Annotated in this window: 79 protein-coding genes, 1 pseudogene and 1 other annotated feature; of the genes and pseudogenes, 39 read left to right on the plus strand and 41 right to left on the minus strand. The window is 68.7% G+C overall.

The window, feature by feature from the left end; genetic code table 11:
- Positions 1–372: 372 nt before the first annotated feature.
- The 6 genes from KHC28_RS10265 to KHC28_RS10290 all read right to left on the minus strand — a co-directional run bounded on the left by KHC28_RS10265 (position 373) and on the right by KHC28_RS10290 (position 6,048).
- Entirely contained in the window at positions 373–1,377 is a 1,005-nt protein-coding gene (locus tag KHC28_RS10265) for a CobW family GTP-binding protein (RefSeq protein WP_214008257.1), read from the minus strand.
- Between the two features lie 16 nt (positions 1,378–1,393).
- Positions 1,394–2,632, minus strand: a complete 1,239-nt coding sequence (locus tag KHC28_RS10270) for an LVIVD repeat-containing protein (RefSeq protein ID WP_214008258.1) — start codon at positions 2,630–2,632, stop codon at positions 1,394–1,396.
- Positions 2,633–2,760: 128 nt separating this feature from the next.
- Positions 2,761–3,495 (minus strand): FCD domain-containing protein, encoded by a 735-nt coding sequence (locus tag KHC28_RS10275; protein ID WP_214008259.1) that lies wholly within the window; start codon positions 3,493–3,495, stop codon positions 2,761–2,763.
- Positions 3,496–3,590: 95 nt separating this feature from the next.
- The gene (locus tag KHC28_RS10280; protein WP_312893156.1) at positions 3,591–4,295 is read right to left on the minus strand and encodes a TetR/AcrR family transcriptional regulator; all 705 of its coding nucleotides are present in this window, start codon (positions 4,293–4,295) and stop codon (positions 3,591–3,593) included.
- A 26-nt stretch (positions 4,296–4,321) separates the two neighbouring features.
- Complete coding sequence (locus tag KHC28_RS10285) at positions 4,322–5,560, minus strand: acyl-CoA dehydrogenase family protein (RefSeq protein ID WP_214008260.1); 1,239 nt, start codon at positions 5,558–5,560, stop codon at positions 4,322–4,324.
- A gap of 11 nt (positions 5,561–5,571) precedes the next feature.
- The gene (locus KHC28_RS10290) at positions 5,572–6,048 is read right to left on the minus strand and encodes a VOC family protein (protein WP_214008261.1); all 477 of its coding nucleotides are present in this window, start codon (positions 6,046–6,048) and stop codon (positions 5,572–5,574) included.
- Positions 6,049–6,222: 174 nt separating this feature from the next.
- Between KHC28_RS10290 and hisD the strand changes: the two genes are divergently transcribed.
- Positions 6,223–7,539, plus strand: a complete 1,317-nt coding sequence (gene hisD / locus KHC28_RS10295) for a histidinol dehydrogenase (RefSeq protein WP_214008262.1) — start codon at positions 6,223–6,225, stop codon at positions 7,537–7,539.
- Positions 7,540–7,542: 3 nt separating this feature from the next.
- Complete coding sequence (locus KHC28_RS10300; protein ID WP_214008263.1) at positions 7,543–8,454, plus strand: polysaccharide deacetylase family protein; 912 nt, start codon at positions 7,543–7,545, stop codon at positions 8,452–8,454.
- Positions 8,455–8,463: 9 nt separating this feature from the next.
- Here the strand turns inward: KHC28_RS10300 and KHC28_RS10305 are convergent, their stop codons facing one another.
- The 9 genes from KHC28_RS10305 to KHC28_RS10345 form a co-directional block, all read right to left on the minus strand.
- Positions 8,464–9,141, minus strand: a complete 678-nt coding sequence (locus KHC28_RS10305; protein ID WP_214008264.1) for a hypothetical protein — start codon at positions 9,139–9,141, stop codon at positions 8,464–8,466.
- 8 nt (positions 9,142–9,149) lie between these two features.
- The gene (locus KHC28_RS10310) at positions 9,150–9,998 is read right to left on the minus strand and encodes an ABC transporter permease (protein WP_214008265.1); all 849 of its coding nucleotides are present in this window, start codon (positions 9,996–9,998) and stop codon (positions 9,150–9,152) included.
- Positions 9,995–10,804, minus strand: coding sequence for an ABC transporter permease (locus KHC28_RS10315; RefSeq protein ID WP_214008266.1), 810 nt, complete (start codon positions 10,802–10,804; stop codon positions 9,995–9,997). The genes KHC28_RS10310 and KHC28_RS10315 overlap by 4 nt, the downstream gene beginning before the upstream one ends.
- Positions 10,804–11,637 carry an ABC transporter ATP-binding protein gene (locus tag KHC28_RS10320; protein WP_214008267.1) on the minus strand — a complete coding sequence of 278 codons (834 nt, stop codon included), beginning with the start codon at positions 11,635–11,637 and terminating at the stop codon, positions 10,804–10,806. Before KHC28_RS10320 ends, KHC28_RS10315 begins: the two co-directional genes overlap by 1 nt.
- Positions 11,634–12,662, minus strand: coding sequence for an ABC transporter substrate-binding protein (locus tag KHC28_RS10325; RefSeq protein ID WP_214008268.1), 1,029 nt, complete (start codon positions 12,660–12,662; stop codon positions 11,634–11,636). Before KHC28_RS10325 ends, KHC28_RS10320 begins: the two co-directional genes overlap by 4 nt.
- A gap of 361 nt (positions 12,663–13,023) precedes the next feature.
- Positions 13,024–13,782 (minus strand): SDR family oxidoreductase, encoded by a 759-nt coding sequence (locus KHC28_RS10330; protein ID WP_214008269.1) that lies wholly within the window; start codon positions 13,780–13,782, stop codon positions 13,024–13,026.
- A gap of 10 nt (positions 13,783–13,792) precedes the next feature.
- Positions 13,793–14,794 carry a Gfo/Idh/MocA family protein gene (locus tag KHC28_RS10335; RefSeq protein ID WP_214008270.1) on the minus strand — a complete coding sequence of 334 codons (1,002 nt, stop codon included), beginning with the start codon at positions 14,792–14,794 and terminating at the stop codon, positions 13,793–13,795.
- 33 nt (positions 14,795–14,827) lie between these two features.
- The gene (gene kce, locus KHC28_RS10340) at positions 14,828–15,760 is read right to left on the minus strand and encodes a 3,5-dioxohexanoate:acetyl-CoA acetone transferase (protein ID WP_214008271.1); all 933 of its coding nucleotides are present in this window, start codon (positions 15,758–15,760) and stop codon (positions 14,828–14,830) included.
- A 76-nt stretch (positions 15,761–15,836) separates the two neighbouring features.
- Positions 15,837–16,790, minus strand: coding sequence for a cyclase family protein (locus KHC28_RS10345; protein WP_214008272.1), 954 nt, complete (start codon positions 16,788–16,790; stop codon positions 15,837–15,839).
- Here KHC28_RS10345 and KHC28_RS10350 point away from each other — a divergent pair.
- The 5 genes from KHC28_RS10350 (at position 16,789) to KHC28_RS10370 (ending at position 20,086) form a co-directional block, all read left to right on the plus strand.
- Positions 16,789–17,028: a hypothetical protein gene (locus KHC28_RS10350; RefSeq protein WP_214008273.1), complete on the plus strand. Its 240-nt coding sequence runs from the start codon at positions 16,789–16,791 to the stop codon at positions 17,026–17,028. The two genes, KHC28_RS10345 and KHC28_RS10350, sit on opposite strands and share 2 nt — an antisense overlap.
- 109 nt (positions 17,029–17,137) lie before the next feature.
- Positions 17,138–18,001: an alpha/beta fold hydrolase gene (locus KHC28_RS10355; protein WP_214008274.1), complete on the plus strand. Its 864-nt coding sequence runs from the start codon at positions 17,138–17,140 to the stop codon at positions 17,999–18,001.
- Between the two features lie 5 nt (positions 18,002–18,006).
- A complete protein-coding gene (locus tag KHC28_RS27860) occupies positions 18,007–18,918 on the plus strand; it encodes an NAD(P)-dependent oxidoreductase (RefSeq protein ID WP_214008275.1) in 912 nt (303 codons plus the stop codon).
- 1 nt (position 18,919) lies between these two features.
- A complete protein-coding gene (locus KHC28_RS10365) occupies positions 18,920–19,360 on the plus strand; it encodes a GlcG/HbpS family heme-binding protein (protein ID WP_214008276.1) in 441 nt (146 codons plus the stop codon).
- 3 nt (positions 19,361–19,363) lie between these two features.
- Positions 19,364–20,086, plus strand: coding sequence for an SDR family NAD(P)-dependent oxidoreductase (locus tag KHC28_RS10370; protein ID WP_214008277.1), 723 nt, complete (start codon positions 19,364–19,366; stop codon positions 20,084–20,086).
- 73 nt (positions 20,087–20,159) lie between these two features.
- On the opposite strand, the gene KHC28_RS10375 is transcribed toward KHC28_RS10370, so the two are convergent.
- The 4 genes from KHC28_RS10375 to KHC28_RS10390 all read right to left on the minus strand — a co-directional run bounded on the left by KHC28_RS10375 (position 20,160) and on the right by KHC28_RS10390 (position 26,174).
- Positions 20,160–20,996 carry a hypothetical protein gene (locus KHC28_RS10375; protein WP_214008278.1) on the minus strand — a complete coding sequence of 279 codons (837 nt, stop codon included), beginning with the start codon at positions 20,994–20,996 and terminating at the stop codon, positions 20,160–20,162.
- A 25-nt stretch (positions 20,997–21,021) separates the two neighbouring features.
- Complete coding sequence (locus KHC28_RS10380; protein WP_214008279.1) at positions 21,022–23,661, minus strand: FkbM family methyltransferase; 2,640 nt, start codon at positions 23,659–23,661, stop codon at positions 21,022–21,024.
- 86 nt (positions 23,662–23,747) lie between these two features.
- A complete protein-coding gene (locus KHC28_RS27340) occupies positions 23,748–25,592 on the minus strand; it encodes a glycosyltransferase (protein ID WP_246564668.1) in 1,845 nt (614 codons plus the stop codon).
- Between the two features lie 393 nt (positions 25,593–25,985).
- Positions 25,986–26,174 carry a hypothetical protein gene (locus KHC28_RS10390; protein WP_214008280.1) on the minus strand — a complete coding sequence of 63 codons (189 nt, stop codon included), beginning with the start codon at positions 26,172–26,174 and terminating at the stop codon, positions 25,986–25,988.
- 153 nt (positions 26,175–26,327) lie between these two features.
- Between KHC28_RS10390 and KHC28_RS10395 the strand changes: the two genes are divergently transcribed.
- The 4 genes from KHC28_RS10395 (at position 26,328) to KHC28_RS10410 (ending at position 32,034) form a co-directional block, all read left to right on the plus strand.
- Positions 26,328–27,497, plus strand: coding sequence for a PP2C family protein-serine/threonine phosphatase (locus tag KHC28_RS10395; RefSeq protein WP_214008281.1), 1,170 nt, complete (start codon positions 26,328–26,330; stop codon positions 27,495–27,497).
- Between the two features lie 53 nt (positions 27,498–27,550).
- Complete coding sequence (locus tag KHC28_RS10400; RefSeq protein WP_214008282.1) at positions 27,551–29,929, plus strand: response regulator; 2,379 nt, start codon at positions 27,551–27,553, stop codon at positions 29,927–29,929.
- Between the two features lie 5 nt (positions 29,930–29,934).
- Positions 29,935–30,306 (plus strand): response regulator, encoded by a 372-nt coding sequence (locus KHC28_RS10405; RefSeq protein WP_214008283.1) that lies wholly within the window; start codon positions 29,935–29,937, stop codon positions 30,304–30,306.
- 147 nt (positions 30,307–30,453) lie between these two features.
- Positions 30,454–32,034 carry a Na/Pi cotransporter family protein gene (locus KHC28_RS10410; RefSeq protein WP_214008284.1) on the plus strand — a complete coding sequence of 527 codons (1,581 nt, stop codon included), beginning with the start codon at positions 30,454–30,456 and terminating at the stop codon, positions 32,032–32,034.
- 136 nt (positions 32,035–32,170) lie between these two features.
- On the opposite strand, the gene KHC28_RS10415 is transcribed toward KHC28_RS10410, so the two are convergent.
- From KHC28_RS10415 to KHC28_RS10430, 4 genes are all read right to left on the minus strand, one after another.
- Entirely contained in the window at positions 32,171–32,593 is a 423-nt protein-coding gene (locus KHC28_RS10415; protein WP_214008285.1) for an ATP-binding protein, read from the minus strand.
- 32 nt (positions 32,594–32,625) lie between these two features.
- Positions 32,626–32,958: an STAS domain-containing protein gene (locus tag KHC28_RS10420; RefSeq protein WP_214008286.1), complete on the minus strand. Its 333-nt coding sequence runs from the start codon at positions 32,956–32,958 to the stop codon at positions 32,626–32,628.
- A 118-nt stretch (positions 32,959–33,076) separates the two neighbouring features.
- Positions 33,077–34,792 (minus strand): solute carrier family 23 protein, encoded by a 1,716-nt coding sequence (locus tag KHC28_RS10425; RefSeq protein WP_214008287.1) that lies wholly within the window; start codon positions 34,790–34,792, stop codon positions 33,077–33,079.
- Between the two features lie 166 nt (positions 34,793–34,958).
- Positions 34,959–36,497, minus strand: coding sequence for an MFS transporter (locus KHC28_RS10430; RefSeq protein ID WP_214008288.1), 1,539 nt, complete (start codon positions 36,495–36,497; stop codon positions 34,959–34,961).
- A gap of 252 nt (positions 36,498–36,749) precedes the next feature.
- On the opposite strand from KHC28_RS10430, the gene KHC28_RS10435 reads away from it, so the two are divergent.
- Both KHC28_RS10435 and KHC28_RS10440 read left to right on the plus strand, forming a co-directional pair.
- Complete coding sequence (locus KHC28_RS10435; RefSeq protein WP_214008289.1) at positions 36,750–37,007, plus strand: DUF2188 domain-containing protein; 258 nt, start codon at positions 36,750–36,752, stop codon at positions 37,005–37,007.
- Between the two features lie 110 nt (positions 37,008–37,117).
- Positions 37,118–38,896, plus strand: coding sequence for a chloride channel protein (locus KHC28_RS10440; RefSeq protein ID WP_312893157.1), 1,779 nt, complete (start codon positions 37,118–37,120; stop codon positions 38,894–38,896).
- An 11-nt stretch (positions 38,897–38,907) separates the two neighbouring features.
- On the opposite strand, the gene KHC28_RS10445 is transcribed toward KHC28_RS10440, so the two are convergent.
- The 3 genes from KHC28_RS10445 to KHC28_RS10455 form a co-directional block, all read right to left on the minus strand.
- Entirely contained in the window at positions 38,908–39,963 is a 1,056-nt protein-coding gene (locus KHC28_RS10445) for a dipeptidase (protein WP_214008290.1), read from the minus strand.
- Positions 39,964–39,993: 30 nt separating this feature from the next.
- Positions 39,994–40,674 carry a cysteine hydrolase family protein gene (locus KHC28_RS10450; RefSeq protein WP_214008291.1) on the minus strand — a complete coding sequence of 227 codons (681 nt, stop codon included), beginning with the start codon at positions 40,672–40,674 and terminating at the stop codon, positions 39,994–39,996.
- Positions 40,675–41,181: 507 nt separating this feature from the next.
- Positions 41,182–41,814 (minus strand): TetR/AcrR family transcriptional regulator, encoded by a 633-nt coding sequence (locus tag KHC28_RS10455; RefSeq protein ID WP_214008292.1) that lies wholly within the window; start codon positions 41,812–41,814, stop codon positions 41,182–41,184.
- 160 nt (positions 41,815–41,974) lie between these two features.
- Between KHC28_RS10455 and KHC28_RS10460 the strand changes: the two genes are divergently transcribed.
- The 5 genes from KHC28_RS10460 (at position 41,975) to KHC28_RS10480 (ending at position 46,708) form a co-directional block, all read left to right on the plus strand.
- Entirely contained in the window at positions 41,975–43,057 is a 1,083-nt protein-coding gene (locus KHC28_RS10460; RefSeq protein ID WP_214008293.1) for a putative urea ABC transporter substrate-binding protein, read from the plus strand.
- An 85-nt stretch (positions 43,058–43,142) separates the two neighbouring features.
- Positions 43,143–43,961 carry an ABC transporter permease gene (locus KHC28_RS10465; protein ID WP_214008294.1) on the plus strand — a complete coding sequence of 273 codons (819 nt, stop codon included), beginning with the start codon at positions 43,143–43,145 and terminating at the stop codon, positions 43,959–43,961.
- Complete coding sequence (locus KHC28_RS10470) at positions 43,962–44,747, plus strand: ABC transporter ATP-binding protein (RefSeq protein ID WP_214008295.1); 786 nt, start codon at positions 43,962–43,964, stop codon at positions 44,745–44,747.
- 56 nt (positions 44,748–44,803) lie between these two features.
- Positions 44,804–46,117: an NtaA/DmoA family FMN-dependent monooxygenase gene (locus tag KHC28_RS10475; protein ID WP_214008296.1), complete on the plus strand. Its 1,314-nt coding sequence runs from the start codon at positions 44,804–44,806 to the stop codon at positions 46,115–46,117.
- A 48-nt stretch (positions 46,118–46,165) separates the two neighbouring features.
- Positions 46,166–46,708, plus strand: coding sequence for a flavin reductase (locus KHC28_RS10480; RefSeq protein WP_214008297.1), 543 nt, complete (start codon positions 46,166–46,168; stop codon positions 46,706–46,708).
- A gap of 18 nt (positions 46,709–46,726) precedes the next feature.
- On the opposite strand, the gene KHC28_RS10485 is transcribed toward KHC28_RS10480, so the two are convergent.
- Both KHC28_RS10485 and KHC28_RS10490 read right to left on the minus strand, forming a co-directional pair.
- Positions 46,727–47,377, minus strand: coding sequence for an arylesterase (locus KHC28_RS10485; RefSeq protein ID WP_214008298.1), 651 nt, complete (start codon positions 47,375–47,377; stop codon positions 46,727–46,729).
- A 498-nt stretch (positions 47,378–47,875) separates the two neighbouring features.
- Positions 47,876–49,192 carry an NAD(P)/FAD-dependent oxidoreductase gene (locus tag KHC28_RS10490; RefSeq protein WP_214008299.1) on the minus strand — a complete coding sequence of 439 codons (1,317 nt, stop codon included), beginning with the start codon at positions 49,190–49,192 and terminating at the stop codon, positions 47,876–47,878.
- 454 nt (positions 49,193–49,646) lie between these two features.
- On the opposite strand from KHC28_RS10490, the gene KHC28_RS10495 reads away from it, so the two are divergent.
- The 7 genes from KHC28_RS10495 (at position 49,647) to KHC28_RS10525 (ending at position 55,884) form a co-directional block, all read left to right on the plus strand.
- Positions 49,647–51,005, plus strand: a complete 1,359-nt coding sequence (locus KHC28_RS10495) for an NAD(P)H-dependent oxidoreductase (protein ID WP_214008300.1) — start codon at positions 49,647–49,649, stop codon at positions 51,003–51,005.
- Between the two features lie 82 nt (positions 51,006–51,087).
- A complete protein-coding gene (locus KHC28_RS10500) occupies positions 51,088–51,399 on the plus strand; it encodes a putative quinol monooxygenase (RefSeq protein WP_214008301.1) in 312 nt (103 codons plus the stop codon).
- 23 nt (positions 51,400–51,422) lie between these two features.
- Positions 51,423–52,343 carry an NAD(P)-dependent oxidoreductase gene (locus KHC28_RS10505; protein WP_214008302.1) on the plus strand — a complete coding sequence of 307 codons (921 nt, stop codon included), beginning with the start codon at positions 51,423–51,425 and terminating at the stop codon, positions 52,341–52,343.
- Positions 52,344–52,400: 57 nt separating this feature from the next.
- Positions 52,401–53,396 (plus strand): DctP family TRAP transporter solute-binding subunit, encoded by a 996-nt coding sequence (locus KHC28_RS10510; protein ID WP_214008303.1) that lies wholly within the window; start codon positions 52,401–52,403, stop codon positions 53,394–53,396.
- A 70-nt stretch (positions 53,397–53,466) separates the two neighbouring features.
- The gene (locus KHC28_RS10515) at positions 53,467–54,075 is read left to right on the plus strand and encodes a TRAP transporter small permease (RefSeq protein ID WP_214008304.1); all 609 of its coding nucleotides are present in this window, start codon (positions 53,467–53,469) and stop codon (positions 54,073–54,075) included.
- Positions 54,072–55,355: a TRAP transporter large permease gene (locus tag KHC28_RS10520; protein ID WP_246564670.1), complete on the plus strand. Its 1,284-nt coding sequence runs from the start codon at positions 54,072–54,074 to the stop codon at positions 55,353–55,355. Before KHC28_RS10515 ends, KHC28_RS10520 begins: the two co-directional genes overlap by 4 nt.
- A 10-nt stretch (positions 55,356–55,365) precedes the next feature.
- Positions 55,366–55,884, plus strand: coding sequence for a gluconokinase (locus tag KHC28_RS10525; RefSeq protein WP_246564672.1), 519 nt, complete (start codon positions 55,366–55,368; stop codon positions 55,882–55,884).
- 3 nt (positions 55,885–55,887) lie between these two features.
- Here KHC28_RS10525 and KHC28_RS10530 read toward each other — a convergent pair whose 3' ends face one another.
- Positions 55,888–56,844 (minus strand): LysR substrate-binding domain-containing protein, encoded by a 957-nt coding sequence (locus KHC28_RS10530; RefSeq protein WP_214008305.1) that lies wholly within the window; start codon positions 56,842–56,844, stop codon positions 55,888–55,890.
- A 79-nt stretch (positions 56,845–56,923) separates the two neighbouring features.
- Positions 56,924–58,171, minus strand: coding sequence for an Hsp70 family protein (locus KHC28_RS10535; RefSeq protein WP_214008306.1), 1,248 nt, complete (start codon positions 58,169–58,171; stop codon positions 56,924–56,926).
- A gap of 431 nt (positions 58,172–58,602) precedes the next feature.
- On the opposite strand from KHC28_RS10535, the gene KHC28_RS10540 reads away from it, so the two are divergent.
- The gene (locus tag KHC28_RS10540) at positions 58,603–60,903 is read left to right on the plus strand and encodes an FdhF/YdeP family oxidoreductase (protein WP_214008307.1); all 2,301 of its coding nucleotides are present in this window, start codon (positions 58,603–58,605) and stop codon (positions 60,901–60,903) included.
- Positions 60,900–61,229, plus strand: a complete 330-nt coding sequence (locus KHC28_RS10545; RefSeq protein WP_246564673.1) for a hypothetical protein — start codon at positions 60,900–60,902, stop codon at positions 61,227–61,229. Before KHC28_RS10540 ends, KHC28_RS10545 begins: the two co-directional genes overlap by 4 nt.
- A gap of 15 nt (positions 61,230–61,244) precedes the next feature.
- Here KHC28_RS10545 and KHC28_RS10550 read toward each other — a convergent pair whose 3' ends face one another.
- The 4 genes and pseudogenes from KHC28_RS10550 to KHC28_RS10565 all read right to left on the minus strand — a co-directional run bounded on the left by KHC28_RS10550 (position 61,245) and on the right by KHC28_RS10565 (position 64,661).
- On the minus strand, positions 61,245–62,669 hold the full coding sequence (locus KHC28_RS10550) for a DUF1254 domain-containing protein (protein ID WP_214008308.1): 1,425 nt from the start codon (positions 62,667–62,669) through the stop codon (positions 61,245–61,247).
- A 69-nt stretch (positions 62,670–62,738) separates the two neighbouring features.
- On the minus strand, positions 62,739–63,053 hold the full coding sequence (locus KHC28_RS27730; RefSeq protein ID WP_214008309.1) for an amidoligase family protein: 315 nt from the start codon (positions 63,051–63,053) through the stop codon (positions 62,739–62,741).
- A gap of 113 nt (positions 63,054–63,166) precedes the next feature.
- Positions 63,167–63,649: pseudogene (locus tag KHC28_RS27970) on the minus strand (amidoligase family protein); the annotation flags it as partial.
- Positions 63,650–63,743: 94 nt separating this feature from the next.
- Positions 63,744–64,661 (minus strand): LysR family transcriptional regulator, encoded by a 918-nt coding sequence (locus tag KHC28_RS10565; RefSeq protein ID WP_246564682.1) that lies wholly within the window; start codon positions 64,659–64,661, stop codon positions 63,744–63,746.
- A 91-nt stretch (positions 64,662–64,752) separates the two neighbouring features.
- Here KHC28_RS10565 and KHC28_RS10570 point away from each other — a divergent pair, with 91 nt between their 5' ends.
- From KHC28_RS10570 to KHC28_RS10605, 8 genes are all read left to right on the plus strand, one after another.
- Positions 64,753–65,406, plus strand: coding sequence for an SDR family NAD(P)-dependent oxidoreductase (locus KHC28_RS10570; protein WP_214008311.1), 654 nt, complete (start codon positions 64,753–64,755; stop codon positions 65,404–65,406).
- Positions 65,407–65,590: 184 nt separating this feature from the next.
- On the plus strand, positions 65,591–66,841 hold the full coding sequence (locus KHC28_RS10575) for a CaiB/BaiF CoA transferase family protein (protein ID WP_214008312.1): 1,251 nt from the start codon (positions 65,591–65,593) through the stop codon (positions 66,839–66,841).
- Positions 66,838–67,788, plus strand: coding sequence for a hydroxymethylglutaryl-CoA lyase (locus tag KHC28_RS10580; protein ID WP_214008313.1), 951 nt, complete (start codon positions 66,838–66,840; stop codon positions 67,786–67,788). Before KHC28_RS10575 ends, KHC28_RS10580 begins: the two co-directional genes overlap by 4 nt.
- Positions 67,789–67,818: 30 nt before the next feature.
- A complete protein-coding gene (locus tag KHC28_RS10585) occupies positions 67,819–68,667 on the plus strand; it encodes an ABC transporter ATP-binding protein (RefSeq protein ID WP_376772664.1) in 849 nt (282 codons plus the stop codon).
- Positions 68,664–69,458 (plus strand): ABC transporter permease, encoded by a 795-nt coding sequence (locus KHC28_RS10590; RefSeq protein WP_376772663.1) that lies wholly within the window; start codon positions 68,664–68,666, stop codon positions 69,456–69,458. Before KHC28_RS10585 ends, KHC28_RS10590 begins: the two co-directional genes overlap by 4 nt.
- 46 nt (positions 69,459–69,504) lie before the next feature.
- Positions 69,505–70,539, plus strand: a complete 1,035-nt coding sequence (locus KHC28_RS10595) for an ABC transporter substrate-binding protein (protein ID WP_214008314.1) — start codon at positions 69,505–69,507, stop codon at positions 70,537–70,539.
- Positions 70,540–70,797: 258 nt separating this feature from the next.
- Positions 70,798–72,855, plus strand: a complete 2,058-nt coding sequence (locus KHC28_RS10600) for a DEAD/DEAH box helicase (RefSeq protein WP_214008315.1) — start codon at positions 70,798–70,800, stop codon at positions 72,853–72,855.
- Between the two features lie 152 nt (positions 72,856–73,007).
- Positions 73,008–73,063 (plus strand) — a sequence feature (sul1 is cis-regulatory element that is thought to sense ions involved in sulfur or methionine metabolism; They are found in Alphaproteobacteria).
- 63 nt (positions 73,064–73,126) lie between these two features.
- Complete coding sequence (locus KHC28_RS10605; protein ID WP_214008316.1) at positions 73,127–74,608, plus strand: SulP family inorganic anion transporter; 1,482 nt, start codon at positions 73,127–73,129, stop codon at positions 74,606–74,608.
- A 117-nt stretch (positions 74,609–74,725) separates the two neighbouring features.
- On the opposite strand, the gene KHC28_RS10610 is transcribed toward KHC28_RS10605, so the two are convergent.
- Positions 74,726–75,544, minus strand: coding sequence for a hypothetical protein (locus KHC28_RS10610; protein ID WP_214008317.1), 819 nt, complete (start codon positions 75,542–75,544; stop codon positions 74,726–74,728).
- Between the two features lie 68 nt (positions 75,545–75,612).
- The gene (locus tag KHC28_RS10615) at positions 75,613–77,043 is read right to left on the minus strand and encodes a DUF1254 domain-containing protein (RefSeq protein WP_214008318.1); all 1,431 of its coding nucleotides are present in this window, start codon (positions 77,041–77,043) and stop codon (positions 75,613–75,615) included.
- A 331-nt stretch (positions 77,044–77,374) separates the two neighbouring features.
- Here KHC28_RS10615 and KHC28_RS10620 point away from each other — a divergent pair, with 331 nt between their 5' ends.
- The gene (locus tag KHC28_RS10620) at positions 77,375–78,409 is read left to right on the plus strand and encodes an AraC family transcriptional regulator (RefSeq protein ID WP_214008319.1); all 1,035 of its coding nucleotides are present in this window, start codon (positions 77,375–77,377) and stop codon (positions 78,407–78,409) included.
- Between the two features lie 55 nt (positions 78,410–78,464).
- Here the strand turns inward: KHC28_RS10620 and KHC28_RS10625 are convergent, their stop codons facing one another.
- The gene (locus KHC28_RS10625; protein WP_214008320.1) at positions 78,465–79,640 is read right to left on the minus strand and encodes an aspartate-alanine antiporter-like transporter; all 1,176 of its coding nucleotides are present in this window, start codon (positions 79,638–79,640) and stop codon (positions 78,465–78,467) included.
- 704 nt (positions 79,641–80,344) lie between these two features.
- Here KHC28_RS10625 and KHC28_RS10630 point away from each other — a divergent pair.
- On the plus strand, positions 80,345–82,051 hold the full coding sequence (locus KHC28_RS10630; protein WP_214008321.1) for a type I secretion system permease/ATPase: 1,707 nt from the start codon (positions 80,345–80,347) through the stop codon (positions 82,049–82,051).
- Positions 82,048–83,415: an HlyD family type I secretion periplasmic adaptor subunit gene (locus tag KHC28_RS10635; protein WP_214008322.1), complete on the plus strand. Its 1,368-nt coding sequence runs from the start codon at positions 82,048–82,050 to the stop codon at positions 83,413–83,415. Before KHC28_RS10630 ends, KHC28_RS10635 begins: the two co-directional genes overlap by 4 nt.
- Here the strand turns inward: KHC28_RS10635 and KHC28_RS10640 are convergent.
- The 4 genes from KHC28_RS10640 to KHC28_RS10655 form a co-directional block, all read right to left on the minus strand.
- The gene (locus KHC28_RS10640; protein ID WP_214008323.1) at positions 83,369–84,313 is read right to left on the minus strand and encodes a LysR family transcriptional regulator; all 945 of its coding nucleotides are present in this window, start codon (positions 84,311–84,313) and stop codon (positions 83,369–83,371) included. The genes KHC28_RS10635 and KHC28_RS10640 overlap by 47 nt on opposite strands.
- A gap of 443 nt (positions 84,314–84,756) precedes the next feature.
- Positions 84,757–91,074: a cadherin-like domain-containing protein gene (locus KHC28_RS10645; RefSeq protein ID WP_214008324.1), complete on the minus strand. Its 6,318-nt coding sequence runs from the start codon at positions 91,072–91,074 to the stop codon at positions 84,757–84,759.
- Between the two features lie 982 nt (positions 91,075–92,056).
- On the minus strand, positions 92,057–92,587 hold the full coding sequence (locus tag KHC28_RS10650; RefSeq protein ID WP_246564674.1) for a Spy/CpxP family protein refolding chaperone: 531 nt from the start codon (positions 92,585–92,587) through the stop codon (positions 92,057–92,059).
- Between the two features lie 24 nt (positions 92,588–92,611).
- Positions 92,612–92,950, minus strand: a complete 339-nt coding sequence (locus tag KHC28_RS10655; RefSeq protein ID WP_246564687.1) for a GCG_CRPN prefix-to-repeats domain-containing protein — start codon at positions 92,948–92,950, stop codon at positions 92,612–92,614.
- Between the two features lie 466 nt (positions 92,951–93,416).
- Here KHC28_RS10655 and KHC28_RS10660 point away from each other — a divergent pair.
- The coding region (locus tag KHC28_RS10660) for a hypothetical protein (protein ID WP_214008343.1) at positions 93,417–93,649 on the plus strand (233 nt) is incomplete at its 3' end.

The following is a 93,649-nucleotide window of genomic DNA, read 5'->3' on the forward strand; positions in this document are numbered from 1 at the left end:
GGCATGAATGGGGCTTTTACTTTAATAAAACGGACCGGCCGGGGGCGGGGAAAGATCGCCGAAAGGCGGCATGCAGCGCTCCGGCTCGCGCGTCATCGCGGCGGAGTTGTGTGTTTATGAAGTTATTGGTGCAAAATATTCGAGTATTTACTCAGTCGTTATGCGGTATCCATCCAATTTGTCGACATCGTCCGAATGTTCGTGATAGGCTGTCTGCAATTATAAGAACGGGAGGGTGCCTAAATGTCAGTTCTTCTGACATATGTGCGACGTTACATCTGGGAGTGCTTCGTTCGATCTGGCGAAGGATATTGTATACATAATTCTGAGCGGGGTTATCGCGACGATGTCCAGCCGGCGCCGGCGCTTGCCTCACGCCGCCGACCGTGACGCGAGAACTTCGAGACTATTGCGAAGAGCCTCTGCCTCCACATTTCGGGTGATGAAGACGATGCGGGTGGTGTGATCGTCGCTCGGCCAGGCGGAGAGCTGGACGGGCGGGTGCAGCACCGCCTGCACGGCATGCACGACCATCGGCGCCGCCTCTCCGCGCAGCGCAACGATCCCCTTCATGCGCAGCAGGTCGGCCCCGCGCAGCGACAGCACGGAGCGCAGCCAGCCGCGCAGCGCCTCCCGCGTCACCGGCCGGTCCAGCGTGACGGCGAAGGCGCGGATGCCGTCGTCGTGGGCCGAGCGAGGGCTGCCCTCCTCGCTGGCGAACGCGCCGCTGTTGAGCCAGGCGAGGACGTCGCCGCCGGCGCGCGACGGGGTGTCGGGCACGCGGGCGAACAGATCGTCGGGGGCGATGGCTCCCTGCACCACCGGTAAGAGGGCCGCGCCGGGATTGATCGCCTTCAGCCGGTTGGTGAGGTCGGTGACGGCGGCGGGCGCGGCGAGGTCGGACTTGGTCAGCACCAATATGTCGGCGAGCGCCGCCTGATGACGGGCCTCGGCGAAGGCGTCGAGCTGGCCGGCGCCGTTCACCGCGTCGACGGTGGTGACGACGGCGCGCAGCGCGAAGCGCGTCACCAGCGTCCGCTCGGTGAGGAAGGCCCGCACCAGCGCGGCGGGATCGGCGAGGCCGGTGGTCTCGATGGCGATGCGGGAGAAGGGCGGTAGCTCGCCGCGCGCGACCTTGGCGCAGAGATCGTCCAGCGTGTCGACGAGATCGCCGCGCACCGTGCAGCAGATGCAGCCGCTCTGCAGCACGACGGTGTTCTCGATGGCGCTCTCGACCAGCAGATGGTCGATCGCGACATCGCCGAACTCGTTGATGATCACCGCGCTGTCCGCCATGCCGGGATCGCGCAAGAGATGGTTGAGCAGCGTGGTCTTGCCGCTGCCGAGAAAGCCGGTGATCAGGATGACCGGGATCATCGCCCGTCCCCGCGGCTCAGATGTCGAGCTCCAATATGTAGACGCCGCCGGCATGGCGGTCGCCGCAATAGACGATGCCGTTCTCGTCGACATAGACCTCGTTGATCTGGGTCGCCGGCACGCGGGCGCCGGGCGCGGCGGAGGGCACGAAGGCCGCCACCTCGCGCGGGGCCAGCGGATCGGAGATGTCGTGGACGCGCAGGCCGCCATTGAACAGCGTCGAGAACAGCAGCGTCTCGGAGTGGAGAGCGGTATCGCGCGGCGGGTTCTCATGCAGATTGTGGCAGCCGAAGCGCCCGCCCTTGCGGCCATATTCCTCGAAGGAGGGCATGGGCAGGGTGGCGAGCGGCACCGGATTGTCCTCGCGGCGGATGTCGAGCAGCCAGGTGAGCTTCGGCCAGTCGAAGCCGTCATCGTGGATGCATTCGTGGCTGGCCACCGCGAGGTCGCGGCCGAACAGCGGCATCAGCGTGTGTGCGAAGCCGGGGAAGGGCGGATTGGGATTGAAGCGGGAGATGACGGTCGGGCGGGACTTGTCGGAAATGTCCATCACATGGAAGCCGCCATCGATATAGCCGACATAGGCGCGGTCCGGGCGGGCGGGATAGACATTGGTGTTGTGGCAGCGAAAGCCGCTGTCGATCTTCAGCCGCTCCGGCGGCGCGGCGGCATCGCCCTCGGCGGTGCCGGGCAGCCACCAGCGGCCGGCCTCGACCGGCTTCGACGGGTTGCGCACGTCGATGATGCGGTAGGCCTGGTCGTCCAGCGGGTTGCGCGGGGTGAAATCGGCGGCGCCGGCGGCGCAGTGGATGAACTCGCCATCGACGAACCACACCTGGTGCACGCCGCGCGAATGCGGGCCGGAACAGTCGAAATGGCTGATCAGCCGGGGCGTCTCGGGCACGGAGATGTCGAACAGGTCGATGCCGGCCGGCTGGAGGCCGGGCTGCACGGTCTGGTAGGCCACCGCCATCAGGTCGCCGGTGGTCTCCAGCGAGTTGGAGCGCACCTTGTTATGCGGCAGCTCGGTCTGCACGATCACCTTCGGCCGGCTGGGATCGGTGACGTCGATGCCGGTGAAGTTCTTCGGCGGCCCTTCATGCGCCACCCACAGGATGCGCCGCCCGTCCGGCGCCCGCTGCAGCGACATGCCCTCGCCGACGCCGCCGAAGCCGGCCAGCGGGTCATGCGCAATCAGCCGCATGCCGGAGATGAGGTCGATTTTGACGTCGGCGGCCTTGGTGTGGTCGAGCATCAGGCGTCCTCCCGGCGGAACGTCGCGAGCGCACGCCCGTCGAGCGGTCCTTGTGATTGTTAATCGCAAGGATGTTCGAACAAAATATCGATGTCAATAAAATGGGCGGTTGGTGGTTCGCGAAAACCTCAGTCGCCGTTGCCGGCCGACAGGCTGCGCGACACCTCCTCATAATTGCGGATCACCACCTCGACGCTGCCCTGGAAATGCTCGGCGAGCACGGAGGTGGCGCGCTCGGCATCGCGGGCGATTGCCGCTTCGGCCACGGTGCGGTGCTGCTCGCGCACCCGCTTCAGCAGGGCTTCCGATGAGGAGGTGACGACGATCACCGCCCGGCGGTAGCGCTGGAAATGATCGGAGAGCGCGCCGCAGAAATGCAGCAGCCACGGCGAATCGCAGGCGGCGATGAGGCTGTAGTGGAAGCGGTCGTGGCGCTGTTCCCATTCGTCCACCGCCTTGCGGTCCTCCACCGAGTGGGGCAGCGGCGTGCGCTCCAGCCGGTGCAGCGCGGCGAGGATCTCGGCTTCCCAGTCCTCGTCGCCGCGGGCGATGGCGCGGCGCAAGGCGTTGCAGGAGAGCTCGGTGCGCAGCGCGCAGAGATCGTGCAGGTCGGACAGCGACAGCGGGGCGACAGTGTAGCCGCGATGTCCTTCGAAGCGCACCAATTGGTCGGACACCAGCCGGGACAGCGCCTCGCGCAACGGCGCGATGCCGACGCCATAGGCGGCGCTGAGCTGGCGGAAGCGCAGCCGCTCGCCCGGCTTCAGATGGCCGGCGATGAGGTCGCGACGCAGGCGGGCATAGATCTCGATGCCCAGCGTGGTGGCATCGTCGTCGCCGGGCGCGACAGATGGAAGGGACACGGCACTCTCCGCTCGCGACAGACTCGTCCCCCGATCATAGGCGGAGGTCATCTTCGATCAAAGCGCCGATGTTCGAGCGTTTGTCGGCGAATGGTCTAAGCCGGGGCGTCGCTGCGCTCCGCCAGCCGCTTCAGCACCGGGCCGACGCCGGTCAGGAAAGTGTCGACGGCGTTGCGGATCATGGTCGCCCGGTCCACCGGCATGGGGAACCGGTACACGATCTCCCGCACGCCATAGTAGAAGATGCCGCCCTGAAGGGTCCAGAACAGCTCGACCTCTTCCGGGGTCGGCGGCTCGCCGCCCCCGAGGCCGAAGCTGGTGCGGGTGGCGAGGGTGATCGGCCGCAGGATCTGCTCCTCGACGGTGGCGGCGTAGCGCCGGTTGATGTCGACGCCGCGCAGACCGGCGAAGAGATAGATGCGGATCCATTCGGGGGTGAAGATCGTTCCGGCGTAATCCTCGTAGAAGGCGACGATGCGCTCGCGGATCGGCCGGCTCTCGTCGAGCAGGCCCTCGCGCCACTGCGGCTTCCAGCGATTGACGTAGATCTCCTGGTAGACGGCGGCGATCAGGTCGTCCTTGCTGGGGAAATAGCGGTAGAGCAGCGGCTGGGTCACGCCGAGCCGCTGGGCGAGCTCGCGGGTGCCGGCCTCGAAGCCGATCTCGGCGAACAGCTCGACAGCCTTGCGGACGAACTCCTTGTGCCGTTCTTCCGGCTTGTTGCGCGTGCGCCGGGGCGCCGGGGCCTTGCCCTCTGCCGCGGCCAATGAGGATGAGCGTCCCGCCATCGGTGTCGTCACGTTCCTTTCGTCCGCTGCCGCGTGTCTCACACGACCGGATTATCGGCATCGAGACCGAGTGCCAGACGCCCGAAGGCGGCATTGGCGACATCGGTGCTGAAGGCGATATGCGCGCTTATAGCATGGGCGTCGCGGAAGCGGCGCTGCTGGCTGCCCGCTAGGTAAAGCGCCTGCGCGCCGCTGCCGGCGTCGATCTCGTCGACCGCCTGCGTGGTGAGCTGCGTCGCAAAGGCGAGGTCGCGGCGATAGGCGAATTTCGTCACCATGTCCGGGACGTGGCCGTGCTCGGCATCGTGCATAGCCTCCTCGCAGATGGCGAGCATCATCCGCCTCGCATGGCTGAGCCGGGCGGCGGCGTTGCCGACATGGATCTGCAGGCTCTGCAACTCGGCCAGCCTTGCGCCGGTGTAGTTGGCCGCGCGCTTGCGGGTCGAGGCGACATAGTCGGTGAGCGCGCCCTCGCCATTGCCGAGCCCGACGCCGGACAGGATGGCGGGGAACAGCGCGAAGACCGGCAGCCGGTAGAGCGGGGCGGGGTGGCGCCCGCTGCCCGGCGTCGCGCCGCCCTTGAGGTCGGTGACCGAGACGGTCATCTCCTCCGGCACGAACACCTCCTCGCAGACGACATCGTTGGAGCCGGTGCCCTTCAGCCCGGTGACGTGCCAGGTGTCGAGGATGCGGTAGTCGGCGCGGGGGACGAGGAAGACACGGTGATCGGGCGCCTCGCCCTCGGCGCGGACGATGCCGGCCAGCATGTTCCACGAGCAGACGTCGACGCCGGAGGAGAACGGCCAGCGGCCGGAGACGACATAGCCGCCCGGCGCGCGGGCGACCTTCGCGGCGGGGAAGACGAAGGAGGAGGCGATCAGCGCATCGGGATCCTCCTTCCAGATGCGGTCCTGCGCGGCGGGCGGGAACATCGCCAGCATCCAGTGATGGCTGGCGAGATTGGTGAGGTTCCACGCCGTGGAGGCGCAGCCGGCGGCGAGCGCGGCGCCGATGGTGATCAGGCTCTCATAGCCGAGCTCGGCGCCGCCGATCGCCCGGGGCTGCAGCATGCGGTAGAGGCCGCTGTCATGCAGGTCGCGCTCGTTTTCCGGCGGCAGCCGGCGCAGTTCCTCGGCGCGCGGCGCCCGCTCGGCGAAGACCGAGGCGAGGTCGGTGGCGCGCTGGAGCAATTCGTCATGACGCTGCTCGTCCGGCGAACGCAGGGTGCGCGGCGCGGCGAGGGCAGGAGAGACGAGGGGCGAGGCGGTGTCGGTCATCGCTTCCTCCCTCAGGCGCGCCGGCGGTCGAGGAACAGCGTCGCCTCGAGGTTCTCGCCCACCTGCTCGAAGCGGTCGGCGAGGCGCTTCAGCTCGGGAATGCGGGCGGTGTCGAGGCTGGCAACGTCCGGCCAGTCGACCTCGACGAGGTTGCCGCCGGGATCGCGCAGATAGAGCTGCACCGTGCCGTCCGGCATTTCGTTGACGCCGTTGCCGAAGGTCTTGTGGTCGATGAGGCCGGCGTCGCGGGCGCGCTCATACACGTCCATGAAGTCGTCCACATTGATGGCGAAGTGCTGGTAGTGCGGCGTGGTGTCGGGCAGGCCGAAGACGTGCAGCTGCTGGTCGCCGCAGCGCAGATACTGGGTGCGGAAGCCGAAATTATAGGTCGGGATCACCTCCATGCCGAACATCTCGACATAGAAGCGCACGGAGGCGTCGACGTCCCTGGCGCCGATCGACAGGTGATTGAGGCCGGTGGCTTTCATGGCGTTCCTCCTTATTTAATTATCGTTCGATAAATAACCTCAAGGGAGGCGACGGGCAAGGCAGGCTTGACACTCTCAGGCGATTTAGTTTTCACTCGATAAATAACAATCGATCGCTAGCGGATGCAAGGTGCATCGAAGCGGGTGCCGCAACGACGGCGCCGGGAGGAAAACATGGCCCGCCATCTCAAGACCGCGCGTTCCGTCGAGGAGCGCGCCGATGCCGACGCGCAGGTGCGCGCCACCGTCGAGACCATCCTCAAGGAGATCGAGAGCGGCGGCGACGCGGCGGTGCGGAGCTATTCGGAACGCTTCGACAAGTGGTCGCCGGCGAGCTTCCGCCTGTCCGACCAGGAGATCGAGGCGGCGCTGTCCGGGGTGTCGAAGTCCGATCTCGACGACATCCGCTTCGCGCAGGCGCAAGTGCGCAACTTTGCCGAGAAGCAGCGTGCCTGCATGCTCGACCTCGAGGTGGAGACGCTGCCGGGGGTGATCCTCGGCCACAAGAACGTGCCGGTGGAGCGGGTCGGCTGCTATGTGCCGGGCGGCAAATACCCGATGGTCGCCTCGGCGCATATGAGCGTCGTCACCGCCAAGGTCGCGGGCGTGAAGAGCGTGGTGGCGGCGGCGCCGCCGTTCCGCAACGGGCCGCACCCGGCCATCGTCGCGGCGATGCATCTCGCCGGCGCCGACGAAATCCTGGTACTGGGCGGCGTGCAGGCGGTGGCGGCGATGGCATTGGGCACCGAGACCATCGCGCCGGTCGACATGCTGGTGGGGCCGGGAAATGCCTTCGTCGCCGAGGCCAAGCGCCAGCTCTATGGCCGCGTCGGCATCGATCTGTTCGCCGGGCCGACCGAGACGCTGGTGATCGCCGACGACACGGTGGATGCCGAGATCTGCGCCACCGACCTGCTCGGGCAGGCCGAGCATGGGCCGACCTCGCCGGCGGTGCTGCTTACCAATTCGGAGAAGCTCGCGCGTGAGACCATGGCCGAGATCGAACGGCTGCTGACCATCCTGCCGACGGCGGAGATCGCCTCCGCGGCATGGCGCGACTTCGGCGAGGTGATCGTCTGCGACAGCCTCAACGAGATGGTTGTCGAGGCCGACCGCATAGCCTCCGAACATGTGCAGGTGATGACCGCCGACCCGGACCATTTCCTCAACAATATGCGGAACTATGGTGCGCTGTTTCTCGGGCCGCGAACCAATGTCGCTTACGGCGACAAGGTGATCGGCACCAACCACACGCTGCCGACCAAGAAGGCGGCGCGCTACACTGGCGGGCTGTGGGTCGGCAAGTTCCTCAAGACCTGCACCTATCAGAAGGTGACAAGCGACGCGGCGAGCGCCGAAGTCGGCGAATATTGCTCGCGGCTGTGCGTGCTGGAAGGGTTCCTCGGCCATGCCGAGCAGGCCAATGTCCGCGTGCGCCGCTATGGCGGCGGCAATGTCGACTACGCGACGGCGGCGCGGCGGGCGGGGTGAGCCATGGACGCGCCGTCTAGCACCCCGTCGAAGGCGCTGCTCAGCGCGCGTGCGCCGTATCTTGCCTTCCCGGACCGGCCGCGCCTGCATCTGCCCGGCAACGCCCGCGTCGCGGTGTGGATCATCGTCAATGTCGAGGAATGGTCCATCGCCCGTGCCATGCCGCGCACCGTGCTGCCGCCGCCGATGGGCCAGCCGCTGATGCCCGACCTGCCCAACGGGGCGTGGCACGAATACGGCATGCGGGTCGGCTTCTGGCGGCTGCTGAAGGCGATCGAATCGCGTGGTCTGCGCGCCACCTTCGCGGTGAACGGCCATGTGTGCCGTTCCTATGAGCGGGTGGCACGGGCGGCGCGCGATGCCGGCTGGGAGTTCATGGGGCACGGCTATGTGCAGCAGCCGATGCACCATGTGGAGGATCAGCGAAAGGCGATCTTCGATACGGTCGAGACCATCCGCGACTTCACCGGCCGCCCGCCGCCCGGCTGGGAGAGCCCCGGCCTCACCGAGAACGACCAGACGCTCGACCTCCTGAAGGAGGCCGGCGTCGGCTATGTCGCCAACTGGGTGATCGACGATCTGCCGCTGGAGCTCTCCACCGCGCATGGGCCGATGTTGTCGGTGCCCTATTCGGTGGAGACCAACGACATCGTGGTGCACGCCGTGCAGCACCAGCCCTCCGACGCCTTTCTGCACCGTTGCGCCCTTCAGTTCGACCGGCTGTGGGAGGAGGGGGCGGATAACGCCAAGGTGATGGCGATCAGCACCCACCCCTACCTCACCGGCGTGCCGCACCGGATCGGCTATTTCGAGGAACTGCTCGACCATGTGCTGGCGCGGCGGCAGGTGGCGATGATGACCGGCGAGGAGGTCGCCGATTGGTATCGCGGCGCGAGCGGAGCGGGGCCGGGGTAGGGCGCTCGGCTAGAAGTCCGGCAGGCGCGGTGCGCCGGGCGCGACGGGGAACACCTCGTCGCGCCAGAAGTCGTTGCCGCGTTCGCCGAGCAGATCGGCGAAGGCATCCGGTTTCGCGAGGTCGGCGGCGGCCAGTACCGTCACGCCGATCCCGGCGGCGGCAAGGCGCTCGCGACGTCGCCGTTCGGCGGTCGGCAGCAGCGGCGAGGGGGTGAACAGCACCGCTTCGGCTCGGCCTCCCAGCCAGAAGAACATGTCGACCGGCACAGCGCCGCCACCATCGTCGAGCGGTAGCAGCGCGCGCGGCAGCGGTAGCGGGGCGGAATAGAGCACGTCCTCCGGCGCGAACAGGCCGGCCATCGGACGGAGCCGCTCGGCGACCTCCTCGCGATGCGCGGCGATGACGGCGTGGAGATGGGCGACATAGCCGCCGATGAATTGCGCGGCGCTGCGGTTCCAGCCGCCGGCAAGCCGCTTGAGATGCTCCGCCAGCCGGAGGTCGGTCGCGACCTTCTCCTGCCCGATCGCCGGCGGCGGCAGGTCGAAGGCTTCGTCGTTCAGGCGCAGGACCTCCCCCGGAAGCAGGCGCATCCGGAGGAGGTCGTCGAACCGGGACGGATCGGCCGGCGCCCTGTCCACGCCGTAGAAGACGAGGGCCGGCAGCTTCGGCGTCAGGTGCTGCGTCATCTGCACCGTTACTTGCGGCTTTCGGGGTGCCAGATCAGCAGGCGGCGCCGGACGATCTCGAGGCTCTTCACCACCACGAAGCCGAGGATGATGATTTGCACGATGCCGGCGAACACCCCGACCGAGTCGGCGAAGCGCCCGGCCATGATCATCGCGCCGCCCACCCCGCGCCCGCCCATCAGCATCTCCGTGACGATGGTGGTGATCATGCCGGTCGGCAGCGCCACCTGCAGCCCGGTGAGGATCTGCGGCATCGCCATCGGCAGATAGACCTCCCACAGGAGCTCCCGTTCCTTCGCCCCGAAGGAGCGGGCCGACCAGATCGGCCATTTGTCGAGGCTGGAGCAGCCGGCATAGGTCGCCGCCACCACCGGAAAGAAGCAGGAGAACGCCACCATGATGATCTTCGAGGTGTCGTAGATGTCGAACCACAGGATGAAGATCGGCAGGAAGGCGATCTTCGGCATCGGGAAGCCGATCGACACCAGCGGATCGAAGAACCAGCGCACCAGCGCCGAGCGCGCCATCAATATGCCGACGGGAATGCCGATGACGGCGCCGATCGCGAAGCCGGTCAGCGCCCGGTAGAGGGTGAGCCCGAGATCGACCGGCACGGTGCCGGCGATGAGGTCCTCCCAGATCCGCCCCAGCACCACGCTGAGCGGCGGCAGAAGGAAGGGGTTGAGCGCGCCGAAGCGGGCGCCGAACTCCCAGAGACCAGCGAGCGCCGCGACCACCGCGACCTGCACGGCGATGTCGACCATCCGCGGGGAGATCGGACGCGACGGTCGCGGGGCCTTCTGGACCGGCGACTTGCCGGCACCGGCGAGCGGCTTCGCGTCAGCCATGTTCATCATGCCTCCCTCCAGCGAAGCAGGCGCCGGGACAGCAGCGCGTAGAGGCGGTCGGCGGCGAAGCCGATGCCGGCGACGAAGAAGATGGCGGCGAACATGGCCGGGTACTGGCCGCCGTCGCCGAGCGAGGAGATCATGAAGCCGACGCCGTCGGTGGCGATGACGAATTCCGAACTCACCATCAGGATGAAGGAGAAGGCGAGCGCAGTGCGGCAGCCATTGAGGATGTCCGGCATGGCGCCGCGCAACACCACCTCCCGCAGCACGTCGAAGCGTGAGGCGCCCAGGCTAGCCGCCGACCAAAGCAGGAACGGGTTCACCCCGCGCGCGCCATTATAGGTGCCGACGACGACGGGGAGCAGGCAGCCAAGGAAGATCAGCAAAATCTTCGAGGAGTCGCCCAGCCCCAGCCAGATCATCACCACCGGGATCAGCGCCGATTTCGGCATCGGGTAGAAGATCTGCACGACCGGGTTGATGAGCAGCCGCACCGGGCGGAACGAGGCCATCAGCAGGCCGGCGGCGATGCCGACCGCCACGGCGGCGCCGAGGCCGGCGGCGGCGCGGCTGACCGAGCGCATGGTGTTGTAGAGCAGGTCGCCGCCGAACAGCATGTCGGAGAAGGCGGCGAAGATCTCGCCGAGCCCCGGCAGCATCTGCCGCGACACCAGCCCGCTGAGCCCGAGGAACTCCCAGCCGAGCGCGAGCAGCAGCAGCGGCGCGAAGCGCACCACGGTGTTGACGACGGCATAGGACAGCGACGGGCCGACGCGGCCGCGCCCGCGACCGCCGGCGAGGACGTCGCTCATCAATGTGCCCCCCGCGTCGCCGCCACCGCCTGCTCGCGCACCAGCCGCCAGATGTGCTCGCTGAGGCCGATGAAGTCGCGGTTCTCGAGGATTTCCTCGCCGCGTTCCTTGGGCAGGTCGACGTCGATGACGTGCTGGATCCGGCCCGGCCGGGCGCTCATGATCGAGATGCGGTCGGCGAGGAACACCGCCTCCTGCACGTCATGGGTGACGAACACCACCGTCTTGCGGCTGTCGCGCCAGATGGTGCGCAGTTCCTCCTGCATGACGCGCCGGGTCTGCGCGTCGAGCGCGCCGAACGGCTCGTCCATCAGGAGGATACCCGGATCCACCGCCAGCGTGCGGGCGATGGCGGCGCGTTGCTGCATACCGCCGGAGAGCTGCGAGGGATAGGCGTTCTCGAAGCCGGTGAGGTGCACCATGTCGATGTAGCGCTGGGCACGCTGCTCGCGCTCCGGCCCGGCGATGCCGGCTTTCTTCAGGCCGTAGAGCACGTTGTCCTTCACGGTCTTCCACGGGAACAGCGCGAAGTTCTGGAACACGATGCTGCGATCCGGGCCCGGTGCGGTGACCGGTCCGGCCGATGTGGAGATCACTCCCGCCTGCACCGGGATGAACCCGCCGATCAGATAGAGCAGGGTGCTCTTGCCGCAGCCGGAGGGGCCGAGCAGGCAATGGAACTCGCCGTCGCCGATGTCGAGGTTGATGCCGTCCAGCGCCAGCATGCCGCCGGCGGTGCGGGCGCCATAGGTGTGGGAGACGTCGCTGATCGAAATGCTGCTGGCGGCGTGGGCGCGGCTGCGCGAGGACGGAGCGAGATGGGTGACGCTCATTGGCTGGCCTCGATCCGCTTCTGCGCTTCCTTGACGAAGCTCAGATCGACATAGTCGGGATCGACCTTGATGCCGCGCGGGGCGAGGCCGAGATCGACGGCGATGTCGATGCTCTCCTGCAGCGCCTTGACGTTCGGCACCATGAAGGGGTCGCGGAAATAATCCCCCTTGGTGAAGAGGTATTGCAGCGTCTCGGGCGGCTGCTGCATGAAATTGGCAATGATCTTCACCGCCTCGTCATGGTTCTTCGGATCGGTGAACCAGCGCACCGCGCGCACATGGTCCTCGAAGAAGTCCATCAGCGCCGCGCGGTTGTCGTTCAGGAACTTGCCGTTGGCGGCCAGGAACACCAGCTGCGAGGGGCCCATGGCGTCCTCGGAGGTGAACAGCACCTTGTACTTGCCGGTGGCGAGCAACTGGTCGGACATCGGCTGCAGCACGGTGCCGAGGTCGATCTTGTGCTCGTCGAGCATGGCGGGGATGTTCGGGAAGGCGACCTCCACCATGGTGTAGTCGCGCTTGTCCTGCATGTTGCTCTTGCGGAACATCGCCCGCATCGCGGTGTCGGAGGCCGAGCCGATGGCGTTGGTGCCGACCCGCTTGCCCTTCATGTCCGTCACCTTGCCGATGCCGGAATCGGTGCGGACCAGGAAGGTCTCGCTGTGATAGTCCTCGACGCCGTCCTGGATGATGTCGGCGACCGCCTTCACGTCGAGCCGCGCATTGGTGACGGCGAGCGCCAGCACCAGTGGCCCGAAGGCGGCCATGTCGATCTCGCCCGCCGCCATGGCGGTGATCTGCGGCGAGGAGCCCCGGAAGCGGATCGGCTCCACCGTGTAGCTCTTGCCGTAATATTTGAGGATGTCCGGCTTGCTGTAGAGCACGGGGATCAGGTGCCCCGGCATGGTCGACCAGCCGATGCGAATCTTCACCGGGTCGGCCTGGGCCGCCGGCATGCCGCCGGGGGCGATGATGAGGGCCGCCAAAGCGGCCGCGAGCGCCAGCGCGCCGCGTCGTGTTGCCATGGTCGTCTTCTCCCGATGCCCCCGATCGTTGCCGGGTGGCTTGTTGTTTTCGGTCGTGTCGTCCGGGCTGTTCCACGACTCCCGCGCGGGCATCGATGAGCGTCCCGGTCGGCTTGGTATCGTCGGCTTGGTAGCGTCAGCTTGGCGTTGCCCGCCGCTGGTTTTCAACGCGGCGATGTCTGCTTGTTTATCGATTGATAATCACGTGGATTTTCGATCATGTCAACGATGCAAGATGATTTGCGCTTCGTTCGCAAGCTGAATCCATGCGGCGCCGCGGCATCCACGCCGCTCCGCGCCGCGGCCTCAGCCGCGTGGACGGAGGCCGCCGCATCATCGAGCCATCACCAGGGAAAACGCCTCAGCGCCCGCCGGCCACCGGCACGATCGCGCCCGTGACATAGGCGCTGGCAGGGGAGGCGAGCCACATCACGATGTCGGCAACTTCCTCCGCCGTGCCCGGGCGCTGCATCGGGATGGCGGGGGCGAGCCGCTCCAGCCGGTCGGGTGCGCCGGCCCTGGCGTGCAGCTCGGTGGCGATCAGCCCGGGGGCGACGGCGTTGACGCGGATGCCCTCCGTTGCCACCTCGCGGGCGGGGCCGATGGTGAGGCTGTCCACCGCACCCTTGCTGGCGGCGTAATGCACCCACTCGCCGGCACCGCCGAGCTCGGCGGCGCGCGAGGACATGTTGACGATGACGCCACCGCGCCCGCCATAACGGGTCGTCATGCGCCTCACCGCCTCGCGGCAGCACAGGAAGCTGCCGATCACATTGACCGCCATCACCTCGGCGAGGGTGGCGGCGGTGAGTGCCTCGACGCGGCCGAGCGGGCCGACACCGCCGGCGTTGTTGACCAGCACGTCCGGTGGCCCGAAGCGGGTATCGACCGCCGCGAACAGCGCGACGACGTCTTCCTCGCGGGACACGTCGGCCCGGACAGCCAGCGCCTCGCTCCCGGCGGCGGCGATGGCGCCGGCGACCGCCTCGGCCCCGGCCGCATCGCCCTTGTAGCTCAATGCGACGCGGAAGCCGGCACGGCCGGCGGCGCGGGCGATGGCGGCGCCGATGCCGCGGGAGCCGCCGGTGACGATGAGGGTGCGGGGCGCGGTGTCGGACATGCTGATCTCCTCAGGCGACGGGGACGAAGCGGTCCTGGCCGACGGCGGCGACGATGGCTTCCAGCACCGCGACGCCATGGATCATCTCGGCCGGCGGGATCGGATAGGGCGCCTGCCCGCGCACCGCCCGCGCGAACGCCTCCAGCTCGGCGCGCAGCGTGTCGAAGCCGGCGAGGGTCTCGTGCGTGGCGGCCGGCGCCGGCTGGCCCGGCGCCGGCGGGGCGGGCTCAAGGCTGAAGACGTTGAGCGTCGGCGTGGCGATGCTGGCCACGCCCTTCGCGCCATAGGCAACGAAGCGGAACACCGGCGCCGTCGCGGTGAAGGCGAGCAGGGTGCCAGTCTGCCCGCTCGCGAAGCGCAGCATCACCGAGGTGGTATCCTCAGCGCCCGACGGCGCGACACGGTTGACGCTCTGGCAGGCGACGGCCTCGATCGCGCCGAACAGGTCGATCATCGAATCGACGAGATGGATGCCAAGCCCGGTCATGCCGCCGGCCGGCGACTGCTCGGGATCGGTGCGCCATACCCCCTTCGGCAGGAACAGGCCGGTGGGCGAGCTCAGCTCGGCATGGCAATGCAGGACGGTGCCGAGCTCGCCGCCGCGCACCAGCGCGCGCAGGCGCTGCATGTGCGGATGGAAGCGCCGGTTGTGGCCGAGCGCCAGCGTGATGCCCGCCGCCCCACTCGCCGCGACCGCCGCCTCGGCGCTCGCCTTGGTCATGGTGAACGGCTTCTCGACGAAGACATGCTTGCCGGCGCGTGCGGCGGCCTCGATCTGCGCGGCGTGCTGGAGATGCGGCGTCGCCAGCACCACCGCCTCCACGGCGGGATCGGCCAGCACCTCCTCATAGCTGTCCCTGAGGGCGATGCCGGCGCCGGCGGCGAAGGCTTCCGCCTTGGCCCGGCTGCCGGTCGCGCCGGTGGTGAAGCGCAGCAGGTCGTTCTTTCCCTGCACGGAGGCGACGAGGGTCTGGCCCCAGCGGCCCAGCCCGATGATGGCGACGTTCAGCATGTTCGCGGATCCATTCGATCAGAAGACGGCGTGTCAGAAGGCCACCTGGTCGGCGCCCTTCAGCTCCAGCATGGCACGCGCCTCGTCGGGTGTGGCAAGCTCCAGGCCCATGCCTTCGAGGATCTGCCGCGCCTTGCGCACCTGCGCGCCGCTCGACGGGGCAAGCTCGCCCGGACCGAGCCACAGCGAATCCTCCAGCCCGACGCGGACATTGGCGCCCATCGAGGCGGCCATCGCCGCGACGCGCAGCTGCGAGGCGCCGGCACCGAGCACCGACCAGCGGTACTGGTCGCCGAACAGCCGGTCGGCGGTGCGCTTCATGTGGATGATGTCCTCGGGGTGCGTGCCGATGCCACCGAGAATGCCGAACACCGACTGCACGAACAGCGGCGGCTTGACGAGGCCGCGGTCGAGGAAATGCTTGAGATTGTAGAGATGCGCAATGTCGTAGCACTCGAACTCGAAGCGGGTGCCGTTGCCGTAGCAGGTCTCGAGTATGTACTCGATGTCCTTGAAGGAGTTGCGGAACACGAGGTCGCGGGTGGCTTCCAGATGCTGGCGCTCCCACTCGAACTTGAAGTCGGTGTAGCGGTCGAGCAGGTGATAGAGGCCGAAATTGATCGAGCCCATGTTGAGCGAGGCGACCTCCGGCTTGAATTGCGCCGCCGGCAGTACCCGCTCCTCGACCTTCATGTAGGGGCTGCCGCCGGTGGTGATGTTGATGGCGGCGTTGGTCTGCTGCTTGAGCTGCGGCAGGAAGCGGCCGAACGCCTCGGGCGTCTGGTCCGGCTTGCCGGTTTCCGGGTTGCGGGCGTGCAGATGCAGGATCGCCGCGCCGGCCTCGGCGGCACCGATGGCGTCGGCGATGATCTCGTCCGGCGTCACCGGGAGATGCGGCGACATGGAGGGGGTGTGGATCGCGCCGGTGCAGGCGCAGGTGACGATGACCTTGCGGGCGGCAGCCATGGTCGGCTCCGAGGATGAGAGCGGCGAGGGACGGCGCATTCCCGCGCCGCCCGGCGAAGTCGTCCGGTGATCGGCGCTACTTGATCGCCTGCGGATTGATCGGCGAGCCGGTGCCGCCGGTGATGATCAGCGGCGGGCCGCAGAAGAAGAACTCGTAGACGCCGTCCTTGGCGCAATCCTCGGCGAGCTCCTTCAGGTAGAAGATCTCGCCCATGCACAGGCCCATGGCGGGGATCACCACCCAGTGCCAGGGCTGGTTGGCCTCGGTGGTCTCGTTCGGCCGCACCTCGACGCCCCAGGTGTCGGAGCAGATCGCCGCGACCTCCTTCTCGTGGCACCAGTAGCAGTTCTCGAACTTCACGCCGGGCGCGTCGCCGCCGGCATAGCCGCCCCATTCGCCCTCCGCGAGGCAGCGCTCCATCTGGCCGGTGCGGACGATGACGAAGTCGGCGCGGCGGATCTCCACGCCCTGCGCCTTGGCGCAGGCGTCGAGTTCGTCGTTCGAGATGGATTCGCCGTCCTTGAGCCAGTCGACGCCGCGGAAGCGGGCGATGTCGAGCAGCACGCCGCGCCCGTTCATCTTCGACTTGGAGTGCTCGATGCCGAGCACGTTGAGCCCGCGCGCGTTGATGTGGCGCGGATCGTGGCCGTTATAGGCCTTGTCCTCGTAGAAGATGTGGCCGAGCGCGTCCCAGTGGGTGGCGCCCTGCACGCAGAGATTCAGCGTGTCGTCGGCGTAGCGGATCTTGTTCCAGTCCTGCTGGCCGGTGATGGCGTCGGTGCCGGTGGCGAGCATCTGGTGGATCGGGTTGAAGCGCCCGCCGAACAGGCCGTTCTGCGGCCCCTCGCGGTCGAGCGGGATGCCGAGCGAGAATACCCGGCCGGTCTTGATGAGGCCGGCAGCCTCGACGATGTCCTGCGGCGTGACATGGTTGAGCGTGCCGCTATGGTCGTCCTTGCCCCAGCGTCCCCAGTTGGAGAGCTTGCGCGAGGCCTCTTCGATGGCGGCGAGTCCGACGTTGATATCCATGGGTTTCCTCACTTTTTTCGATTTTTTGCGCAGCCGGGCGGTTGGCGGCCGCCGGGTCGGGTGGCGGCTGCCCGCGTGGCTACGACAGGGCTTGCAACCGCATCCGATTTGTTTATCGTCTGATAAATATCAGATCGGCGCGCCGGGTTTGTCAATCGTCCGGCGCGGCAAGAAAGCGGGAGAGGCGCACATCCCGCCCGGGCGAACGCCAACGCCGGGCGGCGATCAGCAATCGTGATCGCGCGGATCAGAACATATGGTTTCGCCGCCCGCGCGAGGCGCCTTTAGCGTCGCGACGGGCCGGAGGCGGCAAACGCCCCGCAAAGACAATGGAGAGGAGACACGCCATGAACGATGTCGAGGGGACGGGCAGCACCAACACTGCCATCACGAACGCCGGCATCACGGAACGCGTCGTCTCGGGCGAGGCGGAACTCGCCGTGCGCGTGGACGGCGCCGGGCACCTGCCCTGGATCGTGCTGTCGAACTCGCTGGCCGCCGATCTCACCATGTGGGACGACCAGATCCCCTTCCTCACTCGGAGCTACCGCGTGCTGCGCTACGACACGCGCGGGCATGGGCGCAGCAGCGCGCCGGCCGGGCCCTACAGCTTCGATTTGCTGGTGGCGGATTTCATCGCGGTGATGGACCGTTTCGACATCCGGCAGGCCGACGTGATCGGCCTCTCCATGGGCGGCATGACGGCTCTCGGGGTCGGCCTCGCTCATCCCGAGCGGGTGAACCGGCTGATCTGCGCCGATGCGCGGGCCGATGCGCCGCCGCCCTTCGTCGCCGGCTGGGACCAGCGCATCGCGGCGGTCGAGGCGGGCGGCATGGGCGCGATACTCGCCGGCACCATGGAGCGCTGGTTCACCGCGCCGACGCGACAGGACCGGCCGGAGGTGGTGGATCGCGCCGCCCGCATGGTGCTGGCGACGTCGCCGGTCGGCTATATCGGCTGCGCCGAGGCGCTGAAGCGGCTCGACTATCTGCGCCACCTGCCGCGCCTCGAACCGGAGGCGTTCTTCATCGGCGGCGCCGAGGATGGCGCGGCGCCGGCCGAGGCGATGCGCGCCATGGCGGCGGCGACCCCCGGCGCGACCTATGTCAGCCTGCCCGGCGTCGCGCATATCGCCAATATGGAGGACGTCGCCGGCTTCAATGCGCGGGTGGCGGAGTTTTTCGACATTTCCAGGCAAGCGGCGGAGTGACGCGCGTGACGAGTGAGACCAAGGGGACCGTCGGCATCATCGGTCTCGGCATCATGGGTTCGGCCTATGCGAAGAACCTGCTGGAAGCCGGGTTCGGCGTCGTCGGCACCGATGTCGCTGAAGAAGCTATGGCGACGCTGGCCGGGCAGGGGGGCACGCCGGTCGGCTCGGCGCGCGAGGTCGCCGAGGCCGCCGACATCCTGCTGCTCGCGCTGCCGTCGGTGAAGGCGCTGGAGGCGGTGACGAAGGAGATCGCCGAGGCACTGCGCCCCGGCGCGGTGGTGTGCGAGATGGGCACGCTGCCCATCGACGCCAAGGAAGCCTGCCGCGCCGCGCTGGAAGCCAAGGGTGCCGATGTGCTCGATTGCCCGGTGAGCGGCACCGGTGCGCAGGCGGCGAAGCGCGACCTCTCCATCTACGCCAGCGGCGCGGAACCAGCGTTCCGCAAGGTGGAGGCGGCCTTCGCCGGCTTTGCCCGCGACGTGCGCTATTGCGGGGCGTTCGGCACCGGCATGAAGCTGAAATACATCGCCAACCTGCTGGTGACGATCCACAACCTCTCGACCGCCGAGGCGCTGCTGCTCGCCGAGCGCGCCGGGCTCGACCTCAACCTCGTCTATGACGCCATTCGTCCGGGCGCGGGCGGCTCGCGCATGTTCGACGTGCGGGCGCCGATGATGATCGAGGAGCGCTACGAGCCGGCCACGATGAAGATGGACATCTACATCAAGGACCTGCAGCTGATCATGGACTTCGCCCGCGAGATGCGTAGTCCCACTCCGCTGATGGCGGCGAGCCTGCCGTTCTATTTCGCGGCGCTGGCGGAAGGGCGCGGCAAGGAGGACACCGCCTCGCTGTTCGCGGTGCTCAAGGGCATGACCGGCGGGCGCGGCAAAGACGGCAGCAAGGGGGAGTGAGATGGGCGAACTCACCCTCGACCGGGCCGACACCATTGGCCGCGTGGCGCTGGAGGACGCCCGCACGCGCGGCGCCCAGCCGCTTACCGTGGTGGTGCTCGACGCCGGCGGCCATGTGAAGCTGGTGCGTCGCGAGGACGGCAGCGGCATTGCCCGCTTCGAGATCGCCTATGGCAAGGCGTGGGGCGCGCTCGGCATGGGCATCTCCTCGCGCGGGCTGGCGGCGCGGGCGGCGAAGATGGGTGGCTTCTTCACCGCGCTCGCCGCCGCCACCGATGGCCGGGTGGTGCCGGTGCCCGGCGGCGTATTGGTGCGTGAGCGGCCCGGCGGGCCGATCATCGGCGCGGTCGGAATCAGCGGCGACACGTCCGACCTCGACGAGCTCTGCGCGGTGGCCGGCATCGAGGCGGCCGGCCTCGTGGCGGACATCGAGGAGCGCTGAACCATGGCGCGGCTGGACGGAAAGACGGCGCTGGTCACCGGTGCCGGTCGCGGCATCGGCCGGGCGACGGCGCTGGCCCTGGCGCTGGCGGGCGCGAAGGTGGTCGCGGTCGCCCGCACGCAGGCGGATCTCGACACGCTGGCGGCGGAAGGCGAGGGGCGCATCGAGCCGCTCTCCGCCGATGTGCGCGACGAGGCGTTCCTCGCCCGCATCGAGGCGATGACCGATCTCGACATTCTCGTGAACAATGCCGGCGGCAACCGGCCGAAAATGATGGTCGATGTCGACGACGAGACGCTCGACTGGATGATCGACCTCAACATCCGCTCGGTCTATCGCGTCGCGCGGGCGGCGGCGCGGGCGATGGGAGCCGGCGGCGTTATCGTCAACATGTCCTCGCAGATGGGCCATGTCGGCTCGCCCAGGCGCACCGTCTACTGCATGACCAAGCATGCGGTAGAGGGGCTCACCAAGGCGATGGCGGTGGAACTGGCACCGCGCGGCATCCGCGTCGTCGCGGTGGCGCCGACCTTCGTGGTGACGCCGATGACGCAGGGCATGTTCGACGATCCCGAGTTCAAGCGCTTCGTCTACGACATGGTGCCGCTGAACGACCTGCCGGTGCCTGAGGACATCGCCGAGGCGATCCTGTTCCTGGTCTCGTCCGGCGCCCGCTTCGTCACCGGCGACAGCCTGCGCGTCGATGGCGGCTGGACGGCGCGCTAGGGACGGGTGCCTCCCCGGCTTGTTGGCCCCGCGTCGTTGCCCGGCACGATGGCGGCGCGATGCTTCCCGGTCCTCAGAGATAGGGCTGGCGTTCCGCCAACTGCGCCCGCCAGTTGCCGATATGGTCCTGGCTCAGCGGCTTCTTCCGCTGCAGCGCGGCGGCGATCCAGGTGGCGTCCACCAGCGCGGTTCCCTGGCCGTAGAGCCGCATGGACAAGGCGTGCTCGTTGAGGATCGCCAGTGCCTTGGCCTCGAAATGGGCCAGCGTCCCGGCGTCGAGCGCGAACCGCGAATGCCATGCCGTCCCCTGTCCGGTGCCCTCGCCGGTCAGCCAGTTGACGATGTGGGCGCGGAAGTCGGCCGATAGCGGCGCATCGTCCCGAAACGGCGCGTCGGGATTGCCGGAAAACCAGCGGGCTGGATCGCGCAGGCTGGTGATCGGCCCGAGCCGGCGCAGCGTGGCCGGCGGCATGAACAGGAAGCACGAGCGCAGCCAGGCCTGCGAGGTGCGGCCGAGAAAGCCGACCGGCTGCGGATAGGCGTCGATATGCCCGATGACGACGTCGCGGCCGCGCAGGGCTGACAGGACCTGCGTGTCGATGCGGTCGATATAGGCGGTGTAGAGCTGGCGATAGGCCGACGTGACGAAGTGGACATAGTCGTACTGCATCAGCGAGCCATGCAGCGCGTCGAGGCCGGCATCCCACGCCGAGAACTCCCACAGCGCGTTGGAGGCGCCGAGCAGGGCAGCGCCGCCCGGCAGGGTCTCGACCGAACCCTCCGGCCGGGCATTGTCGATGACGACGAGCGTGCGGGCGACGTTCGGAAGGTGGGCGGCATAATAGGCCTGCAACGTCTCGAGCGCGTCGGCATAGGTTTCGGCGCCGTGACGCACGAAAAGGTTCAGCACCCTCAGTCCGCTTGTCGTCGTCGGCTTACCGGCGGTTTTTGAGAAGCGTGCCAAATTCAGCATAGACTCGGTCCTGCGAAAGCAGCTCGGCGATCCGGTCGCGCGCTTCGACCAGCCTGGATTGCGCATCCGGCTCGGTCAGGTCGCGGATCACGCAGCGGGCGAACTCGAACCAGTCGCCGACGCATTGGCAGTAGGCCCGCAACTCGGGCGGCAGTCCGTCGATCCCCGACGGCCAGACGACGATCGGCCGCAGCTTTGCCAGCGCTTCGAGCGTCTTGATCTTGAGCCCGGTGCCGGCCACCGCCGGATTCACCGCCAGCCGCGCCTGCCCATAGGCGTCGTCGAGATTGTCGACGTGACCGAGCCAGCGGACGTTCGGCTCATGGCCGGTCAGGGCTTCGCCGACGGAGCCGACGACATGGAATTCCGCGTCCGGTACCGCCTTCAGCACCAGCGGCCAGGCGAAGCGGAGGAAGTCCTTCAGGCCCTTCCGGTTCATGTCGTTCGCCGAAGCGACCATCAAAGCGACGGGACGGCCGGCAATGCCGGCCTCCACCGGCGGGGGCGGCATGTCGACGCCGACGGTCAGAATGCGGGCTCCGGTGTTCAGCGCCCGCAGTTCCTCCGCCTCGTCGGGCTGGATCGCCAGCAGGATGTCGGCCGACTGGAGCAGTCGCCGCTCTTCCGCCGACGAAAGGGCGAGAGGGTCGGTGATGCCGAAGCGGACCACCTTGCTCATCTTGGTCGAGAACACGTCGTGCGTGTCGACGATCTTGAGCGTGTCCTGCCGCAGGAGCGGAAAAACGCGCGCCATGAAGCCGTAATTGACCTGCACCACCGATGGCTTGACGGTCGCGTCGATGGTCCGCAGCGTTTCAAGCAGCACGTCCGGGCAGAAGGTGCGCGTGATCGGCAGAAGCCGCGCGGCTTCCTCCTCCCTGTCCTCGCCGAGGCTCTGGGCGAAGTCTTCGACTTTCACGCCGTCCAGTGTGGCGAGGGCCGCCGCCAGATCGGAACGTGACAGGTGATGGCGCAGCTCGCCGTCTCGTCCGACCACGACGACGTTACGGTAGCGCTCGGCGAGCGCAATCGACTGCGCCTCCGACAGCCCGCCGCCCGGCAACGGGCAGACCAGCAGCGCGACGTCCCAGCCGATCGACTCGATCCAGGCGAGCAGCCGCTGGATGCGGTACTCGTTGCCCGCGCGCGGCGGATAGGGCGCGACATGGGAAAGGCACACGAGCAGCGGACGCGTGCTCGGGGCCGGGGCCGGCGCGGCACTGCGCAGCGGCTTCAGGCGGATCACCGCGCCGACCACCGCATCGTGGTCCTCGATAGTGGGCAGCGGAGCTGTGCCCGGCGTGGCGATGCTCTCGGCGCCGGTCCCTTTTTCCGGCCGTTGGCGCTTCAGCTTTCGTCGGTATTTCTCGACGTGCCGGTTGTCCCGCAGCTTGGCCCGAATGGAGGCACCGATCCACTTGAACAGGTTGGATGCCCTGGTCCACGCCGATTCGTCCTTCGCACCCCTGAGGCGGGCGAGGGCGGCGAGCAACCCCTGACGCCAGTCCTGGCTCTGCCGACGGTGCTCGCGCTCCACCGCGAGATCGTGGAGGGCGGCGGCCAGTTCGGAATGCTGCTCGGCGATGAGCGTCTCGAGTTGAGCCCTGTGCTGCTCGTCCTCCACCCGGCTCCGGATGATGTCGTCCCTTTGCGCTTCGGCGGCCTGGCGCGCGGCAATCTCGCGCTGGAGCCCCTCTCGCAGGACGTCGATCTCGTCGAGCCGCGCCCGGTGCTCAACGGCATTCACGACGGTGCCCCCGCCCTTGGCGGCGGCGCCGGTCCGCAGGATCTCGTCGAAATATTGCGGCTTCTGCAGCAGGCCGTAGGCGAGGTCGTCGAGCGTCGCCAGCTCGAACAACTGCCAGGCGGGATCCACCAGCGCCTTCACCTTGTCGGCAAGCTCCGGCGGAACCGCGATCAGGCCGGCTTCGCGGGCATTGCCGAAAATGTTCCGGTCGGCGTGCTCGAAGTTGTCGGGGTTGAAGGCATCGACCACGTGCAGGAAGAGCGAATAGCCGAAGGAGGTCAGCAGCGCGAAGCTGCGCGCAGCATCCGACAGGCTGTTGCACTCCGCATAGATGACGGGCTTCAGCCGGGCGATCGTGTCCCTCGCGCCATCGAGGGCGGAGTCCTCGGCGCCCTCCACATCGAGCTTGATGAAGTCGCAGCGGCCGAGCTCCAAGGAGTCGATGGTCACGACCGTCGCTACGTCGACTTCCCCCGAGGTGCCGGTTCCGCCCTCATAGATGGTGAGGGAGCCGAAATTGATCGGAGCGCCCACATTCATCGGCGCCAACTGGATGTCCCCGAGACGGGAACCCACGGCCGCGTTGTGGATCCGGACATTGATCCGATGATTGTGGCGAACATTCTCCTCGAGCAGCGCAAAGGAGGCGGCTTGCGGTTCGAAGGAGAGGACGTGGCCGTCCGGCCCGACCATCTCCGAGAACGCCAGCGCATGGGTGCCGATGAAGCCGCCGACATCGAGCACCGTGCCGCCGGACGGTATGAAGTGGTGGAAGAGACGCAGCTCGTTCTCGGCCCACTCGCCATAGAGGCGCAGCGCGGCGCCGATCACCGTGTCGTTGGCGAAGAAGCGCATCGTCCCGTGGCGGCCATGGACGCTCTCGGTGAATATGTCGTGCCGATCCGGGTCGACCATCATTTCGTTCCGACTTTTGCGACGGTTCAGCGGGTCAGCAGGGCATCGCGTGCCAGCCAGCGCCGGCCGTCAAACGCTGCCATCATCTGCTGCGTCGCGTCGAGCATCTTGCGGGCGCAATCCTTCCAGTCCGGCTCGATGCCGCCCTCCGTCGATTGCGGCTTGGCCGGCGCGGTGGGCCGGCTGTCGTGCAGGGCCTCGCCGACCGCCGCGACCAGTTCGGTGTCGAGACGGAAGGAGCGGATCAGTTCCGGCCGCGATGTCAGTTGGGCGAGCTCCGACCACAACGGGCAGTCCCGCACGATGACAGTCTTGCCATAGGCGAGCGCCTCCGCAACCGGCAGGCCGAACCCTTCATAGTGCGAGGGAAACACGATCGCGGTGGCGTCGGCGAACAGCGCCGCCATCCGGCCGGCCGAGATATGGCCGCTTTCCATCGCACGGACATTGCGTGCCGGCACCTCCTTCACGCCGACCGAGACGATCTGCGTGTAGGGGAAGGCCTCGGCCAGCGTCGCCAGCGTCGGGACGATGTCCTTGTGGTCGTAATCGTTGCCGATCACCGCCAGATAGGGCTCGCCGGCTCGCTCCGACGGGTCGGGCTCGCGCACGATGTCGGCCGGGGCCATGCTGTGATGCGTGACCACCAGCGGGATGCGGGGATCCGGATCGAACCGGAACACGTAACGGTCGCGGCTGTAGGCCGAGTTGAAGAAGATGGTGTCGGCCATCTGGCCCAGCACCCTCCAGGTCCGGTCGAGGCCAGGGAGAGCGGCGTAGATGATGTCCCAGGCGATCGTGTCGAGCATGTTGAACATGACGAGCCCCGCCGCCGCGTGCAGATCGCGGACGGCATCGACCGACCAGGGCTGGTTCAGCAGGATGGCCGCCAGGAACCCGTCCTTGGGGGCATCGTGCTGGATCTCGAATTGGGGGAACGTCGCCGCCAGCTTGTGAAAGGCGGCGGCGCGTGCCGACGCCAGCACGGTGATGGCGAACCCGGTATCGCCCAATTGCTGGAAGCCGCGCAGGAAGCCCAGCACGCAGGCCGCCGTTCCGTTGAACGAGGGCGGCATTCCCCGGCAATCCAGCAGGAGGCGGGGGCGGCCTTCCGGCGAAAAGGCCGTCGACAGGAGCAATTCGAGCCGGCGTTCCGGCATGCCGCGCAACATGTCGCGCCGCCGGTCGCCGTCGGAGCGCGGCACCGGCCCGGCATATGTCTCGGCGAGGGGCGGATAGAGCTCGGCCGCCGTGGACGGCCACGGCACCACGATCCGATTGCAGATCAGATTGCGGAAGCCACGCCGGCGAAGCCCCCGCAACAGCTCGGCATAGGCGTCGTCCAGCGTCGCGGCCGTCAGGCCGGGTGCGGCGGCCGCGCCGCGCGGCGTCAGCAGGAAAAGCGCCGAAAGACATTCCGGCGCGACATAGTAGTCGGGAACGAAGCCGGCGACCGGCACCGGCAGGGAGGAGTCGCTTCCGCCCGGCAGCTCGAACAGGATGCGCGACCTGGCGTCGGAAAAGCGCGGCTGCACCATGCCGATCATCGGGTCGCGCTCGGCCTGCTCGACCAGCGCGCAGAGGCTCTGGTTGCGCCACGGCCAGTCGCCGATGATGACGGCGAGCGCCCGTCCGCTCGCGGCGGCGTCGGCGATGGCCGCGGCAAGCGCCTGCACCGGCTCGCGGAAGGTGCGCGCCGGCGCGAGGTCGTGGCCCGACACATTCTGTGGCAGGGCCAGCGTCACGCGCCGATCCGCGCCGAACAGGCCTTCCTCGCGTTCCAGCTGGCGCAGACGCGCGGCAAAATCGACGTCTTTCCGACCGACCCCGGTGAGGTCCATGAAGATGTCGAACGACGGCGTCTGTTTCATCTGGCGATCGGTATGCATGGGAGAGCCATGTCGAGCCACGCGCCGGACCGGCGAGGTCTCCGCTTCTGTGCGGGAAAGGGGCGATGCGACGCTGACCCGCTCTGCGCTCGTCGAAACACGTTCGGGGATGAGACTCTTCATCTCCGCCGCGAACACGCTCGGTTGCCGCGCCCGCAACGATGATCTGGCAGTCCAACGGAAGGTGTAGCTTCCGTGATCAGTCGCTCGTGCCGGCCATTCGGCGAGTACATCATCTCGAAACTTTATCCTGCCTCTAAAGCCGACTCAATGACAGGGCGGATAGCTCCACGTTTGCCGAGCCTTATGAGGAGTATTCTAATTGTTCTCAAGAGGCATCAGGGAAAGGGTTTTTCCGGATGCCTGTCCACGTCGCTATTCCCGCATGATCGGCGCGACGCCGGGCCCGACGGCGATCTCGTCGCTGACGAAGCCGAGTACGGCGAGCACCAGCAGCACGATCACCAGCACGCCGATGAGGCCACGCAGCCCATAGGCCCGGTGCCCGGCATAGCCCCCGCCCAGCAGTATCAGGATCAGGATCAGCACGATGATCGTCAGCATGGCAGCCCTCCGCCTCTCGTCTGTGAATGCCGGATGGCAGGGGTGGGTTCCCACTCATTCTGGCCGTTGCGAAGCCGGCCGATTGCGCGGATAGTCCCGCCCGGCGTCGTCCGGCGCCTTCCCGATCAAGCGCAGTACGGTGGTATCGCGGGCATGGTGGACCAGAATGCGGCCATTCTGGTGGTCGACGACGTGGCTGAGAATCGCGACCTGCTGGCCCGTCGCCTGCGCCGGCTCGGCTTGAGCCGCATCGACGAGGCCGCCAATGGCCACGAGGCGCTGGCGGCCATCGCCAAGACGCCCTACGACCTCGTGCTGCTCGACATCATGATGCCGGAGCTCGACGGTTTCGGCGTTCTGGAGGCGTTGCGCCGCGACGGCCGGTTGAACGAGCTGCCGGTGATCGTGGTCTCCGCGCTCAACGAGCTCGACCCGGTGGTGCGCTGCATCGAGCTCGGCGCCGACGACTTCATCTTCAAGCCCTTCAATCCGACGCTGCTGCGGGCCCGCGTGCTCGCCACGCTGGAGAAGAAGGTGCTGCGCGACCGCACCCGCGACGAGCTCAAGCGCAAGCAGGCCGAGCTGAACGAGGCGCGCACGCTGCAGCTCGCCCTGGTGCCGCCGCCCTTCGACGGCGAGGCGGCGGGGCGGCAGATCGCCGTCGCGGCGTTGCTGGAGCCGGCGAAGGAAGTCGGCGGCGATCTCGTCGACTACTTCTTCGTCGGCGACGACCAGATCGTGCTGGCGCTTGGCGACGTCTCCGACAAGGGAGCCGGCGCGGCGCTGATGATGGCGCGCACCCATGCCCTGTTCCGCGCGCTCGCCGCGCGGCCCGACGCGCCGGAGCTGTTCGCCGATCCGGCGCGGGCGGTCGGGCTGGTCAACGAGGCGCTGGCGCGCGGCAATGCCAGCTGCATGTTCGTCACCTTCGCGCTGGTCAGCGTCGATCTCGCCACCGGCGCGCTCGCCTATGTGCGGGCCGGCCATGTGCCGCCTTATCTCGCGCGCACCGACGGCTCGGTCGCGCGCCTCGGCGGCGGAGGCGGGCCGGCGCTGGGCATCGTCGAGGGCTTCGCCTACCGGGCGGACCATGCCGAGCTTACGCCGGGCGACCGCCTGCTCATCGTGACCGACGGCTTCACCGAGGCGCAGGACCGCGCCGGCACGCTCTATGGCGAAGCGCCGATCGGCGAGCTGCTGGCCGCCGGCGCGGGCGGGCAGGACTGCCTGCGGTCGCTGGTCGAGGCGGTGCGTGCCTTCGAGGCCGGCGAGCCGCCATCGGACGACATGGCGGCCATCCTTCTGACGTTCGACGTGATCTAGCCGGAATCGCCATTCGCCTCGGGGCGGCTGGCGCAATGTGTGGGGGAATGCAGATGGGCGAGGCGGATCAGCGGGACGGCGCGAGCTGCCCCTTCGATGCCGGAGGGCTCGGGCGCGAGGCGACGCTGCTGCGCGCCACGCTGGAGAACATGTCGCAGGGCGTCGCCATGTACGATGCCAATTACCGGCTGGTGACCTGGAACCAGCTGTTCCGCGAATATCTCGACATGCCCGACGAGTTCTTCGACAACGCCCACACCTTCCAGGACTATATCCGCTATCTCGGTGCGCGCGGCGAGTTCGGCGACAATATCGACATCGAGACGGTGCTGGCCAAGCGTGTCGCCCAGCTCGACCATTCCCACCGCTTCGAGCGCACCCGACCCGACGGCACCGTGCTGGAGGTGCGGCGCGACCCGGTGCCAGGCGGCGGCTTCATCGCCATCTACACCGACATCACCGATCGCAAGCTCGCCGAGATGAAGCTGCGGGAGGACGAGGAGCAGCTGCGCGCGATCGACGCCGCCGCGCCGGTCGGCCTCATCATCGTCGACCGCGCCAGCCACACGCTGCTGCATGTGAACGGCGGGGTGGAGCGGCTGCTCGGCCGCTCAGCCTCCACCTTCACCGGCCGGCGGGTCGAGGACGTGCTGACCAACCCCGACAAGGGGCGCGAATTGTGGGACATACTGAGCGGCCCGGACTCGGACCGGCGCGAATTCATCTTGCACCGGCCGGACGGCACGCCGGTCTGGACCATGGTCGCGCATGGCGACCTCGATTTCCGCGGCGCGCCGGCGATTATCGCCACCTTCGTCGACATCACCAGCCGGGTGCAGATCGAGCAGGAGCTGCGCGAGGCCAAGGAGGCGGCGGAATCGGCGAGCCAGGTGAAGTCCGCCTTCCTCGCTAATATGAGCCACGAGCTGCGCACGCCGCTCAACGCCATCATCGGCTATAGCGAGATCCTCAGCGAGGACGCCGCCGACGCCGGCGACACCGCCATGGTGGCCGATCTCGACAAGATCCAGGCGGCCGGCAAGCATCTGCTCGGCCTCATCAACGACATCCTCGACCTGTCGAAGATCGAGGCCGGCCGCATGGACGTCTATCTGGAACAGGTGTTCCTCAACCGCACGGTCGACGAGGTGCGCACCATCGTCGGCCCGCTGATGGAGAAGAACGCCAACCGCTTCGTCATCGACTGCCCGATCGATCTCGGCTCGCTGCGTACCGACGTCACCAAGCTCAAGCAGAGCCTGATCAACCTGCTCTCCAACGCCGCCAAGTTCACCAAGGGCGGGCAGGTGAGCCTCACCGTCTCGCGCCGCGAGGAGGCGGGCGGCATCGGCGCGGTGCGCTTCGAGGTGCGCGACACCGGCATCGGCATGACCGAGGAGCAGATCGGGCGGCTGTTCCAGGCCTTCACCCAGGCGGATTCCTCCACCACCCGCAATTTCGGCGGCACCGGCCTGGGCCTGACCATCACCAAGCATTTCGTCGCCATGCTCGGCGGCACCATCGTGGTCACCAGCGTTCCGGGGGAGGGCTCCAGCTTCGTCATCGAGCTGCCGGCCGAAACCGACGCCTCGCCCGAGCCGGTGCTGCCGATGATCGACGGCCTCGTGCCGGCAGATGCCGGCGCGATCACCGTGCTGGTGGTCGACGACGACCCGGCGGTGCACGAGGTGCTGGCCGCCACCCTCGGCAAGGAAGGCTATGTGGTGCGCCATGCCCGCGACGGCTCCGACGCGCTCGACATCATGCGTCACGACCCGCCGGACATCGTCACGCTCGACGTCATGATGCCCAAGATCGACGGCTGGTCGGTGCTCGGCATCATGAAGTCCGAGCCGGAGCTGGCGCATATTCCGGTGATCATGCTCACCATCGTCGACGACCGTAACCTCGGCTATGCGCTGGGCGCCTCCGAATACATGACCAAGCCGGTCGACCGGCAGCGCCTGCTGGGGCTGATCCACAAATTCACCCCCGGCGACAGCGCCGGGCAGGTGCTGGTGGTCGACGACGACCCGGATGTGCGGGCAATGGTGCGCGCCGCCATCGAGGATGGCGGCCTCCACGCCGTCGAGGCGGGCAATGGGCGGGAGGCGCTGATCTGGCTGGGGGCCCATCCGACGCCGTCGCTGGTGCTGCTCGACCTGATGATGCCGGTGATGGACGGCTTCGGCTTCCTCAGCGAGGTCCGCGCCAACCCCGCCTATGCGGACATGCCGATCGTGGTGCTGACGGCGAAGGAACTCACCGAGAGCGAGCGCAGCTATCTGGCGCAGAACACGCTGCTGATCCTCAACAAGAGCGCCCAGCCGATCGGCACGCTGGGGGCGGCGCTGGCGGCGATCGCCGGCCGCAGCAAGGCCGGGCCCGGCAAGGCGGCCGCCGGCAAGGCCGCGTCGGAAACGGGAGGCTAACGGGCATGGCGACGATTCTCCTCGTCGAGGACAACGAGTTGAACCGCGACATGCTCTCGCGGCGTCTGATGCGCAACGGCTTCGAAGTGCTGCTGGCGGTGGACGGGCAGCAGGGCGTCGACCTCGCCACCTCCCGCCGGCCCGATCTCATCCTGATGGATATGAGCCTGCCGGTGCTGGATGGCTGGGAGGCGACGCGGCGGGTGAAGGCCGACCCGCAGACCGCTGCGATTCCCGTTATTGCCCTGACCGCCCACGCGATGGAACAGGACCGGCAGGCGGCGATGGCGGCCGGCTGCGACGATTTCGACACCAAGCCGGTCGAACTACCGCGGCTGATGGAGAAGATCCGGGCGCTGCTGGCGTCGGCCGGATGACCTGTTGTCGCGAAACTGACCGCTTGTCATCAAACTGTCATTGCGAGCCGCTGGAACAGGGCGGCAAGCGCGGGCGTTTCGTTAGCCCTGCCGTCCGTCGTCGAGGAAACTGAATGCCTTTCTCTTATCTGCGGGGTCGCTGAGCGTATGGCGACTCTGGCGCTGCTGCTCAGCGGCCTTGGCCTGTTCTTCATCGGCGTGCGTTCCCTGTCCGCCAATCTGGTGCCGCTGGTCGGCCGGCGCGGCCGTGCCGCGTTTTCCCGCGCCCTGCGCGGGCCGCTGAGCGTGGCGCTGAGCGGCACCGTCGCCGGCATCATCACCCAGAGCTCGACGGCGGTGTCGTGGATCATCGTGTCGTTCGTGCGCGGCGGCGTGCTGCCGGCCGGCCCGGCACTGGGCGCACCGAACTGGGCGAATGTCGGCACCGCGCTGCTGCCGCTGATCGTCGCCATCGACACCTCGACGGCGGCGGGGGTGGTGATCGGCCTCGGCGGCTTCATCACCTATTTCAAGCTCGCCCGTGGCGACCGCATGCGCCATGTCGTGGAGGCGGCGCTGGGGGCGGGGCTGCTGCTGTTCGGCATGCACCTGGTCTCGGTCGCGGTAGGGCCGATCCGCGACGAGCTGATGCACAATCCGTGGTGGGAGGTCGCGCTCGAGCATCCTTTGCTGCTGGCGCTGATCGGCTTCGGTTTCTCGGTGGCGGCGCAATCATCCTCGGTCGCGGCGGCGATCGCTGTCGCCGCCGTGGGCGGCGGGTTGCTCGACCTCGGCTCGGCGCTGCCGCTGGTCGCCGGCGCCAATGCCGCCGGCATGCTCAACAACGCGCTGATGGTGCCGGGCGAGACCATGGCCGGGCGGGCGATCTTCGCCATTCAGGTGGTGCAGAAGGGAGCCGGCTCGCTGCTGCTGGCGGCGCTGAGCGTCGCCGTCGCCGTCTTTCCCGGCGCCTTCGACAGCGTGTTGCCGGCGGATGGCGACACGCGGGCGCAGATCGCGGTGATCTTCCTGCTGGCACAGATCGGCGGCGCCTTCATCGCCGCGCTGGCGCAGGGCGCGACCTGCCGGCTGCTGGAACGCATGCTGCCGGCCAGCCCGGCCGAGGCACTGGCGCAGCCGGCCTTCCTGCTGCGGGAATCGCTGTCCGATCCTGCCGCCGCGCTCGACCTGACCGTCCGCGAACTGGCGCGCCTCGCCGACCGGCTGCCGATGATGCTCGACAAGGTGCGCGAGGAGGCGGATCTGGCGACGCCTCCGCCGGCGACGCTGCGCGTGGCGGGCGTCGCCCTTGCCGGCAGCGTCAAGGCCTATCTCGCTGCCCTGCTGGACGGCCAGATGAGTCGGCGGCAGGTCGCGGTGGCCCTGCTGCTGGACGATGCGTCGATGAATGTCAGCGCCCTGCACGAGGCGCTGGGCGAGTTCGCCGAGGTGGCCGGACCGACACAGGCGCTGCCGACCGCCCGCCGGCTCATCGAGGCGCTGCACGCGCTGCTCGGCGCGGTGGCCGAGCATGGCGAAAGCCTCGGCGCCGATGACCCGGAGCTGGTGCTCAGCCTGCTCGGGCACCGGGACCAGGTGATGGAGGCGCTGCGCCACCGGCTGTCCGAGCAGCATGCGCTCACGCCGACGCAGCAGGACGCGCTGTTCCGCATGACCATCCTGTTCGAGCGCATCGTCTGGCTGGCGCGCCAGCTGGTGAACAGCCTGACCCAGGCGCACCGGGCCTGACGGCCGATCCCGCCGGCGGCCGCGGGCGGCGGCCTGGAGCCTTTCCGGTGAACTCCGGTTCGCCGGAAAGGCTCCAGGGTCTTGTTCGGACGCGTTTCCTTCACGCGAACCGGATTCCACTTCGCTCGGAAACGCTCTAGGCGTCGAGGGTGAAGGCGAGCGCCACCACGTTGCGGCCGTTCTCGCGGCGATAGGCGAAATGCGCCGCCAGCGTGCGGATGAGATGCACGCCGAGGCCGCCGATGCGCCGATCCTCGATCGGGCTGGTCAGATCCGGCGCCGGCGCGGTGAACGGGTCGAAGGCGTTGCCGTCGTCGGCAAGCTCGATCTCGACCTGCGTTCCGCGATGGCGGATGGACACCGTGATCTGGCCGGCGCGGCGGTCGGGATAGCCGTAGTCGACCGCGTTGTTGACGAGCTCGTCGACCGCCATGGTGAGGCGGTGCGCCACCTTCTCCGGCAGGGCGGACGTCTCGCAGAAGAAGTCGAGCGCCCGGACCAGAGGCTCGAGTTCCGCAAGGTCATTCTCAAGGCGGAGGTCGAGCTGCGCGATGATCATGAACTTTCCGCCGACCGACTCGGAACGAATGCTCAGCCCAGCGTCGCCAGCGCGGCGTCGCGGTTCGCATGGATCGGGATCAGGGTCGAGAAGCCGCTGACATCGAACACCTCATGCACCGGCGGGATCAGCCCGCATATGGCGAGGGTGACGCCGGAACCCTTCGCCAGCTTGGCGGCCTTCAGCACCACGCGCAGCCCCGCCGAGGAGATATAGGTGAGCTCGGCGAAATCGAGCAGCAGCACGCTGCTGCCATCCGGAATCACCGCCATGAACTCGTCGAGCTTCGGCGAGGTCGAGCTGTCGAGCCGCCCCCTCACCGCGGTGATCACGACGTCCTTTTCGACAAAGCGGTCGATATGCATGGAAGACACGGCTCCGGCTGGGGGTTCGGGCGCGGCGGGACAGAACCGCATCCGGCGGCATCAGAATTATCCGAGATCGGCGGTCGCCGGCAAGCGGGGCGCTGGGAGGCGCTCCGCCTCAATGCTCGAAGCGCAAGGTCAGCATCTGGCGGTCGCCGACCTTGCCGATCACCAGCTTGTCGGCGCGCTTGCTCAGCATGTAGCCGACGAAACGCGCCACCGCCGCGCTGTCGCCGAGCAGGTCCTCGGGCGAGGGGCGCAGGGTGGGTATTTCGATCGCCTCACCCTGATAGGCGAGCACGACGTCGAAATTCATCTCGTCGAACTTCGCCCGCATCTCCAGCGTGCCGGGGGCGACGCCGGTGTCGAGCAGCATCTCCACCGCCTCCGCGACCACCGGAATGGCAGCGGCGACCACGTCGCGCCGCGCGCCCCACACGTCGCCCTGCCGCTCCAGGAACTCGGTGGCGACGGTGAACGGGTTGTCCTCGGTGGTCACCGTCACCGCCGCCTCCTGGCGGATGCCGATGCGGAAGAACAGGTTGAGGGCGACGGCCACCGCCGTCGACACCGACAGCGGCGATTCCAGGATCGGCTGCGCCCAGGTCGGCGCGGCATGGACCAGCTCGGGCAGGATCGCCACCGCGAGGCCGGCCATCACCGCGAGGCCGACGGTGAAGATGCGCCGGTCGCTGAGCCGGCGGGACAGGATGAGCTCCATGCCGGCGACGATCAGGAACGCCGCACTGTAGACCAGGATGGCGCCGACGACCGGATCGGGGATCACCGTCAGCGCGCCGATGAGCTTCGGCGAGAAGGCCGCGAGCAGGATCAACACGCCCGAGACGACGCCGATGCGCCAAGCGGTGGCGCCGGTGGCGAAGGCGACGCCGATGGCCGCCGAGGAAGAGGCGCTGGCGAAGCCGCCGGTGACGGCGGCGCCGGCGTCGCTCAGCGTGTTGGCGCGGATGGCGCGCGCGGCCTGCCCCATGTCGGCGCGGCGCCAGTCGGAATCGTCCATGCGCTGCATGGAGACCACCGTGCCGAGCATGTCGACGGCGGAGATGATGCCGGTCAGCACCGCGGCGGGCACCATGGCCCAGGAAAAGGCGAGGCCGGGCCAGCCGAGCTGCGGCAGGTCGACGAAGGCGAGCGCGCCGAGACCGGGTTCCGCCGGCGCCCGGGCGACCCCGACATAGGCGGCGAGCGCCCAGCCGACGCCGGCGCCGATGGCCACCGCGAACAGCCGCAGCGCGCCGCGCGAGAAGATCGCCAGCACGATGATGATCAGGAGAGCGGTGAAGCTCACCAGCGGGTAGCGCAGGTCGAGCAGCGTCGTCGCCTCATGGGCGCTGAGGCCAAACATGCGGCGCAGCGCCGGCGCCGCGAGCGCGACGCCGAGCATGGTCACCGCCACGCCGCAGATCTCCGGCGGGAACATCGCGCGCATGGCGTTCTGGAACCGGGTCAGCGAGAACTGCGAGACCGCCGCGATCAGGCTCATCGCCGCATAGAGCGCGGTGCCGCCGGCCGAGAGCGCCTGCACGGCCAGCGGCAGGTGCGCGGTGTTCGGGATCTGCACCAGCAGCAGGCCGGCGCCGGATTTCGAGCGCGGCAGGCATTCGAGGATGGTCGCCAACCCCATGAAGATGATGCAGCTGGTGATCAGGATCTGCGTGTCGGTGAACGACAGGCCGGCCTCGGTGGCGGCGACCAGTGGATAGACGACGAAGAGCAGGGCGAGCGTCGCATGCTGCACGCCGAGGACCAGCAGCGTACCGAGCGGCATCTTGTCGTCGGCGGCGTAGACGATGTTGGACGGTTTGCGCGGCATGGAGGGAGATACCGGAGGGCTGGAGAGGCAGGAACGGACGTCTCGCCTCCCTCCGCCCGCCCCGGCCTCGGCCGGGCCACGCGCTGCGGTCATCGATCGGAGAATCCGTTGTGCGGACTATGAAACCTCGACGGTTCCCTCGCAACTGCGATCCTTGTCGCGGCGATCAGCGCGTGCCGCCCAGCAGACGTTGCGCGACGAGGGCCGCGGCAAGGGTGATGAGCGCGCAGCTGAGCGCCGCCAGGCCGAGGCCGCGGGCGAAGGCGGCGTGTGCCGCGTTCATCAGCGCCTCGCCCGCCGGTCCGCCGAGCTGCTGCGCTGCCGTCACCGCGCCGTCGAGGGTGCGCCGGGCCATGGCGAGCGTCTCGCTGCCGACCTCGGGCAGCGCGAGGCGCTCCATGTCCACCCGGTAGGTCGCCGCCACGACGCTGCCGAGCACGGCGATGCCGAGCGCGCCGCCGAACTCGAAGCTGATTTCGGAGATCGCCGAGGCGGCGCCGGCCCGTTCCGCCGGGGCGAAGCGCATCATCAGGTCGGTGGTCAGCGTGCCGACCGGCGACAGGCCGAGGCAGAACATCACGATCGAGGCGGTCATGATCGGCAGCGGCGCGCGGTCGATCTGGCTCAGCAGCGCGAAGCCGGCGGCGGACAGGATCAGGCACACGACCAGCAGGCGGACCGGCCGCACCCGGCGCACGATATGCGGCGTCGCCAGCGAGCCGATGGCGAAGCACACGCCGGACGGCGCGGTCCACAGCCCGGCCTCGAACGGCCCCATGCCGAGCACCAGCTGCAGATATTGCGACAGCGCGAGGAAGATGCCCATGGCGCCGAACATCGCCATGATGTTGACGCCGAGCGCCGGGCCGATCATCGGGTGGCGCAGCAGCGCGAGGTCGATCATCGGGTCGGCAAGGCGCTTCTGGCGGGCGATGAAGAAGACGCCGACGACAAGGCCGAGCGCGACGGCTGCCGCCGCCTGTCCGTCCGGTCCCGCCTCGGCGACGTGCTTCATGCCGTAGATCAGCGCCAGCACCGCGACCACTGACTGCACGGCGCTGACGATGTCGAGCCGGCCGGCCTTCTCGTCGCGATACTCCGGCAGCAGCAGCGGGCCGATCAAGAGCAGGCCGAGCATCACCGGCACCGCGAGCAGGAACACCGCTCCCCACCAGAAATGCGCCAGCACCGCACCGCCGACCAGCGGACCGATGGCCGCTCCCGCCGAGAAGCAGGCGATCCACACGCCGATGGCGAGCGTGCGCTGGCGCTCGTCGAGGAACATGTTGCGGATCAGCGACAGGGTCGAGGGCGCCACCGTCGCGCCGGCGATGCCGAGCAGGGCGCGGGCGGCAATCAGTTCCTCGGCCGTGCGCGCGAACGCCGCGAGTACCGAGGTCGCGGCGAAGCAGGCCGCGCCGATGAGCAGCAGGCGCCGACGGCCGATGCGGTCACCGAGCGTGCCCATCAGCATCAGCGTGCCGGCGACCATGAAGCCGTAGATGTCGATGATCCACAGAAGCTGGGTGGCGCTGGGCGACAGATGCAAGGCGAGCTGCGGCACCGCGAGGTGCAGCACCGTCAGGTCCATCGCATAGACGAGGCAGGGGATGGCGATGACGGCGAGGCCGATCCATTCCTTGCGCGTCGCCTGGCGCGTCGCCCGCTGGCCGGGGCCGGTCGGCTCGTCGTGTTCGGCACGCATGGCCTGCACTCCGCACTCTGCACGGGGCCGCATGGGCCCGGGCGGTGCTCGATAGCCCATTCCGCCGGCCCTCGCCACTCGCTTTCCGCTTCGGAAAGGGTGCGGCCGGCGGGCGGAGCGTGTCGCGCCCGTCACGAGAGCCATCATGGGAATGGGCAAGTCCCGCCGATCCGGCGGTGCTAGACTATGCGCAGCGCTTCGAGCGGAACCGGCGGCTGCGCCGGCGATTTCCCAAGGCTGGGAGGATGTCAGATGAGCCATATTCGCTACGAGATCGTCGAGCATGACGGCGGCTGGGCCTACAAGCTCGGCGATGTGTTTTCCGAAACCCACGCTACCCATGAGGGGGCGCTGAAGGCCGCCCGCGACGCGGCGGCGCGCCAATCGCTGAGCGGCGAGACCCGGCCGATCCTCTATCAGGATGCCGCCGGCGCCTGGCACCAGGAAACCTCCGAGGGCACCGACCGGCCCGAGGCCGATATCGAGGATCGAAAAGCCGGCAAATCCTGACCCTTCGTCGCGGTGTCGCGCCTGCCTCCCAGGTTCCGATTGGCGGTTGCCGGCGTCGCCGGCACTGCCTAAACACGGGAGCGCAACGCCCGATCCGCGAAGGCTGGCCCGTGACGCTCGACCCTGTTTCGCAACCGCGCTCCCTCGCCGCCCGGCTGCGCTCCATGGTGCGGACCAGCGAGCTGGCGGTGGTCGCGCTGGCCGGTCTGATCGGGGTGCTGGCCGGGGTCGTGGTGGTCGTGCTCGGCCAGGCGACCCAGTGGCTGCATGTCGCGCTGTTCGGCATCGCGCCGGATGCCCATCTGTCCACGACCATCGGCCTTGCGCCGCTGGTGCTGGTGCTGGTGCCGACGCTCGGCGGGCTCGCCTTTGGCCTCGCCAGCCTGCTGGCGCGGCGCATCTCCTCCGGCGCGACGGTCGATCCCATCGAGGCCAACGCGCTGCATGGCGGGCGCATGTCGTTGACCGAAAGTCTCGTCGTCGCCGTCCAGACCATGGCGTCGAGTGGCGTGGGCGCCTCGGTCGGTTTGGAAGCCGGCTACACGCAGGCTTCCAGCGGCCTCGCCTCCCGTCTCGGGCAGGCGCTACGTCTGCGCCGCGTCGATCTCAGGACGATGGTCGGCTGCGCGTCCGGCGCGGCGATCGGCGCCGCCTTCGACGCGCCGCTCATGGGCGCCTTCTACGGCTTCGAGCTGATCCTCGGTACCTACGCCATTCCCGCCTTCGCGCCGATGATGACGGCGAGCTTCACCGCCGCCCTCACGCGCCGGCTGCTGATGCCGGAGGCGGTGCCGGCGCTGCCGGACCTTGCCGCGCCGGCACTCGCCGATCTGCCGGCGGTGCTGCTGCTCGGCGCGCTCAGCGCCTTGGTCGGCATCGCGGTGATGCGCGGGGCGACGCTGGTCGAGGCGGGGTTCCGCCGCTCGCCGGTGCCGGTCTATGCGCGGCCGGTGCTGGGCGGGCTGGCGGTCGGACTGATGGCGCTCGCCACCCCTGCCGTGCTGTCCGCCGGGCATGGCGCGGTCTACCATCATATCGGCAGCGACGAATTGCTGGCGCCGCTGGCGCTGCTGCTGCTCGCCAAGGTGGCGGCGTCCTCGGTCTCCATCGGCTCCGGCTTTCGCGGCGGCCTGTTCTTCGCCTCGCTGCTGATGGGGGTGCTGGCGGGGCGGGTCTATGCCGGTGCGCTGGAGGCGGTGCTGCCCGGCGTCGCCGTTGATCACGCACTTTACGCGCTGATCGGCATGGCTGCGCTGGCGGTCTCGGTGGTCGGCGGGCCGATGACCATGACGCTGCTGGCGCTGGAGATGACCGGCGACCTGCATCTGACGCTGGCGGTGCTGGCGGCGTCGGGCGTTTCCTCGCTGATGACGCGGCGGCTGTTCGGCTTCTCCTTCGCGACCTGGCGCTTCCATTTGCGCGGGGAAAGCATTCGCGGCGCGCACGACATCGGTTGGCTGCGCGACCTCAAGGTCGGCGAACTGATGCGGATCGAGGTGCCGCAGCTGGCTGCCGACACAACGCTCGAGGCGGCGCGACGCACCTATCCGCCCGGCTCCACCGCCTATGTCGTCGCGACCGAAGCGGACGGAGCCTATGCCGGCATGGTGCCGCTGGCGGCGCTCTATGCCGCGGCGGAGGAGGGGGCCGCGCCACCGGCCTCGCTGCGCGCCTTGCTGCGCCTGCCCGATACGGCGCTTCTCCCCGGCATGACCATTCGCGAGGCGCTGGACGCCTTCGATCACGCCGAGGCGGACGTGCTCGCCGTGGTGGCGGAGGCGCGCGGCCGGCGGCTGGTCGGCGTGCTCAGCGAGACGCACGCCATCCGCCGCTACAGCGAGGAGATGAGCCGGCGTCTCAGCGAGATCACCGGCGAACGCCCTGATTAAGCACGCGAATCTCAGGCGTCTTCGTGCCAGGCGCGGGCGAGCACCCGCAGCCAGTTCTCCCGGCACAGCTTGGCGAGCTCGTCAGACGTGAACCCGTCGGCCGCCAGCGCTTCCACCAGCGCCTGCTGCCCGGCCGCGTCGCCGATGGCGGCGGGGATGGTGGCGCCGTCATAATCCGAGCCGAGCGCCACGCCGTCGATGCCGACGCGCTCCACCAGATGGCGGATATGCGCCACCATGGCGTCGAGCGGCGTGTCGGCGTTCTCCATGCCGTCCGGCCGCAGCATGGTGGTGGCGTAGTTGAGGCCGACCAGCCCCTCGCTCTCGCGGATGGCGTCGAGCTGGCGGTCGGTGAGGTTGCGCGCCACCGGGGTCAGCGCGTGGGCGTTGGAATGGCTGGCGACAAGCGGCTGGTCGGTGGTCTTCGCCACGTCCCAGAAGCCCTTCTCGGTGATGTGGGCGAGATCTATGAGGATTCCCAGACGGTTGCAGGTTCGCACCAGCTCGAAGCCGGCCTCGGTCAGGCCAGGCCCGGTGTCCGGGCTCATCGGGAAGGCGAAGGGCACGCCGTGGCCGAAGATGTTGTTGCGGCTCCATACCGGCCCGAGCGAGCGCAGGCCGGCGGCGTAGAAGGTCTCCAGCGCCGCGAGGTCGGCGCCGATCGCCTCGCAGCCCTCCATGTGCAGCACGGCGGCGAAGGTGCCGGCGGCCATGGCCGCGCGGATCTCGGCGGTGGAGCGGCACAGCTTCCACAGGCCGGCCCTATCGAGCCGGAAGGCGATCGCCGCCATGTCCAGTGCGGTGTCCAGTGAGGACGATCGCTCCAGCGGTTCGGCCAGTGGGGTTGAATAATGGCCGTTCGCGTCGGGCTGCTTCAGGATCAGCTCGCCGGACGGGATGTAGATGGCGCACAGGCCGCCGGCGAGCCCACCCTTGCGGGCGCGGGGCGCGTCGATATGGCCCTTGCCGGTGCCCTCGCCGAACTCGCGCACCGGGTCGATGCCCTCCCTGCCGTGCTCCCACAGCCGTAGCAGCACGTCGTTATGCCCGTCGAAAACCGCTTCCATTCCTGTCCGTCCGTTCCGTCCTAAATGAAGTCAGCCGCACAGGGCGGCGATCACCGCCGCGCTGCCGGCCACAGTGCCGAAGATACCGCCTTCGGTCGTGATGGTGTCGATCGCCGCTCGGTGGTTGGCCTCGACGGTGGCGGCGCAGCCATCCTCCACCAAGAGCGGCTCGTAGCCGCGATCCACCGCCTCGCGCAGGGTCGAATGCACGCACACATCCGTCGTCACGCCGCAGATGACGAGGTGCCGGACGCCGCGCGCCACCAGGATGCGGTCGAGGTCGGTGGCGTAGAAGGCGGAGAAGCCCGGCTTGTCGATCACCGGCTCGCCCGGCGCGGGGGCGAGCTCGGGCACGATGTCCCAGCCTTCCTCGCCACGGATCAGCAGGCGCCCCAGCGGGCCGGGGCTGCCGATTTCCGCCCCGGCGAGGCGCGAGCGGAAGCGCTTCTGCGGCGTCAGGTCGGAGAGGTCGGGGCGGTGGCCCTCGCGGGTGTAGATCACCAGCCCGCCAAACGCCCGCACCGCCTCGCGCAGCGCCGCGATGCGGGGGATGAGCGCCTGCGCCGGGCCGACATCGTAGCCCATGGCGTCGACATAGCCGCCGGGGGCGCAGAAATCGCGCTGCATGTCGATGACGATCAGCGCCGTGGTCGCCGGCGCGAGGTCGCGGCCATGCGGCCAGTCATAGGGGCGGGCGGTGACATGGGGCATGGCGGGGGCTTCGCTGGCGGGCAGGGCGGGACCCGACCATGCCCCAAGCCGCCGCGGCTTCCAAGATGCCGTTGCGGCGCCGGAGCCGGCCTCCCGGGACCGGCTTGGCCGGCCGGGAGGTCGCCCGGAGCTCCGGTCCGCAATCGTCGAAGCCCCTCAACCTGCCCGCGCCGTCGGGTCGAGGCGGGGGCGAGACGGCTTCGATGCTTGCCGATGGCGCCGCGTCCCGCCGCCCCGCTGCGCGCAGACCACATCTCCGTCGAAGCCGGATCTCCCCGCCTACGGCAGACGGAATTGCGAGGCGGGCTCGGGGCACGCTCTTGGGTGCCCACGCCAAACTGCCCGTTCTGAGGCATCTGGCGTCATCCGGGCGTCGAAGGGGGCTCGTCCGGGCACGCTTTGCCAAGCATCCCTCAAGGCTCGCGGTGCCTGTCCCTGGCCTGTCGGAGGCATGACCTGAGCGCCCGCCCCGAGGATGGCTACGCTTGCCCGCGTTCGGCCGACCTCTCAGGACGCCTGCGGTGCGTGGACGGTGGCCGCGCCGATCCAGCCGGGCACCACGTCGGCGAGGTCGCGTATGTCCTGCGCGACTCGGTTGTCGCCGCGGCTGGTCGAGGCGAAGAAGATGCCGTCGAGCATCAGGCCGATGCGGCGCGCGGTGCGGGAGATGTCATGCGGCCGGAACAGCCCGGCCGCGATGCCGCGCTGCAGGGCGTCTTCCAGCAGTTCCTTCTCGCCGCGGTAGAAGCCGGCGATCAGCGCCTCCAGCACCTCGTCCTGCATGCCGGAACTCGCATAGTCCGCCATCAGCTTCACCATGCGGACCAGCGTCGGGGCGATCTCGATATGGGTCTCCAGCCAGGCGAGGATCTCGGCCAGCGGGTCGGGCTGCCGGGTGCGGCGCTCCTCATAGCCGAGCAGCAGCTGCTGGATGGCGTGCTCCAGCGCCCGGCGCACCAGGTCGTCCTTGCTGTCGAAATAATGGTAGAGCAGCCCGACATTCATGTCGCACACCTGCGCGATGTCGCGGACGGTGACGATCGAGTAATGCCGCTCGGCGAACAGGCGCAGCGCCTCGTCGAGGATCATCGCCCGGCGTTCGGCCGGGGGCAGGCGCCGGCGTGCCGCTTTTGCGGTCATGGTGCGTTCCTCCGTAGAAGTCCCGATCGTGAAAGCACGGATTTTCCTGAGTTGCCTGCATGCTACGCGTGCTCATTTGTTAGGCTTGCATGCCGTATTAAGTCAACGCTTAATAGCGAGGTATCCCAGCGACGTCCCCCGCGACCCGGAGCCCCGCCCCATGAAGCGTTTCCTGAGAGCCGCCGCGCTTGCCGCCGGCCTCGCCGCCGTCGTCCTCGCCAGCGCCGACAGTCCGGCGCATGCCGCCCCCAAGAAGAGTTTCAAGGTCGCCTACACGGTCTATATCGGCTTCATGCCGCTGGCCTACATGAAGTCGTCCGGCATCATGAAGAAGTGGGCCGACAAGTACGGCATCGATGTCGAGCTGATCCAGGCCAACGACTATGTTGGCTCGGTCAACCAGTTCATCGCCGGCGAGATCGACGCGGTCGGCGTCGCCTCGATGGACGGTCTCACCATGCCCGCCGCCGGCGGCGTCGACACCTCGGTGTTCCTGATCACCGACTATTCCAACGGCAACGACATCGTGATGTCCAAGACCGCCAAGGACATCAAGGAACTGGCCGGCCAGGACGTCTACCTGCTGCAGTACAGCGTCTCGCACTACCTGCTCAATCGCGGCCTCCAGCAGGCCGGCGTCACCGATCCGACCGCCACCAAGACGGTGAACATCTCCGACAGCGAGATCTCCGCCGCCTATGTCTCGCAGCCGGACCTGAAGCACGCGGTGTCGTGGAAGCCGCTGACCGAGGACATGCTGAAGGTGCCGGGCTCGACCCTGCTGTTCGACAGCTCCAAGATCCCCGGCGAGATCATGGACGTGTTCGTCGGCAAGACCGAGGTGCTGAAGGACAACCCCGACTTCGCCAAGGCGGTGCTCGGCGCCTGGTATGAGGCGCTCGGCGTGCTGAAGGCCGGCGGCGCCAAGGGCGACGAGATGCGCGCGGTGATGACCAGCGCCATGGGCACCGATGCCGGTGGCCTGCAGAGCCAGCTCGACACCACCCATTTCTTCTACACCCCGGCCGAGGCGCTCGCCTTCCTGACCTCCGCCGACAACGCCAAGATCTGGGACAGCATCCGCACCTTCTGCTTCTCGCAGGGCCTGTTCGGCCAGGGCGCCACCAGCGTCGATTCGATCGGCATCGAGGTCGCCGACGGCACGGTGCTCGGCGACAAGGCCAACATCAAGATGCGGATCAACCCGACCTTCACCAAGCTCGCCGCCGACGGCAAGCTCTGAGCCGCGCGACGCCGGGCCGGCACGCCGGCCCGGTTTCCTCCCCCATTCCGACTTCGCTCACCGTCTCGCAACGGAAGGCTGATCCATGCGCCGCATCATCAACTATGCGCCGAGCCCTGGCGCGAAGGTGATCCTCGCCATATTGCCGTTCGTGCTGCTGGTGGGCGTCTATTTCCTCGGCTCCAGCGCCCGGCTCGCCATCGACCCGGCCGACAAGCTGATGCCCGGCTTCGCCTCCTTCTATGCCAGCATGATGCGGCTCGGCACCACCATCGACATCGCCACCAAGCAGTACCTGTTGTGGTGGGACACCTGGCTGAGCCTGCAGCGGCTGTTCCTCGGCCTTGGCATCTCCGCGCTGATCGGGCTGGTGCTCGGCATCCTCGTCGGCTTCGTGCCCTATCTGCGCGCCACCTTCGAGCCGTTCTTCGCCGCCTTCTCGCTGATCCCGCCGCTTGCCGTGCTGCCGATCCTGTTCATCCTGTTCGGGCTCGGCGAATTGTCGAAGATCGTGCTGATCGTGTTCGGCATCGCCCCCTTCATCACCCGCGACGTGATGCTGCGCGTGGCCTCGCTGCCGACCGAGCAGATCGTCAAGGCGCAGACGCTCGGCGCCTCCACCTGGCAGATGATCACCGGGGTGATCCTGCCGCAGGTGATGCCGCGCCTGCTCGACTCGGTGCGCCTCTCGCTCGGCGCCGCCTGGCTGTTCGTCATCGCCGCCGAGGCGATCACCGCCGAGGGCGGGCTCGGCTACCGCATCTTCCTGGTGCGGCGCTATCTCGCGATGGACGTGATCCTGCCCTATGTCGCCTGGATCACGCTGCTCGCTTTCCTGATGGACTACGCGCTGCGCAAGATCGCCGCCGTCGCCTATCCCTGGGACCGGATCAAGGCGGCCTGAATGACCCAGATCATCTTCGACGACGTCTGGAAGGAATATGGCGAGCATATCGTGCTCGAGCGCATCAACCTGACACTGGACGACCACGAATTCCTCGCCGTGATCGGCCCCTCCGGCGCCGGCAAGACCACCTTCCTGCGCATGCTGCTCTCGCAGGAGGCCCCGACGCGCGGGCGCATCCTGATCGACGGCGAGCCGATCGCCCCCGAGCCGACCGCCGATCGCGGCGTGGTGTTCCAGCGCTACTCGGTGTTCCCGCACCGCACCGTGCTGGGCAACGTCATGATGGGCCCGCAATGGGCGGCGTCGCCGCTGCTCGGCCGGCTGTTCGGCGCCCGCCGCCGGGCGGTGGAGGAGCGCGCCATGGCGCTGCTCACCCGCGTCGGCCTCGCCGAGCACGCGGAAAAGTATCCGGCCCAGCTGTCCGGCGGCATGCAGCAGCGCCTTGCGCTGGCGCAGGCGCTGATCATGAAGCCGAAGGTGCTGCTGCTCGACGAGCCGTTCGGCGCCCTCGACCCCGGCACCCGCAAGCAGATGCACGAGCTGGTCAGCGAGCTGTGGGAAGAGAACGCCATGACCATCGTCATGGTCACCCACGATCTGCCCGAGGCGTTCCTGCTCGGCACCCGCGTCATCGCCGTCGAGCGGCCGCGCAAGGATCCGCAGGCGCCGGAGCGCTTCGGCGCCACCATCGTCTCCGACTACGAGACCAAGTGCCGGATCGTGCGCGACAGCCGCCGCTTCGAGGCGGACCGCGCCAAGGCACGTCTCACTCTGGTTCCCTGATTCTCTCTTATCCGCAGGCGGCACCTCCGCCGCGGTACTGGTGAAGGACTGACAAAATGGCCGACAAGCGCTTCCACCTCGCCTGGTTCATGAACTTCACGCCCGACGAATGGCGCGAACCCTTCGGCCAGGGCGGCAATCCGTGGGACGGCCAGTTCTACGTCGAGATGGCGCAGTCGATGGAGCGCGCCTGCTTCGATCTGATCATGATCGAGGACAAGCTGATGGTGCCGGAGACCTACGGCGCCTCGCGCGACATCTCGCTCGCGCACGCCATGATGGTGCCGAAGGCCGATCCGGCGCCGCTCGCCGTCGCCATGGGCATGGCCACCAAGCACCTCGGCGTCGTCGCCACCATGTCGACCATGGCCTACCCGCCCTTCATGCTGGCGCGGCTGTCCTCCACCATCGATAGCCTGACCAAGGGCCGCTTCGGCTGGAACGTCGTCACTTCGGCCGAGGACCTGATGGCGAAGAATTTCGGCATGGACAAGCTGCCGGCCCGCGAGGACCGCTACGCCATGGCCGACGAGTACATGGAAGTGGTCGGCAAGCTGTTCGACTCATGGGAACCGGACGCGGTGGTGCTCGACCGCAAGAACGGCATCTATGCCGACGGCTCCAAGGTGCACACCGTCGATCACGAAGGCCGGTTCTACAAGGTGCGCGGGCCGCTCAACACCGTGCCCTCGCCGCAGCGCCGCCCGGTCTACCTCCAGGCCGGCGCCTCGCCGCGCGGCCGCGACTTCGCCGCCCAGCATTCCGACGCCATCGTCTCGGTGGCGAACGGCGTCGAGGGCATGAAGGAGTTCCGCGCCGACATCCGCGCCCGCGCCGAGAAGTTCGGTCGCAACCCGGACGACATCAAGGTGTTCTTCTGCATCTGCCCGAGCCTCGGCGAGACGGAAGCGGAAGCGCGCGCCCGCTACGACAACGTCACCATGTCCGACAATTTCGTCACCGACGTGCTGATCTCGATCTCCGCCATCACCGAGATCGACTTCTCGAAGTACGACCTCGACAAGCCGCTGCCGGAAAAGCTGGTGACCAATGGCGAATCCGGCACGCTCGACAAGTTCCAGCAGTGGGGCTCCGGCAAGACGCTGCGCCAGCTGGCGGCGTCGGGTGGCGGCGGCCTCGTCTCCTCGCTGGAGCTGATCGGCACGCCGGCGCAGGTGGCGCAGAAGATGGGCGAGGCGATGGAGGAGGTCGGCGGCGACGGCTTCCTGATCACCACCCCGGTGCTGCGCGTCTCGCGCCGCTACATCACCGAGATCTGCGACGGGCTGGTGCCTGAACTGCAGGCGCGCGGGCTTGTGCGCACCGAGTACAAGCACCAGCTCCTGCGCGACAACCTGCGTGAATTCTGAGCCGCGGCACCGGCGACGCAAGCCGGGCGCGGCGAGAGGAGGGCGGCGATGAGCCCCTGCCTGAGGAAGGACCTTGTGCCGGCCGAACCGGAGCTCGCTCCGGTCGGCCGCCAGGAATACCGCGACGCCATGGCCCGCCTCGGCGCGGCGGTGAACGTGGTGACTACCGACGGACCCGGCGGGCGGCACGGCTTCACCGCCTCCGCCGTGTGCAGCGTCACCGACGACCCGCCGACGCTGCTGGTGTGCCTCAATCGCGGCTCCTCGGCGAGCTCGACCATCCACGCCAACGGGGTGCTGTGCGTCAACACGCTGGCGGCCGGGCAGCAGGAACTGTCCGACCGCTTCGGCGGCAGGGTGCCGCCGGCCGAGCGCTTCCATGCCGGCGAATGGCGTCCCGGCATCACCGGCGCGCCGGTGCTGGTCGGGGCGCTGGCGAGCTTCGATTGCCGCATCACCCGCTTCGTCGAGGTCGGCACCCATGACGTGCTGTTCTGCGAGGTCGTCGGGCTCGACGAGGCCGGTACGCGCGAGGGGCTGATGTATTTCCTGCGCGGCTATCACGCGCTGGGCAAGCCGACGCCGGAATGAGCCGGCGCGGCCTCGCCGTCATCGGCGGGCGACGGCGGGAAGCCAGGATTCCACCGTCGGCAGGATGCGCGAGACGATGACCTCGACCCCCGCCGCGTTGGGGTGCATGCCGTCGCGCAGGTTGAGCGCCGGCATCGCCACCACCCCGGACAGGAAGAAGCGGTAGAGCGGCACGCCGTGCCGGCGGGCGAGCCGCGGATAGATCGCCTGGAAGCGCGCCATATAGGCGAGCCCCTGGCTCGGCGGCGCCATCATTCCCGCCAGCAGCACGGCGATGCCCCGCGCCCTGAGACGCGACAGGATGGCATCGAGCGCCGCCTCCGTCTCGGCCGGATCGAGGCCGCGCAGCGCGTCATTGGCGCCGAGTTCGAGAATCACCCCCTGCGTGCCGGGCGGCACCGCCCGGTTGAGCCGGGCCAGCCCGGCGCCCGCCGTATCGCCGGAGACCCCGGCATTGACGACGGTGACGTCGTGGCCGCGCGCGCGCAGCGCCGCCTGGAGCCGTGCCGGGAAGGCTTCGCCTCCGGCAAGGCGATAGCCGCTGGTCAGGCTGTCGCCGAGCGCGACGATGCGCAGGGTTTGCGCCTGCGCCCCGAGGGCCGGCAGCAGCAGAACCACCAGCACGAGAGCGAGCGTTCGAAGCCGGAGCGGCGGCGCGGGTGAACTCATCAGCGTTATATCCGATGTCCGTCCGTCATGATCCAGTCCCGCGGCCCCGACTTCACTTACCTCTTATCGGCGAGGCCGCCCTCGGGGGCCGGTCTCCCGCCCGTTGCGGCGCGGATGGCCGTCGCCTGATCGGAACCCCCTTTCCGCCGCCGCGTTGGCACCGAAAGCAGGGGAGATGCCGAATGAGGATAGCAAGCACTCTGGCGACGTGTGCCGTGCTGATAGCAGCCGGCTGGCCGGCCGCAGCGCAGGATGCCGGTGCGCCGACGGGAACGCCTCCGCCTCCGCCGTCGATGTCCCAGCCGCCAGTCGGCGGTCAGGACGCTCCAGCCGTCCGGCCGCCGGACCCGACGCCGGAGCAGGGATCGGTGGTGCGGCAGCCGCCCCCGGGACCGCCGCCCGAGGGCGCGGCGAAGGAGACGACTCTTCCGGACTGCACCCCACCGAACTGCGGCACGCCGAAGATCATGGAATGAACGGACGCGACGTTCCCGGCCGTCACGAGGGCGGCGGGGCTGTCGCCGTCGGGGTGCCGGGCGCCGGGTCGCCGGTGATCAGCCGGGCGGAGCGCTGGTGGGTCAGGTAGTTCCACAGCCAGCTCAGCGCCACCGCGATCCGGTTGCGGGTGCCGATCAGGAAGTAGACGTGCACCACGCCCCAGAACGCCCACCCGGTGAACCCCTTCAGCTGCCAGCGTCCGAGCTTCACCACCGCGGCGTTGCGCCCGATGGTAGCGAGGTCGCCGACATGGCGGTAGCGGAAGGCGCCCGGCGACCGCTTGCCGGCGACCCGCGCCGCGATCACCGCCGCGACGTGGTCGCCCATCTGCTTGGCGGCCGGCGCGATGCCGGGAATCGGCCGGCCATTGGCCGGCGGAGGGGCCGAGGTGTCGCCGATGACGAAGATATCGGGATCGCCGGGCAAAGTGAGGTCCGCGCCGACGAGGCAGCGTCCCGCGCGATCGGTCTCGGCGCCGAGCCATTGCGCCGCCGCCGAGGCGCGCACGCCGGCGGCCCAGATCTTGGTCGAGGAGTGGATGCGCTCGCCGCCGGCGAGGTCGACATGGTCGGGACCGCAATCGATCACCGCGCGGCCGGTCATTACCTCCACGCCCATCTGCTCCAGCTTCTGGCGCGCATAGGCGGAGAGCGGCTCGGGGAAGCTCGGCAGGATGCGCTCGCCGGCCTCGATCAGCAGGATGCGGGCGGTGCGCGGGTCCACCCGCTTGAAGTCCGGCGCCAGCGCGTGGCGCGCCACCTCGGCTACCGCCCCGGCGAGCTCGACGCCGGTCGGTCCGCCGCCGATGATGACGAAGGTGAGCAGGCGCCGCCGCAACTCGTCGTCATCGGTCGCCTCGGCGCGCTCGAAGGAGACGAGGATGCTGCGCCGCAGCCGGGTGGCGTCCTCGATGTCCTTGAGGCCGGGCGCGTCGGCGGCCCAGTCGTCATGGCCGAAATAGGAATGCGTGGCCCCGGTGGCGAGCACGAGGATGTCGTAGGGAATGCGCCCCTCGCTGGTGACGAGCTCGCGGGCGGCGCGGTCGACGCCCTCGGCGCGGGCCATCAGCATCGTCACGTTGGACTGCCGTGACAGTACGTGCCGCACCGGCCAGGCGATGTCGGCCGGCGAGAGCACGGCGGTGGCCACCTGATAGAGCAGCGGCTGGAAGCAATGGTAGTTGTGCCGGTCGATCAGCGTGATGTCGACCGGTGCGCCGGCGAGGCCGCGTGCCGCCTGAAGGCCGCCGAAGCCGGCGCCGGCGATCACCACGCGGGTTCGGTGAGTTTGGGTGGGTGTCTCGATCTTGCTGTTCATTGCCTGCACACACTGATGTCGTCGTGCCCCCGGCGACCCGCTGTCATGATGGATGATCCTGTGTGGAAAGTTCCACCCCTTGGACGTGCGGCGAACGTGCACTTGGGCAAGCGCGCCGACGGGCAGGCCGGATCGTTAAGGCAGGCTAACAAATCAGGCTGTCTTTCTAAATGGAACTAACGGACATGCGGTCCTATGGTCAGCTTCGAGCAGCACGACAGATCGCTGCCGCACCGTGAACCGGGACGTGATCCCGGCTTCGGGGTGGAGGACAAAACGCCGCTTTCGACCCAACCCGCACCGTCCCCGACGCCGGCCCCGTGGCCGCGCGCGTCCGTGAACGACGCCTGACGCGCCGCCTCCCGAACAGGAGAGCCGCGCCGGCGCTCCCTCATGGCCCGCGCCGTCCCGGCTCGACCCGAGGGACACCAGGATCGCATCTGAGGATCGCACGATGAATCTCTCGACCTTGCTTCAAGCCCGCGCCGCCGCCGGCCGTCCGGTCCGGGCCGGCCTGATCGGCGCCGGCAAATTCGGCTCGATGGTGCTCGCGCAGGCGCAGCGCATCGAGGGACTGCAGATCGTCGCCGTCGCCGACCTCAATGTCGGCAAGGCGCGGGAATCGCTGGCGCGGGTCGGCTGGCCGGCGGAACGCTACGCGGCGACCAGCGCCGGCGACGCGGTGAAGACCGGCCGCACCTTCGTCACCGACGACGTGGCGGCGCTGCTGGCCTGCGACGAGATCGAATGCGTCATCGAAGCCACCGGCCACCCGATCGCCGGCACCCGCCACGCGCTGGCCGCCATCGACGCCCGCAAGCATGTGGTGATGGTCAATGTCGAGGCCGACGTCATGGTCGGGCCGATCCTCGCCGAGCGCGCCCGCCGGCAGGGCGTCATCTATTCCATGGCCTATGGCGACCAGCCGGCGCTGATCTGCGAGCTGGTCGACTGGGCCCGCGCCACCGGCTTCGAGATCACCGCCGCCGGCAAGGGCATGAATTTCGAGCCGCGCTACCGCTATTCCACCCCCGACACCGTCTGGGGCTTCTTCGGCTGGACCGAGGAGGAGGTGAAGGCCGGCGACTTCAACCCGAAGATGTACAATTCCTTCACCGACGGCACCAAGGCGGCGATCGAGATGGCGGCGGTCGCCAACGGCACCGGCCTCGACTGCCCCGATGACGGGTTGGCCTTCCCGCCAGCCGGCCTGCACGACCTCGCCAAGGTGTTCCGCCCGGCGGCGGATGGCGGGCGCATGGCGCGCTCCGGCCTCGTCGACATCGCCGCCAGCCAGGAGCCGGACGGGCGCGAGGTCTACAACAACATCCGCTACGGCGTGTTCGTCACCTTCAAGGCGCATAACGAATATGCCCGCGCCTGCTTCAAGCAGTACGGCCTCCTGACCGACCCGTCCGGCTGGTACGCCTCGATGTGGCGCCCGTTCCACATCATCGGGCTGGAGACCTCGGTGAGCGTGCTCTCGGCCTGCCTGCGCGGCGAGCCGACCGGCTGCTCGAAGGAGTTCCGCGGCGACGCGGTCGCCACCGCCAAGAAGGACATGCAGCCCGGCGAGATGCTGGACGGCGAAGGCGGCTACGCGGTGTGGGCCAACGCCATTCCGGCGACCCGCAGCCTCGACCTCCGGGCGCTGCCGATCGGCCTCGCCCACAACGTCAAGCTCAAGCGGCCGCTCAAGAAGGACCAGATCGTCTCCTTCGACGATGTCGAGCTGACCGCCGATCTCGACGTGGTCCGGCTGCGCCGGGAGATGGAAGACACCTTCCGCCCCGGCACCAGCGTCGCCGCCTGAGGCGCCGGCGAGGGCAGGGCGGTTCGCGCCTCCCTGCCTTCGCACCCCGTCTCCGTAACCTCTGCCTTCCCACAGGACGACCATGACCGCCGCCCCGCACACGCCCTTCGTCGTCATCGCCGAGTTCCGGGTGAAGCCCGGCGCGCTCGACGCCTTCCTCGCCGCCGCGCAGGATGATGCCCGCCATTCGCTCGCCGACGAGCCGGGCTGCCGACAGTTCGACGTCGTGGTGCCGGAAGCCGGCGACAGCGTGGTGTTCTACGAGGTCTATGACAGCCGCGCCGCCTTCGACGCGCATCTGGAGACGCCGCATCTCGCCCGGTTCCGGCAGGCGTTTCCGCCGCTGATCGTCGAGGAACGGCCGGTGCGCTTCGCCGCCCGGCAGCATCCGTGACGACCGGATCAGGAGACACCGCGATGGCCGATATCCCTTTGCCCACACCGCTGCGCCGGATCGGCCTCATCGGCACCGGCATCATGGGCGGCCACATGGCGCGACGGCTGGCGCAGGCCGGCTTCGCCGTGCAGGCGTGGAACCGCACGGCGGCGAAGGCCGAGGGGCTGGTCGCCGATGGCGTCGGCCTCGCCGCCTCCGCCAAGGCGGCGGCCACCGGTGCCGACGCGGTGGTGTGCATGCTTTCCTCCGGCCCGGTCTGCGACGCCGTGCTCGGTGGGCCGGAAGGGGTGATCGCCGCCATGCGCACCGGCGCGACTTTGGTGGTGATGAGCTCGATCCCGGTGGAGACCGCCCGCGCCCAGGCCGAGACCTGCGCCCGCCGCGGCCTGCGCTATGTCGATGCGCCGGTGTCCGGCGGCGAGCGCGGCGCCCGCGAGGGCACGCTCTCCATCATGGCGGGCGGCGAGGCACGCACCATTGCCGATCTCGCGCCGCTGTTCGCGCCGCTCGGGCGCGTCACCCATGTCGGGCCGGCCGGCTCGGGCGAGCTCGCCAAGCTCGCCAACCAGCTGATCGTCGCCTCGAACATCTGCGCGGTGGCGGAGGCCCTGCTGCTCGCCGAGCGCGGTGGCGCCGACCCCGAAAAGGTGCGCGAGGCGCTGCTCGGCGGCTTTGCCGACTCGACCGTGCTGCGCCTGCACGGCGAACGCATGGTACGCGGCGACTACGCGCCGGGCGGCCCGGCCAAGTATCAGGTGAAGGACACCTCGACGGCGCTGCGCTTCGCCCGCTCGCACGGCCTCACTTTGCCGGTCGCCGCCACGGTCGACCTTCTGTTCCAGAATCTGGTCGAGCACGGCGGCGCCGATCTCGACCACAGCGCCGTGCTCCTCGAGCTGCGGCGCGCCAACCAGCCGGCGGAGGCTTCCGCCGACGCCTGACCATGGCAAATAATGCCAGTCAACCGGGACAGAGAATCCCGCTACGGAGGAAACGACATGAACGCCTTCTCGATCCGCGGCCTCCTGGTCGCTGCCTCGCTCGCCCTCGCGGTTCCCGCCGGCGCCGAGACGCTCACCCTCTCCACGCCGGATGCCGACACCTCGGAGATCACCCTCGCCGCCAAGCACTTCGCTGAAGTGGTGAAGCAGAAGACCAATGGCGAACTTGAGATCAAGGTCTTCCCGAACGGTACTCTCTATGGCGGCGACCCCTCGGCCGGGGTGAAGCAGCTGGCGGGCGGCTCGCTCGACATGCTGCTCAACGCCACCTCGCTCTACGCCACCTTCAACCCGAAATTCACCGCCATCGCGGTGCCCTATCTGTTCGATGGCACCGACCAGCTGCGCGCCTATCTCGACAGCGAGCTTGGCGAGGAACTGCGTGGCGACCTGTCGAAGATCGGCATTGTCGGCCTCGATTTGTGGTCGCGCCCGCTGCGGCAGATCACCAATTCCAAGCGGCCGATCACCTCGCCGGACGATCTGAAGGGCCTGAAGCTGCGGGTGCCGAACAACCCGCTCTGGGTGAAGTTCTTCGGCGCGATGGGCGCGGCGCCCACCCCGATGGCCTTCGCCGAGGTGTATAATGCGCTCCAGCTCGGCGTGGTGGACGGGCAGGAGAACCCGGTCAACGTGCCGGTCAGCGCCCGCCTCTACGAAGTGCAGAAATACCTGACCATCTCCAACCACATCGCCGATGCCTGGGTGCTCGGCATGAATCCGCGCCGCTACCAGGCGCTGCCGGACAAGTTCAAGACCGCGCTCGCCGAGGCCGCCAAGGAGACCGAGGACTGGAAGGCGAAGGCCGACGCCGCCGACATCGCCGCCTCCATCGCCACGCTGGAGAAGAACGGCATGAAGACCAACGAGCTGAGCCCCGAGCAGCGCGCCGGCTTCGTCGCGGTGTCGAAGAGCCTCTACCCGGTGTTCGAGGCTCTGGTGAAGGACCCGTCCTTCTTCCAGCGCACCACCTCCTTCGCCGGCAAGAGCTGACACGGGCGTGCCGAACCCCGGCGGCGGCTCCCGAGCCGCCGCTTCCCCCTCGCGGATAGGTGGTGTTCCCATGTCCTCGTCCGACAAATCTTCCCGCGGCTTCTCGCTCGGCCGGCTGGTCGAGGTGGTCGCCGACTACGCGGCGGGCCTCGCCTGCGGCGGCATCCTGGTGGTGGTGCTGATGCAGGTGATCGGCCGGCTCATCGGCCATCCGCTGCCCTGGACCGAGGAAGCGGTGCGCTTCCTGTTCATCTGGATGGTGTTCCTCGGCCTCGCCGCCGGCTTCCGCACCGTGGAGAGCGCCCGCGTCGTGGTGTTCCTCGCCATGATGCCGCGCCTGTCGAAGCACATCGCGGTGCCGATCTATGTCGTGTTCTCGGTCGGCTTCTTCCTGCTGGTCGGCTGGACCGGCATCACCCTGGTCGAGCAGCAGATCATGATGAACGAGGAGGCGGCGACGCTGCCGATCCCGATGTGGGTGATCGGCCTCGTCATGCCGGTCTCCTCGGTCATCGCCATCCTCGCCATCGTCGATTCGCTGCGGCGCCGGCGCGAGCTGATCGCGCTGCCGGAAATGGGCCTGCCGCCGGACGAGATCGTCCATGCCGACATCTCGATGACCGGCGGCCACCACCACGTCGCCGCCGGCCCCACCGTCACGGGAGCGCACTACCAATGATGAGCGTCATCCTCTTCGCCCTGTTCTGCGGCCTCAGCGCGCTCGGCGTGCCGCTCGCCATCGCCCTCGGCCTCGCCGCGGTGGCCACGCTCCTGATGTTCACGCCGATGCCGCTCGACCTGCTCACCCAGACGATGTTCTCCTCGATGAACTCGTTCCTGCTGGTGGCGGTGCCGCTGTTCATCCTGGTCGGCGCGGTGATGGAGCGCGGGCGGGTCGCCGAGCGCATCTTCGACTTCGCCGAATCCATGGTCGGCTGGCTGCCCGGCGGGCTCGGCCATGTGAACGTGCTGTCCTCGGTGATCTTCTCCGGCGTGTCAGGCTCCTCGGTGGCCGACATCGCCTCGGTCGGCGCCATCGAGATCAAGGCGATGGAGCGGCACGGCTTCCCCAAGGGCTATGCGGTGGGCATGACGCTGTGCACCGCCACGCTGTCCTCGATCATCCCGCCCTCGATCCTGATCGTCATCGCCGGCTCGATCGCCAATGTGTCGATCGGCACGCTGCTGGTGGCCGGGCTGGTGCCAGGGCTGTTCATCGCCTTCGCCTTCCTGGTGTTCAACCACTTCTATTCGGTGCGCTACGGCTACAATCCGCCCTCGCCGTTCAATTTCCGCATGGTGGTCGTCACCGGGCTGCGCGCCATCCTGCCGATGCTCACCCCGCTGATCCTGATCATCGGCATCGCCTCCGGCGTGTTTACGCCCACCGAGGCGGCGGCGATCGCCGTGACCTATGTGCTGGTGCTGGGCGTGCTGGTCTACCGCACCATCCCGCTCGCCGAGGTGCCGGAGATCCTGGTCTCCACCGCCCGCATCTCCGGCACCATCCTGTTCATCGCCGCCACCTCGCAGATCGCCGCCTGGGTGTTCACCTATGAGGGGCTGCCGGACAAGCTGACCGCTATCATCGGCGGCATGAGCCTCGGGCCGACCTCCGGCCTGCTGGTGATCTTCGTCTTCCTGCTGCTCATCGGCATCTTCATGGAGGCGATCCCGGCGATGTTCATCCTGATCCCGGTGCTGATGCCGACGGTGACGGCGCTCGGCATCGACCCGATCCACTTCCTGATCATCACGGTGATGACGCTGACCCTCGGCCTTGTCACCCCGCCGGTTGGCGTCTGCCTGTTTGCGGCGGCGCAGGTGTCGGGCATGAGCGTCGACGAGGTGGTGAAGGGCTCGCTGGCGCCGATGACAGTGCTGACGCTGGCGATCTTCGCGCTGGTGCTGTTCCCTGTGCTGACGCTGGGCCCGCTGCACCTGCTCGGGCTCTATTGAGGAGAGGGCCATGGCGGTACCGGACTTCGTGGTGGTGATGGGCGTGGCGGGCGCCGGCAAGAGCACCGTCGCCCAGCAGCTCGCCGGCGCACTCGGCGCGGCCTTCATCGAGGCCGATGTCCTGCACCCTCCGGAGAATGTCGCCCGCATGCGCCAGGGCATCGGGCTGACCGACGCCATGCGCTGGCCATGGCTGGAGGCGGTGTGCGCGGCGGCGCGGGCGGAGCCGCGCCGGCCGGTGGTGATCGCCTGCTCGGCGCTGCGGGCCATCTACCGCGACTTCCTGCGCGAGCGGCTCGCCGGCGTGCGCTTCGTCTATCTGCATGGCCCGCGCGAACTGATCGCCGGGCGGCTGCGCGCCCGGCCCGGCCATTTCGCCGGCATCACCCTGCTCGACAGCCAGCTGGCGACGCTGGAGCCGCCGCAGCCCGGCGAGGGCGCGGTGGCGGTGTCGCTGACGCTTAGCCCCGAGGCGATGGTCGCCGAGGCGGTGCGTGGCCTCGGCGCGGCGGAGCGCGTGCCGGGCTGAAGCTCAGCCGGCCGGCGCCGGCTTGCGGGCGGCGCGGCGGGCCAGCGCCTCGCTGGCGGCGCGGGCATTGCGGCGGCGGGCTTCCCAGCCGGCCCGCTCGGCGCGCAGCCAGTCGAGGAACAGCCGCACCTTGCGCTGGCGCAGATGCTCGTGCGGGCAGACGATCCACTGCGTCACCAGCCGGATCGGCGGCGGCTCGGCCACCGGGCAGATCAGCCGGCCGGTCTCCAGCTCCCGCTCCATCATCAGCGTGCTTTCCAGCGCGATGCCCATCGCCCCGGCGGCGGCGTCGATCGCCATGTGGCTGCGGTCGAACAGCACCCGCGCCCAGCGCTCCGTCGGCTGCACGCCGGCAAGCGCGAACCAGCGCGGCCATTGCGCCTGCGACTTCACCGAGTGGATCAGCCGGAAGCGCGGCAGCTCGGCGGCGGTGAGGCTGGCCGCCGGCGCGTAGTCCGGCGAGCAGGCGGGCAGGAAATCCTCCTCCGCCATGCCCTCGACGAACAGGCCGGGCCAGCGGCCGTCGCCATGGCGGATCTCGACATCGACCACCTCGCGCCGGAAGGTCGTCGGCTCGTTGGTGCCGTCGATGCGCACCTCGAGGTCGGGATGGCGGTCGAGAAACGCCCCGAGCCGCGGCAGCAGCCATTTGTTGGACAGGGTCGGCGTGGCGCGCACGGTCAGCGTCGTCACCGAGCGATAGCCGCGGATCAGGTTGGTGGCCTCGGCGATGCGCTCCACCTCGTCATTGATGGAGGCGAAATAGCGCTCGCCGGCCTCGGTGAGCACGACGCGGCGACCGACCTTGCTCATCAGCGTCAGGCCGAGCTGGGTTTCCAGCGCCTGCACCTGCTGGCTCACCGCCGAGGGAGTGACGGCGAGCTCCTCCGCCGCCTTGGAGATGCTGCCGAGGCGGGCGACGGTGCGGAACACGAAGATGGCGCGGATCGGCAGCTGCATCTCTCATGCCCGGTTCGCGGAAGGGAACCGGCATCATAGCGGCCGGCGGCGAGGGCCGGCAATCGGCGCCGCCGCAGCGTCAGCCGTAGCGACGGCCGGCCTCGATGGCGAGGCCGGTGCCGACCGAGCCGAAGGTGTCGCCCTCGATCACCCGCGCCGCCGGCACGCAGGCGCAGATCGCCGCGCGCACATGCGACAGCCGGGTCGAGCCGCCGGTGAGGAACAGCGCGTCGATGGCGTCGGCGGTGAGGCCGGCGTTGGCGAGGCAGGAGCCGACCCGCGCGGCGATGCGCTCGGCGAGCAGGCCGGTGTGCTGCACGAGATCTGCATGGGCGATGCCCACCGACAGGCCGGCCTCGATGGTGGCGAGGTCGAGCACGGTCTCGCCGGCTTCCGCCACGCGGATCTTTGCCGTCTCGACGTCGAGGGCGAGGCCGTGGCCGCGCTCGTCCTCCACCGCCCGCGCCAGCCGCGCCACCAGGCCGGGATGCGCCGCCTCGCGCTCCAGCTCGCGGATCGAGCGGACGGTGCGGCCGTCATAGAGCCGGTTGATGGCCGACCAGGTGGCGAGGTCCTGATAGATCCCCACCGGCATGGACAGGCCCTTGCGCTTCAGCGGGCTGCCATGGCCGAGCAGCGGCATCACCATGGACAGCGACAGCTGGCGGTCGAAATCGGTGCCGCCGATCCGCACGCCCTCATTGGCGAGGATGTCGGAGGAGCGGTCGGCGCGGTCGGCATGGCCGCGGGCGATGCGCACGATGGAGAAGTCCGAGGTGCCGCCGCCGATGTCGGCGATCAGCGCCAGCTCCTCGCCGGCGACCTGGCGCTCATAGTCGAGGCCGGCGGCGATGGGCTCGAACTGGAAGGAGATCTCGGCAAAGCCGATGCTGCGGGCGATGTCGCCGAGCGCGTCCTGCGCCCGGGCGTCGCCGGCCGTGTCGCCGTCGACGAAATGCACCGGACGGCCGAGCACCACCTTGTCGAGCGGGGCGCCGGCGGCTGCCTCGCCGCGCGCCTTCACCTCCTGCAGGAAGGCGCCGATCACCGCGCGGAAGCCGAGCCGCTGGCGGCCGAGCGGCGTGGTCTCGTCGATCAGCGAGGTGCCGAGCACCGACTTCAGCGAGCGCATCAGCCGGCCCTGCTGGCCCTCGACATAGGCCGCCATGGCGGCGCGGCCGACCAGCGTGTCGCCGGTGCGGGGAAAGAAGATGGCGCTGGGCAGCGTGTCCGCATCGCCCTCCAGCGGCGCCAGCCGGGGGCCGGTGGAGCCGACGAAGCCGAGCGTGGTGTTCGAGGTGCCGAAATCGAGGCCGCAGGCGGTCATGGACACCTCCTAGCAAGATGCGGAACGGGGAAGGGGGCGCTTGCTAGATCACGCGGCGGCGCGGCGCAAGAGCCATGCCACCTGCGGCAGCGACCGCCGCAGGGCTCGCGCGCTGCGTGCCGTCGTCCGTGAGCCCTCACGGAAGGGATGCCGCAGCGTTGGTGCGGCGCAGCAATGCTGGCGCTTGTATCTGGAATGCCAGGCTTCGGTTTGCGGATTGATTGATTGAAAAAATCAATCAATTTCCTGCGACGCCTCGCCGCAGCTGCGACAGAGTGCCCGCGACACCTGTCTGGAATTGTTTCACGTCGAATCTGGAGTGGTTTCAGATTCAACCGTTGAAAAATATCGGGTTTTCACCTATCTCTTTGCTAACGGATCTCGGAATCCAGTCGTGGCGCCGTTTCTGGCATTTTGTATAATGATTGAAAATGTCTATTGACCATACGTCACCATCGCACAAGAAGTCTCACGCGGCCGGCGGTTGGGGTGCCCTTCGCAGCTGCGGCAAGCACCTGCTGGCCAGCGGCTCCGCGCTGACCGGCGCCAAGACCCTGCTCAAGGCCAACCAGCCGGACGGATTCGACTGCCCGGGCTGCGCCTGGGGCGATCCCGAGCACGGCTCGTCCTTCGAGTTCTGCGAGAACGGGGTGAAGGCGGTCGCCTGGGAGTCGACGGAGCGTCGCGCCACGCCGGCCTTCTTCGCCGCCCACACGGTGAGCGAGCTGCAGAACTGGTCCGAATTCAATCTGGAGAACCAGGGTCGCCTCACCGAGCCGATGGTCTATGACCACGCCACCGATCGCTACCGCGCGGTGTCCTGGGAAGAGGCCTTCGCCGGCATCGCCGCCGAGCTGAACGCGCTCGCCTCGCCCAGCGAGGCGGAGTTCTACACCTCCGGCCGCGCCTCGAACGAGGCGGCGTTCCTCTACCAGTTGTTCGTGCGGATGTTCGGGACCAACAATTTCCCGGACTGCTCCAACATGTGCCACGAGGCCAGCGGCGTCGGGCTGATGCAGTCGGTCGGCGTCGGCAAGGGCACCGTGCTGCTCGAGGATTTCGAGCACGCCGACGCCATCATCGTCATCGGCCAGAACCCCGGCACCAACCATCCGCGCATGCTCGGCGACCTGCGCCGGGCCGCCATGCGCGGTGCCCGCGTCGCGGTGCTCAACCCGGTGCGCGAGCGCGGGCTGGAGCGCTTCGCCGACCCGCAGGACAAGATCGAGATGCTGCGCGGCGGCGCGACCTCGATCGCCAGCCATTACTTCCAGCCCAAGCTAGGCGGCGACATGGCGGCGATCCGCGGCGTCGCCAAGGTGGTGTTCGCCCGCGATACCGAGCGGCGTGCCGGCGGCCATCAGAGCCTGCTCGACCTCGAATTCATCGCTCATCACACTACCGGCATCGACGACTGGCGTGCCGAGGTCGAGGCGACGTCCTGGGACTTCATCGAGGACCAGTCCGGCCTCGCCCGCGACGAGATCGAGACCCTCGCCGATGTCTATCTCGGCGCCGGGCGCGTCATCGCCACCTGGGCGATGGGCGTCACCCAGCACCGCCACTCGGTGGCGACGGTGCGCGAGATCGCCAATCTCCTGCTGCTGCGCGGCCATATCGGCCGCGAGGGCGCCGGCCTGTGCCCGGTGCGCGGCCATTCCAACGTGCAGGGCGACCGCACGGTGGGCATCAACGAGAACTCGCCGGAGTGGTTCATCGCCGCGCTGGAGAAGGAATTCGACCTCTCGCTGCCGCGCGAGCACGGCCACAATGTGCTGCACGCCATCGAGGCGATGGTGGAGGGGCGTTCCAAGGCCTTCATCGGCCTCGGCGGCAATTTCGTGCGAGCGACGCCGGACACCGACATCGTGCGGCAGGCGCTGATGAACTGCCGGCTCACCGTGCAGATCGCCACCAAGCCGAACCACAGCCATCTGGCGCCGGGCAAGGTCGCTTACCTGCTGCCCTGCCTCGGGCGTACCGAGATCGACCGCAACTCCAAGAAGCGGCCGCAGATCGTCACCGTCGAGGATTCGATGAGCATGGTGCACGGCTCGGGCGGCATCAACCGCCCGGCGGCGCCGACCCTGCGCTCGGAGATCCAGATCATCGCCGGCATCGCCGCCGCCACCGTCGGGTCGGACAAGGTCCGCTGGGCGGCGATGGCTGATGATTACGACCTGATCCGCGACCACATCTCCCGCGTGATCCCCGGCTTCGAGGACTACAATGTCCGCGTGCGCAAGCCGCGCGGCTTCCACCTGCGCAACGCCGCTGCCGAGCGCGAGTGGAACACCGCCTCCGGCCGGGCGCAGTTCTCCGCCGCGCCGCTGCCGCACGAGGTGGAGCACCAGCAGGTGCGCGGGCGCAAGGACACCTTCGTGCTGCAGACCTTCCGCAGCCACGACCAGTACAACACCACGGTCTACGGCCTCGACGACCGCTATCGCGGCGTCTATGGCGAGCGCCGGGTGGTGTTCGCCCATCCCGACGACATCGCCGCCATGGGCGTGGAGCCCAATTCGCGCATCGACGTCATCGGCTCCGACGAGGACGGCCGTTCGCGCATCGCCGAGGATTTCCGCCTCGTCGCCTATGACATCCCGCGCGGCTGCGTCGCCGGCTACTATCCCGAGCTGAACCCGGTCGTGCCGTTCACCAAGGCCGGCGAGGGCAGCGACACCCCGCTGTCGAAGTCGGTGGTGGTGACCTTCCGTGCGAGGGCGGCATGAGCGCGCTTCGCGCCGAGGAGCGCGTCCCCTCCGCAGACGAGGCGTTGCCCGACCTGTTCATGGACGAGGTGAGCGCGCTGGTCGAGGAGCAGCCGGAACTCTCGCCGCTCGATGCCGGCGTGCTGGTGGCGCTGGAGCACGGCGTCGCCCGCGACACCCGCGCCTTCGCGAAGCTGTTCGGCATTGCCCATGCGCTGGTGCTGCGCGCGGCGAGCGAGCTGGAGGACCGCTTCGGCCTCGTCGTCGCCGACACGCGCCAGGAGCGCTCGCAGCGGCGGCATCTGTCGCTGACCCCGGCGGGACACCTGCTGCTCGCCGCCCGCTAGGGCAGGGGGTGGGCTTCAGCTCGCCTTTTCCAGCGGCGGGGCCTTCCATGGGCCATCAAGGGCGGCGGCCATCGGCCAGTAGAGCCGCAAGGCGAGGAAGAACGGCCCCTCCGGCGCCGGCAACCAGTTGCTTTCCCTGTCGGCTCCGGGCGATGCGCTCCGGATATCGAGCGTGATCCCGCCATCCGGATCGCGCTGGAGATCGGGCAGCATCGGCGAATTGATCAGGTAGCGGTCGAGCCGGTTGGCGAATAGCAGGCTCTCGGGAAGCCTGTAGAGCGTCAGCGACCAGAAGGCGTGCACCGGCGGCAGGCCATCCGGGGCGAAGCGCAGCCTGTAGGCCTGCCTGCCGTCGAGCGGCTGACCGGCGGCATCGACGAAATAGACCGGATACAGCGCTTCCTGCTTCGAATTGCCGTAGATGCCGAGCACGGCGCCGGCCATGCGCGAGAGATAATCGCCATTGAGGTGCACGCGCGTGCCGAAGCCGTCGGCGCTGGTCTTCTTTCCGGTGTCCAGCTGGGTGGTCTTGTAGGTGGCGAATTCGCTCCAGGCGTCGGCGATGCCGGCCTCGATCGCCTGGCGGATCTCCGGCGTGGGATCGAAGCGCCGTCCCGCTCCAACGCCGATCCGGGCGAAGCGGGCCATCAGCTCGGTCTCGACCGGCGGGGGCGGGCAGAACTGGAGGATGAAGTTCAGCTCGCCGAAGACGTCCGCCGAGGTCTTTTGCGCGGCCGGGGACAGGGGCTTGGGGAACGCGACCGGCGCGGCCGGCGCCGGGACGGGGGTGCCGAGAAAGGCAGACAGCGTCTCGACCGTATAGCCGGCCTGGATCTTCTCGACGTTCTCGATGTCGTCCGGGCCGAACAGCTGGGTGCGGTAGAGAATGAAGGCGAACTCGGTCTCGCAGCGGATCACGGCGGTGATCCCGGCCGGCTTGTCGCCCTTCCAGCCCGGTCCGGCCAGCAGGAAGCGACCGGCCTCGTTGCCGGTCGCCCGGCTGCCGACATAGGCGAAGTTGAACGTGTACTGGTCGATGAATTGCAGCGAATAGTAGCGCGTCGCCTCGACGCGTGGGACGCCCAGCACCAGCGGCTCGGCGCGGAGATCGGCGCCGACATAGGAATAGGGCGTGTCGGAATTCGGCGTCTGGATCGCCTTGTCGTCGGGCGTGTACACCCGGGCATTGTTGAAGATGCGGTTCCAGCCAGTCTTGAACTCGGGACCGCCCTTGTCGACGAAGTAGGAATGCTGGATCCGGTAATTGTCGACGAGCGGGAAGCCGTAAATATAGGCCTCCCTGGCGATGGCGCGGGCTTCCTCCGTGGATGCGCTCTGCGCGGACGAGGTCTGGGCGCGGATGGGCGCCGCCGGGAGGGCCGTGCCGATCCATGTCGCGGCGATGGCGGCCGAGCCGCGCAGAATGTCCCGCCTGTCCATGTCCGCCTCGCTTCCTGTCGACCAAGGTCGTGGGCCCGCTGCCGGCGGCGGTGAGGTTACACCCGATCGCTATCCCGCACGATCCGCCGCCGGTGGCCGCTGCCGCACGATCTCCCCGGCGAGCCGCTCGACGGCGAGCCAGCGCTCCCAGTCGTCGAGGATGCTCCAGCCGCGCTGGCCGACGCGGGCGAGCGGCAGGCGGTAGTGAAACGCCGGGCGTGGCCGCACCTTGCCGGCGAAGCGCGGCAACGGCTGGTCGGCGGCACGGTGCAGCAGCAGCGGCAGCAGGTCGAGCGAGCGCTTGCGCGTCGGGTTGGCGGCGAGATAGTCGCGGGCGAAGCCGTCGGGATCCGGCCAATAGTCGTCGGCGAGCACCCGGCGCACATACTCGTCGGGAAAGGGGGGGGCGCGTAGAAGCGGGCGAGTGGCCCCGCCTCGGTGGCGCGGCGCAGTTCCGGCTCCAGCGTCAGGAAAGCCTTGAGCGTGGCGACGATGCCCGACGGGTCGTCATCGGGATGCGCGACGTTGAAATGCAGCCCCAGCCCGTCGACCAGCGTGGCGCCGTCGCCACGGGCGCCCGCTCCCCGCAACGCCGCCACGGCCGCGTCGACCTCCGGCAGGCGGGCCCGGTCGAGCGGGGCGATGATCAGCTCGCGTGGCACCACCGGCGCCAGCGCATACCCGAGGGCGATGGAGAGAGAGGCCGGCAGGCCGGCCAGCGGGCTGACAGCGCCGCGATGGGGGTGGACATGGCGGATGTCGAGCTCGACGCGCAGGTCGCCCAGCCGGCTGCCGACGAGGTGGAAGGCCTGCGGGTCCTCCTCGACCATTTGGCCGGCCAGATGGCGTTGCAGCACCTCGGCGGCGTGGCGCACGCCGAGGCCGATGAACTCGACCTCCACGCCGACCCGCCGTTCCGCACCGCCGGCAGCGATCGGGCGGGAGGGGGAGGGCGGGGGCGGCAGGGGAGCGACCGGCATCGCCCATGCTTGGCCCGCCCGTGCCGTTAGGTCAACCTTGCTGGCCGATGTCGCGGCGCACGTCCGCGTGTTGCGCTTTCCGGCGCGCCCCCGCTCACCAGCGCCAGCCGGCCTTCAGCGCCTGAGCGATGTCGTCGACGAACACCCGCACCTTGGCCGGCACCAGCCGGCCAGGCGGCATCACCGCGTGCACGCCGCCATCGGTCTTGCCCGCCCAGCCCGGCAGGACCTCCACCAGCCGCCCCTCGGCGAGATGCGGGCCGGCGAGCCAGTCCGGAAACAGGCCGATGCCCACGCCCTCGAGGGCGGCGAGCAGCAAGGCCTCGGAACTGTCGGAGACAAGCGGACCAGACGGGCGCACCGTCACCCGCTCGCCGTCCCGGACCAGCGGCCAGTCCGGCCAGGACAGATAGCCCGTGAAGCCCACGCAATCGTGATCCATCAGATCGCCCGGCTGCTGCGGGACGCCCCGCCGCGCGAGATAGCCGGGCGCGGCGACCAGCCGGTCGCGATAGGTGGCGATCCGACGGGCGATCAGCGAGCTTTCCGGCAGGGTGCCGACCCGGATCGCCACGTCGAAGCCTTCCTCGATCAGGTCGACATAGCGGTCGGTGGTCCGCAGATCGACGCGGATCTGCGGATGGCGCGCCAGGAAGCCGGGAATCAGCGGCGCGATCCACAGGCGGCCGAAGCTCATGGGCACCGACACGCGCACCAGCCCCTGCGGGGTCGCGGCCCGCTCGCTGGCGTCGCGGCCGGCGCTGTTCAATTCGTCGAGGACCGACTGGAGGCGACGGTGGTAGGCGGCGCCGATTTCGGTCAACGCCAACCGCCGCGTGGTGCGCGACAGCAGGCGGACGCCGAGGCGCCGCTCCAGCTTGCCGACCCGGCGGGAGACGGTGGAGGCGTCGCGCCCCAACCGCTGCGCCGCCAGCACGAAACTGCCGGTATCGGCGACGGCGACGAAGGCGAGCAGATCGTCGAAGCCGCCCTGATCGAGAAATTCCTGCATCTGACGCACGAGTGTAATGATCCTGGGCCGGATTACACGAGACGATGCCAGGATTATCCCTGATGCACTCAACCGTCCAGGAGCATGCATCATGGCAGTCTTCCTCAGTATCGGCACCGGCCCGGGCATTGGCCTCGCCACCGCCGAACGCTTCGCCCGCGAGGGCTTCCACCTCGTCCTCAGCGCCCGCGACACCGGCAGGGTGACGGCGCTGGCCGCCGAACTCCAGGCCAAGGGCCACAAGGCCGAGGTGCGCGGCGTCGACGTGGCGGATCCCGCCGCCGTCGCGGCGCTGGTCGCCGGGGTCGAGCGCGACCTCGGCCCGATCGACGTCCTGCACTACAACGCCGCCGCGATACGGCAGGCGACGCTCGCCGACCAGCCGGCGGAGACCTTCAATGCGGACCTCGCGGTCAGCATCGGCGGCGCGCTGGCGGCGGCGAAGGCGGTGACGCCGGCGATGGCCGCACGCGGCCGCGGCACGCTGCTGCTGACCGGCGGCGGCTTCGCCCTCGCGCCGCATCCCGACTATCTGACGCTCAGCGTCGGCAAGGCCGGGCTCCGCGCGCTGGCGCAGGGGCTGTTCGAGGAGATGACGGGCAAGGGCATCCACGTCGCCACCGTCACGGTCGCGGGCTTCGTCTCCGCCGGCTCGCCGCATGTCGCCAATATCGCCGAGCATTTCTGGCAGTTGCACGCCCAGCCGGCCGGCAGCTGGACGCTGGAGCGCACCTACACGCCGTGAGCGGTACGACGCCGTCTCCCGCCTCTTCGGCCAACCGGGCCTCGCGCGCTTCCCGGCGCGCGGGGCCTTTTGGCGCGTATCGGTCGGCTCGCTGCATTCGGCCGGGTGCGCAACCAAAGACTATTGGACGGCACGCGACTTTCGACCCATAGAGACGGAAAACGTTCGGGAAGGAATGTCGCCCATGGAACGCCCCGCAGAGGGCCCGCTGGCCGGAATCCGCGTCGTCGAGCTCGGCAATCTCATCGCCGCGCCGTTCGCCGCGCGGCTGATGGCCGAATTCGGCGCCGAGGTGATCAAGGTCGAGGCGCCCGGTGAGGGCGACCCGTTGCGCAAATGGCGCAAGCTGCATGAGGGCACCTCGCTCTGGTGGTACCTGCAGTCGCGCAACAAGAAGTCGGTCGCCGTCAATATGCGCCTGCCCGAGGGGCAGGAGGTGGTGCGCCGCCTCGTGCGCGACGCCGACGTGCTGATCGAGAATTTCCGCCCCGGCACGCTGGAGCGCTGGGGGCTCGGCTGGGAGGCGCTGAAGGCGATCAACCCCAACCTCGTCATGGTGCGTATCTCCGGCTTCGGCCAGGACGGACCCTATCGCGAGCGCCCCGGTTTCGGCGCGGTGGGCGAGGCGATGGGCGGCATGCGCTTCACCACCGGCGAGCCGGACCGGCCGCCGGCGCGCACCGGCATCTCCATCGGCGACTCGCTCGCCGCCCTGCATGCGGTGATGGGCGCGCTGATGGCGCTGCTCGCCATTAAGTCCGGGCGCGGCGCCGGGCAGGTGGTTGACGTCTCGCTCTATGAGAGCGTGTTCAACATGATGGAGAGCCTGGTCCCGGAATACGACCTGTTCGACTTCGTGCGCGCCCGCTCGGGCGGCTCGCTGCCCGGCATCGCGCCCTCCAATTCCTATCCCACCGCCGAGGGCAGCTATGTCATCGTCGCCGGCAATGGCGACGGCATCTTCAAGCGGCTCATGACGGCGATCGGCCGCGCCGACCTCGCCAGCGACCCGCGCCTCTCTTCCAATGACGGGCGGGTGAAGCATGTGGAGGAGATCGACGGCGTCATCGCCGAATGGACCGGCCGGCACTCGCTCGACGAGGTGACGGCGGCGCTTGATGCCGCCGAGGTGCCGAACGGACGCATCTACTCGGTCGCCGACATCGTCACCGATCCGCAATATCAGTCGCGCGACATGATCCTGCCCTCGACGCTGCCGGATGGCACGCAGGTGAAGATGCCGGGCATCGTGCCCAAGCTGTCGCAGACGCCGGGCGGGGTGGCCTGGCTCGGGCCGAGGCTCGGCGAGCACACCGCGCCGGTGCTGGCGTCGCTCGGCTATTCCGCCGACGAGATCGAGGCGCTGGTCGCCGGCGGCGCGGTGGCGCGCGACAAGGTAGGGCGCGACGAGACGGCGGCGGGGGACGCCTCATGAGCTGGGCGGAGGTTCCCGCGCGCGTCCACATCCAGGAAGTGGTGACGCGCGACGGCCTGCAGATCGAGCCGCGCTTCCTGCCTACCGAGGACAAGATCGCGCTGATCGACGCGCTGTCCGACACCGGTGTCGCCAAGATCGAGGTGACGTCCTTCGTCTCGCCCAAGGCGGTGCCGAACCTCGCCGATGCCGGTGAGGTGGCGCGCTCGATCCGCCGCAATCCGGCGGTGACCTATGTGGCGCTGGTGCCCAATCTGCGCGGCGCCGAGGCGGCGCTGGACGCCGGGATGGACGAGCTCAACCTCGTCATGTCGGTGAGCGAGACCCACAACCTCGCGAATATGCGCATGACGCCGGAGCAGTCGCTGGACGGCTTCCGCGCCATTGTGAGTGCCGCCGCCGGCAGCCCGGCGCAGCTGAACGGCTCCATCGCGACCGCCTTCGGCTGCCCCTTCGAGGGCGCGCAGCCGGAGGAAAAGGTGCTGGCGCTGGTCGAGGGCTATCTCGCGCTCGGCCTCCATTCGGTGACGCTGGCCGACACGACCGGCATGGCCAATCCGCGCCAGGTGGGCCGGCTCGTCGCGGCGTTCCGCGCCCGGTTCGGCGCCGTGCCGCTGACGCTGCACTTCCACAACACGCGCGGCATGGGCCTCGCCAATGCGCTCGCCGCGCTGGAGGCGGGGGCGGAGCGCTTCGACGCCTCGCTCGGCGGCCTTGGCGGCTGCCCCTTCGCCCCCGGCGCCACCGGCAACATCTCCACCGAGGACCTCGTGCACATGCTGGAGGAGATGGGCGTGCCGACCGGCGTCGACCTCGCCCGCCTGCTCGATCTGGCGCGCCAGCTGCCGGCGCTCATCGGCCACGACATTCCCGGCCAGGTGGCCAAGGCCGGCCGCAGCGGCGACCTGCATGCCGCGCCGGCCGGCCTGCGTCGCGCCGCCATCTGAAGGAAGACCCCAGCCATGGGAGGACAGAACATGCAGACCGCCATGCTGCGGCCACCCGCCGGGGGAGCGCCCGGTGTCGGCGCCCCGCCGGCGGTGGCGCTGGACGACATCGCCATCAGCTTCGCCATACCCGGCCGCCCGCTGTTCAAGGCGGTGGCGCCGACCTCGCTGCATGTACGCGAGGGCGAGTTCGTCTCGATCGTCGGGCCTACCGGCTGCGGCAAGTCCACGTTGCTCAACGCCACGGCCGGGCTGCTGCGCCCGGCCGGCGGCCGGGTGTCGATCTTCGGTGCGCCGCTCGCCGGCCTCAACGCCCAGGCCGGCTATCTCTTCCAGCAGGACGCGCTGATGCCCTGGAAGACCGCGCTCGACAATGTGGCGATCGCGCTGGAGATCGGCGGCACCCGCCGCGCCGATGCGCTGGCGCAGGCGCAGGACTGGCTGAAGAAGGTGGGCCTCGCCCGTTTCGGCGACCGCTACCCGCACCAGCTGTCCGGCGGCCAGAGGAAGCGCGTCGGCCTCGCCCAGGTGCTGGTGCGCGGCCCGAAGATCCTCTTGATGGACGAGCCGTTCGGTCCGCTCGACGCCCAGACCCGGCAGATCATGGGCACGCTGCTCCTGAACCTGTGGGCGCAGGACCGCAAGGCGGTGCTGTTCGTCACCCACGACCTCGAGGAGGCCATCGCGCTGTCCGACCGCGTCGTCATCATGTCGGCCGGGCCGGAGGCGCGGATCATTGGGGATTTCCCGATCGACCTCGCCCGCCCGCGCGACACCGCCGACATCCGCCTCGATCCGCGCTTCCACGAGCTGTACCGCCAGATCTGGAACCAGCTGAAGGCGGAAGTCGTGAAGACCTATGGGGAGGACGCGCCGTGAAGATCCATCCCGGCAGGCTCCTGCTGCTGCAAATACTGGTCGCCGTCGTGGCCATCGGCTTCTGGCAGTTCGGCGCCACGGTTCCCGTCGGCGGCACCTATCTGCTGCCGGAGTTCTTCTTCTCGACCCCGCTCGACGTGATGAAGCGGGTGGTGCAGCTGTTCGTCTCCGGCACCATCTGGAAGCATCTGTGGATCACGCTGACCGAGACGGTGCTGGCCTTCGTCATCGGCTCGGCCGCCGGCGTCGCCATCGGCTTCTGGTTTGCGCGCAAGCCGATCCTGGCGGCGGTGTTCGATCCCTATGTGAAGATGGTCAACGCCCTGCCGCGCGTGGTGCTGGCGCCGATCTTCATGCTGTGGCTCGGCCTCGGCATCTGGTCGAAAGTGGCGCTCGGCGTCTCGCTGGTGTTCTTCATCGTGTTCTTCAACGTCTATCAGGGCGTGAAGGAGGTGAGCCCGGTGGTGCTCGCCAATGCCCGCATGATGGGGATGAGCGAGCACCAGCTGTTCCGCAACGTCTACTGGCCCTCGGCGCTGTCCTGGATGTTCTCCTCGCTGCACACCTCGGTCGGCTTCGCGCTGGTCGGCGCGGTGGTGGGCGAATATCTCGGCGCCTCCGCCGGCCTCGGCTATCTCATCCATCAGGCCGAGGGCGTGTTCGACGTCACCGGCGTGTTCGCCGGCATGTTCATCCTCGCCGCCTTCGTGCTGATCATCGACTGGGGCGTCACCCGGATCGAGAACCGGCTGCTGGTCTGGCGGCCGCAGCCGGCCGGCGAGCAGGCCTGATCGTCATCGCCTGACCGCTATTCAACGACAAAAGGAGGAAACCCCAATGAAGATGCGTACTCTGCGGATTGGTGCTTTGCTCGTGGCCGCGAGCCTGCTGTTCCCCGCGCTCGGCGCGGCGCAGGCGGCCGAGATCGAGAAGCCCAACCTCACCCTCGGCGTCGGCGGCAAGCCGCTGCTCTACTATCTGCCGCTGACGCTGGCGGAGAAGCTCGGCTACTTCAAGGACGCGGGGCTGAATGTCGAGATCAACGATTTCGGCGGCGGCGCCAAGTCGCTGCAGGCGCTGATCGGCGGCTCGGTGGACGCCGTCACCGGCGCCTATGAGCACACCATCCGCATGCAGACGAAGAAGCAGGACATCCGCGCCGTCATCGATCTCGGCCGCTATCCCGGCATCGTCGTCGCGGTGCGCAAGGCCGAGGCGGACAAGATCAAGACCGTCGCCGACCTCAAGGGCAAGAACATCGGCGTCACCGCGCCGGGCTCCTCCACCCACATCATGGTGCAGTACCTGTTGACCAAGGCGGGGCTGAAGCAGGACGACGCCTCGTTCATCGGCGTCGGCGGCGGCGCCTCGGCGGTAGCGGCGATGCAGAAGGGCGAGATCGACGCCATCTCGCATCTCGATCCGGTGATCTCCAAGCTGGAGGATCTCGGCCTGATCAACGTGCTGGTCGACACCCGCACCACCGAGGGCACCGAGAAGGTGTTCGGCGGCCAGAATCCCGCCGCCGTGCTCTACTTCAAGGAGAGCTTCATCAAGGAGAACCCGAACACGGTGCAGGCGCTCACCAACGTCTTCTACAAGACGCTGAAGTGGCTGGAGAAGGCGACGCCGGAACAGATCGCCGCCAACGTGCCGGAAGAATACTGGCTGGGCGACAAGAACCTCTACATGAAGGCGGTCGAGGCGTCGCGGCAGTCCTATTCGACCGACGGCAACATCGACGAGGCCAGCATGAAGAGCGCGCTGAGCCTGATCACCACGACCGATCCCTCGATCGACCCCGCGTCCATCGACCTTTCCAAGACCTTCGACGGCTCCTTCCTCGCCAAGGCCAAGGCGAAGGGGCAGTAGTGTTTGGTCCCGCCGGCCGTGCCGCTCGTGAGGGCACGGGCGGCGGGACGTCGCGGGGCCTCCTTGTCGCCCGGCCGCTCCCCGGACCACGGCCGGTCGGCTTGGCGGTCATTTTACGCGAGCGGCGGCGCCAGCGCGGGATCGTGCCGCGATGGCCGTGGCGTCGCGGCCTCCGCTCAATTAAGAAGGGCATTCCCGACGTTTTCCGATGGCTTCCGTTCGACGCCTGACGACCCGACCAGATAGGCGGAACCAGCCGTGCCCTTCATGACCACCAATCCGGCGCTCGCGCGCGCGCTGGCCGAGCGCGATTACAACAACCCGACCCCGGTGCAACTCGCCGTGCTGGCGCCCGAGGCGTCGGGCCGCGACCTGCTGGTCTCGGCGCAGACCGGCTCCGGCAAGACGGTGGCCTATGGCCTCGCCATGGCCGAGACGCTGCTGGGTACCGAGGAGCGGTTCAATGTCGCCTCCGCCCCGCAGGCGCTGGTGGTGGCACCCACCCGCGAGCTGGCGCTGCAGGTGCAGCGCGAATTCGCCTGGCTCTACGCGGAGACCGGCGCGCGCGTCGTCTCCTGCGTCGGTGGCATGGATCCGCGCGCCGAGCAGCGCCTGCTGAACCAGGGCGCCCATATCGTCGTCGGCACGCCAGGACGCCTGCGCGACCATCTCGAGCGCGGCCGGCTCGACCTCTCCGCCCTGCGGGTCGCCGTGCTCGACGAGGCCGACGAGATGCTCGACCTCGGCTTCCGCGAGGATCTGGAGTTCATCCTCGACGCCACGCCGCCGGAGCGGCAGAGCCTGCTGTTCTCCGCCACCATGCCGCGCGGCATCACCACCCTGGCGAAGAACTACCAGCGCGACGCGCTGCGCATCGAGGTGGCGACCGCCGAGGGCGGCCATGCCGACATCGAGTACCGCACCATCCGCGTCGCGCCGACCGAGACCGACCACGCGGTGGTCAACGTGCTGCGCTTCTACGACACGCCGACCGCCATCGTGTTCTGCAACACCCGCGAGGCGGTGCGGCGCCTGCACGCCATGCTGCAGGAGCGGCAGTTCTCCGCCGTGGCGCTGTCCGGCGAACTGAGCCAGAGCGAGCGCAACCATGCGCTTCAGGCGCTGCGCGATGGCCGGGCACGGGTCTGCGTCGCCACCGACGTCGCGGCGCGCGGCATCGACCTGCCCAATCTCGGCCTCGTCATCCATGCCGACCTGCCGAACGACGCCGAGAGCCTGCAGCACCGCAGCGGCCGCACCGGGCGCGCGGGCCGCAAGGGCGTGAGCGCGTTGCTGGTGCCGCCGTTCCGCCGCCGCCGTACCGAGGACCTGATGCGCGGCATCGGCGTCGTCCCGGCCTGGTCGGGCCCGCCGACCGCCGAGGAGATCCGCCGGCTCGACCATGAGCGCATGCTGCTCGACCCGGTGCTCACCGACGATCCCGGCGAGGAAGATGTCGCCGCCGCCCAGACGCTGCTGGCGGCGCATTCGGCCGAGCATATCGCCGCCGCGCTGGTGCGGCTCTATCGCGCCGGCCTGCCGGCACCCGAGGAAGTCGCCGACCCCGGCGAGCCGCGGAATGTGCGCGATCGCGGTACCCAGCGCGACTTCGGCGGGCCGGCGGGCGAAGGCGGCAGCGCCTGGTTCCGCCTCAATATCGGTCGCCGCAACAATGCCGATCCCCGCTGGCTGCTGCCGCTGATCTGCCGGCGCGGAAACGTGACGCGCAAGGACATCGGCGCCATCCGCATCTTCGACGAGGAGACCGCCTTCGAGGTGGGGCTCGCCGCCGCCGACCGCTTCGGCAAGGCGGTGCGCAAGGCCGAGGGCGCCGACGTGGTCATCGAGCCGTTGCCCGGCGGCCCGTCGGGGGAGCGTTTCGAGCGTTCCTCGCGTGGCAAGCCGGGGCCTGGCAAGCCGGGGCGCGACAAGCCGGGCCGCGACCGGCCGGAACGCGACAAGCCGGTGCGGGACAGGTCGGAGCGCGACAAGCCGGAGCGCGATAAGCCGGGTCACGCCTCCGCGCGCCACGACAAGCCGTGGCAGGACGCGCCGCCGGCCGAGAAGTCGTTCCGCGATAAGGAGTTCCGTGACAATAAGGGTTTCCGCGACAAGTCCGAGGCGGGGAAACCCGCGCGCGGCAAGAAGCCGTATGACAAGCCGGCCTATGACAAGCCCGGCCGCGAGGCTCCTCCTTTCGAGAAGCCGCGTGGCGCGAAGACGGAGGGCGCGGCGGCCGGCGAGCGGCCGCAGAAGCGCCAGCGCCCGGATGGTTTCGAGGGCAAGCCGAAGGGCAAGCCGCCGCGCCGCTCCTGAGTGCGGGCATTTGCGGAGATCGGCCGGCTAGCCGGGGGAGTGACGGCGCGCCGCCGACGGGCGGTGGCGGCTCCTCGCGCCGCCTTGCCGGATGGCGCGGCGGCCGGGTCCGTTGCGCCGCCGCACGATTTGCTCTAGGTCGGTGTCATCCATCAGGACCCGGTGAAAATCCGGGTGGCTCTTCCGGCCGCCGATCCGCCGGACAACGCACATGTAGCGCTGCCTTTACCGCCCGTTCCCGGCGGATGCCCGCTCTTTGCGAAGATTTTCAATGACATCCCGCTTCCGCTATTTCCGCGACTGGACTTCCAACATCCGCGCCGACGTGCTCGCCGGCATCGTCGTCGCCCTCGCCCTGATCCCGGAGGCCATCGGCTTCTCCGCCATCGCCGGCGTCGATCCCAAGATCGGCCTGTTCGCCTCCTTCGCCATCGCCTGCGTCTCGGCGGTGGTCGGCGGGCGACCGGGCATGATCTCCGCCGCCACTGCGGCCACCGCCGTGGTGATGGTCAGCCTCGTGCGCGACCACGGACTGCCCTATCTGTTCGCCGCGACCATCCTGATGGGGCTCATCCAGATCGTTGCCGGCCTGCTGCGGCTCGGCCGGGTGATGCGCTTCGTGTCGCGCTCGGTGATCACCGGCTTCGTCAATGCGCTCGCCATCCTCATCTTCATGGCGCAGCTGCCGGAACTGGTCGGCGTGCCGGTGCAGACCTATCCGATGATCGCGGCGGGGCTCGCCATCATCTACCTGTTCCCGCGGGTGACGAAGGCCGTGCCGTCCCCGCTCGTCGCCATCGCCGCGCTCACCCTGTTCGCGTGGTGGAGCGGCATGGAGCTGCGCACCGTCGGCGATCTCGGCGAATTGCCGTCGAGCCTGCCGGTCTTCGCGCTGCCCGACGTGCCGCTGAACCTCGAGACGCTGCGGATCATCCTGCCCTATTCGCTGACGCTGGCCGCGGTCGGCCTGCTGGAATCGCTGCTCACCGCGCAGATCGTCGACGACATGACGGATACGACGAGCAACAAGAGCCAGGAATGCATCGGCCAGGGCGCCGGCAACATCGCCTCGGCACTGATCGGCGGCATGGGCGGCTGCGCGATGATCGGCCAGTCGATGATCAACGTGTCCTCCGGCGGGCGCGGCCGGCTGTCGACCTTCGTCGCCGGCGCGTTCCTCCTCTTCCTGATCCTCGTGCTGGACGATCTGGTGCGCATCATCCCGATGGCGGCCCTGGTCGCGGTGATGATCATGGTGTCGATCGGCACCTTCTCCTGGCGCTCGCTGCTCGATCTGCGCACCAATCCGCGCTCCTCCTCGGCGGTGATGCTGGCGACGGTGATCACCGTGGTCGCGACGCACGACCTCGCCCTTGGCGTGCTGATCGGCGTGCTGCTATCCGGGGTGTTCTTCGCCGGCAAGGTGGCCCGCCTCGTCGAGGTGACGGCCCACGTCGATGAGGCGCAGGGGCGCGCCGTCTATACCGTGACCGGGCAGATCTTCTTCGCCTCGGCGGAGGTGTTCCTGCGCGGCTTCGATGTCGACCGGCCCTGCCGTGACGTGGTGATCGACGTCAGCCGGGCGCATTTCTGGGACATCACCGCCATCGGCGCGCTCGACAAGGCGGTGGCGAGGCTGCGGCGCGCGGGGGCCGAGGTCACGGTTCGCGGCCTCAACGAGGCTAGCGCCTCCATGGTCGACCGCTTCGCCCGGCACGACAAGGACGTCGCCGAGATGCGCCACCCGCATTGACCGCCAAAGCCCGACCATGAGCGCCGGCCGGGGGGGCGTAGGGACCGGCGCCCGGCCAGAAGCAAGGCTCCCCGCCGCTGCGCGGTGCCCAAGGGCGCGAGCGATGGCCGTCCGGACCTAGAAATGCCAGGCGAGGCTCAGGGTCGGGCCGTGCATCGTGGTATTGTAACGGAACGAGCCGCCATCGCCGTTGGTGCTCTCGTAATCCTCGTAGAGGTAGCGGTAGCCGATCGCGCTGGAGATCGACGGCGTCCACATGTAGCCGAGACCGACATAGCCGTTGCTGGACAGCTTCGAGCCGACGCCGAAGCCGCCAATATCCGCGGTGGCGTTGACGAACCAGCGTTCGTCGATTGTCCAGCGGGCGACCAGCCCGACCGTCGGGTCGATCCAGCTCTCGCTCTGATGCCCGGCCAGCGGCGACGGCAGGTTGGGCGTCGTCAGCGAAACGTCGGAGGACAGCTGCACGTAGCGCAGGCCGCCGGTCACGGCGAGATCGACATGGGGCAGGCCGAGCGGCAGCCAGTAGCCGACAGCGCCGGTGGCGATGGTCTGCGTCAGCTCGGTATCGAGCGTGCTGCCGCCGTACAGCCCGACCTGATCGGTATGCGACAGTCGGGCGAGCACGAGGTCGGCCAGGAACAGCCATTGCCCGTTGCTGGCCAGGAATGAGCCCATCATCGCGCCGTCGAGATTGTCGAGCACGTCTGCGATGGAGGCGTCGATCGGCGTCGTCGGCAGCTTGCGCACGCCGAGGTCGCCATCGATGCCGGTGAGCCAGCCATAGAGGGTCGCCTGGAAGCGCCAGTCGGACGCCGCCTGCACCGGCGCGGGTGCTTTCGTGATCGCGGCGGGCAGGTCGGCCGCCTGCGCCGAACAGGCAAGCAGACCGGCGAGCGCCAGTGTGCCGAACGCCGGCAGGATTCGGTGCATCATGTCCCGTGCTTTCGATGGTCGTACGAATGGACGACCGGCGCGGTCTGGCGCGCCGGTCGTCGGCTCGATCAGCTGACCTTGGTGACTGCGGGAATGACCCAGGAACCGTCGAGGATGGAGGGCGTGTTCTCGTCCGGCCAGTACAGGCGCAGCATCAGGTTGAACCGATCCTTCGGCGCCGGCAGCCAGTTGGCCTCCTTGCCGGCACCGGGGCTCTCGTTCTGGACGTAGATCACCAGCGAACCGTCCGCCTCGAGCTTGGGATTGGCCCGCATGCTCATCGAATAGCGGTCGATCGGGTTGGCGACGAAGAACATGTTGGCGTCGTACATGGTCAGCGACCAGAAGCCCTTCACCGGCGGCAGCTGGCCGGGCGCGAAGCGCAGTTCGTACTTGTTGGCGCCGCTGTATTCGCGGTTGTCCTTGTCCTTCAGCGAGGTGGGGTAGACCGCGTCCTGCGGGCGGTTGGCGCCGAGGCCGATGGCGGTGATCAGTGCGCGCTGGAGATAGTCGGTGCCATAGAGGCCGGTCTTGGTGGTGTAGCCCCAGCCATTGATGCTCTCGACGTCGCCGCCGCTGAACTTGAAGTGCAGCATGATGCGGTCGAAGGAGAGCTGCGGCAGCCGCTTCGCCCAGCGCGCATCGATCGCCTTGGCATCGAAGTCCTGGCCGGGCACGAGGCCGATCTGCTTGAAGCGCTCGAGGGCCGGCGCGTCCTTGGCCGAGGGCGGGTTGCTCTTGAGCAACTGCGCCAGCAGGGTGAAGTATTCCACCGCGCTCAGCGCGTTCACCTGGTCGCGCACCGGGGTCTTCATGTCGATGCCGGCATCGACCTTGCCGGCGGGCGGCGTGTAGTCCTTGCCGAGCGTGCTCAGCGGGAACAGCTTGAACTGGTCCTGCAGGGCGTGGACGGCGGCGTAGTCCTCCGGCGTGCCGGTGCAGTAGATGCGGCCGAGCATCCAGACCATGCTGGTGGGCGACTTCAGCTGCACCATGCCGTCCGGCACCTTGCCGGACCAGCCGGGGCCGGTGACGAGATAGGTCTGCGCGCCCGTGCCGGTGGTGCGGGAGCCCGGCACCTGGAACACGTCGGTCCAGCCGTCGAGGAAGGGCAGCAGGAAGTAGCGGCCCTTCATGTCCGGTACGCTCACCACCCACGGCTCGTCGCCGACATCGAAGAAGGCGGTGGTGTAGAGCGTGTCGGCGTTCGGGGCCGTCACGTCGCGGAACGTCGCGTCGGGATAGGCGCGCAGCTTGATCAGCGTGCCCATCGGCGCGCGGGTGCCTTCCGCCTGCGCGACATTGGTCATCACCCGGCGGGTCATCTCCATCGTGACCAGCGGATAGCCGTAGACATAGGCATCCGACGCGATATCGAAGCCTTCCGCTCCCTCGACGAGGTCGAAGATGGGGCCGTCCCAGGCAAGCGCACTGCGCGCCGACACGGCGGCGGCCAAGGCAGTCGTTCCCAGGAACAGGGCACGGCGCGAAATACTCATGACATGCTTCCTTGATGGCATCGGGCGAAAGCCGGGTTCTTCCGGTCGATCGGTTGCGCCCCTCGAGCCCGTCGGCTGACCTCGTGTGATTTTGCCGCGGTCATCGACAGCGTTTCAACGGAGGGGGTTCAGCAGGCGGAGGGCAGAATTCGGGTCGGGAGTTCAGGCGTCGGCACTCGGCCCTTCGATTGATGACTTGGTGGGCCCGGGTGCAACTCGTGCATCGACTGTACCTTCACCGTCATGACGGCCGAACGACCTTGCAGGATGGTGAAGGGATAACTTAAGGATATCGTCGTCGCTTGCTTTTTGGGGACAGGAGCCATCAATTTTGAACAATATCCCGTCCCAGCGCGTCGGCCCTGTAGCCGCGCTTCCCGGGCTGCTCCGCGAGCTGGGGGTCGAACCCGAACAGGCCTTTGCCGGCTCGGGCATCGCTCCTGGCGAACTCGTCCCCGATGCCCGCTTTCCGTTTCCCTCCATCGTCGGGCTGATCGAGCGTGCCGCTGTGCTGGCGCGCTGTCCGCATCTGGGGCTGCTGCTCGGGGCGCGAAACGATCACCGCGCCCTCGGCCCGATCGGCGAGATGATGGTCTGCGCGCCGACGCTCGGCGAAGCCTTCCGCGATTATGTCAGCCTGCAGATCGGCTATTCGCGCGGCGCGGTCGTCTATCTCCAGCGGGCTGACGACGACTATTTCGTGGGCTACGGCCTCTATGACGCCGGTACCGACCCCAGCCGGCACGTGCATGATCTGGTCGTCGCCATCGGCTGCAACATGGCGCGGGCGCTGACGAGCGGGCGCGCCCAGCCCTTGCGGGTGCTGGAATGCGTCGGCCCGCCGGCGAACCCGGCATTCTACCGCAGCACGCTGAAGACGACGGTGGCGTTCGATCAGGAACAGACCGGCATCGTGCTGTCGGCGCGTGACATGGCGCTGCCCTTGCCCGGTGCCGATCCCGTCCGCCGATTGCAGCTGCGGACCGTCATCCAGAAGATGGTGCGCGGCGATCTCGAGGACATCCCGGCCCAGGTGCGCCACACCCTGCGGCCGCGGCTGATGCTCGGCGAGGCCGATCGAGATGCGGTCGCGGCGGAGATCGGCATGGGCGCTCGTACGCTCGCCCGCCACCTCGCCCGTGCCGGCACCAGCTTCGAGGACATCAAGGACGAGGTGCGCTTCACCGTGGCACGCGAGCTGCTCACCCTGACGCGGCTGCCGATCGGGCGCATCGCCGAGGCGCTGTCCTATTCGGCCATCAGCTCTTTCGACCATGCCTTCCTGCGATGGGCCGGCGTCACGCCCTCGCAATGGCGCGCCGGGCACTCGGCGACGACCGGAAACGGGGCAGCCGGATCGTCCTAGCCGTTCTCCCGGCGGGAGGGGAGGGCGGGCTCCGGCACCCGCCGCTTCATCCGGGTCAGGGCGTCAAAAGTCCGTTGGCGAGCCCGACGACCACCGGGCCCATCAGCGGCAGAAGCACATTGGCGATGGCATAGGTGACGGTGTAGCCGATGACCGGCGTGCTGTTGCCCGCCTGGTTGACCGTGTCCTCGTTCAGGGCGACCGGCGCGCCCGCGCGCGCTAGCGAGAGCACATAGATGTCGTGCCGCAGGCTGTCGCTGACGGCGCCGCGGATCTGTCCGAAGCTCTTGCCGAGATAGTCGGCGGCGGTGATCGCCACGTCGCGGGTGACCAGCACCAGCTCCATGTCCGGCGACGGCAGCACCTCGGTGCCGACCTCCGGGCCGATCTTCACCACCGCCGCGCGCCGGCCGACCAGCAGCGCGATGTCGCCCGGCTGCAGGCGCAGGCCGGGGGTGACGCCGAGCAGCGTGCCCGCCCGGCTGACCTTCTCGACCGTGATCTCGCGATTGGCGGCCGCCTCCAGCTCGCCAATGGTGCGCGCTCCGCCCGCCCCGAGCTCGAAGGTTCGCCCGACCAGCTCCGGCAGGGCAGGCTCCTCGCTCGGCCCGTAGACCTGCGCCCCGGCCAGCAGCTCGGCCTCCGCCTTCATGGCATCGTCGCGAAGGGTGCGGCGCATGAGCCAGGGCAGGATGTTCACGCAGATGATGATCGCCCCGAACGACCCGAAGATGTAGGTCACCGCATATCCGACGGCGACATTGCCCTGCAGGTGCTGGACCTCGTCGGCGGCGAGCCCGAGCTTGGAGATCGCCGAACTCGCCGTGCCGATGATGGCCGACTGGGTCAGTCCGCCCGCCGCCACGCCGGCGGCCAGCCCCTTGTCGAGCCCGAACAAGCGCGCCAGGACGACGACCGTGATCAGTCCGGAGATGGCCAGGAAACCGGCCATCGCGATTTCCTTGATGCTCTGGCGGCCGAGCGACCGGAAGAACTGCGGCCCGCTCTCATGACCCACCGCATAGATGAACAGCGCAAAGAGCAGGGATTTGACGCCATTGTCGATCTGGACGCCGACCTGGCTGATGACGACCGCGACGAGCAGGGACCCGGCGACGCCGCCCAGCTGGAATTTCCCGAAGCGGAAATTGCCGATCCAGTAGCCGATGGCGAGCGATAGAAAGAGCCCGATTTCGGGCGATTGGGCGAGAAGGGTGGACAGCCAAGTCATGATGGCGTCCGGGCACATGCGACGAATGAGCGGCAGGCGAGGGAGTAACGAAGGCTCTTCTCGACTTCGCTCTTTCCGAGCGAGGCCATCGGTCGAAGGCGGTTCGTCTTAGGAAGACATATCCGCGATGTCGGCGGGCGAGAAGCCACTCCTGTCGTCACCCTGAAGACAATTGCGCGTGACAGATGTGCGCGGACATCTTTTCCGCGATCCGCATTACTTCAGAATTTCTGGTAAAATGCGAGATATGCTGTGGATTCTCGATTCCATTCAGAATGATGTTGGGATTCGCGCTTCCCGTGGAGAGTAGACGCGGTCCGCTATGCTGGAGGCTATGCGGCATCGGATGGCGTTGCAATCGTCTGCATCCGGACACATGGTCGTAGCCGCCGGAGCGCTGGGCTCGAGCCATGTCGCCTGGTGATCAGGAAGCCGCGAAGCAGGGCGGGCTGATCCGGCCGCGTCTCGGCGCGCCATTTGAGAGCCCTCCCGGACCGGGGCGCCGAACCGTTCCGCCGAACCGTTCCGCCTCGATGGATGGTACGGTTCGGCTCATGCCCGACGGGGCATCACGCTTCCTGCATCGATGCTTCGCTTCCTCCGGCACTCTCCACGCGATCAGTCACCCCGTTGTCAGAAGCATCGGCTAGGTCCGCTTCCTTGGAAATCCTTCCTCAGAGAAGCCCGACCCAGACTGTGACATCATGAAAGTACCGGCGCACGGCCCATCCGCTACGGCGATCAATTCCGCCTTCCGTTCCTGCCGCCGGCCGCTGCTGGGCGTGGGCGCCTTCAGCTGCGTCATCAACCTTTTGATGCTGACCGGCCCGTTCTTCATGCTGCAGGTCTATGACCGCGTGCTGGCGAGCCGCAGCGTGCCGACCTTGGTGGCGCTGCTGGTGCTAGCGGCGGTGCTCTACGCTTTTCAGGGACTGCTCGACCTCATCCGCGCCCGCATCCTCGTGGGCGTGGGCATGCGGCTCGACGCCAATCTGCGTCGCCTCGCCTTCGACCTGATGTCCGGGCTGGCGCTGCGCCGTGGCGCGGATGGCAATAGCCAGCAGCCGCTGCGCGATCTCGACCAGATCCGGCAGTTCGTCTCCGGCCAGGGCCCGATCGCCATGTTCGACCTGCCCTGGGTGCCGCTCTATCTCGGGCTGCTCTTCGTCTTCCATCCGCTGCTGGGACTGGTCGGCCTCGGCGGCATCGTCGTGCTGTGCGGCTTCATGCTGGTGACGGAGTTCTCCACCAAGGCGCCGCAGCGCGAGGTGGCCAAGCGCTCGGTCACCCGCAATGCCCTCGCCGATACCTATTCGCGCAATATCGAGGCGATCGGGGCGCTGGGCATGGGCGAGGCGCTGCGCAGGCGCTGGGAGCAGGCCCACGACGCCTATCTCGCTGACAACCGCAAGGCGACCTACGTCTCCGGCGATCTCGTCGCCTCCAGCAAGTCGTTCCGCTTCCTGCTGCAGTCGCTGATGCTGGCGGCCGGCGCCTTCCTGGTGATCGGCGGCGAGGCGTCGGGCGGCGTGATGATCGCCGCCTCGATCATCTCCTCGCGCGCCCTCGCCCCGGTCGAGCTGGCGATCGCCAATTGGCGTGGCTTCGTCGCCGCCCGGCAGGGCTATGCCCGGCTGGTGGCGCTGGCGCGGGAAATCCCGGCGAGCGCCGCTCCCATGCCGCTGCCGGCGCCCGTCGCCCGCCTCGACGTCGCCGCGCTCGCGGTGGCCGCGCCCGGCCAGCCCCGGCCGATCATCGCCGGCATCACCTTCAATGTCGCCGCCGGCAGCGCGGTGGGGGTGATCGGCACCAGCGGATCAGGTAAGTCCACTTTGGCGCGGGGCCTCGTCGGCGCGTGGCCGGGCTCCAAGGGCAGCGTCCGGCTCGACGGTGCCGCCATCGAGCAATGGGACCGCGACGCGCTCGGCCGCCATATCGGCTATCTGCCGCAGGACGTCGTACTGTTCGACGGCACGGTGGCGGAGAACATCGCCCGCTTCCAGCCCGATCCCGAACCCGCGGCCATCATCGCCGCCGCCACGCGCGCCGGCGTGCACGACTTGATCCTGCGCCTGCCCAATGGGTACGACACCCGGCTCGGCGAAGGCGGCGCCGCGCTGTCCGGCGGCGAGCGCCAGCGCGTGGCGCTCGCCCGCGCGCTTTATGGCGAGCCGTTCCTCATCGTGCTGGACGAGCCCAACTCCAATCTCGACGCCGCCGGCGAGACCGCGCTGACGCAGGCGATCCGGTGGGCGCGGGAGACCGGGCGGGTGGTGGTGGTCATCGCCCACCGGCCGAGCGCTCTCGCGGCGGTCGATCTGGTGCTGATGCTGGCGGACGGCAAGCAGCAGGCCTTCGGCCCCCGCGCCGAGGTGCTCGGTCGCGTGCTCAAGCAGCCGGTGGCCGCATGATCGCCCTTCGTTCCCTGTTCGAGCGCCTGCGCGCTCGCCTCGCTGCGGCTCTTGCCTCCCGCCCCACCACAGCCGCGACCGGGGACGGCATCGAGCGCCATCTCATGGTCGGCACCGCCGTCACCCTGCTGCTGGTCCTCGGCGGCGGCGGGTGGGCGGCGATGGCGGCGCTCAACGGCGCGGTGGTCGCCTCCGGCACCTTCGTGGTGGAAAGCTCCGGCAAGCGCATCCAGCACCCGGAAGGCGGCGTGGTCGGCGCGATCGCGGTGAAGAACGGCCAGCATGTCGAGACAGGGGAAACCCTGCTGCGGCTCGACGACACCGTCACTCTCGCCAATCTGATGGTGGTCGATACCCAGCTCGTCGAGCTGTCGGCCCGCCGCGCCCGCCTTGAAGCCGAGCGCGACGGCGCGGCATCCGTGCAGCATGCCGAGGACCTCGTGACCCGCCGTGCCGAGGCGAATGTCGCGCGCGCCCTTGACGGCGAGGTCAGCCTGTTCGTCTCGCGACGTGCCGCCATGGACGGGCAGGTCTCGCAATTGCACACCCGCATCGAGCAGCTCGGCGACGAGGTCGGCGGGCTCGATGCCCAGATCGCCGCCAAGGGCGTCGAGCTCGGCTTCATCGGCGAGGAGATCGACGGCGTCGAGACGCTGCACAAGAAGGGCCTCGTGCCGCTCACCCGGCTGCGCGCGCTCCAGCGCGACGCCGCGCGCATCTCCGGCGAGCGGGGACAGTTGCAGGCCGATCTGGCGCGCACCCACGGGCGCATCAGCGAGACCGAGCTGCAGATCCTCCAGCTCGACCAGGACCGCCGCGCCGAGGTGATCGGGGAACTGCGCGACATCGAGGGCAAGTGGGCCGAATTGCAGGAGCGCCGCATCGCCGCGCAGGACAAGCTCACCCGTGTCGAGTTGCGCGCGCCGGTGTCCGGCATCGTGCACCAGCTCGATGTCCACACGGTGGGCGGCGTCGTCTCGCCGGGCCAGACGGTGATGATGATCGTGCCCGGCAACGACGCGCTGGTGATCGAGGCGAAGATCGCCCCGGCCGACATCGACCAGATCGCCATCGGCCAGCACGCCGAGATCCGGCTGGTCGCCTTCAACCAGAAGACCACGCCGGAGATCGCGGGCACGGTGTCGCGCGTGGCCGCCGACCTGACCACCGACGAGCGGGCCGGGCTGAGCTACTACGTCGCCCAGATCACCCTGCCGCCGGATCAGGTCGACCGGCTCGACGGCCTGAAGCTGATACCCGGCATGCCGGCGGAGATCTTCCTCCGGACCGGCGAGCGCACCGCGCTCAGCTATTTCGTCAAGCCGCTTCAGGACCAGATTGCCCGCGCGCTGCGCGAGGACTGACGGCCGGCGCTTCCTTGGCCGCCTCTTTGGACACCCCCTGGAACGCTTCCTGCGCGCAGGCGAAGAAATCGTCGATGAGCGGCGCCCGCCGCCGCTCGTCAAGGCAGATGACATATTCGTCGATCATGATGCCGGCGTCGCGGATCGGCACGAAGCGCAGCCGGCTGTCATGGCCGAACTCCAGATCGGCGATGACGCCGAGGCCGAAGCCGGCCGCCACCGTCTCGCGCACGCCCTCGCGCGTCGAGACTTCCAGCACCGCGCCTAGCGACACCCGGCTCTCTTCGAGATTCTGCTCGAACACCGCGCGGGTCCGCGAGCCGCGCTCGCGCAGTACGAAATTGATCCCCTGAAGATCGTGCAGCCCGACGCTGGCGTGCCGCGCCCAGTCGTGCTCCGCCGGGACCAGCAGGCCGATCCGCATCCGGGCCAGCGGCTGGACTTTCAACCGCTCGTCCTTCGGCCGCTCGGCGGTGATGCCGACATCGGCGCGGAATTGCAGCAGCTGTTCGATGACGCTGTCGGAATTGTGCACCTGCAACGAGAAGACGAGGTTGGGCCGCCGCCGGCGCAGCGCCCGCAATATGGGCAGCGAATGCACCACGCCATCGGCGGCGACGCGTAGCTGGCCGCCATCGATCTTCCGGCTCTTGAGGAGATTGGCCGCCTCGGCCAGCGTGGCGAACAGGCGCGAGGTCACCTGGTAGAGGCGCTCGCCATCGGCGGTGAGGGTGACGCCGCGCGGGCCTCGCTCGAACAGCGACAAACCGGACGCCGCTTCGAGCTGGCGTACCTGGTTGGACAGGTTCGACTGGCTGATCGCCGTCTCGCGCGCCGCCTGGGAATACCCTCCGGCGGCCGCGACATAGTGGAAGGCGCGAAGCTGGGTGATCGACAATCCTGCCTCCGATGCGGCGCCGGCAGGAGCCGAAGATCGCCGGCCAGGAGCGGAGGCGCGTCTCGGCGACCGGCCTGCCCGTCGCGTGAAGACGCCCCTATATCGGCCTTCGGCAGACAGGTTGATGACAGAGCCTTACCCCGTTGATCGCGTCAATCTCCATAGTGGTTCCACGCTTATCATAGGTTTTAATTGTAGCGCGGCACACGGGATCGTCAGCAGACTTGGCGTCAATACGCGGGTGTCGCATCTATTCGCGTTCGACGACGAAGCGAAATAGCCACGACATCGCGCGCGGCGGCAACAGAATTTGCCTGAATCTTCGACAATAGACCAGGGCACGCGTCTGCCACGAACTGACGACAGGCGTGTCCCGGGCTTGCATAGGAAAAAAGAAGGGGCGCCGCCGACCCGGACGGATCGGCGGCGCCCCCTTTTTCGGATCACGAGAACTGGAAGTCGTCGGCGCCGAAGCGGTTCTTGGTCATGTCCTCGACCAGCACCGTGTTGTTGCCGCTGTCGTCCAGCTGGATCACCACGCCCTCGGCGGTGTCGATCATCGCCGCCAGCACCTCGTCGAAGGTGGCGAAGTCCAGCGCGCTGAACTCGATCACGTCGCCGGTGGTGAAGTCGATGATCACGTCCGACCCGGCATTCTCGGTGAACACGAAGGTGTCGTCGCCGAGCCCGCCCTTGAGCACGTCGTCGCCCTCGCCGCCACGCAGCCTGTCATTGCCGAGGCCGCCATCGATGTAGTCGTCGCCGCCGCCGCCCCAGAAGCGGTCGTTGCCGTTGCCGCCGAGGAGGACGTCGTCATCCGCGCCACCGGCCAGCTGGTCGTCGCCGTTGCCACCTTCCAGCAGGTCGTCGTCGCCGCCGCCCGACAGCTTGTCATTGCCATTGCCACCGATCAGATGATCGTTGCCATAGCCGCCCAGCAGGTAGTCATTGCCGTTGCCGCCCTCGACGACGTCGTCGCCGGCACCGCCATTGAGGTGGTCATTGCCCGCGCCGCCTTGCAGCAGGTCGTCGCCGGTCTGGCCGAGCAGCGTGTCGTCGCCATTGCCGCCGACGACCACGTCGTCTCCCGCCCCGCCGTCGAGTTCGTCATCGCCATTGCCGCCGTCGAGCTGGTCGTCGCCGTCGCCACCCTTCAGCAGGTCGTTGCCCTCGCCGCCGGAAAGCTGGTCGTCGCCGTAATAGCCGAACAGCTTGTCGTTGCCGCCGCCGCCCGACAGCACGTCGTCGTCCTGTCCGCCCGCGAGGCGGTCATTGCCCGGGGTGCCCTGCGTGCCGGAGACGACGTCAAGCTCCACGCTGGCGGTGGAGGTGCCGCCCTTGCCGTCGGTGACGGTGTAGCTGAACGAGGCCGTGCCCTCGAAGCCCGCGGCCGGGGTGAACACCACATTGCCGTCGGCGTCGAGGCTCACCGTGCCGCCCACCGCGTCGGCGACCGACAGGATGTGCAGCGCGTCGGCATTGGCGTCGGTGTCGTTGGCGAGCAGCAGCGCCGCCGCCAGCGTCAGCACCTGGCCGGCGCGGGCGGTGAAGCCCTCGTCGTCCGCCGCCACCGGCGCGGTGTTCTCCGGCTCGTCCGCCTCGAGCGACACCACCGTCACATTGTCATAGGTGACGCCGCTGCCGGCATGCCAGTTGTAGAGGCCGAAGGTGCCCTTCTCGGTGTCGTGGATCTCGATCGGCTTGGTGAACAGCGCCGTGCCGTTCAGCCAGACCTGCAGCTTGCCGTCGACGATGTCGGCCCGCAGCGTGTTGGTGCCGGCGGTGTCGTAGCGCGTCGGGCCCTGCCAGAGCGTCTGCTCGATGCCGTCCTTGAGGCTGAACAGCTGCGGCAGGCCGGTCTGGTTGTCGAGCTCGAACTTGTAGTAGTTCTCGGCGTCCTGGTAGTGCAGCAGCAGGCCGACACCGCCGCCCGAGGTCGAGGTGAAGGTGGTCTCGACGCTGTAGTCCTCCCACTCCGAGGCGCCTTCGCCTTCATAGACGGCGTAGGTGCCCTTGCGCAGCGCGTAGATGCCGTCGCCGAGCGGGCTCCAGTTCAGGCTCCACTGCGAGGAGGGCGCCGTGTCGCCGGTGCCGCCGAGCTGGCGGCTGTAGCGGTCGGAGGTCTGCTGCAGCACGCCGTCGACCACCGCCCAGCTGGCGGCGTTGCCGAGCTCGCCCTCGTCGACGAAGCGGAAGCCCTGGGCGAGGCCGTCGGAGAAGTCCTCGTTCACCAGCACCTTGTCGGCGGCGACGATCTCCACCTTCATGGTGTCGCTGGAGGTGCCGCCGGCATTGGCGAGGTCGAGGCGGATCAGGTGCTCGCCGGTGCCGAGCGAGACGGTACCCTCGGCGCCGTTGGCGAGCGCTTCGCCGTCCTCGCTCCAGCCAACCGTGGTCTCGCCGGTCAGGCCGTTGCTGGAGAGCGCCGACAGGTCGATGTCGACCTTGCCGTCGCCATCGGTGTCGATGACGCGGATGGCCTTGCCGGCATCGGCGATCAGCGTGCCCTTCTGGACGAGGATGTCGTCGAAGAACACCTGCCGCTGGCCTTCCGACCAGACGCCGACCGTGCCGCCGGACAGTGGGCTCTCATCGGTGACCGGGCCGCCGAACAGCGCCTCGCCGTCCACGGACGCATAGAGCTTGCCGTCCGCTACCGCGAACTCCACCGCGAAGGCGCGGTCGAACGGGGTGGTCGCCGCCTCTGAGGCGAGCACCGTCTGGACGCCGCCCTGCACGCGGATGAGCTTGTGGGCGTTCTCGGCGATGTCGAAGGACAGGAGATAGTAGTTCTGCGCGTCGGTGTAGTAGGCGACGACGCCGAGGCCGAGCTGGTCCTCGGCGGTCAGCGTGGCGGAGACGGTGTAGCCGTTCCACGCCGCGCTGCCGGCGCCGGCCCAGGCCATGATGCCCGAGGCGCCGTCATAGGCGCGCAGCATGCCTTCCGGCGCCGCGATGCCCTCGACCACGGTATCGCGCGACTGCACGGAGCCGGCGACCTGCCAGCGGGCGCCCGGCGCGGTCCAGCCATCGGCGTTGCCGTCGTTGAAGTTCTCCGACAGCAGCGTGTCGCCGTCGGTCACGGTGACGCGCACGGTGTCGGTCGACACCGTGCCGTCGGTGGCGGTGGCGCGCAGCGTCAGCTGGTGCACGCCGGCGCCGAGCGCGAGCTCGGCCTGCGCGGTGGTGGCGACCACTTCGCCATCGGCGTTCAGCCACTCATAGCCGGCGATCTGGCCGAGCTTGTCGACCGAACCCTTGGCGTCGAGGCTCACCGTCGCGGTGCCGTCCTCGCCGGCGGCCACGGTCTGGCCGTCGCCCGCCTCGGCGCGGAACTGCGCGACCGGGGTGCCGAGATCGGCGTCGATCTCTTCCTCATGCTCGCGCAGCTCGCCGGTCAGCTGAGTGCCGGAGCCGTCGCCGATCACCTGCGACATCGAGCCATTGCCGAGATTGGCCTGCAGGTTGCCGTTGGTGAAGTCGAACTGCACCATGTTGGCGTCGGACAGCAGCTCGGTGAACGGACCTGAGGCGGTCGGGCCGCCCAGTTCCGCCACTTCCTCGGCGCTGAGAGTCTTCTCAACGAAGGCGAAGGACGACATCGAGAAATCGGTGGTCTCGCCGCTGTCGTCGGCGAAGATCAGGAAGCCCTTCTCGCTGATGTTGAAGGCCGAGCCGACGGTCTGCGTGCCTTGCAGCTCGCCGTTGACGTACTTGTTCATGGTGTAGGTGGAGCCGCCCTCGCCGACACGCTCCAGGGTGATGACGAGGCGGATGTACTCGCCGAGCGGAACGACGCCCTCGTCCTGACCGTTGGTGCCGATCAGCGCGTGGTCGCCGGCATTGTTCAGCCAGAGGTCGCCATCGGTGATGTTGTTGAGGTCGCTCTGGAAGATCGAGGTCAGGCCGATGGTGGTCGGCAGCTTGACGTCGTAGACCAGCGTGTAGTTGGCATAGGTGCTGCCGGAAGAGGGCTCGAAGCCCGGCGTCACCTTGATGCCGTTGGCGGGATCGAACTTCGGCGCATTGATCACGCCGCTGTCGCCGTCAGGCAGAGCCTCGGTGCCGAAGCCGACCGGCTGCGTCACTTCGGTCGGGCCGCTGCTGCCGTCGCCGCCCATGCCGTCGCGCGAGGGCTCCTCGTCGCCGCGCGAGCCGGTGAGGTACTCGTCCTTCGCCGAGAGATAGGTCTCGGTGTAGACCTTGCCGTTGTCGGGATCGATGGTGATCAGGCGGATGGCGCCGTTGCCGCCATTGCCGCCCTCGGTGGCGTCGCCATTGCCGGTCGCCTCCAGCGAGACGCCGTTCTGGTAGTTGACGAACATCTGGTAGACCGGCTGGCCGGCCTCGTTGTAGCTGACGATGGTCTCCGCGCCGTCACCGAACACGTGGCCGGAGAACACGAAGGACACGTTGGTGTGGCTGTAGATCAGGTCCTGCCACATGTCCTCGCCGTCATTGGCGTTCTCGGCGCTGTTGCCGACGCCGTAGTCCTTGCCGGTGCCCTCGCCGAACAGCGGGCCGGAGTAGTTGTCCGCCCGCGTGCCCATATTGGTGTAGTGGTGGGTGGTGACGATGGCGCGGTAGTCGGAATGCGCGTCGAGCACCTCGCCGGCCCAGCGCAGCACGTCATCGCGGGCGCCGAATTCGAGCGAGAGGTTGATCCACTTGGTGCCGTCGGCGCCCTCGAAGGTGTACCAGGCGTTCTTGGTCTCGCCGGCCTCCTGGTCGTAGACGCCGCCGAGCGTCGAATGCTCCTGCATGTAGTCGACGTCGAAATACTGGCTCTGCAGCGAGGTGTAGTTGCTGGCGCCGCCGCCCTGGTCATGGTTGCCCGGCAGCATGGCGTAGGGCACCACGCCGTTGAGCTTTTCGAACGCTTCCTTGGCGATCGCCCATTCGCTGGCGGTGTTGCCGGAGGTTACGTCGCCGACGCTGGTCACGAAGCGCAGGTTCAGCATCTCGGCATTGTCGGCCAGCCACTGGGTCATGCCGTTGAAGGTCTGCTGGCCGGTGCCGGGGAACACATAGTCCTGGGTGTCGGGCAGCACGGCGATGGTGTAGGCGTTCGGGCCGGCGACGCGGACGCGGAAGTCGTCGGTATAGACCTGGCCGGCGGCGTCGACCGCCTCGATGTGCACGTCGGAGCGGCCGAGCGCCTTGGCGTCGATCTCCAGCTTGTTGCCGTCGATCAGGCGGGCGCCGACGGCCTCGCCGTCCGAATTGGTCAGGGTGAAGGTCAGGCCTTCGGCGGTGAAGTGCGCGCCGAGGTCGATGACGACGGTGTCGGCATCCGGGGTCAGCATCATGTCGGCGATCGAGCGCAGCTGGATCGGCTCGCCCTCGCCGCCGTCCACCGGCGGGGCGGAGACCGCCGGCACGCCGGCCTCGAGCGGGCTCTCGACGGTCAGTTCGGTATTCTCGGGGACCAGCGTGCCGGTGCCGAGGGTGGCGTCGAGCGTGCCGTCGGTGAAGCGGAACTCGGTGCCGTTGGCGGCGAGGAAGTCCGGCTCGAGGATCGCCGGCACGATGCCGTCGGCGCTGGGCCCGCCGATCGCCTTCATCTGCGTGTCGTTCAGCGCCACTTCGACATAGGCGATGTTGGAGACGTGCACCGGGGAGGTCTCGCCGTCCTCGTCGGTGAAGATGAGGAAGCCGGCGGCCTTGTCGATGGTGTAGCGGTCGAGGCTGGTGGAGGTCTGCGTGCCGACCAGATCGCCGTTGATGTACTTGTTGATCTGGACCTCGCCGTCTTTCTGCTCGACGGTGAAGGCGATGCGGTTCCAGGTGTCGAGCTTGGCCTCGCCCTGGTAGTTGCCGCCGATGCCGATGCCGTAGCTGTCGCCGCTCACCTTGCCGAACAGGTCGCTGTCGCTGCCATTGGCGGCGTCGCTCTGGAAGAACGGAATCCAGCCGTTGTTGCCTTCCGAGGACACGTAGATGTCGAAGGCAATGGTGAATTCGGTCGCGGTGCCGGTGCCGCCGGGGGTGAGCTTGATCGTCTGGTCGGGCGCGCCGGCCGGGATCGACAGCAGCTGGTCGGCCAGCGGAACCTCCGGTACGCCTGCATCCGCGGCGGTCTCGACGACGACCTCGGTCCCGGCCGGGGTGAGGGTCGCCGCGCCGAAGGTGGCCTCCAGCGTGCCGTCGTTGAAGCGGAATTCCGAGCCGTTGGCAGCGGTGAAGGCGGCATCGGCGGCAGAGACGATGCCCTCGCCATTGGCGGTGCCGAGCGCGGCGATCTGCGCGTCGGTCAGCACCGTCTCGGCATAGGCGAAGTTGCTAAGGTGGATGGGCGAGGTCTCGCCATCCTCGTCGGAGAAGATCAGGAAACCGGCGGCCTTGTCGATGGCGTAGCGGTCGAGGCTGCCCGAGGACTGGGAGCCGATCAGCTCGCCATTGATGTACTTCTTGATGGTGACTTCGGTCTCGCCGGTCTCGACGGTGAAGGCGATGCGGTTCCAGGCGTCGAGAGCGGCCTCGCCCTGGTAGTTGCCGCCGATGCCGATGCCGAAGCTGTCGCCCTCGATCCGGCCGAACAGGTCGGCATCGTTGCCGTTGCCGGCGTCGCCCTGGAAGAAGGGAACCCAGCTCCCCGCGGTCGCGGACGGAACATAGACGTCATAGACGAGGGTGTAGCTCACCGCCGTGCCGGTTCCGCCGGGAATCACGAGAAGGCGCTGGTTCTGTGCGGCGTTCGGCACGCTCAGCAGTTGATCCACGCTGGTTTCGTTGAGTTCGGCGGCGTTCGACGAAGTCATCCTTCGCTCCTATTCACCAGGACTGCATTTCCGGTCGGGCCGGGTCTGGAGCGGGTGGTAAGGGCGGCAACCAACGCGACTGTGACAATTGGCTAAAAACGCGGCAGAGGCTCGATCTCTTCTTTCAATACCGGCCATTCGTACTGGCAATGCCGACGCGCGAAACCGCGCCAGCCAAGGGTTTTACCCGTGTGGCATCCGACAGGCTTCCTCCGCGCCTGCCCGGCAGGGGCAGATTTGCCGTCACCCGACGCTTTGGCGTCCTGTTCCTCGACGGCGGACCTCGCCGAACGCGAAGTCGTCTCCGCTGCGGATGGTGCCAATGAGGATGAGGTCGCATGAACCGATGGGGGCTTCATCGCCGTCGACCATGGCGGGTCCGAGCATCCGGCGCTCGCGCCTGAACCCCTTACCGGGCGCTCGGTTCGGCTCCGGATGATCTCGGAGGCGGTGGCTGGGACGCCGGTGCTGGAGTCTTGGGTGCGGCGTCCCAGCCAAACCCGATGAGGTTGCGCTCTCATCAGGCAAATGCAGATTACCGCAGCTCTGGCAGAAGTAGTGTTACGAGTTATTGAATTCGCGTTTCTTTGTATGTCCGAAAATGTCGTCGTGGCGGACTTGTTCGGCGTTTCCGTACGCGCGGCCATTGCAGCGGGATGCAGGTGCCTCTTGATGCTCTTACGGTAGGCTATCTTCGACGATGCATCCGCGGACCCGATCATCGTGTCTCGGGGCCATCAAGGCGATTTGGTCCTCAAGGAGCGCCCGTCGAAGGCGTGTTGTCGAAGCGGCGCGGCGCTCGGAACGCGATTATTCCGATCTGCCTATCCGATCCGTGTCCGCGCGGTTCGAGGGTAGCGGCATCTGCGGGTCCCATAATGAAAGGCCGGCGGCATGGGGTGCCGCCGGCCTCCCGGGCAGGCCCTGGGGCAGGCTCTGGGTCGGGGAAACGCCGGGTCGGGCCGGGGCTCGGCCCGCGGCGTCACTCCTGCTCGTCCTCGAAGATCCACAGCTCCAGCGTCGGCTGCGGCTGGCCGGCGCGGTCGGACATGCCGAGGAAGCCCGGCACCCGGCGCTTCTGCTCCGGCGTCAGCGCGGCCACCAGCGGCTTGGCCGCGGCGATCACCGTCTTGAGGTCCTGCGCCCGCGCCGCCTCGGCGTCGGCGAGGCGCTCCAGCACCACGAGGAAGTCGGTCGCCGGCTCGGCCTTGGCGCGGGCGGCGGCACGGGCGGCACCGTTCTTCGCCGCCTGACGGATGGCGGCCTCCACTGGGTCCCACAGCCTGGCCTGGTCGGGGGTGAGGCCGATCACCGTCTTCAGCGCGATCAGGCGGGCGTCGAGCACCGCCTGGGCGTCGGCCTCGGTATAGAGGTCGACCACCGGCGGCGGCGCGTCGGGGGCCGGCGCGCCCGGCGGGGTGGTCTGCGCCAGGGCGGGACCGGCCAGCAGGGTGGCGACGGCGAGGGCGGCCATCGGGGCGAGGCCGGAAAGGCGGGTAAGCATGCGTGTCATGGGAGGTCTCCGCTCAGGCCGGGTTCACTGCCAGCCGCCATCGGGCAGGCGGCCATGGTAGGGCGTGTCGCGGCAGTGGCCCCAGGGCCCGCGCCACCAGCCGGGAGGGCAGCCATTGCCGTAATAGACCGGGGCGCCGGGCGGCACCGCATAGCCGCCGCCGGGCAGCGGGCCGGTATAGGGGGTGTCGCGGCAGCCGCCCCACGGGCCGCGCCAGGCGCCGGGGCCGCAGCCCTGGGCGACCTTGGTGACGAGGGCGTCGGGGGAGGGCCGCGTCGCGGCGATCGAGGTGGCGGCGACCGGGGCGGCCGAGGCCGGCAAGGCGAGCAAGGCGGAGGCGGCCAGCACGGCCGAGGCGATCAGGCGGGAGGCAACAGGCCGGGAAGTACGGTGGGCCGGCGCGAGGGCGGCGGCGTTTGGATACGGCGTCATCGGCTTCTCCATCAGGCGCAAATCAGGCGCGCCATGGATGCATGCCGGGTCCGGCGGGACAATACTCGTCAGAGTAGAAGCGCCTTTATACCATCGACGATTACATAGCATACATAATCGGAAACAATCAGACATACTATGAAACTCGACACCGGTCGCGTGAATACATAAATGTTCGGTGTGACGAGTCCATCGTCGCATAGCGCGACTTAAAACTGGGGTCGAGTGTTCCGCGTGGCACAACGGTCGGTCTGCTCGGCCCCATTCTTTCCGGTTGCATGTAAATCGTGGTCTTCAACCTTATTGGCGAAGTGCTTTGCGTGTGTCTTGTCATGTAGATCGCAGATTTTAGATGGTAATTCATTCTAGATTTGCGCTCGCAATATGGTTGATTGGCGTGATTAATTCGATCTTCAATAAAGTCGGCATCATCCTGGCCATCCTGTCGGCGATTGCCGTATGGGATGCCCAATCAGGGCAAGTGAGCGCGCGCAATGCGGCGACCCGGTCGGCGCCGTCCATTGTTGTCGAAGGCAATCGCCGCGTTGATGCCGAGACCATCCGCTCCTATTTCGGGACGCCGCCGCTGACGCCGGCGAAGATCGACGAGGGCCTGAAGGCGCTGTACGC

The organism is Ancylobacter sonchi (genome assembly GCF_018390695.1).
In the GTDB taxonomy this organism is placed as follows: domain Bacteria; phylum Pseudomonadota; class Alphaproteobacteria; order Rhizobiales; family Xanthobacteraceae; genus Ancylobacter; species Ancylobacter sonchi.

Coding starts and splice junctions, on each gene's coding strand:
- KHC28_RS10355 (WP_214008274.1), top strand. CDS start 17,138: ATGAACGATGTCGAGGGGACGGGCAGCACCAACACTGCCATCACGAAC.
- KHC28_RS10650 (WP_246564674.1), bottom strand. CDS start 92,587: ATGACACGCATGCTTACCCGCCTTTCCGGCCTCGCCCCGATGGCCGCC.
- KHC28_RS10480 (WP_214008297.1), top strand. CDS start 46,166: ATGAGCCCCTGCCTGAGGAAGGACCTTGTGCCGGCCGAACCGGAGCTC.
- KHC28_RS10475 (WP_214008296.1), top strand. CDS start 44,804: ATGGCCGACAAGCGCTTCCACCTCGCCTGGTTCATGAACTTCACGCCC.
- KHC28_RS27340 (WP_246564668.1), bottom strand. CDS start 25,592: ATGAAACAGACGCCGTCGTTCGACATCTTCATGGACCTCACCGGGGTC.
- KHC28_RS10580 (WP_214008313.1), top strand. CDS start 66,838: ATGAGCTGGGCGGAGGTTCCCGCGCGCGTCCACATCCAGGAAGTGGTG.
- KHC28_RS10575 (WP_214008312.1), top strand. CDS start 65,591: ATGGAACGCCCCGCAGAGGGCCCGCTGGCCGGAATCCGCGTCGTCGAG.
- KHC28_RS10445 (WP_214008290.1), bottom strand. CDS start 39,963: ATGGAAGCGGTTTTCGACGGGCATAACGACGTGCTGCTACGGCTGTGG.
- KHC28_RS10335 (WP_214008270.1), bottom strand. CDS start 14,794: ATGCTGAACGTCGCCATCATCGGGCTGGGCCGCTGGGGCCAGACCCTC.
- KHC28_RS10585 (WP_376772664.1), top strand. CDS start 67,819: ATGCAGACCGCCATGCTGCGGCCACCCGCCGGGGGAGCGCCCGGTGTC.
- KHC28_RS10395 (WP_214008281.1), top strand. CDS start 26,328: ATGGTGGACCAGAATGCGGCCATTCTGGTGGTCGACGACGTGGCTGAG.
- KHC28_RS10500 (WP_214008301.1), top strand. CDS start 51,088: ATGACCGCCGCCCCGCACACGCCCTTCGTCGTCATCGCCGAGTTCCGG.
- KHC28_RS10270 (WP_214008258.1), bottom strand. CDS start 2,632: ATGCTCGACCACACCAAGGCCGCCGACGTCAAAATCGACCTCATCTCC.
- KHC28_RS10525 (WP_246564672.1), top strand. CDS start 55,366: ATGGCGGTACCGGACTTCGTGGTGGTGATGGGCGTGGCGGGCGCCGGC.
- KHC28_RS10630 (WP_214008321.1), top strand. CDS start 80,345: ATGAAAGTACCGGCGCACGGCCCATCCGCTACGGCGATCAATTCCGCC.
- KHC28_RS10455 (WP_214008292.1), bottom strand. CDS start 41,814: ATGACCGCAAAAGCGGCACGCCGGCGCCTGCCCCCGGCCGAACGCCGG.
- KHC28_RS10520 (WP_246564670.1), top strand. CDS start 54,072: ATGATGAGCGTCATCCTCTTCGCCCTGTTCTGCGGCCTCAGCGCGCTC.
- KHC28_RS10505 (WP_214008302.1), top strand. CDS start 51,423: ATGGCCGATATCCCTTTGCCCACACCGCTGCGCCGGATCGGCCTCATC.
- KHC28_RS10320 (WP_214008267.1), bottom strand. CDS start 11,637: ATGAGCGTCACCCATCTCGCTCCGTCCTCGCGCAGCCGCGCCCACGCC.
- KHC28_RS10605 (WP_214008316.1), top strand. CDS start 73,127: ATGACATCCCGCTTCCGCTATTTCCGCGACTGGACTTCCAACATCCGC.
- KHC28_RS10490 (WP_214008299.1), bottom strand. CDS start 49,192: ATGAACAGCAAGATCGAGACACCCACCCAAACTCACCGAACCCGCGTG.
- KHC28_RS10285 (WP_214008260.1), bottom strand. CDS start 5,560: ATGACCGACACCGCCTCGCCCCTCGTCTCTCCTGCCCTCGCCGCGCCG.
- KHC28_RS10610 (WP_214008317.1), bottom strand. CDS start 75,544: ATGATGCACCGAATCCTGCCGGCGTTCGGCACACTGGCGCTCGCCGGT.
- KHC28_RS10510 (WP_214008303.1), top strand. CDS start 52,401: ATGAACGCCTTCTCGATCCGCGGCCTCCTGGTCGCTGCCTCGCTCGCC.
- KHC28_RS10460 (WP_214008293.1), top strand. CDS start 41,975: ATGAAGCGTTTCCTGAGAGCCGCCGCGCTTGCCGCCGGCCTCGCCGCC.
- kce (WP_214008271.1), bottom strand. CDS start 15,760: ATGGCTGCCGCCCGCAAGGTCATCGTCACCTGCGCCTGCACCGGCGCG.
- KHC28_RS10430 (WP_214008288.1), bottom strand. CDS start 36,497: ATGCGTGCCGAACACGACGAGCCGACCGGCCCCGGCCAGCGGGCGACG.
- KHC28_RS10315 (WP_214008266.1), bottom strand. CDS start 10,804: ATGAGCGACGTCCTCGCCGGCGGTCGCGGGCGCGGCCGCGTCGGCCCG.
- KHC28_RS10405 (WP_214008283.1), top strand. CDS start 29,935: ATGGCGACGATTCTCCTCGTCGAGGACAACGAGTTGAACCGCGACATG.
- KHC28_RS10330 (WP_214008269.1), bottom strand. CDS start 13,782: ATGTCCGACACCGCGCCCCGCACCCTCATCGTCACCGGCGGCTCCCGC.
- KHC28_RS10420 (WP_214008286.1), bottom strand. CDS start 32,958: ATGCATATCGACCGCTTTGTCGAAAAGGACGTCGTGATCACCGCGGTG.
- KHC28_RS10470 (WP_214008295.1), top strand. CDS start 43,962: ATGACCCAGATCATCTTCGACGACGTCTGGAAGGAATATGGCGAGCAT.
- KHC28_RS10595 (WP_214008314.1), top strand. CDS start 69,505: ATGAAGATGCGTACTCTGCGGATTGGTGCTTTGCTCGTGGCCGCGAGC.
- KHC28_RS10465 (WP_214008294.1), top strand. CDS start 43,143: ATGCGCCGCATCATCAACTATGCGCCGAGCCCTGGCGCGAAGGTGATC.
- KHC28_RS10540 (WP_214008307.1), top strand. CDS start 58,603: ATGTCTATTGACCATACGTCACCATCGCACAAGAAGTCTCACGCGGCC.
- KHC28_RS10350 (WP_214008273.1), top strand. CDS start 16,789: ATGGGTTTCCTCACTTTTTTCGATTTTTTGCGCAGCCGGGCGGTTGGC.
- KHC28_RS10570 (WP_214008311.1), top strand. CDS start 64,753: ATGGCAGTCTTCCTCAGTATCGGCACCGGCCCGGGCATTGGCCTCGCC.
- KHC28_RS10415 (WP_214008285.1), bottom strand. CDS start 32,593: ATGATCATCGCGCAGCTCGACCTCCGCCTTGAGAATGACCTTGCGGAA.
- KHC28_RS10410 (WP_214008284.1), top strand. CDS start 30,454: ATGGCGACTCTGGCGCTGCTGCTCAGCGGCCTTGGCCTGTTCTTCATC.
- KHC28_RS10515 (WP_214008304.1), top strand. CDS start 53,467: ATGTCCTCGTCCGACAAATCTTCCCGCGGCTTCTCGCTCGGCCGGCTG.
- hisD (WP_214008262.1), top strand. CDS start 6,223: ATGGCCCGCCATCTCAAGACCGCGCGTTCCGTCGAGGAGCGCGCCGAT.
- KHC28_RS10380 (WP_214008279.1), bottom strand. CDS start 23,661: ATGCGCTTCTTCGCCAACGACACGGTGATCGGCGCCGCGCTGCGCCTC.
- KHC28_RS10305 (WP_214008264.1), bottom strand. CDS start 9,141: ATGACGCAGCACCTGACGCCGAAGCTGCCGGCCCTCGTCTTCTACGGC.
- KHC28_RS10645 (WP_214008324.1), bottom strand. CDS start 91,074: ATGACTTCGTCGAACGCCGCCGAACTCAACGAAACCAGCGTGGATCAA.
- KHC28_RS10365 (WP_214008276.1), top strand. CDS start 18,920: ATGGGCGAACTCACCCTCGACCGGGCCGACACCATTGGCCGCGTGGCG.
- KHC28_RS10625 (WP_214008320.1), bottom strand. CDS start 79,640: ATGACTTGGCTGTCCACCCTTCTCGCCCAATCGCCCGAAATCGGGCTC.
- KHC28_RS10535 (WP_214008306.1), bottom strand. CDS start 58,171: ATGACCGCCTGCGGCCTCGATTTCGGCACCTCGAACACCACGCTCGGC.
- KHC28_RS10400 (WP_214008282.1), top strand. CDS start 27,551: ATGGGCGAGGCGGATCAGCGGGACGGCGCGAGCTGCCCCTTCGATGCC.
- KHC28_RS10450 (WP_214008291.1), bottom strand. CDS start 40,674: ATGCCCCATGTCACCGCCCGCCCCTATGACTGGCCGCATGGCCGCGAC.
- KHC28_RS10550 (WP_214008308.1), bottom strand. CDS start 62,669: ATGGACAGGCGGGACATTCTGCGCGGCTCGGCCGCCATCGCCGCGACA.
- KHC28_RS10495 (WP_214008300.1), top strand. CDS start 49,647: ATGAATCTCTCGACCTTGCTTCAAGCCCGCGCCGCCGCCGGCCGTCCG.
- KHC28_RS10345 (WP_214008272.1), bottom strand. CDS start 16,790: ATGGATATCAACGTCGGACTCGCCGCCATCGAAGAGGCCTCGCGCAAG.
- KHC28_RS10390 (WP_214008280.1), bottom strand. CDS start 26,174: ATGCTGACGATCATCGTGCTGATCCTGATCCTGATACTGCTGGGCGGG.
- KHC28_RS10310 (WP_214008265.1), bottom strand. CDS start 9,998: ATGATGAACATGGCTGACGCGAAGCCGCTCGCCGGTGCCGGCAAGTCG.
- KHC28_RS10290 (WP_214008261.1), bottom strand. CDS start 6,048: ATGAAAGCCACCGGCCTCAATCACCTGTCGATCGGCGCCAGGGACGTC.
- KHC28_RS10485 (WP_214008298.1), bottom strand. CDS start 47,377: ATGAGTTCACCCGCGCCGCCGCTCCGGCTTCGAACGCTCGCTCTCGTG.
- KHC28_RS10425 (WP_214008287.1), bottom strand. CDS start 34,792: ATGCCGCGCAAACCGTCCAACATCGTCTACGCCGCCGACGACAAGATG.
- KHC28_RS10545 (WP_246564673.1), top strand. CDS start 60,900: ATGAGCGCGCTTCGCGCCGAGGAGCGCGTCCCCTCCGCAGACGAGGCG.
- KHC28_RS10265 (WP_214008257.1), bottom strand. CDS start 1,377: ATGATCCCGGTCATCCTGATCACCGGCTTTCTCGGCAGCGGCAAGACC.
- KHC28_RS10565 (WP_246564682.1), bottom strand. CDS start 64,661: ATGCAGGAATTTCTCGATCAGGGCGGCTTCGACGATCTGCTCGCCTTC.
- KHC28_RS10615 (WP_214008318.1), bottom strand. CDS start 77,043: ATGAGTATTTCGCGCCGTGCCCTGTTCCTGGGAACGACTGCCTTGGCC.
- KHC28_RS10370 (WP_214008277.1), top strand. CDS start 19,364: ATGGCGCGGCTGGACGGAAAGACGGCGCTGGTCACCGGTGCCGGTCGC.
- KHC28_RS10435 (WP_214008289.1), top strand. CDS start 36,750: ATGAGCCATATTCGCTACGAGATCGTCGAGCATGACGGCGGCTGGGCC.
- KHC28_RS10530 (WP_214008305.1), bottom strand. CDS start 56,844: ATGCAGCTGCCGATCCGCGCCATCTTCGTGTTCCGCACCGTCGCCCGC.
- KHC28_RS10635 (WP_214008322.1), top strand. CDS start 82,048: ATGATCGCCCTTCGTTCCCTGTTCGAGCGCCTGCGCGCTCGCCTCGCT.
- KHC28_RS10325 (WP_214008268.1), bottom strand. CDS start 12,662: ATGGCAACACGACGCGGCGCGCTGGCGCTCGCGGCCGCTTTGGCGGCC.
- KHC28_RS10300 (WP_214008263.1), top strand. CDS start 7,543: ATGGACGCGCCGTCTAGCACCCCGTCGAAGGCGCTGCTCAGCGCGCGT.